Consider the following 114,396-nt stretch of genomic DNA (forward strand, 5'->3'; position numbering starts at 1 on the left):
CACCGCGGGGTCACCACGGGCTTCCACGTGGTCTCGGGCCACTGCGCCTCGGTCCCCGCCGCCGACGAGGTGTCAGACGTGCAGGTCCCTCGGGTGACCCACAGGTCTGACACGTCCGGGCCGCTCGACGAGGCCGCGCTCTCCTGCGTGCGGTTCGGCACGGCTACGCTTGTCGTGCTGATGGGGGTGCGGTCCCTCGGCGCGATCGTGGCGCAGTGCCTGGCCGCAGGCGCCGATCCCGGAACTCCCGTGGCGATGGTGGAGAACGGTTCCACGCCGCAGCAGCGTGTCACGCGGGCCCGTCTCGACCAGGCGGCGGACGTGGCGGCGGCTCGTGGTGTGCGGTCGCCCGCGGTCGTCGTCATCGGCCACGTGGCCGCGGCCGGGCTTCTGGAGGGTACGAGTGAGCGACGTCTGGCAGGTGCCGGTGTCTGACGTCGCAGCGCCCGCCCGCGCCCAGGCTGCCCACCCGACGCTGGGCCAGGTCATGGCCGGTGCGACCGTGCTCGTCACGGCGGAGCGCCGGGCCTCAGAGCTCGCCGCCGCCCTGGAGCGCCGCGGTGCCACGATCCGGCACGCGCCCGCGCTCAGCATGATCCCGCACGTCGACGACCAGACGCTGATCGCCGCGACCCGGGCCATCGTCGCCGCGCCGCCCGACGTGCTGGTGGTGACGACCGGGATCGGGTTCCGCGCCTGGATCGAGGCCGCCGACGCCCACGGGCTCGCCGAGCCGCTCCTCGGCATGCTCACCGGGACCCGGCTCGTCGCGCGCGGCCCCAAGGCCCGCGGCGCGATCCAGGCCGCCGGGCTGCAGGCCGACTGGGTGGCCGAGTCCGAGACGTCCGCCGAGGTGGCGGAGGTGCTGCTCAGCGAGGGCGTGCAGGGGCTGCGCATCGCGATCCAGCACCACGGCGCCGGTGCCGACGGGCTGGACGAGGTGTTCGAGAAGGCCGGTGCGCAGGTCGCGAGCCTCGTCGTCTACCGCTGGGGCCCCGCGCCGGACCCGACGGCGGTCCGCGACTCCGCGCACGCCGTGGCCGACGGCGAGGTCGACGCCGTGGTCTTCACGTCCGCGCCCGGCGCCGAGGCGTGGCTCCAGGCCGTCGAGGCCGAGGGGCTGGTCGACCGGGTCCGCGCGCGGTTCGCCGACGGCGGCACCGTCGCCGCCGCCGTCGGGCCCGTGACGGCCAAGCCGCTGGAGCACCGCGGGATCGTGCCGCTGCAGCCCGAGCGGGGGCGGCTCGGCGCGCTCGTGCGCGCGCTGGTGGGGCACTACGAGCACATCGAGTCCGTGGCGCTGAGCACGGTCGCCGGGTCGCTGGTGATCCGGGCGCGCGTCGCGGTGCTGGACGGCAGGGTGCTGCCGCTGTCCCCGACCGGTGTCGCGGTGCTGCGCCTGCTCGCGGCGGCAGAGGGCGACGTCGTGCCGCGCGAGGAGGTGCTCGCCGCGCTGCCGGGCGACTCGCAGGACACGCACGCCGCCGAGGTGGCGATCGCGCGGCTGCGCGAGGCGGCCGGCCGCCGGGACCTGATCCGCACCGTGGTCAAGCGGGGCTACCGCATCGAGCTGGCGTGACGGTCCCGAGGCGGCCCGGGCGCCGTCCCGCGGCGGGGGCCCCTGTACCGCGGACGCCCTCTCGTGGGTCCCACGCTGATCCCCTTTGAGGCCCGGCTTTCTTCGCTTTGCGCCGCCGCAAAGCGAAGAAAGCCGGGCCTCAAAGGGGAGGGGCGGCACGCCGGGATCAGTCGGCCAGAACGCGAGCTCCGTGTCCCACTGCGCCGTGTCGGCCCGCTCCGCGGGGTCGGTGAGGTAGAGCTCGGCTCCCCTCGCACCCCGCCCGAGGCGTCCGTGCTGCAGGTCGTCCGTGCTGCGGGTTCCGCAAACTGCCCGCGCGTCGCCATCATCGTTCTGGCGTCCCCGCCCGTCAGGGAGGATGAAAGCGAGAGGGGGCGTCACAGATGGCGCAGTGGGAGAGCGAGCTCGAGGAGCTCATGGCGCGGCGGGGCCGCGCGCTGGTCGGGTACGGGTACACGCTGTGCCGGGACCGGACGCAGGCCGAGGACCTGGTGCAGGACGCGCTGGTCAAGGTGTTCTCGCGCCTGCGCCGCCCACGCGGCACGGCGGAGGACGGCGGGCAGGTCGTGGACCTGGACCAGCCCCGGCTGACGAACGCGGAGGCGTATGTGCGCCGGGCGATGCTGACCATCTACCTGGACGGCTACCGGCGGCAGACGAGCTGGACGGGCATCAAGCACCTGCTGGCCGAGGAGGACCGCGCGCCCGCGGCGGAGCGCGTCGCGACGGCGCGGGTCGACGTCGGGGTGGCGCTGGCCCAGCTCTCGCCGCGGCAGCGCGAGTCGGTGGTGCTGCGGTTCTTCGAGGACATGACGGTGCCGCAGATCGCGCAGACCCTCGGCACGAGCCAGGGCACGATCAAGCGGCACCTCTCCAACGCGATGGAGGTGCTGCGCGGCTCGCTCGCGGAGATCACGGTGCCGGAGATGGACACGGCGCTGGACGAGCGGCTGGACGTGGTCTCGGGTCTGGTGCGCCGCCGTCGTGCGGTGAAGGTGGGCGCGCTGGGCGGTGCCACGCTCGTGGTCGCGGGCCTGCTGGCGATGGCGGCGCTGTGGGGGCCGGCGCGGCTCCTGTCCGAGCCGGTGGTCCCGGCCACGCAGAGCCCGGAGGTGTCGAACGCGGCCGTGGGCGGCTGGGCGCCGATGCAGTGGACCGACCAGGGCCCCCAGTACCGCTGCGGCATGGAGGTCACGGAGCTGACGTCGACCTCCGACACCGTGGAGCTGGAGCTGACCGGCGACCTGACGGTGGACGAGTACGGGCTCACCGCCCCGGTCCGCATCACCCGTGCGGACGCCGAGGGCCCGGCGCTGGACGGCGGCTACCCGATGCTGGTCTTCGCGCAGAACGGCCAGGTGGTCGACCTGGGGGCGGGCTGGCACGAGGCCGGTTACAAGCTGCCCGCCGCCGGAAAGTCCCAGGACGACGTCGCCGAGGCCGCCGCCGCCACGGCGTGCGGCGACTGGACGGTCGGCATGATCTCCGAGACCTTCCTGGAGCCGCGTCCGGCCGGCACCTACGACGTCTACGCGGTCATGCCGTGGAGCGACGGCAACGGGGGCGAGATGGCCGTCAGCGAGCCCGTCACGCTGGAGGTGCCCGAGGTCGACGTACCGGCCGAGGAGCCGCTGACCGTCGACATCCGCGACGGCTACCAGCCCGCGTGGCTGGAGGGCACGCGCCTGGCCTGCGGCGCCCACGCGTCGGACATCCCGCAGGGCACGCACGTGCCCGATGAGCGCGGGAACCTGAAGCTCTCGGCCGACACCAGCGATGCGTCCCTCACCCCCACCGAGGTGACGGCCACGTTCGAGGAGACCGCGGGCAAGGCCGTCGACACCACCCGGACGCCGGTCACCCTGGTCTGGCTCAGCGCGGGACGCGTGGTCGGGGTGGGCCGGGACGTCTGGTCGGAGCCGGCGGAGGACCTCCTGGTCGACGCCGGGGGCGACACCTCCGTCGTCGTCCCCGTGGAACCGGACCTCACCTGCCTCACCGATCCCGACGCCGGGCTGCCGGACGGCGGCTACACCCTCTACGCCTTCACCGAGATCGACCCGGGGTCGGACGGCGAACCGCAGTACCTGGCCACGGAGGCTTTCGCCGACTACTACATCGGCGAGTGACCAACGAAACCTCCCCGGTGCGCGTCATGGGGTGTGTGGAGACGATGACAGCACACACGCACCGGGGAGGTGGCCATGGCGGTATGGGAGAACGAGCTCGATGAGCTCATGAGGACGCGCGGCAGCGCGCTGGTCCGCTATGCCTACATGCTCTCCGGCGACCGCGCGCTCGCCGAGGACCTGGTCCAGGACGCACTGGTCAAGGTCTACTCGCGGCTCCGCCGCCCCGGCCGGGGCGGCGGGGTGGGCGTGGTGGCGGGCAGCTCGGCGCACGACCTCGACTCACCGTTCACCAACGTGGAGGGCTACGTGCGGCGGGCGGTCCTGACCATCTACCTGGACGGCTACCGCAAGCGGCAACGCTGGTCCGGGATCAAGCACCTGATGGCGGACGACCCCAGCACCCGCGGCGCCGACCAGGCGGCGTCGGCGCGGGTCGACGTCATGACGGCGCTCGCGAAGCTCGGCGCCCGGGAGCGCGCCTGCGTGGTGCTGCGCTACTTCGAGGACATGACGGTGCCGCAGATCGCGGACGCCCTGGGCACCGCTCAGGGCACGGTGAAGCGGTACTTGTCCGACGCGACCAAGAACCTGCAGGAGATCCTGCGCCCCGACGACTTCCGACCTGCCGAAGGGAGGGCCGCCCGATGAGCCTCGACGACCTGAACGACCGTTCCGACCGGAACGACTTCCTGAGCGGCGCACTCCATGGCGCCGCCGACGCGATGCCCGGAGGGGAGGCGAACGACTTGCACGTCTCGTTCTCGGTGGTGCGCGACCGCGTGCGGCGCCGTCGTGCCGCGAAGGTCGGCAGCCTCGCCGGCGCCAGCCTGGTGGTGGCGGGCGTGCTCGCCTTCGGCGTCACGCAGACGCCGCTGTGGGACAGCGCCGACCCGGTGCTGCCGGGGTCGCCCACCGAGATCGTGGCCCCGAACCGGTCGGCGGACCCGACCGGCGAGCCGTCCCCGTCGGGACCGCCCGCGACGAGCGTGATCCAGGACGGGTACGTGCCCTCGTGGCTGGACTGGAGCGACCTGGCCTGCGGCATGCCGGTGACGGACCTGGAGACAACGGCGGCGGGCTGGTCCGCCGAGGCGATCGGCGACATCTACTCCGTGACCTCGGACCTGGAGGGCGAGCCCTCGACCACCTGGGGCATGGCGGCCACCGTCGCAGGGGCCGACGGGTCGCTCGACGTCTTGCCGGTCCTGGTCTGGAGCCAGGACGGGGTCGTGGTGGACCTCGGGACGAACGTCTTCGGGGCGCCGGGTCTCCGCGAGCCCCTGGTGGGTTCCGCCGGGGACGCGACCGAGGCCCAGGGGGGTGCGTTCACCACCTGCGCGCCCGTCGGGACCGAGACCGCCGACACCTTCGACACGCCGCTGCCGGAGGGCGACTACGAGGTGCGGGTGGTCGCCTTCCCGCAGACCGCCTCGGGGGTGTTCGCGACGGCGGTGAGCGAGCCGGTCCCGGTGCGCCTCGACGCCGACGGCGCGCACAGCCCCACAGGTGAGCGTGGCGGCGATGCGACGATCGAGCCCCCGGAGCGCGTCGAGGGTGAGCTCAGCCGCATGGTCCTGGACCGCAGCACGGACTGGGTCTCCGCCCGGGAGACGCATTTCGGGTACAGCACGATCGGCACGCCTGTCGTCACCGCCGAGTGCGAGAGCGGCGACCCCGCGGACACGGTGTCGATCGAGGTGGTGCAGCCGTCCACCGACGAGTCGTTCGCGTCCTTCGACGTTCCCTGCGACGGCGAGCGGTTCGTGTCGCCCTCCGTGGTGGGCGGCGGCGGCGAGGTCGTCGACCTTCGGCTGGCGAGTGTGCCCGACGGCGTCGCGCGGTTCTGGGCGACCCTCGCCCCGAACGCCGGCGGCAGCGGCGGGAGCGACGGCGAGGCCGCCCGGGCCTGCTCGGCGGACGGCCTCGACCTGGCCTACGACCCGGCGAACTCGCCGAGCGAGGGGGCCGGTGCGAAGGCGGAGGCCATCGTGGACGCGGCGCTGGCCTGCGACTCCGACCAGCTCATGGGCCTGGCGAACCAGGACGGAACGGAACTCATGTTCACCGAGACGGCGGAGCAGACCTTCGCCCTGCCCGACACCGACAGCCGGCACTACGAGACCCTGGTCCGGCTGCTGACCAGCACCATGGGCGTGCCCTCCGGGCAGAGCGGTGGCGTCCCCACCGTCGTCTGGCCGCAGGTCGCCACCGAGGAGTTCCGCGACTCGGCCGAGGCTTGGCAGGAGGTGGTGGACGCGGGTCTGCTCACGCAGGAGCAGGCCGACGCCCAGCAGGCCGACGGGACCTATACCGGCATGGTGGTCGGCATCGGCGAGGACGGCACCTGGCGGTACTACTCCGCCTCCGACTGACCCCGCCGTCGTCGGGCCCGGACCGGGCCGACCCGATAATGGACCCGGCCGGAAAAGTTCGGCCCGCGTCCCAACGGTTCCTGCGCCTCGCTCGTATGTGGGTAAGAGCGGGGCGCAGGAACCGCAGGCGAGGGGACGAGAACGTGATGGGGCAGACGACGTGACCGGGTCAGGGCAGGCCCTGCCATGAGCGCACGCTGGGACGACGAGCTCACCGACCTGGTCACGAACAGAGGGCGCGCCCTGGTGGGTTACGGGTACGCGCTGACCGGCGACGTGCGTCGCGCGGAGGACCTGGTCCAGGACGCGCTGGTGCGCGTCTTCCGGCGGTTCCGCCGCCCGGAGGCCGCGGGTGCGGAGGGCTTCACGGAGTTCCCGCTGAACGAGGGCGGGCACCACGCGGGCATCGAGGCGTACGTACGCCGGACGATGCTCAACCTCTACCTCGACGAGGCCCGGCGGTTCACGCTGTGGCGCAAGGCACAGCCCAAGGTGGCCGTCGAGGACCGGGTGCGCGCCCCGGCGTCCGACATCACCGCCCGCGCCGACGTGACCGCCGCGCTGCGCGGCCTGAGCCCGCGCCAGCGCGCCTGCGTCGTGCTGCGCTTCTACGACGACCTCACCGTGCCCCAGATCGCCGCGACGCTCGGCATCGCCGAGGGCACCATCAAGAGACACCTGGCCGACGGGATCAGCGCGCTGCGCGGGATCCTGGTGCCGGAGGGAGAGCTTCGATGAGCGGGCACGACGACCACGGCGCCGACGACCTCGGCATCGGCCGCGACGTGCTGCGGCAGACCATCGACGCGCTCGTCTCGGGCGCCACACCCTCGGACGTGCCCAGCGCGCCGGAGGAGAACCTCGGGCTGCTGCGGCGCAGGGTGCGCACGTGGCGGATCGCCAAGGCCGGTGCGATGGGGCTGGGCACGGCCGCCGTCGTGGGCGCGCTCGCGTTCAGCGCGGCGCAGGCCTCGACCTTCACGCGGTCCGAGCCGCTGCCCGGACGTCCCACGATCGAGGCCACGGAGACGGGCCCGGCGCCGTCGGAGATCCCCACGACGCGCCGCTCGCCGAGCCCGACGGCGTCGGCGAGCCCGTCGCCGTCACCGTCGGGCAGCCCGGACCCGGTGCCCTCGGGCGCCGCGGCCGTCGAACCGAGCGCCGACCCGAGCGCGTCCTCGGTCGCGACGAACGAGACGGACCCGATCACCGCGACCTACGTCGACGGGTACGTGCCGCAGGGCTGGCGCGACAGCTTCCAGATCGAGGGGCTCGACGCCCACTGCGGCATGGCCGTCGAGGATCTGCTGGGTGCACCGGACGGGGGCTTCGACCTCGAGACGACGAGCGCCCTGGCCGCGCGGCAGGACGCGGACGGCTGGCGGGCGGGTACCCGGCTCACCGGTGACGCCGCCGCGCTCAGCGGCTACCTGGACCCGATGCTGGTCTGGGTGCAGGACGGTGTGGTGGTCGACCTCCCGGTCAACAACGCCTCCAACCTGAGCTACTACGCACCTGAGGAGGGCGCTCCGGAGGGCCCGTGGGACCTTGAGGCGCTGACGGAGCCCACCAACGCGTGCGCGGCCGAGATCGAGGGGTCGGAGGACGACTTCCCGGTGGTGTACACCCACCTGCGCGAAGGCGGCACGTATGACGTCTACGCCGTGATGCCGGTCTTCGGTGCGGACGACGTCGTCTGGCTCGCCGTCTCCGAGCCGGAGCGCGTCACGCTCGAGGACGGGTCGGGCCGCGACCGGTAGCTCGCGACGATCGCGGCGCTGCGCCGGCGGCCCCAGCGTTCCAGGCGCTCGGGGCCGCCGGGCAGCCGGCCGAGCACGCGGTACCGCCACGTGTTCAGCGGCAGCAGGTAGGCGTGCGCCCACGGCGGGCGCAGCGGCAGGCCGAGCTCCCGCATGCTGCGCACCCCGAGGAACGTCGTGAGCATCGACAGCAGGCGCTCCCGCTCGAACCACGCCCGGGCCGGCTGCCACCCTGCCGGCCCGCGGTAGGTCCGTTCGGCCTGCGCGGCGACGACGGCCCGGGCGAGCCGCGGCCCGGCGTCCGACACCCCGGCCTGGGCCAGCAGCACGTGGTGGTTGAGGCGGTGTCGCGCCCACTCGTCGTCGACCAGGAAGTCCGAGTGCACGCCCATCAGGTGCCCCACCCACTTCCACAGGTGCATCAGGGCCCGGCTGTCCGACGGCGGGACGGGCACCCCCAGCGCCCGGCAGCCCAGGATCAGCGTGCCGTCGAACAGCCCGAGCGTCGCCGCCTGGTCGGCCTGGTTGATCGGCAGGCCCCAGCGGGCGGTGTCCCAGCGGGGCGTGCCCGGATCCGCCGCCCTCGGATCCGCCGCCCTCGGGTCCGCCGCCCTCGGGTCCGCCGCCCTCGAACCCTTCGCGCCGGGCCGGTCCGCGAACGACGCGCCGACCAGGGCGTGCATGACCCGGACGTGCAGGGTCGCGCGCCAGGCGGGGGCGAACGGCCGCAGCGCGCCCGGCTCGGACAGCCCGACCGTCCACTCCTGCGTCTCGGCGAGCCGACCCAGCGTCCCGCCGGTCAGGGCGCCGGTCGCGACGAGCAGGTCGGTCGGCCCGCCGAACCGGTACCCGCCCACCAGCGAGAGCTGGAGCAGCACGTCGCCCGCGTTCTGCCCGAGCCGCCGCTGCACCGCGGCCCCCTGCTCGACGAGGTCCCAGTCGACCCACCCGGGCACGGCGGTGACGTCGGCGAGGAACCGCCGGAGCGCCCTGGGCCGCCCCTGATTGCCGGCCCCTTCCTGCCCCTCGGACACGAGATCGGTCGGTTGCGTCGAGACCGGTCGGTCGTCGGACCGATCTCGACGCAACCGACCGATCTCATCTGCGCCGTCGGGCAAGATGCCGAACTCGACGGCACCAGGTCGAGGCGCGGGCGCAGGTGCGGGCGCGGGCGCGGGTGCGGGCGCAGGAGTAGGCGCAGGCGCAGCGTCGGGCCCCGCGAGCGCCGCCCGCAGCTGCGCGTGCGTGACCCGTTCGGGGTCGCCGGCGGGGAGCCGCAGGGCGGCGGCGAGCGCAGCCCCGGCGTCGTCCTCCTCGGAGAACGCGCGGCCGATCCGGGCGAGCAGGGCCTCGTCGACGCCGCGCACCCGGCCGAGCACGCGCAGCGGGCGGCCGATCCGGGCCCCGCGCGCCTCGGCGGCGCGGAACCGGCGCGGGTACGCCGCCGAGCCTGGCTCGACGTCGTCCACAGGGTTGTCCACCGGTTCGCCCATGTCCTCATCCTGACCCGGACGGCCCCGGGGGGACCAGGCCCCGGTGGAACAGGCCCCAGCGGACCAGGACCCGACCGCAGAATGGGCCCGTACGCGCCACAACCTCCTGGCGACCTGGTTCGTCGACACGGTCAGGACGGCAGGAAGGAGCCGGTGATGGGCTGGCACGAAGACCTGGAGCACCTCGCCACGCACCGTGGCGGCGCGCTCGTGGGGTACGCCTACACGCTGTGCGGCGACGTGCGACAGGCGGAGGACCTGGTGCAGGAGGCACTGGTCCGGTACTGCTCACGACTGGTGGGGCGGGGTGGGCGGCGCGGCCGCGCGACGTCGGGCATGCGCGCGGTGCCCCTGGACGGGGACGGGGAGGACGGCGAGAGCCGGGGCCGGGGGGTGCAGCACCCCGAGGCGTACGTGCGCCGGATGGTGCTGAACCTGTACCTCGACGGCTGGCGGCGGACCAAGAGGTGGGCGGACATCGCGCCGCGCGTCGCCGTGGACGACGTCCCGTTCCCCGACTCCGGGATCACGGCGCGGGCGGACGTGGTGCACGCGCTGGCCCGGCTCACGCCCCGGCAGCGCGCGGCCGTGGTGCTGCGCTACTTCGAGGACATGACGATCGCGCAGGTCGCGGACTCGATGGGCACGGTGCCGGGGACGATCAAGCGCTACCTGCACGACGCCCTGCGCACCCTGCGCGACGTGCTCGAACCAGTGGACGCGACGACGGAAGGAAAGCAGCGATGAACCGGCACGACGACGCCAGGGACCTGGACCACGGTTGGCAGGATCCCGTGGGGGCGGGCCTGCTGGCGCAGACCCTGGGCGCGATGGCGGACGGCGTGGACCCGGCGTCGCCCACCGGGCCCGCGGCGGCGATCCCGGCCATGAGCAGGCGGGTGCGCCGGCGTCGGGGTGCGAAGCTGGGCGGGCTCGGCGGTGGTGCGCTCGCGGTGGCGGGCGCCCTGGTGCTCGGGGCCGTACAGCTCGCGCCCTCGGACCAGCCCGAGGTGCTGTTGCCGGGGGCGACCGCGCCCTCGCCCACACAGTCCTCCCTTTCGATGTCCGGGCCGGACCTCCAGATCCAGGACGGTTACCAGCCCTCCTGGCTCGAATGGAGCGACCTGAAGTGCGGGATGCCGGTTGCCGACCTGGAGTCCACAGCACAGGGCTGGTCGGTCGAGGCGGCCGGCGACGTCTACGAACGTCCGGCAGATCTCGGTGGTGGCGAGTCCGTGACGGTGCGGGGCATGGCGGCGACGGTCCAGCAGGGGGAGGGTGTGCTTCAGGGTGCCCCCGTGCTGGTGTGGAGCCAGGACGGCGTGGTGGTGGACCTGGGAGACGACGTCTTCGAGGGGTCGGACCTGCGCGCTCCGCTGGTCGGTTCCGGCGCGGATGCGATCGAGGCCAAAGGGAGTGCGTTCACGATATGCGCGCCCAGCGGATCCGGTGAGAGCACCGTCTTCGAGACGCCGCTGCCCGAGGGCGACTACGAGGTACGGGTGGTCGCCTTCCCACAGGATGCGTCGGGCCGGTGGACGACGGCGGTGAGCGAGCCGGTGCCGGTCCGGATCGACTCCGACGGTGCGCACAGCCCGACCGGGGAGCGTGGTGGCGAGTCGGCGATCGAGTTCCCGGGGCCGGTCGACGGCCAGGTCGCGCGGTTCGAGCTGGACCGCACCACCGACTGGGTCACCGCGCAGCTGACCCGGCCCAGCTACTCGTCCGATACACCGATGAGGGTCATGGGCCAGTGCGAGGGAGGGGACCCGGAGGCTCTGCTGCCGATCGAGGTCGTGCTGTGGCCCACGGGCGACGTGCTCGCGTCCACCCAGATCAGCTGCGACGGGGGCGAGGCCGGGAACGAGGTCGACGTCCAGGCAGGCGAAGGGGCGCTCATCGACATCCGGCTGCCGAGCATCCCGGACGGGGTCGGGCGGGCCTGGGTCTCGCTCGAACCGGCCACGCCCCAGAGCGGAGACACCGCGAGCGACTGACCCGCGCCCCATGTGTCAGACGCTCAGGTCCCCCGGGGGACCTGAGCGTCTGACACGGAGGTCGGGGGGCCGGCGGCGGCGGAGATAATGGCCGGATGACGGACCAGAACCTCACCACCGCCCAGTCCGGAGCAGCCCAGTCCGGACCAGTCGGGATCGCACCCGTCCAGCCCGCCGCCGTCCCGCAGGAGGCTCGCGCCCACGCCGAGGACCTGGGCGCGTTCGTCGCGGCGTCGCCGTCGTCGTACCACGCGGCAGCGGAGGTGGCCCGACGCGCGCAGGCGGCCGGCTTCACGCTCCTCGCCGAGGACGCCGCCTGGGGCGTGACCCGCGGCGGGCGCTACGTCGTCGTGCGCGACGGCTCGGTCATCGCCTTCACCGTGCCCGACGCCGCCGGCCCCACCACGCCGTTCACCATCGTGGGCGCCCACACCGACTCCACGGGCTTCAAGCTCAAGCCCAAGCCGACGACGCGCGGCGCGGGCGGCTGGTGGCAGGTCGGGGTCGAGGTGTACGGCGGTCCGCTGCTCAACTCCTGGCTCGACCGCGAGCTGGAGCTGGCGGGGCGGATCGTCACGCACGACGGCACCGAGCACCTGGTGCGCACCGGCCCGATGCTGCGCATCCCGCAGCTCGCGATCCACCTGGACCGGGGCGTCAACGACAACGGGCTCGCCCTCGACAAGCAGCGTCACACCCAACCCGTCTGGGGCCTCGGCGACGCGCAGGGCGCGGACGTCCTGGCGGCGCTCGCGGCGGACGCCGGCGTCGACCCGGCGGACATCGGTGGCTACGACGTCGTGCTGGCGGAGACGCAGCCGGCCCGGGCCTTCGGCGCGGGCCAGGTGCTGTTCGCGTCCCCGCGGCTCGACAACCTGCTCTCCACGCACGCGGGCCTGACGGCGCTGCTGGGCCGGGCCGCGGGCGCCGGCAGCGCGGGGGCCGCGAGCGTCGAGATGTTCGCCGCCTTCGACCACGAGGAGATCGGCAGCGCCTCCCGCTCCGGCGCGGCGGGCCCGTTCCTGGAGGAGGTGCTGGTCCGCGTCTCCTCGGCGCTGGGCGCCACGCCCGAGGAGCGCTCGCGCGCCTTCGCGGCGTCGCTGCACGTGTCGTCCGACGTCGGGCACGCGGTGCACCCGAACTACCCCGAGCGGCACGACCCGGCCAACCACCCCGTCGCCGGGGGCGGCCCGATCCTCAAGATCAACGCCAACCAGCGCTACGCCACGGACGCGCACGGCGCGGCCGCCTGGAACGCGGCGTGCCGGGACGCGGGGGTGCCCACCCAGGAGTTCGTCTCCAGCAACGTGGTGCCGTGCGGGTCCACGATCGGACCCATCTCGGCGACGCGGCTGGGCATTCGCACTGTGGACGTCGGAGTGCCAATTTTGTCGATGCACTCGGCCCGCGAGCTCACCGCGGTGGTCGATCCGTGGTACCTCTCGCGCGCGATGAGGGCCGTCTTCGGGGGGTGAAAAGCCGAATCGTCCCGCTACGAGGCGAGAAGGACGGTTGATCGGGGCGACCTGCGCTTTTGCATGTTTCCGTTGGTTCTGTCCGGGTATACATTTGATGCAATACGGACATGACTTGGACGTTTGTCCAAGAAAGAATCGGCCTGACCTGCGAAAACAGTCGATCCTGGTTGTCCGTGAGTCTGGAAGAAAATACCTAGTACCGTCCAGATGCATGGACCTCGTGGGGGTGATACCACTGTGGTCATCCAGAGCCGTGAACTCGGCAAAAGAGAAATGCCGGACCATCAGGAGCCCCCTGTGCCTCGTGCAACCGTACGCACCTGCGCCCGATGCGGCTGTGTCCTCAGCCGTTACAACTCCGAAGCCCGTTGTGCCGCGTGCCGGCGCACCGAGTCAGTCCCCGTGGTGTCGCTGCCCAGCGTCCCGTCCCGGGTCTGGCAGGACGAAGCAGTCCGCTCTGCGCTCGCCGACTGGGACTTCGGACAGGTCAGCCGCATGGTGCGGCAGCTCGTCCCGCTGCGGCAGGAGGACGTGGCAGCCCTCACGGGGCTGAGCCAGTCCTACCTGTCGATGCTGGAGTGCGGTGACCGCCGTCTGACCGACGTCTCGCGCGTCGTCCAGTTCCTCACGGGGCTGGGCACGCCGCCGGACCTGGTGCGTCTCCCGCTCCCGGGGATCAGCCCGCTGCCCGACGCCGCCGAGCCCGCACGGGCCGCGACGTCCGGCCAGGTCAGCAGCGCTCCGGTGGTCGTGACGCCGACGGCGCCGGACCCCACGCTGCCGTGGACGGCCGACCGCATGCTCACCGCGCTCCGCCTGGCGCACGTCGCCGACAGCACGGCGGACTGGCTGCCCTCGGACGCGAACGGCCCTGTGTCGGCCACCGCGATGAGCGACGCCGCCGGGACGGACACGCCGCGGCCGGCGTCGGGCATCGCGCTGAACTCGATGATCCAGCGCTGGGACGCCGAGCAGGCCGAGCCGCTGCGCCGGGCCACGGTCGGCACCCGGGTGTCGCTGGAGCTCTGCGGGCACCTCCAGGGCACGCTCGACGAGCTGCGGGTCATGGACAAGGGCTCGGGCAGCGGCGCCGTCGCCGACCTGGCCCGCGCCCACCTCGCCCTGGTGGTCCGGATCCTGGAGCGCAGCACGTACGACGAGGTCACGGGCCGGCTGCTCGCCGCCGTCGCCGCGGACACCGCCACGCAGGCGGGCTGGTTCGCGTTCGACGCGGGGCGCACCGACGCGGCCCGCGCCTACATGCTCGCCGGCCTGCGGGCCGCGCACGCGGCCGCCGACGACCGGCTCGGCGCGGGTGCGCTGTCCTACCTCGCGATCCACGGCTACTCCAGTGGCGACCCGCGGGACGCGGTGCGCGCGGCGGAGGCCGGCCGGCGTCGGATCGCCCGCCTGGACGCGCCGCACCTCTCCGCGACCCTCCTGACCCGGCAGGCCCGCGGCCACGCGGCCGCCGGCGAGGGCGAGGCCGCGCGCCGGGCCCTCGGCGAGGCCTCCGAGCTGTGCGCCCGCGGCCGCGGCGAGGACGACCCGCACTGGCTGTACTGGATGAACGAGGGCGAGATCCACGGTCAGTCCGGTTCGGCGCACCTGGCGCTCGGCAACACGGCGCGTGCCGTGGAGAGCTTCGGGCACGCCATCCGGGCCGAGCGCGCGGGCGAGCGCCGCACGCACGGCCTGTTCCTCAGCCGGGCGGCCCAGGCGCACGCCCGGGCCGGTGACCTCGACGCGGCCTGCGCCACGGGTGAGGAGGCCGTGAGCATCGCGGAGACCGTGCAGTCGGCGCGGCTGCGGGAGCACCTGCGGGACCTGTCCGCCGACCTGCGGCGGGGCGGTTCCACGAGGCGCTCCGGTGTGGGGGCGCGGGTGCTGACCGAGCGGATCGCGGCACTGGCGTCGTGACCGCCCCGCCCACCTCCGGCGGCGACGTCCGGACCGTCGATGCCAGGGCCCTGGTGCTCTGGGACATCGATCGGACCCTCGTGTACGTCGGGGAGGTGGACCGGACGGCATATCGGGAGGCGTTCGCCGAGGTCGTGGGACGACCCGCCGAACGCCTCCCGGCCAAGGGGACCGGCGTGACGATGCCGCTGGCCATCCGCGGCCTGCTGGCCGACAACGGGGTACCCGAGCACGAGGCCGAGCGCCTGCTCCCGCGCATGCTCGCGGCGGTCCCGGTGCGCTTCGCGGCCCATGCAGACGACGTGCGCCGCCTCGGGATCGTGCTCCCCGGGGCGATGGGCGCCCTCAAGGCGGTCGCCGCCGAGCCCGACCTGGTCACCACGGTCCTGACCGGCAACCTCGAGGAGAACGCCCGGATCAAGCTCCGCGTCTTCGGCATGGACCACTACCTCGACGCCGCGGTGGGCGGCTACTCGTCCGACGACGCGCACCGCCCCGCGCTGGTGGCGGTCGCCCAGCAGCGCGCCGGCGACAAGTACGCGAGCACGTTCCTCAAGGGCAACACCGTCATCGTCGGGGACTCGCTGGAGGACGTGCGCACCGGGCTCGAGGGCGGCGCGCGCGTCGTGGCCGTGGCCTCGGGGACCACGCCGGCGGACCGGCTCGCCGAGGCGGGGGCCGACGTGGTGCTGCCCGACCTGACCGACTCGGGCCGGCTGATCCAGGAGATCCGCGTGCTGACCGACACCGCGGGACCCGCGTAGGACCCGCCTGACCAGGGTGCGAAGCCCTTGATCTTCCGACATAGTGACTGTCGTCACATGTGGGTAGACTCTGGTCTCTTCCCGCCATCGACGTTGCTGGCGGGGCGCATCGGCCTTGCACGGGTCAAGCCTGTGCCGGGCACTTCATATCTGGGGGAACAGCCCCGGAGCTCGTCGAGGAGGACGGATGCTCGAAGACGGCATTGTTTTCGGCGCAGGGAGCTACACCACGGTGGCGGTGATCGCCGTCATCGCGGTCGCTGCCCTCGGGTGCGCCTTCGTGCTGCGCCGCCAGGTGCTCGCCGCGCCTGATGGAACCGCCAAGATGCAGGACATCGGCCAGGCCGTGCAGGAGGGCGCCTCCGCTTATCTCAAGCGGCAGTTCCGCACCCTCGTGCTGTTCGCCGCCGTGGTGTTCGCTCTGCTCTTCCTGTTGCCCGGCGACGGCGGCGTGCGGGTCGGACGCTCGATCGCCTTCCTGTTCGGCGCCGGGTTCTCCGCCGCGATCGGCTACCTGGGCATGTGGCTCGCGGTCCGGGCGAACGTGCGCGTCGCCTCGGCCGCGACCCGTCCGGGCGGCCGCGCCGAGGGCGCCCGGATCGCCTTCCGCACCGGCGGCGTGGTCGGGATGTCCGTGGTGGGCCTGGGCCTGCTCGGCGCCGCACTCGTCGTGCTCGTGTACGACGTCGACGCCCCCGCCGTGCTGGAGGGCTTCGGCTTCGGCGCCGCGCTGCTCGCCATGTTCATGCGCGTGGGCGGCGGCATCTTCACCAAGGCTGCCGACGTCGGCGCGGACCTGGTCGGCAAGGTCGAGCAGGGCATCCCCGAGGACGACCCCCGCAACGCGGCCACCATCGCCGACAACGTGGGCGACAACGTGGGCGACTGCGCAGGCATGGCGGCCGACCTCTTCGAGTCCTACGCCGTGACCCTCGTGGCCGCCCTGATCCTGGGCAAGGCCGCGATGGGCGAGCAGGGGCTCGTGTTCCCCCTCATCGTCACCGCGATCGGCGCGTTCGTCGCGCTGCTCGGCGTGTTCATCACGCGGGTCCGCGGCTCCGAGAGCGGGCTCACGGCGATCAACCGCGGGTTCTACATCTCCGCCGTCGTCGGCGCCGTGCTGGCCGGGATCGCGGCCTTCGTCTACCTGCCGTCGTCGTTCGACCAGGTGCCCGGCACCGCCGACCTCTCCGGCGTGACCGCCGACCCGCGCGTCGTGTCCGCACTCGCCGTGCTCATCGGCGTGGTCCTCGCGGGCGTCATCCTGTGGGTGACCGGCTACTTCACCGGCACCGACAAGAAGCCGACGCTGCACGTGGCCGAGACCTCCCGCACGGGCGCCGCCACCGTGGTGCTCTCGGGCATCGGCGTGGGCTTCGAGTCCGCCGTCTACACGGCCGGCATCATCGCCGCCGCGATCTGCGGCGTGTTCCTGCTGGCCGGCGGCTCCGTCCCGCTGGCCCTGTTCCTCGTCGCCCTCGCGGGCTGCGGCCTGCTCACCACGGTCGGCGTCATCGTCGCGATGGACACGTTCGGCCCGGTCAGCGACAACGCCCAGGGCATCGCCGAGATGTCCGGCGACGTCGACGAGGAGGGCGCGCAGATCCTCACCGACCTCGACGCCGTCGGCAACACCACCAAGGCCATCACCAAGGGCATCGCGATCGCCACGGCCGTGCTCGCCGCGACGGCGCTGTTCGGGTCGTACGCCGACGCCGTGTCGCACGCGCTCGCCCAGGTCGGGAGCGTCGGCACCGGCCTCGTGACCTCGATGCTCAGCTACGAGATCATCTCGCCGGTCACCCTGGTGGGCGTGATCCTCGGCGGGGCCACCGTGTTCCTGTTCTCCGGGCTCGCGATCGACGCCGTCACCCGCGCCGCGGGCGCCATCGTGTTCGAGGTGCGCCGCCAGTTCCGCGAGCACCCGGGCATCATGACGTTCGACGAGCGCCCCGAGTACGGCAAGGTCGTGGACATCTGCACCCGGGACTCGCTGCGCGAGCTCGTCACCCCGGGCCTGCTGGCCGCGTTCGCGCCCATCGCGGTGGGCTTCGGGCTCGGCGTCGGGCCGCTGGCCGGCTTCCTGGCCGGGGCCATCGGCACGGGCGTGCTCATGGCCATCTTCCTGGCCAACTCGGGCGGCGCCTGGGACAACGCCAAGAAGATCGTCGAGGACGGCAAGTACGGCGGCAAGGGGTCCGAGGCGCACGCGGCCACCGTCATCGGTGACACCGTGGGCGACCCGTTCAAGGACACCGCCGGCCCGGCGATCAACCCGCTGATCAAGGTGATGAACCTGGTCGCGCTGCTCATCGCGCCCGCCGTCGTCGCGATCAGCGTCCCGGCGGACGCCAACCACGCGCTCCGCATCGGCATCGCGCTGGTGGCGGCGGCCGTGGCGTTCGGTGCCGTGATCTGGTCCCGCGTGCGGGCGTCCCGCGTCGACGCGGCCCAGCAGGCGGAGCAGGACCGCACGGCCGCGGCGGTCTGACGCCGAGGGAGAGCCGCGGCGAGGTAGGACCCTGGTGCGACCACCAGGGTTCTACCTCGGCCTGCTACTGGCCCACGCGGCCGTCCACGCACTCGCGCAGCAGGTCGGCGTGGCCCACGTGCCGGGAGTACTCCTCGATCATGTGCACCAGGACGTCCCGGACCGGGATCTCCTCGTCGCCGCGCCTGACGGTCGCGCCCAGCCCGTCCTCGGGCAGGGCCTCCAGCCAGGCGTCGGCGTCCCGGACCTCGCGGCGCCAGTTCTCCCACGCGTCCTCGACGACGGCGGGGTCGGCCACGGCGCCGTCGAAGTCCGCGTCGGGGTTCTCCGGTGACTTGCCGAACAGCTTGGGCAGCTCCGGCTGCTCCTGCAGCACCCGCTGGAACCAGGTCTGCTCCACGTGCGCCAGGTGCCGCACCAGCCCCAGCAGCGACATGGTCGACGGCGGCACGGACCGGCGGGCGAGCTGCTCGGCGTCGAGCCCGTCGCACTTCATCTCCAGCGTGAGCCGGTAGTGCTTGAGGTAGTTCCAGAGGGTCTCCTTCTCGCCGACCGGGCTGGACAGCGCCTCGCGCGGGTCGTCGTCCGGGTCCGCCCACATGTCGGGGTAGACGGTCGCTGAGGTCCATCGCTCTGTCGTCATGGGACCAGTGCACCCCCGGTTCCCGGGGCGGTCAACGCGATACTCGGCCGGCGTCCGCTCCCACTTCCTCCGCGTCATGGTCCAGACTGGGCCGCGTTGTCGCTGGGAGGCACCGTTGCTCGTTCGTACTCGCCTGCTCGCCGCGCTGACCGGCGCGACGCTCGCCGTCGGCGCGTTCGGTGCGCCCGCCGTGGCGCGGACCGGACCGGCGGACGGCCCCACGGACCCGGGCGCGTTCGTCGCCTCGTACGTGCCGCCCGAGCCGGTGCCGCGCGGCGAGGCCGGGCTGCGCCTGCCGACGTCGTACCCGTACCAGCCCGACCTGCGTGTCTATCCGGCGAACGAGCGGGACGCCACGGAGCGCAACGGCACGGTCAGCCACGCGGAGCTCGCGCCGCGCCTGACGCGGCTGATGGACCGGAGCGACCGGGTCTCGACCCAGGTGGTGGGGCAGTCGACCGAGGGCCGTGACCTCTACCTGGTCACAGTGACGGCGCCGGAGCGCCGGTCGGAGACCGCGCGGCAGGCCGCGTGGCGCACCGAGATCCGGGAGCGCCCGGACCGCGCCGCGCGCGACGGCGCCCTGCGCGCGGGCTACAAGACCCCGGTCTGGATGAGCGCCAACATCCACGGCGACGAGTGGGAGGGCACGGACGCCGCGCTGCGCGTCATCGAGCGCCTGGCCACGGCGGACGACCGCGCGACCCGGGAGACCCTGGCGCACCACCGGCTCGTGTTCAGCCTGACGCTCAACCCGGACGGGCGTACCCACGCGACGCGGGAGACGTCCCTGGGCCTCGACGCGAACCGCGACCTGGTCACGCTCGCCACCCCGGAGGCGCGCTCGTACGTGCGCACCGTCCAGGCGGTGCAGCCGCTGTTCGCCGCGGACTTCCACGGGTACACCGACGTGCTCCAGGTCGAGCCGGCAGGCCCCCCGCACGGCGAGAGCTACGAGTACGACCTGCTCGTGCCGCACGCCTACGCGATCGCGCGCCAGGTGGAGGACGACGTCGCCGCGGCCGACATCGCCGGCAACACGTCCTACGACCCGGACACGGGCGACGCGGTCGAGGAGGACACGGGGTTCGTCAAGATCCCGTACCGGGACACGCCGTCGGGCTGGGACGACTACCCGCCGGTCTTCACCGCGCAGTACGCGTCGCTGCAGGGCGCGGTGACCAGCACGGTCGAGCTGCCGCTGGGCCGCACGGGCCCCACCACGACGCGGGCCGACTCGGCGGTCGACACCGAGGTGGCCGTCACGACGATGACGTCGATGATCGACTACGTCCACGCCCACTCGGACGCCATGCTCGCGAACCAGGTCGAGATGTTCCGCCGCGGAGTGGCGGGCGCGCCGAAGGTCGCGCTGACCACCCGGAACGTCGATGGTGTGCCCGGCCCCGACGAGTGGAAGCGGCACTGGGACCGGGCGGACGACCAGGAGCCGGTGCGGCTGCCGCGCGCGTACGTGATCCCGGCAGGCCCCGGCCAGCGGTCGGCGAGCGACGCCGAGGACCTCGTGGACGCGCTGCTGTTCCACGGCATCGAGGTGGGGCGCCTGGCGGCTCCCGCGCACCTCGCGGGCACGGGGACCACCTATCCCGCCGGCTCGTACGTGGTGGACCTGCACCAGCCCCTGCGCGGCCTGGCGAGCTCGCTGCTCGGCCCCGGCTCGGACATCTCCGCCAAGGTCCCTGCCATGTACGACATCTCGGCGTGGTCGCTGGCTGCCCTCTGGGGCGCGACGGTGGAGCGGGTGGGCGCCACCACGGACGGCCCGGTGGGCCGGACCGTCCCCGTCGGCGCGGGGCGCGAGCGCGGCGGCGTCCCGGACGGGCAGCCCTACGTCGGCTTCGACCTGGCCGGCGTCGCCGACCAGCGGGCCCTGAACGACCTGCTGGGCCAGGGTGTCGCGGTGCGGCTCACGGCGGACGGGGGCGCCGTCGTCGGGCCGCGCGGGCACGGGGCGGCCCACGACGTGGCCGAACGGTACGGCATCGACTTCACGGCGGCGTCGCGCGCCGCCTGGGCGGCGGGGGAGCCGGCCGAGGACCTGACGATCGCGTACGTGGGCGACCAGGACGACCGGCTCTCGCTCCTGGCGCTCGGGTTCGACGACCTGGTCGCGGTCTCGGCGCGGGGGATCGCCACGAGCGCGGCGGCGGGCCGGCCGACCGGGCTCGAGGGCGCCGACGTCCTGTGGGTGGGCTCGTCCCTGGACCTGCCCGCGGGGTCGGCCGGCCACGCGCACGTCCGGTCCTGGTTGCGCGACGGCGGCGCGATCGTCGGGCGCGGGGCGGGCGCGTTCGCGGCCGCGGAATCGTACGGGCTGGTCAGCGGCACCGCGGTGACGGGAGAGCCGGCCGGCAACGGCATCATCGAGACCGACACCCCGGGCGACGTGCTGGACGACCACCCGCAGGGGCAGGGGTTCGTCTACCCGGCCGTGTGGTTCACGGGCCTCGGCCCGGGCACCACGGCGGAGCTGACCTACGGCAGCTTCCTCGCCGGGCACTGGTCGGCCTCGGAGGACGGCGACGGGCCGGAGGCGGCCGACGGGCAGATTGCCGCCGTATCGGGCAAAATGGGGCAGGCGCGGGCGTTCGTGTTCGGCACCTCGGTCTTCTTCCGCACCCATCCCCGGGGCGGCCTGAGCCAGGCGGGGACGGCGATCCACTGGGCCGCGTCGTGACCACCGCCGACGGCTGACCCGCGCGGTCCGCGGCGCGTCCGGGATCACCAGGGGTATGTGGAAAACCGGGTGCTACCGCTATCGTCTGCGGTGTTGTGCTCCCGAACGCCCCGTGGTCCGCGGGCGTGGACGGGAGCCCCGACGCAGGGGGCCCCGACGTGGGACCCGGAGCAGGAGAAGGTCCCGTGAGTGCCGACATCGACCCGACCGAGGCCATCCCTCAGGTCACGGCCGAACTGATCGCGAAGGCGGCAGCCCGGCAGGCTCCGCCGCCCGAGCGCGAGGCGATCAGCGCCCCGGCGGCCCCGGCGCGCACCGCGCCGGAGCGGAGCGCACCCGAGCGGAGCGCGGCCATGAAGGCGCCCGACGCCGAGCGGCGCCGGCCGGTCGCCGAGCAGCCCGCCGCGCCGGACGCCGTGCTGTCCACGCGCCCGGGCTCGCCGTTCGTCCCGTCGGAGCCGTACGCCGAACGGCACACGTCAGCCGGCCACATCGCCGCCGGGCACCTGTCGTCGCTCGTGCAGATCCCCACCGTCTCGGTGTGGGACACGCAGTACCTGGACCACGAGGCGTTCGCGCGGCACCGGGCCGCGCTGGCCACGTTCTACCCCCGCGTGCACGCCCTGCAGAGCGAGCCGGCGGGCGACCACGGCCTGCTCTACCGCTGGCCCGGCAAGGGGCGGCAGGACGTGCTGCACCCCTACCCGGTGGTCCTCATGGCGCACCAGGACGTCGCGCCGGTGGGCGCCGACTGGCCCGGAAACCCGTTCTCGGGCGAGATCCGCGACGGGGTGGTGCACGGCCGCGGCACGCTCGACGACAAGGGCGGGCTGGTCGCGGTGCTCGACGCCGTCGAGACGCTGCTCACCGAGGGTTTCGTGCCCGAGCGCGACATCTGGCTGTTCTTCGGCGCGGACGAGGAGACGGCCGGCGAGTCCGCCCAGATCGCCGTCCGCCGCCTGTACGAGCTCGGCGTGCGGCCGTGGCTCGTGATCGACGAGGGCGGGTCCGTCGCGACCGACGTGCTGCCCGGCGTCGACCGGCAGACGGCCCTCGTGGGCGTCGCGGAGAAGGGCCTGGTCGGGATCAACCTGTACACCACCGACGTCGGGGGCCACGCGGCCACGCCCGGGCGCTGGTCCGCGACCACGCGGCTCGCCCGCGCGGTGACGCGCGTGGGCCGGCACCGGTTCGCGGCGCGGGTCGACGCGCCGACCGTGGAGCTGCTCGGCAGGGTCGCTCCCGGCGCGAAGGGGCTCCAGGGCGCCACGCTCCGGCTCGCGGCCAGGACCGCCGCCGGGCCGCTGCGCAAGCTGGCCGCCTGGACGCTGGCGGGCGGCGGACCCGAGGCCGTCGCGACCGTCCGCACCACCGTGGCGGTCACCGAGCTGGAGGGCAGCCCCGGCGCGAACATGGCCGCCACGACGGCCCGGGCCCGCCTCGACGTGCGGGTGGCGCTCGGCGACTCCGTGGACCGGACGATGGCGCGGCTGCGCCGCGTCATCCGGGACAAGCGGGTCGAGATCGAGGTGGTCGAGAGCAGCGAGCCGAGCGAGGTCTCGCCCACCGACAGCCAGCAGTTCGCGCTCCTGACCGAGTCGATCGGGGCCGCCTACCCGGACGCCGTCGTAGCGCCCTACGTGACGGTCGCCGCGACCGACGCGCGCCGGTTCACGCCGATCAGCGACCACGTCTACCGGTTCAGCCCGTTCGTCATGACACGCGAGCAGCGGCAGTCGGCGCACGGTGTCGCCGAGCACCTGAGCGTCGATTCCCTGAGCCGCGGAGTGCATTTCTATCGCGAGGTGCTGCGCAAGATCCCGGGCTGACCTGGGCATTCAACAAATCACCGAAATTGGACTAAGTTCTCCCTCTACACCGGCGAGGGAGACTTTCATGAGCAGCTCCGCAGCACCGTCCGGGACGCCGGGCGGATCGCGTTCGCCCGTGAACGTCAACGTCCACACGTACCCCGCGCAGCTCCAGTACCCGCCGCGGTCGTACCTGGTGTTCGGCATTCTGATGACCATCTGCTTCTGGCCCACGGGAATCGTGGCGCTCGTGAATGCGTCACGCGTGAACGCGCACTGGAAGACGGGTCAGCACGACAAGGCGCGCAAGGCGTCCCGCCGGGCCCGTAACTGGGGCCTGGTGTCGCTCGCCATCTGGGCGGTCGTGCTGGTGGTGGTCGTGTTCTGGTCGAGCATCGCCTACCTGAACGGGTAGCACTTCACCCACAGTTCGTCAGCTATCACACGATTGCCCCTCCTGTCCTCCCGGGTTCTGCGGGTAAAGTGCGCGGCTATGAGTGCGACACGGCGCAAGGGCTCCCGGGGCGGTCGTGCTGCTTCCCGCGCCGGTGGTCCCCCCGCGAGCAACGCCCTCACCTGGGCGGAGAGTCTCGCGGCGGGTGAGGCCGCGCCGGGCGCCAGCGCGCTCGAGTGGGCCGAGGGGCTCGCGCAGAACGACACCGCCACGCCGAGCCCGTGGGGCAGCGCGGGTGCGGGCGCCGACGACGCCGTCGCCCCCGCTCCGGCCGAGGAGGGCGGCACCGGCTCTCCGTGGGGCCCCGTGCCGGCGCCCGTCGTCGTCGACGGCGACGTCGCCGCCGCCGTCGTCGGCGAGCCGGAGGGCGACGCGAACCCGTGGGGCTCCGTGGCGGCCGCGGCGGAACCCGCCGCGGCCCGGGGCCGGAGCAAGAACGCCGGCGGCAAGGGCGCCGGTGGCAAGAGCGGCAAGGCCGGCAGGTCCCGCTCCAAGGGCAAGGGCACCACGTCCGGCGCCAAGGGAGCGCCGAAGGACGACACGGCCCCCACGCCCGCGGGCGGCTTCCCGCTGAACGTGGGCCCGGCGGCCGACGAGGCCCCTGACGAGCCGCGGCCGGAGGGCGACGCCTCGCTCGCGCCGGTCGCGGCCGCCGCAGGCACCCTCGCGCCGAGCGCCCCCGCGACCCGCGGGCCGGGGTCGAAGAAGGCCGGCAAGGGCCCTCGGGGCCGTCTCCCCACCCCCAGCACGGCCCAGCAGCGCAAGATCAAGCGGACCCTGCGCCGCGGCCTGCCCCCGTTCCTCGACCGGCCGCTGGTGCTGGTGCTGGCGGGCGTCACCGCCGCCGTGCTGGGGCTCGGCACGGGCTGGGGCATGGACAACCTCCCCTCGGGTGGCAGCCCGATGTCGTCGGCGGACGCCGCGTCGTGCGCGCAGACGCAGATGGCATGGACGCAGGCCGCCAACGCACAGTCGGCGATGGTCGAGGACCAGCCGGAGACCCTGCGCAAGGGCTTCATCAACGCCCGCAACGCGCTCGACGGCGTGACGCCGCCCGAGGCGATCTCCGCGGACTGGGCGGTGGCGTTCACCTACTACTCGACCGTGGCGAACAACATCGAGAAGGTGAAGGCCGACGACGGCGCCGCCGTGCTCTCGGCGGTCGGCGGCGCGCAGGAGGAGCTCGACACCGAGGCGATGATCGAGGCCACCAAGGCCATCGGGCTCTACGTCAACTCGAACTGCCAGCGGTAGCCCGTCAGGATGGGGCCGTGCAGCCTCCTGTGACCGACCCCGCCCTCGTCGCCTCCCTGCGCGACGACCTGCTCTCCTCCGCCTACGACGTCGACGGCGTGGAGGACGTCCTCGGGCCGCTCGCCGCGGCCGCGCTGCACCGGGAGCAGGCGCTGCCCGCCCGCCGGGCGGTGGCCGCGGCGACCGCCGGCAGGCCGCCGTCGGACCGCGACCCGCGCGCCACCCTCGCCGGCCTCTTCCTCCTGGGCGAGGCCGTGCCGCGCGCCGCGTTGGACCGCGCGCTGCCCGCGACCGGTGCGGCCGGCGCGGAGCGGCTGGGCCTGGTGGCCGCGCAGGGCCCGGGGGACGACGACGAGGTGCGCGCCGTCGTCGACCTGCACCCCTACTCCTCGGTCGACGCCGTCGGCGACGCGCGCTGGTGGCTGGCGTCCGACCTGGGCGAGCTCGCGACCGGCGGCCGCCTGGCGACCGACCACGTGCTCGGTGCGGGCGGCGCGTCCCTGACGCTCGCGCAGGTGACCGTGCGCAACCCGACCGGCCGGGTGCTCGACCTGGGCACCGGCTGCGGCATCCAGGCCCTGCACGCGGCGCGGCACGCCCGGCAGGTGGTGGCGACCGACATCTCGCGGCGCGCGCTGTCGTTCGCGCGCTTCAACGCCGCGCTGAACCAGCCGGACGGCGCCGAGCTGGAGCTGCGGCACGGGTCCCTGCTGGAGCCGGTCGCGGGCGAGCGGTTCGACCTCGTGGTCTCCAACCCGCCGTTCGTCATCACGCCGCACGCCGGGGCGGCGGGCCGCGCCGTGGCCGACGCGATCGGCGACTACGAGTACCGCGACGGCGGCCGGGCGGGCGACGACCTGGTGCGCGACCTCGTGCTCGGCGTCGGCGACGTGCTGGCCCCGGGCGGCACGGCCCAGCTCCTCGCCAACTGGGAGCACCGTCGCGGCGAGCCCTGGGCCGAGCGCGTGGGGCGCTGGCTCGACGTGGCGGGCCTGGACGGCTGGATCATCCAGCGCGAGGTGCTCGACCCCGCCGAGTACGCCGAGACCTGGATCCGCGACGGCGGGACCACGCCCGACCGTGAGCCGGACGCGTGGGCCGCCGCGTACGGCGCGTGGCTCGACGACTTCGCGTCCCGGGACGTCGAGGCCGTCGGCTTCGGGATCGTGACCCTGCGGCGCCCCGCCTCGGGCACCGTGACGCTGCGCCGCCTGGAGGAGCACACCGGGTCCGTGCGCCAGCCGCTCGGGGCGCACATCGCCCGCAGCCTCGCCGGGCACGACTGGCTCGCGGCCCGGGACGACGCCGCGCTCGCCGCGGCCCACCTCGTGACGGCCGCGGACGTCACGGAGGAGCGCTACCTGACGCCGGGCGCCGCCGACCCGAACGTCGTCGTGCTGCGGCAGGGCGACGGCCTCGGGCGGGGCGTGCACGCGTCGAGCCCGCTCGCGGCCCTCGTGGGCGCGTGCGACGGCGAGCTGTCCGTCGGGCAGATCGTGGGCGCCCTCGCGTCGCTGTTCGAGGTGCCCGCGGACGCGCTGGCGGCCGAGCTGCTCCCGGCCGTCCGGGGGCTGGTCAGGGACGGGTTCCTGGAGGGGTGAGGGCGGGCCCCCGGGCGGCGCGGCGGCGGCGCGCGCCGTTACCGGGACGTAACGGAATTGTCGAAGACCGATAAATCTTGTCGATGCCCGAGACATATCGGGCTATGACAGATATTTTCCACCGTGTGGAACTCGACATGCGGCACTTGAGGATGGTTGTCGCTGTTGCCGAGTCGGGCAGCGTCACGAAGGCGGCCGCTGCCCTCGGCATCGCGCAGCCGGCGTTGACCGCGCAGCTCAACCGCATCGACCGGTCCCTGGGCGGGAACGTCTTCGTCCGTGACCGGTTCGGTGCGCGACCGACGGAGCTCGGTGAGCTGGTGCTCAGGCACGCGCGCGTGCTTCTCCCCGCCATGGCGGCCCTCTCGGACGACGCCGAACGCCTCGTCAACGGCGACGTCGCCCACGGCGAGACCGTGCGGGTCGGCATCACCGGGACCGGGCTGGGCGGGCTGTTCGTCAACCAGCTGCACATCGGGATGCCCGGTGCGCAGGTCACGACGGCGATGCCCCCGCTGCCCGACGACGTCGCGTCCCGGCTCGCCCGCGGCACCATCGACGTCGGGCTGGTCGGGATGTGCTCGGACGTCTCGCCGCCCGCAGCCGTCGAGGTGTCGTGGACCCGGGTGTGCACGGACCCGATGTTCGTGCTGATCGACGAGCACCACCCGTACGCGGGCAAGCCCGAGGTGTCCCTTGCCGAGCTGGCCGAGGAGCAGTGGCTCTGCGTGCCGTCGCACGGCTGCCTCCAGGAGTGCTTCGTGTCGGCGTGCGTACGCGCGGGGTTCACGCCGCGCGGCATGGGCGAGGCGGAGTGGACCACCGCCGTCGACCAGGTGCGGGCGGGCCGCGCGGTCGCGCTCGTGGAGCCCGGGCAGCCGGACCCGCCGGGGGTGGTGACCGTCCCCCTGTCGGGGGCGCCCCTGCGCCGCACCCACTACCTGGGCTGGCGGCACGACGCCGACCTGCGCGTGGACCTGGAGGCCGTCGAGGGCGCCGCCCACCGGGCCCACCGCGACGCCGTCCGCCGCAGCCCGCAGTACGAGCAGTGGCTGGCGATGTACGGGATGCTCGGCTGAGCCGGAGGCGCAGCGCAGGGTGGGGGCCGAGGAACGAGGCACGCGCCCGGAGCGGAGCCGCAGGCTCAGCCGACAACAAGCAGAGCTGAGCCGTTGGTGTGCCCCCCGTAGCGTGGGTGGGCACTTACGTGGTTTGCCCTCCATAGGAAATATGTATGACCTGAGTGTGATCTGGGCGTGAAGTCCATCTCCTCCTACGGTGGCAGAGCGGGTGAAAAATCACCTGTGGGTGGAACTTCACCCTCTCCGATCCAAGGAGTCGCTGGAGATGAGTCGCACTTCCCTCCGGGGCGTCGCCGTGGCAACCGCCACCGTGGGCCTCTTTGCCGGCACCATCAGCGCCGTCGCAGCCGCACCGTCCGACGTCGAGGCCGCGACCGCCGGCTACACGCCGGGTCTCGTCTCCGCCATGGAGCGTGACCTGAACCTGACCACGGCGGACGCCGTGGCCCAGCTCCAGGCGCAGGAGCTCCTGGCCGACACGCAGCAGAGCCTGGAGAAGTCGCTCGGCGCCTCCTACGCCGGGGCCTGGGTCGAGGGGGCGGACGCCCTGCACGTCGCCGTGACCGACGCCGCCGAGGCGGCCGACGTCCGCGCGGCCGGGGCCACCCCCGTGACCGTGGACCACTCGCTCCAGGACCTCGACGCCTGGACTGCGGACCTGGACGGCGCGCTGTCCCCGGCCGACGTCACCTCGTACCACGTCGACGTGGAGACCAACGAGATCGTGGTCGACGTGGTCGACGGCGCGCAGGCCGACGTCCGGGCCGCCGTGGCCGAGGCGGGCGTGCCCGCCGGCGTCGTCTCGCTGACGCCGGCCGCGGAGCGTCCCCGCACGTTCGCCGACGTGATCGGCGGCGAGGCGTACTTCATCGACGACAGCGCGCGTTGCTCGGTCGGCTTCGCCGTGACCGGCGGCTTCGTCTCCGCCGGGCACTGCGGTTCGGTGGGCTCCTCGGCGAGCGAGCCGAGCGGCACCTTCGAGGTCTCGGAGTTCCCGGGCAGCGACTACAGCTACGTCTCGGTCGACTCGGACACCCCGGTCGGCGTGGTCGACGACTGGGCCGGCGGCACCGTGGCCGTCGAGGGCTCGACGCCGGCCGCCGTGGGCGCCAGCGTGTGCCGCTCGGGCTCCACGACCGGCTGGCACTGCGGCACCATCCAGGCGCTCAACGCCACGGTGAACTACGCCGAGGGCAGCGTCTCGGGTCTCATCCAGACCGACGTCTGCGCCGAGCCGGGCGACTCGGGCGGCTCGCTGCTCGCGGGCTCGCAGGCGCAGGGCATGACCTCGGGCGGCAGCGGCAACTGCTCCTCCGGCGGCCAGACCTTCTTCCAGCCGGTGGGCGAGGCGCTGAGCGCGGCAGGGGTGTCGCTCCTGACGAACTGACCCTCTGCCGAGCTGACGCCGGGGCGCCGTACGCCCCGGGCCGTCGGACCGCGGGGCGGGTAGGGGAAGTCCCTACCCGCTCTGCGGCATGTCCGCATATTGCTCCGATATGTCCTAACCGGTATCTGGGAGTTGCCTGAAAGCGACCTTACGCTGTGCCGCACTGGGTGAATCCATTGCCCCGACGACAAGGAGTCGCTGGACATGAGACGCACATCCTTCAAGGCGATCACCGTGGCCACCGCCGCGGCGACGCTTCTCGCCGGCAGCATCACCGCTGCTACCGCAAGCGCAGCTGCCGGAGCGGACAAGCCCGAGGTGACGAGCTACGCCCCGGGCATGGTCGCGGCCCTGGAGCGCGATCTCGGCCTGACCACCTCCCAGGCCGTGGACCGCCTCAAGACGGACGAGGCTCTGTCCGACAAGCAGCACTCCATCGTCAAGGCCCTCGACAAGGGCTACGCGGGCTCGTGGGTCGACGGCTCCGAGCTGTACGTGGCCGTCACCGACAAGGCCGGGGCGGCCGAGGTCCGCGCCGCCGGCGCCACGGCGGTCACCGTCGACAAGTCCCTGGCGCAGCTCGACCGGCTCGCCACGAAGGCGTACCGGGCGGCCCCGCGCGCCGACGTCGCCGGTGCCTACGTGGACGTCGAGTCCAACACCGTGGTCCTCGAGGTCGCGAAGGGGGCGAAGGCCGCCGTGGCCGCCGCCGTCGCGGACGCCGGGGTCGCGGCCGGCACGGTCTCCCTCGTCGAGGTGGCGGAGATGCCCCGCACCTTCATCAACGTGATCGGCGGCAACGCCTACTACATCGGCGGCTCGCGCTGCTCGGTCGGCTTCTCGGCCACCGGCGGCTTCGTCACCGCGGGGCACTGCGGCGACGTGGGCAACGCCACCACCAGCCCCAGCGGCACGTTCCGTACCTCCTCGTTCCCGGGCAACGACTACGCCTACGTGAACGTCGGCACGGACGACACGCCGATCGGCGCGGTGAACAACTACAGCGGCGGCACCGTGAACGTCGCTGGCTCGACGGCGGCCGCCGTCGGCGCCACCGTCTGCCGCTCGGGTTCCACCACCGGCTGGCACTGCGGCACCATCCAGGCCCTGAACGCCTCGGTCACCTACGCCGAGGGCACCGTCTCCGGCCTGATCCGGACCAACGTCTGCGCCGAGCCCGGCGACTCGGGCGGCTCGCTGCTGGCCGGCACCCAGGCCCAGGGCATGACCTCCGGTGGTTCCGGCAACTGCTCCTCGGGCGGTACCACCTACTTCCAGCCGGTGAACGAGGCGCTCAGCGCCGCGGGCGTCACGCTGATCACGGGTGGTGGCGGCACCACGCCGCCCACCGGGTGCGCCAGCCAGGAGACGGCGTTCAGCGGCTCGCTGAGCAGCGGTGCCTACACCTACAAGCCGAGCAGCAGCGGGTTCTCGGCGTCGTCCGGCACCATCACGGGCTGCCTCGACGGCCCCAGCGGCGCCGACTTCGACCTGTTCCTGCAGAAGGTGAGCGGCAGCAGCTGGGTCACCGTGGCCCAGGGCATCACGGCGTCGCCCGACGAGAGCGTGAGCTACTCGGGCACGGCCGGCACCTACCGCTGGATCGTGGAGTCGTACTCGGGCTCGGGCTCCTACACGGGCGGCTACTCCACCCCGTGATCCCCGTTCCCTGACGTGTCGGACGCTCAGGCCACCGGCGGGTGACCTGAGCGTCCGGCACGTCCCGGGTTCAGGGGCGGGCCGTGGACTGGCGGACCAGGAGGATCAGCGCGAACGAGCCGAGGGTCACGGCCACCACCCCGAGCGCCCCGCCCATGTAGGCCGTGAGGTCGCCGCCGATCGGCAGCGCCCAGCCGTAGCCCCGCACGCTGCCCAGCGCGCCGAGGCCGAGGGCGCCGCAGACGACGGCACCGAGCAGCAGCAGCCCGGCGGCGCCCGACGTCCCGGGCTCCGCCCCGGTACGCGGCTGGTCCAGGGACGACGACGAGCTCAGCGCGCACACGCCGGCGCTCCAGGCGAGCACGACGAGGATCGCGGCCACGACGTCGGACGGCCGGTGCCACTGCCCGATCAACGTGGACACGCCGGTCGCCGCCGTGTAGCCCGCACCGGCCAGCGCGACCAGCGGCCGCCAGCGCCGTGGCACCGCGATGAGCAGCCCGGCGGCGACGGACGCCGCCACGGTCGTGTGCCCGCTGGGGAGGGTGTTGATGTCGGCCCGCGCGATGTCGAGCAGCGCCGGCCGGTCGAGCACCACGTGCTTGAGCACCTGCGTGGTGAGGTTCGCGCCGGCCACCAGGATCACCACCTGCGCCGCGAGCCACCAGCGCCCGCGGGCCAGGGCGAGCACCACGGCGACCGCCAGACCCAGGCCGACGAACGAGTTGGACACCACGCCCAGCACCGGCTCGGCGAGCTCCCAGAGCACACCCTGCCCGCGGGCCGCACCCTCCAGCGCGAGCTGGTCGGCGTGCTGGCCGCGGCCCGACCGGACGAAGACGTCCCACGTGGCCCACACGCCCCACAGCGCGAGCGCCGCGACCACGGCGGCGACGACGCGCGGCCCCATCCGGGGCCGGAGGCCCGCCGTCCGGCCGGCCATCGGGCTGCCGACGCTGCTGGCGCCACCGATGTCGCCGGCGCCCCCGACGTGCGAGGATCGCGGCAGGTCGCGCGGCGGGAGGGTGCGGTCGGTCATGGGCCCCACCGTAGAGGAGCCTCCTGAAGAGACCGTGTCGCTGGTGTGAGGCTCCCCGTGTCGTTGACGCCACGAGTGAAAATCACCACGGTCATGTGAAACCACCGGGCGCCCCGCTGTGAGCCCGGATAGGGTGCGATCCGTCGTGCCTGGCGTACCGTGAACTCTCCAACGCCACCCGGCGCACGTCCCCAGACCCAGCAGGAAGCAGGCAGGACCGGATGTCCCAGGCACGCAAGCTCGTGATCGTCGAGTCGCCCACGAAGGCTCGCAAGATCCAGAGCTATCTCGGTGACGGCTACGAGGTCGAAGCCAGCGTGGGGCACATTCGCGACCTCCCGCAGCCCAAGGACCTGCCCGCGGAGATGAAGAAGGGCCCGTACGGCAAGTTCTCCGTCGACGTCGACAACGGGTTCGACCCGTACTACGTGGTCCACGCGGACAAGAAGAAGAAGGTCTCCGAGCTCAAGAAGGCCCTCAAGGACGCCGACGAGCTCTTCCTCGCGACCGATGAGGACCGCGAGGGCGAGGCCATCGCCTGGCACCTGATCCAGGAGCTCAAGCCCAAGGTCCCGGTCAAGCGCATGGTCTTCCACGAGATCACGCGGGACGCGATCCTCCGTGCCCTGGAGAACACGCGCGAGCTGGACCAGGACCTGGTGGACGCCCAGGAGACGCGGCGCATCCTCGACCGCCTGTACGGCTACGAGGTCTCGCCGGTCCTGTGGCGCAAGGTGCGCCAGGGTCTGTCGGCCGGCCGCGTGCAGTCGGTGGCGACGCGCCTGGTGGTCGAGCGTGAGCGCGAGCGCATGGCGTTCGTGTCCGCGGACTACTGGGACGTCGCGGGCACCTTCGCGGTCCCGGAGGGGTCGGACGGCGGCCAGCCCTCCTTCCGCGCCCGGCTCACGCAGCTCGCGGGCCAGAAGGTCGCCTCGGGCCGTGACTTCGACGACCGGGGCCGGCTGAAGGTCCGCACCGGTGTGGTGCAGCTCGACGAGGCGGCTGCCCGCGCCGTCGTCGCCGGGCTGGAGGCCGCCGACTTCGCCGTCCGCAGCCTGGAGACCAAGCCGTACACGCGCCGTCCGGCGGCGCCGTTCACCACCTCCACCATGCAGCAGGAGGCGGGCCGCAAGCTGCGGATGTCGTCGCGCCAGGCGATGCGCACCGCGCAGGGCCTGTACGAGAACGGCTACATCACCTACATGCGTACCGACAGCCCCTCGCTGTCGAAGGAGGCGACGGACGCCGCGCGGCGCCAGGCCGCCGAGCTGTACGGCGCCGAGTACGTGCCGGGCGCGCCCCGCCTCTACAACAGCAAGGCGAAGGGCGCCCAGGAGGCGCACGAGGCGATCCGCCCCGCGGGCGACTCGTTCCGCACCCCGGCGCAGGTCGCGGGCGAGCTGAGCGGCGACCAGTTCCGGCTGTACGAGCTGATCTGGAAGCGCACCGTGGCCTCGCAGATGGCCGACGCGAAGGGCTCGACGGCGTCCGTCCGGCTCGGCGCGACCATCTCCGGCGGCGCGCAGGACGGCAACGAGGCGGTGTTCTCGGCGTCGGGCACGGTGATCTCGTTCCGTGGCTTCCTGGCCGCGTACGAGGAGGGTGCGGACGCCGAGACCGACGCGCCGGAGGGCGCGGCGGCGGCGAAGGAGACGCGGCTGCCGACGATGGCCGAGGGCGACGCGCTGGTCGGCACCGACCTCGCAGCCGACGGCCACTCCACCACGCCGCCCGCCCGGTACACGGAGGCCTCGCTGGTCAAGGCGCTGGAGGAGCGCGGCATCGGCCGCCCGTCCACGTACGCCGCGACCATCTCGACCATCCAGGACCGCGGCTACGTCATCACGCGCGGCCAGGCCCTGGTGCCGACGTGGCTCGCGTTCGCGGTGATCCGCCTGCTGGAGGAGCACTTCGACCGGCTCGTCGACTACGACTTCACCGCCACGATGGAGGAGGACCTCGACCAGATCGCGGCCGGCTCCCGCGAGCGGGTGGCGTGGCTGCGGGAGTTCTACTTCGGCGAGGTGCCCGGCAACATCGGCACGTCCGACGAGCTCGGGGTGGACAGCGAGGGCGGCGGCCTGCGCGCGCTCGTGGCGAACCTCGGCGAGATCGACGCCGCGGCCATCAACTCCGTGGACATCGGCGAGGGCATCCGGGTGCGCGTGGGCCGGTACGGCCCGTACCTGGAGGACCTCGCGGCCGAGGTCGAGGAGGGCAAGACGCCGCCCCGCGCCTCGGTGCCGGACGACGTCGCGCCCGACGAGCTGACGGTCGCCAAGGCGCGCGAGCTGCTCGCGGCGGGCGCCGACGACGGCCGCGTGCTCGGCACGCACCCCGAGTCGGGCAACCCGATCGTGGCGAAGAACGGCCGCTACGGCCCGTACGTGACGGAGCAGCTCCCGGAGCCCGACCTCGACCCGGACCTGTCCGCCGCGGCGAAGAAGCGGGCGCTGGCCGCCCTGCCCAAGCCGCGCACGGCGTCCCTGCTGAAGACGCAGGCCCTCGACTCGGTGACGCTGGAGGACGCGCTGCAGCTCATGTCGCTGCCGCGCGTCGTCGGCATCGACCCGGAGTCGGGCGACGAGATCACCGCGCAGAACGGCCGCTACGGCCCGTACCTGAAGAAGGGCACGGACTCGCGCACCCTGCCGTCCGAGGAGGCCATGTTCACGGTCACCCTGGACGAGGCGCTGGAGATCTACAAGCAGCCCAAGCGGGGCCGCGGACGCACCGCGACGCCGCCGCTGCGCGAGCTCGGCGACGACCCGACCAGCGGCAAGCCGATCCAGGTCAAGGACGGCCGCTTCGGCCCGTACGTGACCGACGGCGAGACCAACCGCACCCTGCCGCGCGACGTCACGCCGGAGTCCATCACGGCCGAGCGCGCCATCGAGCTGCTCGCGGACAAGCGCGCCCAGGGCCCGGCCAAGAAGCGCACTCCGGCCAAGAAGGCGCCCGCGAAGAAGGCGCCGGCCAAGAAGGCGCCGGCGAAGAAGGCGCCGGCGAAGAGCACGTCCACCAAGGAGTAGCCGGGGCGCCTCAGCGGCGCAGCCGGCGGCCGGTCACCTGGGCGGGTGTGATGCGCACCCAGGTGTCCCGGGTGTCCTCCAGGTAGCTGATCAGGTTGGTCGACTCGGCCGCCGCGATGTCGGCGTCGGTCTCCAGGATCTCCGCGGTGCCCTTCACGACGACGCTGTAGGCGATCTCAGGACCCCACTGGTCCACCTCGAACGCGACCTTCTCGTTGATAGCCACCTCCGCGACCTTCGTCCCGGGGATGGTGTGGAAGTAGATGGTCCGGTCCGCGACGGCGAAGTTCAGGGGGAAGATCTCCGGCTCGCCGGCGACGGCGGTGCCGAGGCGCCCGATGGGCTGCATCGAGAGGAACTCCCAGCACTCGTCCACGGTCATCGGCGTGATGCTCTGCTCGTTGTCGTCCATGTCCCCATCGTGCGCCGACGGTGCGGGCGTCGCCCGGCGGGGCGTCGCCCGCCGGGCGGGGCGGACCGGGGGTCGATGTCAGCGAGCCCGGTTAGGGTGGCGGCGTGAACGCACCGGGCTACTTCATCTCCTTCGAGGGCGGCGAGGGCGTGGGCAAGTCGACCCAGTCACGCCTCCTCGGCGACTGGCTGGCGGACCTGACGGGCCGCGAGGTCCTGCTCACGTTCGAGCCGGGCGCCACCGCGCTCGGCAAGGAGCTGCGGGCCGCGGTCATGCACGGTCAGGACATGGGCCCGCGGGCCGAGGCGCTCATCTACGCGGCGGACCGCGCCCACCACGTCGAGACCGTGGTGCGGCCCGCGCTGGAGCGCGGCGCCGTGGTGGTCACCGACCGTTACGTCGACTCCTCGATCGCCTACCAGGCGGGCGGGCGCGACCTGCCCCCGGGCGAGGTGGAGCACCTGTCCCTCTGGGCCACCAAGGGCCTGCGGACGGACATCACGATCCTGCTCGACCTCGACCCCGAGGCGGCCGCGGCACGCCGCGCGGCGGCCGAGGGCAAGGGCGACCTCGACCGGCTGGAGCGGGCCGGGGTCGAGTTCCACACCCGGGTCCGGGACACGTTCCTCCAGCGCGCGGCGGCCGACCCGGAGCGCTGGGTGGTCATCGACGCCGCGGCTCCCGTCGACGACATCCAGGCGCAGATCCGGGTGGACGTCGCGGCCCGCCTGGGCCTGACGCCGGTGGTCACCGAGGCCGCGAGCGTCACCGGGTCCGACCCGGCCGCCGACGGCGAGGACCGCTCGTGACGGTGTGGGACGACGTCGTCGGGCAGGAGTCCGCCGTCGCCGCGCTGCAGGGCGCCGTGGCCGACCCGGCCGCCATGACCCACGCGTGGCTCGTCACCGGCCCGCCCGGCTCGGGCCGGTCCGTCGCCGCGCGTGCCTTCGCCGCGGCGCTCCAGTGCCCGCAGGGCGGCTGCGGCGTCTGCCGGTCGTGCACCACGACCATGGCGGGCACCCACCCGGACGTGACACTCCTGGCCACGGAGAAGGTGGTCATCACGATCGACGAGGTGCGCGACCTGATCATGACGGCGTCGCGCTCGCCCTCCGGCGGCCGGTGGCGCGTGATCGTCATCGAGGACGCCGACCGCATGGCGGAGCGCACCACCAACGTGCTGCTCAAGGCCATCGAGGAGCCGCCGCCGCACACGGTGTGGGTGCTGTGCGCGCCCTCCGTCCAGGACGTGCTCCCGACCATCCGGTCGCGCTGCCGGGCCGTGGTGCTCCGCGTGCCACCGCCGGAGGCGGTCGCCGACCTGCTGGTGCGGCGCGACGGCGCGGATCCCGCGGTCGCCCTGAGCGCCGCCCGTGCGGCACAGAGCCACGTCGGCCTGGCCAAGCGCCTGGCGCGGGACGCCGGCGCGCGCGAGCGGCGCACCGCGGTGCTGAGCATCGCGCGGCGCATCCGCGGGGTCGGCGACGCCGTGCTCGCCGCGGGCGAGCTCGTGGACGTCGCCAAGGCGGAGGCCGTGTCGGCCACCCAGGAGCGCGACGCCGCCGAGAAGGCCGAGCTGCTGCGCGCGCTCGGCGTGGCCGACGGCGAGACGCTGCCGCCGCGGCTCCGCTCGCAGCTCAAGCAGCTCGAGGACGACCAGAAGCGCCGCGCCACGCGGCACCAGCGCGACGTGCTCGACCGCGCGATGGTGGACCTGCTGTCGCTCTACCGCGACGTGCTCGTGGTGCAGCTCGGGGCGGAGGTCGACCTCGTCAACGCCGAGCTCGCCGACACCGTGCGCGCGCTGGCCGCCGACTCGACCCCGGAGCAGACGGTGCGGCGCATGGACTCGATCGGCGTGGCCCGCACCCGGCTGGACGGCAACGTGGCGCCGCTCCTCGCGTTGGAGGCGATGGCGATAGCCCTGCGCCCGCAGGGCTGAACACCCTTCCGCCGTGGTTCACGTGTGAAGATTTCGCACGGGTGAATGTGAACCACCGCGGCACATTGTCCCGAATGCCGTCCCTGGTTAGGCTGCGGGGCGCCCCCAGAGCTCTTCCGTGCGATTTAGGAGTCCACCGTCCGATGAGGATCCTCCTGCTGGTTTCTGCCTTCAACGGTCTTACCCAGCGGGTCTGGTGCTCCCTGCGGGAGCAGGGCCACGACGTCGGGGTCGAGCTCGCCCCGACCTTCGAGTCGGGTGCCGCCATGACCCGCGCCGTCGAGCGGGCGGACCCGGACCTGATCCTGTGCCCGTTCCTCAAGCACCGCGTGCCGGACACGATCTACGACCGCTGGCCGACCGTCATCGTGCACCCGGGCCCCGTGGGCGACCGCGGGCCCTCGTCGCTGGACCACGCGATCCGCGACGGCCGTGACCGGTGGGGTGTCACGGCCCTGTCCGCCGTCGAGGAGCTGGACGCCGGCCCGGTGTGGGCCACCGCCGTCTTCGACATGCCGGACCAGCCGATCTCCAAGAGCGCGCTGTACAACAGCCGGGTCGCGGACGCCGCGATGGCCTGCATCGGCGAGGTGGTCCGCAAGGTCGCCGACGGCGAGCGGCCCATCCCGGCCGAGGCCTGCCTGCGGATCGTGCCCGTCAGCGGCGAGCTGCCGCTGCTGCGCCGCGAGGACTTCCGGGTCGACTGGAGCCGCCCCGCCGCCGAGCTGGAGCGGCTCGTCGCCGCGGCCGACGGCGCCCCCGGCGCCCCGGCGGGCGTGAACGGCCGGTCGGTCTGCATCTTCGACGCCGTCGCCTCGCCGGAGCACACCGGCGCGCAGCCCGGCACCGTGGTGGGCCGCAACCTCGACGCGGTGGCGATCGCCTGCGGCGTCGGCACGCTCTGGGTCGGCTACGCCGCCGAGCTGAGCGGACGCCGCGGCACCAAGCTGCCCGCCGCCCAGGTCATCGACGCCAGCAACGCCCCGTTCCGCCGCATCCCGGACGCCCTGGCCGAGACCACCTACGTGCGCGACGGCGCCGTCGGCTACCTGACGTTCCGCTCGTACAGCGGCGCGATGTACACCGAGCAGTGCCGCCGCATGACCAGCGCCGTCGAGAAGGCCCTCACCGAGGACACCCGGGTGCTCGTCATCAAGGGCACCGAGCACGCGTTCTCCAACGGCATCCACCTGGGCACCGTCGATGCGTCGCCGGACCCGGCCGCCGAGGCGTGGGAGAACATCTGCGCCATCGACGAGCTGTGCCTCGCCATCGCCACCGCGGAGCAGCTCACGGTCGCCGCGTTCACGGCGAACGCCGGCGCCGGCGGCGTCATGGCCGGGCTGTGCGCCGACGTCACGCTCGCCCGCGAGGGCGTCGTCCTCAACCCGTACTACGACATGGGGATCTACGGCTCCGAGCTGCACTCGTGGAGCATGCCGGCGCGTGTCGGGGACCACCGCGCGTCGCTGCTGCTGTCGCGCAAGCTGCCGATCTCGGTGGCCGAGGCGGCCCGCATCGGGCTGATCAGCGCCGTCGGGCCGCGGGAGTGGGGAGAGTTCACCACCTGGCTGTCCTCGGCGGCGCAGGGATACGAGGAGCCCGCCACGCTCGGCTGGATGCTCGCCGCGCGCGCGGAGCGCCGCGCGACGGACCGTCCGCTGTCGTACTACCAGACCATCGAGCTGGCCGAGATGGCCCGCGACTTCTTCGACGACCGGAACGCCTTCTCGGTGCACCGCCGGGCGTTCCTGCGCAAGACGGCGGCGGACGCCACCCCCGAGAAGCTGCGGTTCTCCACCGCCCGCGTCTGACCTCCCGACACGGCTCGACGTGCCGATCACCTGACCTTTTGCCAATCTTGGCCGGAGTGTCGTGCAAGATGCACGCCGCTCGCCACATGACAGGGGTGGAGGCGTCGCAGTCCTGCGGCACACACCTGGTGGTGTCAGAGGCGAGTGGAAGGAACTGGGCATGAAGATCGAGCGGACGAACCGGTCGGGTACGGCAGCACGGACCCTGGCGCGCGCGGGCGCGTCGGCCCTGGGCATCGGGGTGGTCGCGGCCCTCGCGCTGACGGGGTGCGCGCAGTCCGACGTCGGCGGCTCCGAGGTGGCCGGGTCCACGAGCACCTCGTCCCCGTCCGCGGAGGAGAGCGACATGACCAGCCCCAGCCCCAGCGGGTCGGACGGCGCCGAGGACGGCAAGCTGCCGGACGCCGCCGAGATGGAGATCGTCGCCGGCGCGAAGGGCCGCGGCCTGCCGCCGGGCCTGGAGGGCAGCACCGAGTCGACGGCGGGCGTCGCCTGGGCGCCGGAGCCCGGCCTGCTCTACGTCGTGACCAACGGGTCCAGCTCGTGCCCCACCTTCGCCGAGCCCGAGGCGACCTTCGGGTCGGGCGGCAAGGAGGCCGGCGTCGCCGCGGAGGACGGCGTGCTCACGGTGACGTTCGTGCCCGCCGACAACGGCATCTGCACCATGGACTTCGTGCCCACGACCACGGTGGTCGAGGCTCCGGCGGAGTCGGACACGGGCCGTCCGGTGCCGGTCCAGCTCGGCGACAAGGGCAAGGTCGAGCTCGAGCCGCGCGACGCCGACGGCGAGCCCGGCCCGGTCGCCTGGCTCGACTCGTGAGGGTCGCGTGTCGGTTCGCCAGCGGGTAGGAAATCCACCGAGCACAACCGGTAGGTTGTCCGGGTGATTCGCCCCGCCCGCCGTCGTCAGCCTGCGGCCGTCGTCGCCACGCTGCTCACCTCAGTTCTGCTCCTCGCCGCCTGCGGAGCACCCCCCAAGGTGCAGACAGCGCTGGAGGACGTGGGCAAGTCGGACGGCTCGGCGACGGAGGGCGCGCCCGAGGGCTACGAGGACTACTACGGCCAGTCGCTGGAGTGGACCGAGTGCGGCGGGGAGTTCCAGTGCGCCACGGCGTCGGCCCCGCTCTCCTGGCACGACCCGGGGGAGGGGAGCATCGAGATCGCACTCAAGCGGCTCCCCGCCTCCGGGCAGAAGATCGGCTCCCTGCTGGTCAACCCGGGCGGGCCGGGCGGGTCGGGGGTGGAGTTCGTGAGCGACCCGGCACGGTTCGGGCAGTCGCTGCGCTCGTCGTTCGACATCGTCGGGTTCGACCCGCGCGGGGTGGGGCAGTCGACGCCGGTCAAGTGCCTCGACGACGCGGGCAAGGACGAGTTCCTCAGCAAGGACTACCCCTACACGCCCGAGGGTCTGGCCGACCGCCAGGACGCGGTGCGTGCCTGGGGCGAGGCCTGCGCCGAGAACACGGGGCCGCTCCTGGGCAACGTGGACACGCAGTCCGCCGCGCGGGACATGGACATGCTCCGCGGCGCCCTCGGCGACGACAAGCTCAACTACCTGGGCTACTCCTACGGCACCCAGCTCGGGGCCACCTACGCGGGCCTGTTCCCGGACCGCGCCGGCCGCCTGGTGCTCGACGGCGCGCTCGACACGACGCTCAGCTCGGACGAGGTGGCGCTGCAGCAGGCCGAGGGCTTCGAGAGCGCGCTGCGGGCCTACGTCACCGACTGCCAGGCGGGCAGCGACTGCCCGCTCGGCGACGACGTGACCACCGGACTGCAGCAGATCCAGGCCATGGTCGAGGATGCCGAGCCCAACCCCATCCCGACGTCGTCGGGCCGCGACGTGACCAAGAAGCTCGCGTTCTACGGCGTGGCCGTCACGATGTACGACGAGGCCTCCTGGTCCTTCCTCACGCAGGCGCTGCAGCAGGTGTTCTGGGAGGGCAAGGGCGACGACCTGCTCTACCTCGCGGACGTCTACAACGACCGGAACGACGACGGCACCTTCAAGTCCAACAGCGAGGAGGCGTTCCGCGCGATCAACTGCGCCGACGCCCGCGCCGAGGAGGACATGACGAAGATGCGCGACCTCGCCGAGGACATCCAGGAGGCCGCGCCGACGCTCGGCGAGTCGTTCGGCTACTCCGGCATCGAGTGCACGGACTGGCCGTACCCGGCGGCCGAGCAGGAGTTCGACCCCGCCGCGAAGGGCGCGCCGCCGATCCTCGTCGTCGGCACCACGAACGACCCGGCCACGCCGTACCGCTGGGCCGAGTCGCTCGCCGACACGCTCTCGTCGGGCGTGCTGGTCACGTACGAGGGCGAGGGCCACACGGCCTACGGCCGGTCCAACACCTGCGTCAGCAACGCCGTCGAGAGCTACCTCGTGGAGGGCAAGGTGCCCGAGGACGGCCTCACCTGCTGACCCAGTTCTGCGGATCGGGCACGTCACACGGTTTCGCTTTGGAACCTGGGACGTGCATTGGGTACAGTTGGGCCCGCTCACCCATCCGGTCCTGACCGGTGTGCGGTGCGTGCGCCGCCTTAGCTCAGTCGGCAGAGCGTCTCACTCGTAATGAGAAGGTCGTGGGTTCGATTCCCACAGGCGGCTCCACCAGGAAAACCCCGTTCGACCAGGCCATATGTGCCTCGGTTGGCCGGGGTTTCTTGCATCTCAGGCTCCGTTGCGGGCATCTCGCGCACCCCCCGCGCTCCCCGGGTCGTTGTTGAGCCTGTTCAGACCCGCCTTGTCGGCGTCCGTGCCGAGGAAGTGCAGGTACCGGTTCGTGGTCGCGATCGACTCGTGCCCGCACCACGCCTGGACCGTCCCCGGCTGCACCCCACGGGAGAGCCACAGGCACGCGGCGGTGTGCCGCAGGTCGTGCAGACGACGGCCCTGCCCCGTCTTCTCCCACGACAGAACGCGGACCGTCGCCGTGCGCCAGAGCTGCGAACCGCCGTCGGTCGTGAACAGCAGATCATGCGGAGCACGCCCGTCCGCCAGCCCCTGCACGATCGACAGCACACGATCAGCGAGCGGCACGCGGCGCATCGACCGGCCCTTGGTGGCCTTGACCGGCGACCCCTCCGGCTGGCTACGACGGACCATCAGACCCGGCGTCGGGACCTCGACGAAGTTCGCCACCTGCATGGCGCGCATCTCGCCCCAGCGCAGCCCGGTCCAGCCCATGACGAGCAGGATGTCTGCCAGGCGCTCGTCCTTCATCCGCCACGTCAGGTATGCCGCTTCCAGCCCGTCCTCGGTGAACGGGTCCATCTCGGCCACCTCGTCAGAGCCCTTGGGCACCTTGACGCCGGTCACCGGGTTCTTCCCGATCAGCCGCTCCCGCACGCACCAGGCGAAGAACACCGACAGGCTCGCCCGGTACCGGACCACGGACGAGTCAGCGAGCCCGCCCGCAAGCAGCACCTCGAACGACCGAGCAACCTCACGCTCAGTCACCGCCGACAGGTGCACGTTCTGCATGCTCGTCGGGATGAGCCGCCGCAGGTCCACGTCCGCCGTGTACGTCTTCTTGGCAACCGTGATCTTGCGGACCGCCAACCACCGGTCCAGCACCAGGCGCAGACGTTCCTTGCCCGCCCGGGGATCGATGCCGCCGTCGAGCGCAGCTCGTTCCCGGTTGAGCCAGTTCTTAGCCTCGGTCTTGGTGTCGAAGGTGCGCGACCCCACGAACTGACGGCCGTTCTTGAGCTGCGCGCGGAACCGGCCGGTGGCCGTCTTGGTGATGCTCACGCTGCCACCGCTTCCAGCCAGGTCGCCACGTGGTCACGCCGGTAGCGCGGCAGCGACGGGGACAGCCACGTCACGCGCGGGCCCTTCCCAGCCATGCGCCACCGGCACACCGTGGACGGCGCGACCTTCAACCAGGCCGCCACTTCCTCAGTCGTCATGTACTCGTCCATCGCTTCCCCTCACCGTCGTGTTTCACGTGGAGCCTTCTGTCCTGCCTTCCACTGCGCGTACTCGCGGGCACGAGCTGCAGCGGCCTCAGCGAGCTCCTTCTCGCCGTTGCTGGCCCACCCGGTCCCGGAGTAGGACCACGAGCCCTCAACGACGAGCGTGGTTTCCTCGTCGTCGGCCAGCAGGCGGCGTTCCAGGTCGGCCACATCCAGCGGCTCCCCGGCCCGCTCAGCCTCAGCAGCCAACCGCGCGAACCGGGCCCGAGCCGTCCGAAGCCGACCGAGGGTGACTGAGTAGCGGCGGGACTTGCTGGAGAAGTGGCCCCGGAAGCCGAGCATGTGCGCCCACTTCGCCAGCAGCCGGTACGGCGAGTTGATGCACTCCCCACACACGCACCCGTCCTCGTCCTCCTCCGGCTCGAACCCGTCCGGGCGGCATGCAGTGGCGGCGCGGTCGGCCAGGCGACGGCACTGCCGGGTCAGCCGGGACAGGTGCGGGCGGGGTGCGGCCGGGTCGACGTCGGTGGACTTGGTGGCGTACTTCGCCAGGTACCCCGCGACCTGCTCGGGCGTGAGGGTGTCGGCCGAGTGTGCTTCATCGGCGACGCTGCCCGGCAGGCCAGTGCTCACGGTCCGCGTATCAACCTGGACCCCGAAGGCCAGTTTGCGCGGCACGTCGGCACCATCGACCGGAACAGCGAGGTACTCCACACCCAGCGCGGCGGACTCGATCAGACCCTTCAGCGTGTCTCCGTCGACGGGGGCCATCGACCCCGGACCATCGGGACCGTCCAGGCGGATCAGGGCGTGGAAGTGAACCGACCCGCGCGCCTGGTACTCGGCCACCTTGGCGTACTGCACCGAGACCGCGTGCTTCAACTCGGTGTCCGTCAGACCGAGGTACGACGCCAGGGCACGACGGAGGGCGATGGTGAACCGCCGCCAGAGCTCCGGGGCGTGCCACTGCCACACGACGGCCGAGTCCCAGTCGTAGCAGTCCCAGCACAGCGGCGAACCCACAATCGGCTCGTTCTCGGTGTGGACCCGCATGCAGGACTTGGACCGGCCGTGCTTGCAGACCTTGGCGCGGTCGAAGGGGCGGCAGGTGCCTCCGGTCTTGTGTCCGTCCTTCTTGCGGATGCCGTGGACGTGTCCGAACGAGGGCGCGGTCAGGGTCGCGAACACGAGCGGTGCGTCGGCCACGGTCTCGGGCACGGTCTTGCCGCCGAGGAGGCCGGATCGGATCATCGCGAACGTGTCGCGGGCGTAGACGCGGGAGCAAGCCGGGCAGATGTCGGCACGACGGTTACCGCACGGGCGGTAGAGCTGCCCCATCGGAGCATCGGCCGAGTGGTACTCGCTGACGACCTCACCGGTCGTGGTGTCCACGGTCATGGAGGACCCGTTGAGCTTGATGGGGTGCGAGCAGTACCCCACGGCGGCGGCAGTGTCCGCGAAGGCGTCCAGACGGGCGCGGAAGGACGGGCCCCGGGCAGCCTGGGTAGCGAATCCCAGGGTGCCCGGAGCGACGTCGAGTGGTGCGTGCTCCCCGAAACCGGGGAACGTCGGTGCGGTGTTCATGCGGCGCTCCGGACCTTGGCCAGGAGCCCACCCACGCGCGTCGATCCGTTCGGCTCGGGGTACTCCCGAGGGTCGACCAGCACCCACCCGTCACCGAGATCCGCGACCTCAGCAGCAGGCACCTCGCGGCGTCCCTTCGGCCCCAGGTCGAGGTCGAGAACGCCCTGGACGGGGTAGTCGCGGGTGGTGTGGTCCTGCCCGGCCCAGAATCCGGCCGTGGTGGGCGTGGTGGCGACCTCAGCGGCGCAGGCGGTCAGGACGGGGCAGGCGGCGCAGACACGGGCCATGGCGGCACGCTGGCCGGGCGTGGTGGTCTCACTGATCCACGGCAGCCCGCGGTGCTCCTCACGGGCGCACAGGGCGTCGCGCATCTGCTCAGCGGAGGCGATCATGCTTCGGCCCTCGCCATGTTCAGGCCGGGCAGGTCCAGGGCGTCCTGAGTGATCGGACGGACCCGGCCCAGGCGTGGACGCCGAGCAGCCAGAGCAGGACGAACCGGGGTAACGGCCGGGGTAGGCGATTCGGCCGGCGCAGGCTCGGGGACCGCCACGGGCTCCGGGTCGACGGCGGGAGCAGGTGCGACGCGCGCGGGTTCGATGACCGCGACCGGCTCCGGTTCGGCCACCGAGGCGTCGGTGACGTTCTCGGGCTCGGTGGTGCGGCGGACGGCGACCACGAGGGACCCCAGGGCGTGGCTGGAGGTCAGCACGGACAGGGGTGCGAGGGCGACCAGGACGACGCCGACGATGGTTCGCAGCTCGGGGCCAACGTCGTACGCGTGCGCAGCGTTGGCGCCGATGGACACGATGGTGAAGCCGAACATGAGGGTCCAGGCCCAGGCCGCGGAGCGCCCGCGGTCGCGCAGCACGAGGGCCACGAGGCCGTAGACGAGCACCGAGGCGTCGATGACGACGGGCACGAGGAACGCGATCGGCTCGGTCACTCGTCCCCACAGGGCAGCGTCCCGCAGGGACGCGAACGAGAGGGCGAAGGAGGCGAGGGCGACGGCGATGGTCAGGATGACGGTGAAGACGAGCACGGGCCGGGAGTCGGCCGCGATCCGGGCCACAGGCCCAGCGGTGCGGTTCATGATCAGACCTCCTCAGGGTCGATGGCCGCAGCAGCGGCGGGACGGGGCGCACGAGGTGCGCGGGGCTTGCGCGGGGCGCGCGGCTTGCGGGTGCGAGGCGCGGGGGCGTCCTCGTTGGTGGGCTTGCCCGCGTTGTCGTTCGGTGTGGTGCGGCGGGCGGCAGCGGCCCACGCGTTGGCGGCGTCGGCACCGTCGCGGGGTTCCGGGGCGGAGTGTGAGGCCGGTGCGGCGTACCGGACGGCGACCTCACGGATGAGTTCGTCGGGCCAGTACGCGAACCGGACCATGACCGGTGCGCCGTCCTCCCGGACCAGGTACCCGGTTCCGGGGTCGCTGCGGGAGATCTCGTGTGCCGGGGCCTGGAGCGCTGCCGGGCCCAGCACCATGTCCGACTCGATGTCGCTGTCGAGGCGTAGGGCGATCTTCTGGGGGTAGAGGTTGCGCTGTCCCACGGCCTCCTGACGCGGGTTCTGCACGCAGGCCACGACCACGACACCGAGCGCCCGGCCCTGGGTCAGGATCTTGGACATGAGCCGGTCGGCCTCACGCCGGGTCTCGAACTCGGAGTACGCCATCAGGTCCGCGAGCTCATCGACCATCAGGACATGCAGCGGCTCCGCCGACGTCGGGACATGCAGGCGGGAGACGCCCCGCATGGACTCCTTGCGGCGGTCGATCACCCGCATCAGGGCCCGAAGGACCTCGATGGAGTCCTCGGAGGTGTAGGCGACGCGGCCGAACAGGGCACGGCCCATCTCCAGCTCGACCCCGCCCTTGAGGTCCAGGCCCCAGGCGCACACGGTGCCGTCGTGGATGGCGGGGGCGAGACCGCCGATGACCGACCACAGCACCGAGCCCTTACCGGCGCCGGTCGCCCCGACGACGAGGGTGTGACGGCCCCGCACGACCATCTCCGCAACATGACCGGTCCGGGCCAGACCGACAGGCAGGGCGTCCGGGTTAGCGCCCTCCGGTACCGGCATCCGGGCGGCCACTGGAGGAATGCGGTAGGTAGTGAACAGGGCCAGGTCCAGGACGCCGGGCTTGACCGGGATGACCTCGAACCCGTGCGCCCGGTACGCCGAAGCGATCGCGGGGGCGGCGCGGTGCAGGGTGTCCGGGGTCTGGCCGGGGAACGTCTCGACCCGCAGCACGACCGCGCCAGGCTGGTGGGCGACATGCCGCAGCGTCGAGACCGTGACGGTGCCGTCCGGCTCCGTGCGGTACAGGGCGCAGGAGCGGGCGACCTCAGGCCAGTACGCGGCGATCTTGTGCGCGTGGACCCGACGCCGGTACCGAGCCGGGGCGATCATCGCGAACAGCCCCAGCACGATCCCCGGGGACCAGAACACCAGCAGCGCCACCAGGGGCCAGGTGATCCGGTCCCCGGGGACGTCCGCGAGGGTGAGAACGCCCCACCAGCTCACGGAGACGACGACGCCGAGCACGGTCGGCATCCAGTGCTTTGCCGCCCAGACGGTCAGAGCGCGGGTGAACATCCAGTCGCGGTAAGCGATCCAGGCCGCGACCCGCCACGTCTTGCCCATCCAGTCGTTGCGCCCCACGGTGGAGGCGCGGACACCGGCACGAGCCGAAGCGACTCGGGCATCCAGGCGAGCACGTAGGGCCGTTTTCGGCATCGTCGTGGTGCTCATCGGTCCCCTCCTTCCTTCTTGTCGGTGGCGGCGCGGTAGGCGTCCTGAACCGCGCCGGTCGCCTCGTCGATGGCCCGTGCAGCGGTGCGCAGCGCCTCGGTCAGATCGGTCAAGCCGGTCTGCCCGGCCCAGGCCTGCATGCGGCGCACCATGACGTGGGTCTCTTCGAGGTCCTGACCCATCTGTGAGACCAGGCCCGGGGTGTCCTTCTCGGTGATTCGGCGCGTGAACATCACTGGCCCTCGCTCTCAGCCGTCAGGCGACGTGATACGTCCTCGCGTGCCGCACCGATCCGGGCGGACACGGCCCGCAGCTCTTCGAGGGCCGGGTCGTGGGCATTGGTGTACCGGCCCAGGTCCTCCAGGGGCTGCACCGCGCGCAGGACGTTGAAGTTCGCCTCCTGCAGCCGGTACTCGGCCTCGTCCAGCGCATCGACGGCGCGCTTGTTGACCTGCCGGGTGGTCTCGTCCAGTGGCATCAGTTCTTTCCCTTCCCGTAGGGCCCGACGAAGCGGCCGGACTCGTCGTAGAACTCGGGGCGCTCGGCCCGGTGTGCGGCCCAGGCCGCGGAACTGATTTCCTGGGACAGGGCCTCGACCGGTCGTTGCACGGACCGGACCACGTCGACCGCGTCGTCCAGGTCGAGGCGGACCAGCGTCACCACGGCACCCGCCAGGGCAGCCGCGGCCTCTGAGAGGTAGACCGCCGCAGCGGCCATCGACTCCGCGCGGGTCATCAGGCAGCCCTTCGCGTCGCGGACGGAGCCTCGACCTCGTCGTACGTTCGGCGGTGCGGCAGACCGCCCAGCGCCAGCGGTGCGGACAGGAAGACCGGCACGTTGCCGGACGTGCCCGACCACGACGAGAAGCCCTCCCGGGACGAGCGACTGCCACCGGGGCTCGGCTCCAGGTCGGTGCGCTGTCCGAGGCCCAGCAGGTGCGCAACCGTTTCACCGTGCGTGGTGTCGGTGACCGTCACGTACAGCTCCTTGCGTGACGGCCGCACGGGGTCAGGGATCCAGGTGACCGACACGATCCGGTCATCCCCGACCAGCTCCGCGACGTACGCCGCGAACCGCAGAGCCTCCCCCGTCGAGGGGGCGGGAACCGAAGCCCCCGCCACCCCCGACGACGCGGTGTAGATGCTCATGTCAGGCGGCCTTGCTGGCGTCGGGGCGGGCCGAGGTCGCCACGTCGGCCTTGCCCGGCTCGCACAGATCCTCGGCCTTGTACGACCAGGCCAGACGCGGCCGGGTCCCGTTGTCGTCCACGTACGGCAGGGCCGTCAGGCCCACGAACTCGATCGGCGTCCACGGGAACGGCGTGTTGTTGGTCGGCGGAACCGGCTGGACCGGGGCCGCGATCTTGACCGTCACGGCGGTGTCCTTCTTGCCCGCCTCCTCGTCAGCGTCCAGGACCACCACCTGCCACAGGGGAAGGCCCGTGTCCTTGTCCCGCTGCTGAGGCCGCGACCCGTCGGGGCGCTTGTCGGCCTGGAAGTCCTGCACGGGCTCGACCTCGCCCTTCAGGAACGCGCCCTTGGGGAACACGTCCTCGTGGTTGACCGCGAACCGTCGCTGCATCGCCATGGTTGTCTCCTGGTGTTGAGGGGCCTAAACATCGACCCGTCGTGTGAACCCGTCGAAGTTGAGGGGTCTAAACATGAAGATAGGCCTCGCGGACCCTCCCGTCAAGGGGTCTAAACTCGGGAACCATGAACATCGACGAGTTCGAGCAGACCAGGGCGGAGAAAGACCCTCTCCGTCAGGCGCAGCGCGCCACCGAACTCATCGACGTCTACAAGAACCGGAGCGCCGAGCTCGCTCGCCTCCGCAAGGCCGCCATCGACCGCGCGTACGCCGAGGGTCGCTCATATACAGATATCGCGAAGGCGAGCGGGATCACCAAGGGCCGGATCACACAGATCCGAAAGAGCGCCCCTCCGGTAGCCCGAGCGTTCTTCGGCGTCGGCCCGGTCACGGTGGCAATTCCTCGGCGTGCACTCGATGAACGGCCGCTCGGCGTCATCGCCGCCGAAGACCAGGCAGCAGCGGATGCAATGGCAGAACTGCTTGTGCTCCTCGGACACCAGCCGCGCTCCTTTGAGATCCCGCCCAGCGGCGAATGGGAGCCGCCCGCCGATGCGGTGGCGATCTGCGGCCCGAAGTCTTCTCACGTCACGGCCGAGGCGATCCAGTCCGATCCTTATCTGTCGTTCGAGCCGGACAGCGAGGGCCGATGGGTCATCACCGATCGGCAGACCGGTGAAGTGTTCGTCTCGCCGTGGGATGCCGTCGGTGACAAGACGAGGGACATCGCCTACGTGGCGCGCCTTACCCGCAACGACCGTCAGGTGATCGTCGTCGCAGGTGTACACGCGCTCGGGTCGATCGGGGCAGTGGAGTACCTCCGGAGCAACCTCGATGACCTGTTCGGCATCGTGAATGAACAGCCGTTCTCGCTCGTCGTCGCGAGCACCTTCGACGACCTGACCGTGACCGAAACTGAAGCGCTATGGGGGCCGAAGGTTCACTCGTGAAGACACTCGCCGCAACACTTGCCGGTACATCCCGCAACCAGGACCGCTACGTCATTGGAGAGGGGTTCGCCGCAGTGCTCGACGGGGCGACCTCCGTAGCCGGAGACCGGTCCCACGACCCAGGTTGGTACGCGAAAGAGCTCGCGGACGCCATCGAGAAGACGGTGCCGCAAGGCGGTTCCCTCGCGGGTGCCGTGGAGGAGGCGATACGCGCAGTCCGCGACGCCCACGGGCTAACCGCCGAGACCACACCCACCAGCACCGTCGCTCTGGCCCGCTGGTCGAACGACACGGTCGAGACTTACATGCTGGGCGACAGCTACGGCGTCATCCTCTACGTGGACGGCACCGAGGCCGTTCACACCGATGACCGGTTGGACACCGTCGCCGTCAACGAACGGGCCGCCTACCGAAAGCGACTGGCCGAGGGCCACGGGTACGACGACGGCCACCGTGCGCTATTGCTCGACCTGCAAGCCGAGCAGGCCCGACGCTGCAACCGGCCCGGAGGCTACTGGATAGCCGGAGCCCAGCCCGAAGCCGCACGCCACGGGATCACGACAGCCGAAGGCCGAGCGGGAGTCTCAGCACTCGTGCTCGCAAGCGATGGCGTCGACCCGGCACGCCACCCCCACGCCACGACATGGCGTGACCTCTACGACGAGGCAGCCGAGTACGGCCCGGAACGCGTGCTGCAGCAGATCCAGGACGCAGAGGGCAAGGACGCGGACGGCCGACGCTGGCCGCGCTCGAAGCGCCACGACGACAAGACCATCGTGATCGCGATCCCGTAGGCCTGTTTCTCCGGCGGCGCGGCGGAAGTTGGGGTCTAGATCACTACCCAGGCCATAGCGACCAGGCCGATCACGGCGGTGTACCAGGCAAGGGTGTAGAGGTACACCACTCGCTCGGTAAGGTCTGGCCTCCTCTTGGCCATCCAGACGCAGACCGGGTTCTGGAAGACCAGCTCGCGAAAGCGCCTCCGGTTGCTGAACGGTGCCACGAGGAACAGCGCACCGACGACGCTCAGCGCCACCTTCAGCAGCAGGCCGGACCCCATCGCACCATCACGCTCCCACATTTTCGATGCCCAAGCGGCTCACAGTATGCCGACGAACCAAGCGGGTGTCAGCAGCCGTGAGGACTTTCTTTACTGGCTCAAGGCGCGGCTCCGCCGCGCTGGGCCGTCCGGCCGGCGGGGGCCCGCGATGGGGCCCCGCGCTCCGGGCGCTTCGCGCCCTGCGCGCACCCCACCGCACCCCGACGGCCTACCGGCCCGGAACATGACGAAGACGGTCCCGACTCCAGTAGTCGAGACCGTCTATCGGCCACGGATGTGGGACCGTGTGCCAATGGACGCGCGCTTCCCGCAACGCGAGGACGGACAGGTGGACATCGATCTCGGCCCGGAGTGGACGCTTTTCACCGAGGCCCTGAACGACTGCGTCTCGTCCCGGCCACCCCGGGGCGCCGTGGGAAACGGTCCGTCGACCTACTGGGTCGACGTCGCGCTGGGAACGCTGGACTCCGCCCTCGCGTCGGGCAGCGATCGCCCTTTCACCTGGGGCAATGCCACCCTGATGCGTCTGAAGGCTGGTCGAGTCGAGGCGCGCAACGAGTATGACGGCGATGACATCGAAGGGCAGTTCCTCGAAGTTGAGACACTCCGAGACCTCCTTGCTCGGTGGCGTCGCGAGATCGTCCGGTCTGCCGCCGGGGCGACCTCCGCTCTTTCTGAGACCTATCGACGCAACCCAATGCCTGACTACAAGGTGTGACGCCACCGCCGCCGCGCACGCTTTGCAGCTCTTCCGAAGTGCCTCCGGCGGGCACCCGGGAATCAAGAGGAGCAGGGGAGCCGCGGTGCCCCTGTCCCTCCGTCATCCATTGGCTTGACCGGGACCCTGACACCGAACCCGCCGCCAGCGCAACAGGTCCCGCCGACCCCCAGCACCACCGCACCAGACCATGACGGGCGGGACCTGTTGCACTACCGGCAGAACCGACGTCCGAGACGTGCCCCGCGCCAACGGATGACGGAGGAACAGGGACCCCGAAGCAGGAGCATGTTGGGTCACAGACCCGCGATGACAGCTCCGATTCCGCGCACCCCCCGCGCACCCCCACCGAGCGAACGCCTGGTTCGAGCGCACCGCATGCACGCGGAACGAGGCGGAGGATCCGGCCCGCAGGGCTCAGGGACGTTCTCGTAATGAGAAGGTCGTGGGTTCGATTCCCACAGGCGGCTCAGACAGGCCAGGTCAGAAGCTAGTTTCTGACCTGGCCTTCCTGCGTTGCAGAGGCCGCATCCAGCGGAACCCCGCGCCTACGACCCGAGCCGGCCCCCGAGCCAGGACTCGATGTCGTCGAGCGCCGCCCGCCCCATGGGTGTCGGGTGGCCCGTGAACGCGTGCGGGGCACCGGGATACAGGCGGAGGTCGATGTCCACGCCGGCCGCGGACAGGCGTGCGGCCATCGCGAGGTTGTCCTCCAGCAGGATGTCCGCCTCACCCACGACCATGAGGACGGGCGGCAGGCCGGTCAGGTCGGCGTACACGGGGGAGACGTCCGGCACCGTCCGGTCCGGGACGGACCCCGCATAGGCCTCGATGAAGTACTCGTCGGCGATGAGGCGGCCCGCCGGCGTCCGCGCGCTGAGGTCGTAGGTGCCGAACTGGAGCACCGCCGCGTCGACGGCGTCGACTCCCCGGTCACGCAGGCGCACGAGCGTGGTCACCGCGAGCGTGGCGCCGGCCGAGAAGCCGCCGACCGCGAACCTGCTGGTGCCGAAGCGTTCGGACAGGTGTTCGGCGATCCAGAGCGCGGCGGTCTCGCAGTCGTCGGGGGCCGCGGGCCACGGGTCCTCGGGCGCGAGGCGGTAGTCGACGCCGACCACGGTGATGCCGAGCGCGTCGGCGAGCGCCCGGTCGCGGACGTCGCTGCCGGCCGCCGTGCCCAGGTAGAAGCCGCCGCCGTGGAGCTCGAGGAGCACACCGGAGTTCGGCGCGCCCACCGGTTCGTGGATCCGCACGCGGACGTCGCGCCCGCCGGCGCTGACGACCTCCTCGACGGGCGGCGGGTCCGCGGCGGCGGGGTTGGCGACCCGCGCGCGCACGGCCAACAGCTCCTCCCGGCCGCGGGGGCCCTGCCCGGCCGGGCGGTGGGCGTAGAACTCGCTGGTCTCCTCGACGAGGGACCGGAGCCGGGGATCGATCAGGTGGGAGCGTCCGAGGTTCATCGCCGCCCAACCTACGACCCTGCCGACGTCTCCCACCAGGAGAATTGAGCGGCCGAGGCACGTCGAGAACGGTCACGGCGTACACCGGCACGCCTGCCGCACTCACCCAGTTCGGGTGACGACGAGGCGCCCGCCGGCCCCTACCCTCACGCGCATGAGGGGCCTCGGATGAGCGCGACGGACACGTCGGTCGGCGCCGGTGGGGTGCTCGCGGCGACCTGCATCTCCACCCTGGTCGTCAACGCCAACACCTCCGCCGTCAGCATCCTGCTGCCGGCGATCAGCGAGGACACCGGGACCTCGGTCGACACCCTCCAGTGGGCCGTCACCGGCTACTCGCTCGTCGGGGCCGCCGTCATCATCACGTCGGGCTCCCTGGGCGACGTCTTCGGCCGCAAGCGGGTCTTCCAGCTCGGCCTGGCGCTGTTCGTCGTCTCCTGCGTGCTGATCGCGCTGGCGCAGTCGGGCGGCATGGTGATCGCGGGCCGGGTCGTCCAGGGTGCGGCCGGCGCGACCATCCTGGCCTGCGGGCTGAGCCTCCTGTCGGTGGCCACCAAGGGGGACGAGAACCTCCGTGCCGTCTCGCTGTGGGGCGCGGCGGCGGCGGTCGGCGCGGCCGCAGGGCCGCTGGTCGGGGGCGTGCTCGTCGACGTGACGGGCTGGCAGGGGCTGTTCTGGATCGACGCCGGCGTCGCGGTGCTGTGCATGGTGCTCACGTTCTTCACGGTCGCGGAGTCGAGCGACCCCGAGGCGCCCCGCTCGGTCGACTACCTCGGCACCGTCCTGATCGCGGTCACCCTGATGCCGCTGATCCTCGGGGTGAGCAAGAGCGGCGAGTGGGGCTGGTTGTCGGTGCCCACGCTCACCTGCTTCGCGATCACCCTGGTCGCCGGCTGGGCGTTCGTACGGACCGAGCGGCGGGTCCGGGCGCCGCTCCTGGACCTGGCCCTGCTGCGCAACCGCACCCTGGTCGGCACGACCATCGCCATCCTGATCGGCGCCGGCACGATCAACGGCCTGATGTACCTGCTCAGCCTCTACTTCCAGGACCCGTCCACCCTCGACCTCTCGCCCCTGCAGGCGGGCCTCGCCACGCTGCCCGCTACGGTGGGCCTCGTGGTCATCGCCCCGCTGGTGCCCCGGCTCGCCGCCCGGTTCGGCCCTCGCCAGGCCATCGGCGCCGGGTTCGCGATCACGACGGCCGGTTTCGTGCTGATCGGGTTCACCGACGCGTCGTGGCAGTACGCGACGTTCCTGCTGCCGCTGATCGCGATCGCCGTGGGCATGGGGCTGTCGAACGGGCCGTCGTCGTCGGCGGCGACGGCGGCCGTGTCGCCCGAGCAGGTGGGGGAGGCCTCGGGCTTCTCCAACATGGCAAGGTACGTCGGGGCCGCCGTCGCGACCGCCCTGGCGGCGACCATCTACGCCACCGTCACCGCCCACCAGGTGGCGGACGGCGCCGGGGACGCCGACGCCCTCGCGTCGGGCCTCGCCGCGGCGTCCTGGGTGATGGCGGTGTTCAGCGCGCTGGGCCTGCTGCTCGCCGTGGTCGTCATCGTGCGGCACCCGGCCGGCCGCGGCACGATGTCCGACTCGGCCGCGGCCGCCGCCGCGCACCTGCACACGCTGCCCACGACCGCGGCCGCGCGCGATGTCGCGACCGACACCGCGTCGGTCGACCACCCCTCGGGAGAGACGCCATGAGCACCGAACCGCTGACCGCCGTCCCGTTCACCACCCGGGACTACGCCGCCCGGATGGCGCGGGTGGTCGACGACGCCCGGGCCGCCGGCCTCGACGGCGTGCTGGTCGCCCCCGGCCCCGACCTGGTCTGGCTCACCGGGTACCAGCCCACGGCGATCACCGAGCGGCTCACGATGCTGCTCCTCACCCCGGACCGGGAACCCACGCTGCTGGTCCCGACCCTGGAGCGGCCGGACGCCGAGCGGGCCGAGGGCGCCCCGGCGACCACGCTCGTGGGCTGGCTGGACGGCGCAGACCCCTACGACGTCGTCCGCGACCTGCTGCGCCCGGACGGGACGTTCGGCGTGTCCGACAACACCTGGGCCCTGCACCTGCTGGGGCTGCAGACGGCGCTGCCCGCGTCACGCTACCGGTCGCTGACCCACCAGCTCCCGATGCTGCGCGCCGTCAAGGACGAGAACGAGCTGGCGCGCCTGGCCGCCGCGGGCGCGGCCGCCGACGCGACCTACGAGGAGATCCTGCGCGTGCGCTTCGCGGGCCGCCAGGAGACCGAGGTCGCCGCAGACCTCGCCGACCTGCTGCGCGCCCACGGCCACGAGCAGGTCGACTTCACCGTGGTGGGGTCCGGGCCCAACGGGGCCAACCCCCACCACGAAGCAGGAGTGCGCAAGATCCAGGACGGCGACTGCGTCGTGCTCGACTTCGGCGGCCTGATGTTCGGCTACGGCTCCGACACCAGCCGCACGGTGTGCGTCGGCGAACCCACCGCGCAGATCCGCGAGGTGCACGAGATCGTGCGGCAGGCCCAGCAGGCCGGCGTCGACGCGGTCCGGCCGGGGGCGGCCTGCCAGGAGGTCGACCGGGCGGCGCGGCGGCTGATCACCGAGGCCGGGTACGGCGAGCAGTTCATCCACCGCACCGGCCACGGCATCGGCGTCACCACCCACGAGCCGCCGTACATGATCGAGGGCGAGGAGCTGCCGATGGTGCCCGGCATGTGCTTCTCGGTCGAGCCCGGCATCTACCTGCCCGGCCGCTTCGGCGTGCGGATCGAGGACATCGTCACGGTCACCGCGGACGGCGCGCGCCGGCTGAACACCAGCGACCACGCGCTGCGCAGCGTCGAGTGACCGGCCGGCGCCGGGCCCGTCGGCGACCGACCCGACGGCGGCTCGGTGGCGTACCTGCGGCGGTCCCTCAGGCGGCCAGCGGAACGGGTCCGAGCCGGCCCCACAGCACGAACGTGATCGCCGCGAGGTAGGCCAGGTCCGCCACCAGGAGCCGGTACTCCCGGCGGGAGGCCCGCGTGACCGCCGCGCCCACCATGATCATCGCCAGGCCGAGCGCCGCGAGCGGCACCAGCTCCGGCGCGATGCCCGTCAGGGCCGGCAGTACGAGGCCGAGCCCGCCCAGGATCTCCAGCACGCCGATCGTCTTGATCCTCGCCGGGCCGACGTCGTCGGTCCAGGCCGCGGAGTCACCGCCCGTCGCGCGGATCCGTTGCTTGCTCAGGAGCACCTTGAGCGCGCCGCCGGCCACATAGGCGAGCGCGAGCAGTCCGGTCACTGTCCACAGGGCGATGTTCATCGGGGTCCTCGTGTGCCGTCGATGGTTGATGCCCCCACCGACGAGACGGGCGCCGGGACCGTGACGGTGCCCAGGGGGCGCATCGTCAGCGCCCTGCGGTACCCCGACGAGCGACGAGCCGGTGCACCGCCCACCCCGCGGCGGCCCCCACGGCGTACCAGGGCAGGTCCGGGGCGTTGAAGGTGGTGCCGAGCACCAGGCGGGCGAGCGTGCTGTGGGCGCCCAGCTCGGCGGGGATCCCGGTGAGCTGGAAGAGCTCGACCGTGACGCTCACCCCGCACGCCACCACCGCGGCCACCCACCCGCGGGTGCGCGGCGCGACCACCAGCACGAGCCAGAAGATCAGCAGCGCGTAGAGCGCGTCGCCCGCGTACTTGGTGACGTCGCCCGTGAGCACCGACCGCACGGACAACCCCGCGACCACGGTCAGCACGGCCGCGACGGCGGGGACGACCCGACGGCGGAGCCCGGCCGCGGCGCCGTCGTCCCGCGGACGCGCCGTCGCCTGGCGCATGCCGCTCATCCCAGCCCCTCCGGGACCAGGCGCTCGGCCTGCCCGAGCTGCCGCAGCCGGCTCGTCGCGCGGGCCAGGTCCGGGGGTGCCGGGCGCCCGGCGGGCACCACGAGCACCTCGTCCAGCGGGCCCGGGGCGGTCAGCACCAGCGGCAGGTCCCGGTCGTAGAGCACGTCCACGAGGTTCACGAACCGCTGCTGCGTGCTGATCCGGCAGTCGGCGAACGGCACGACGTCGGACACCACCCACCGGTCGAACCGCTCCGCCAGCGACAGCAGGTCCAGCGCGGAGACGGGCGCCGCGCAGAGACCGGCGAAGTCGAACCACACCAGCCCGTCCGCCGCCCGTAGGGCGCGCACGCTCCGCCCGCCGCCCAGGGGCACGTCCGCCGCCTCGTCCGCCGTCGGCCACGTGAGCCCGGCGCCGGCGAGGTAGGCCGGTCCCGACGGCAGCGCGGAGCCGGACCGCCAGCCGCGCGCGCCCGGCCCGTCCGCACCCGCCGCGCCGTCCGCACCCGCCGCGCCGCCCGGCCGGACAGCCGGCGCGCGGAGCTCGCGGTAGTCCACCGGACCGTCCACCCGCAGCACGTCGAGCGATGACTCGAGCAGTGCGATGAGGGGCTCCGCGAGCTCGTGGAACAGCGGGTCCGGCAGCAGGCCCTGCGGCGGGTAGTTCGACGTCGCGACGAGCGTGACCCCGCGGCCGAGCAGGGTGCGCAGGGCACGGGAGAGCAGCATGGTGTCCCCGGCGTCGTGCAGGTGGAGCTCGTCGAAGCAGAGCACGCGGGAGCCGCCGAGCAGGGCGTCCAGGGCACGGTCCATCGCGTCGGGCGTGCCCGTACGGGCCCACACCTCGGCGTGCAGCGCCCGGTAGAACTCGTGGAAGTGGAACCGTGGGCCGCCCGCGCGCGCGTGGAACCGGTCCAGGAGCCAGGTCTTGCCGCGGCCCACCGGCCCCCAGAGATAGGCGCCGCGCACCGCGTCGCGGCGGGCGTGCCCCGGCCCGGCGTCCAGGGTGTGCAGCAGGTCCTCGAGGTGCTCCGCGGCGGCGAGCTGCGCCGCGTCGAGCACGTGGCCCGCGGCGCCTGCGGCGTCGCGGATCGGCGTGGACGGCATGCGTCGAAGGTACCCTCTCTGCCATGGCATGGACCCGCCCCCGACGACGTAAGCCCGTCACGTACCTGCTCGGCGAGCCGGTCGAGGAGTACCCCGCGACCGCCCCCGAGGTGGACCGCGGCCGGGTGCTGCGCATCACCGAGATCGGCGAGCCGGTGCTGCACACCCCCGCGCGGACCGTCGAGGAGTTCTCCACCCCGGAGCTCGCCCGGCTGGTCGACGACCTCTTCGCCACCATGGAGTCGGCGCAGGGCGTGGGCCTCGCGGCGCCCCAGGTGGGCGTGGACCTGCGGGTCTTCGTGTACGACCTCACGGACGCGTCCGGGGACCGGCACGTGGGCCACGTCGTGAACCCGGTGCTGGAGATGGACCTGGAGGCCGAGCCCGAGACCGAGGAGGAGGGCTGCCTCTCGATACCCGGTGCGTACGAGCCGCTGGAGCGTCCCGGCGCGGCCACGGTGCGGGGCGTGGACCAGCACGGCGGCCCGGTGCAGCTCTCGGGCACGGGCTACCTGGCGCGCTGCTTCATCCACGAGTCCCAGCACCTCGACGGCACCCTGTACTGGGACCACCTCAGCGCCGAGCTCCAGGCGGACGCGCTGGAGCAGCGGGACGAGGAGCGGCCGCACATCGTGGCCGAGCGCCGCGAGATCGCGATCGAGCTGGAGAAGACGCCGCCGGAGTACCCGGAGAAGCCGGCCGGCGGCCGCTGACCCGCTCCTGACCCGCTCGAACGTGTCAGACCCTCAGGTCCCCCGGGTGACCTGAGGGTCTGACAGGTTCCGCACCCAGGTCGCCACGGCGTCCGCCACGGCCTGCTCGCGCGCGACGCCACGCATGTCGTGCGCGCCCGACAGCGTCACGGTGGTGACCGGCCCGGGGATTGCGCCGACGTGCTCCGCGAGCTCCTCGGGCGTGCCGAACTGGTCCTTGTCGCCGGACACGAAGAGGGTGGGCACCTCGATCCGCCCGAAGTGCTCGACGCGGAGCTTCTCCGGGCGGCCGGGCGGGTGCAGCGGGTAGCTGAGCAGCACCAGGCCGGCGGCGGGCAGCCCCTCGGCGACCACCATGGAGCACATCCGCCCGCCGTACGACCGCCCGCCCAGGAGCAGCCGGTCCGTGCCCACGCCCAGCTCGTTCGCCCAGGCGGCGGCCACGGTCCGCAGGTGCTCGACGGCGACCGGCGCCCGGTCCGGCATCCGGCGTCCCTCCAGGCGGTACGGGAAGTCGGCCCGGCGCACGGGCAGGGGCGGCTCGGCGTCGGCCAGGGTGCGCTCGACGGTGACGAGCGCCGGGCTGTCGCGGTTCGCGCCCGCGCCGGGGGTCAGCAGGAGGCCTGCGGGAGTGGTCACCGCCTCAGTCTGCCCCGGGCGGGGCGGTCCGGCCGGGGCGGACGGCGGGAGCCGGTTGGAGCGGTGCCCGGGGGCCGCCGGCCCGGGCCGGCGCCGCGTCAGGTGAGCCGGCGCCAGAGCATCAGCAGGCCGCCGAGGGCCAGCAGCGTGCCGCCGCCGAGCACCGCGACCCAGCCGAGCGGCGTGATCACCTCGTCATCGTCCGCGACGGGAGTCTGCACGGTGGCCGCGGCGGGCTCGCCGAGGTCGTGCAGCAGCGCCGGGGTCGACGTCGGGGACGGCGAGGGGCTGGGTGTCGCCGAGACGGTCGGCGACGGCGTCGGGCCGGCCGTGGCCGAGGCGGTGGGGCTGGGCGTCGGCGTGGGCGTCGGGGTCGACGTCGGCGCCGCGGGCTCGGCCGCGGCGGGTGGGGCCGTGGCGGTCGGCGTGGGCGTGGCCCCGCTCGTCTCCTCGGCCGTGGGCGTGGCCGTCGGCGTCGGCGTGGAGGTGGGGGCCGGGGCCTGCTCGACGGCGGTGCACACGCTGTTGTCGCCCGACTCGTGCCAGCTGCTCGCGTCCTCCACCTCGACCCAGACCACGCAGTAGCCGTCCGGGTAGGCCTGCCGGGCCTCCCGGAACGATGTCCAGCCCTGGTTCTGCTCGGACCGGGTCAGGTCGCGCGAGTACGACCGGGCGCTCTTCGACGTCGGCGACCGGACCACGTACGTGACCTCGTCGCTCTCGCGCCCGCGCTCGAAGGCGACGCCGTCGGCGCTCACCCAGATGTCGTCGCCGCTGCGCTCGGTGGCCGCGGCCCGCTGCCCGACGACGGCGGTGCCCGCCAGGGCGAGCACGCACACGAGGAGCAGGGTCAGGGAGAGCCGGCGACGTGCGGGGACGTGAGGTGCCGTGACACGAGGTGCCGTGACGTGACGTGCCGTCGGCCGCAGCGCTGCGGCGGAGGCGGTGGTGCGGATCACGGCGGCGATCCTACCGCCGCGGCCGCGGAGCCGTTCAGAACCGTGGCCCCTCCTCGCCGTGGAGCAGGTTGCGGATCGGCCGCGTGACGACGTCGATCCGGTCCACCAGGTCGGCGGGCCCCGTGACCACCACCGCGCGGTCGGCGGCGGGGGAGTAGACCGCGGTCACGTCGCGCACGGTGACCCGCATGCAGCGCTTGGCCGTGCCGTCGACGTGGAACTGGCGGGTCTCGCACGGGACGTCGTCCACCTCGGCGACGATGGCCCGCATCGCGCTGCGGTAGTCCTGGTACGACTCGGCGAGGTCGGCCACGTCGGCCACCTCGGGCGAGGCGCCCGGGTCGACGTCGGCATGCAGGGGGGCGACGAGCGCGCCGCTGCAGGCGGCCCGGACGATGTCCTCGACCTGCGCCGGGGTGGCCGGGACCCGGAGGGTCTCGACCTCCACCGTCTCGCCGGCGAACGTGCGGTAGGAGCGCAGGAAGCGTTCCTCGGTGGGGTCCGTGCTGTCGGACACCCCGGTGACTTCCTCCTCGACGAGGTCGAGGCCCCAGGTCAGCGGGTCGTCGACCTCGCCGACGACGCCGGAGAAGCGCGCGAAGCGCGCGACGATCTGTTCCCAGGACTCGGGGGTCGGGCTCGGTTCGTCCGCCATGTGGCCTCCCGGCGCGGGTGCGGGTCTGACAACGAGACTGCCGGGTGCGCGGGGAGGCGTCAACGACCTTCGCCGGAATCAGCCGGGAATCAGCCCGGACTCGCCGTCGAATCCGCTTGTCCGGGCGTGTCGCCGCGCGCCGGCCCGGACTTTGCCGTCCGCGGGTGGTACATCGTCACGCCCCTGGCGAACATGGGCATCAACCGGTACATGGGCGCGTTGGGAGCGCATAGAGTCATTGCGGTCAGGCCTGGTACCGCCGGTGCAGGTGTACGCCGCTCGTGAGGGAGCAGCACATGTTCGAGAGATTTACGGATCGCGCCCGTCGGGTCGTCGTCCTCGCCCAGGAAGAGGCGCGGATGCTGAACCACAACTACATCGGCACGGAGCACATCCTGCTCGGCCTCATCCACGAGGGTGAGGGCGTCGCCGCCAAGGCGCTGGAGTCGCTCGGGATCTCGCTCGACGGCGTCCGCACCCAGGTCACCGAGATCATCGGTGAGGGGCAGCAGGCGCCGAGCGGGCACATCCCGTTCACGCCGCGTGCCAAGAAGGTCCTTGAGCTGTCTCTGCGCGAGGCGCTGCAGCTCGGTCACAACTACATCGGCACGGAGCACATCCTGCTCGGCCTCATCCGCGAGGGTGAGGGCGTGGCAGCACAGGTGCTCACCAAGATGGGTGCCGACCTGAACAAGGTGCGCCAGCAGGTCATCCAGCTGCTGAGCGGCTACCAGGGCAAGGAGCCTGTCTCCGCCGGTGGTCCTCAGGAGGGTCAGCCCGCGGGCTCGGCCGTGCTCGACCAGTTCGGCCGCAACCTCACCCAGGCCGCGCGCGAGGGCAAGCTCGACCCGGTCATCGGGCGCACGCAGGAGATCGAGCGGGTCATGCAGGTGCTGTCCCGCCGCACCAAGAACAACCCGGTGCTGATCGGCGAGCCCGGCGTCGGCAAGACGGCCGTCGTCGAGGGCCTCGCCCAGGACATCGTCAAGGGCGACGTCCCCGAGACGCTCAAGGACAAGCAGCTCTACACGCTGGACCTGGGCGCCCTCGTGGCCGGCTCGCGCTACCGCGGTGACTTCGAGGAGCGCCTCAAGAAGGTGCTCAAGGAGATCCGCACCCGCGGCGACATCATCCTGTTCATCGACGAGATCCACACCCTGGTGGGTGCGGGTGCCGCCGAGGGCGCGATCGACGCCGCCTCCATCCTGAAGCCCATGCTGGCTCGCGGTGAGCTGCAGACGATCGGTGCCACCACCCTCGACGAGTACCGCAAGTACGTCGAGAAGGACCCGGCCCTGGAGCGTCGCTTCCAGCCGATCCAGGTGGCCGAGCCGTCGCTCGAGCACGCCATCGAGATCCTCAAGGGTCTGCGCGACCGCTACGAGGCGCACCACCGCGTGTCCATCACGGACTCCGCGCTGGTCTCCGCCGCCACGCTCGCGGACCGGTACATCAACGACCGGTTCCTCCCGGACAAGGCGATCGACCTGATCGACGAGGCCGGGGCGCGGCTCCGCATCCGTCGGATGACGGCGCCGCCGGAGCTCAAGGAGCTCGACGAGTCCATCGCCGAGGCGCGCCGCGAGAAGGAGTCGGCGATCGACGAGCAGGACTTCGAGAAGGCCGCCGGGCTGCGTGACAAGGAGAAGCAGCTCACGCAGGTCCGCGCGGACAAGGAGAAGGCCTGGAAGTCGGGCGACCTGGACACGGTCGCGGAGGTCGACGACGAGCTGATCGCCGAGGTCCTCGCGATGTCCACGGGCATCCCGGTCGTCAAGCTCACCGAGGAGGAGTCCAGCCGGCTGCTCCACATGGAGGATGAGCTGCACAAGCGGGTCGTCGGCCAGGAGGCCGCGATCAAGGCCCTGTCGCAGGCGATCCGCCGTACGCGGGCCGGCCTCAAGGACCCGAAGCGTCCCGGTGGTTCGTTCATCTTCGCCGGCCCCACGGGTGTCGGTAAGACCGAGCTCGCCAAGGCGCTCGCCGAGTTCCTGTTCGGTGACGAGGACGCCCTCATCCAGCTCGACATGTCCGAGTTCTCGGAGAAGCACACGGTCTCGCGACTGTTCGGCTCCCCGCCCGGATACGTCGGCTACGACGAGGGTGGCCAGCTCACCGAGAAGGTGCGGCGCAAGCCGTTCTCCGTGGTCCTGTTCGACGAGGTGGAGAAGGCGCACGCCGACATCTTCAACTCGCTGCTGCAGGTGCTCGAGGACGGTCGCCTCACGGACTCGCAGGGTCGCGTGGTCGACTTCAAGAACACCGTGATCATCATGACCACCAACCTGGGCACGCGGGACATCGCCAAGGGCGTCCAGACCGGCTTCAACGCCGGCGGCGACCTGGTGACCTCCTACGAGCGCATGAAGGCCAAGGTCAACGAGGAGCTCAAGCAGCACTTCCGGCCGGAGTTCCTCAACCGCGTCGACGACGTGGTCGTGTTCCCGCAGCTCTCGCAGGACGAGATCATCGAGATCGTCGACCTGGAGATCGCGAAGCTCGACCGTCGCCTGCGCGACCGGGACATGGGCATCGAGCTCACCCCCGCCGCGAAGCACCTGCTGGCGGAGAAGGGCTACGACCCGGTGCTCGGCGCCCGTCCGCTCAAGAGGGCGATCCAGCGGGAGATCGAGGACACGCTGTCCGAGAAGATCCTGTTCGGCGAGCTCACGGCGGGTCAGCTCGTGATCGTCGACGGCGAGGGCGAGGGCATCCTCGGCGAGTTCAGCTTCCAGGGTGTGGAGCGGGACGAGCGTCGTCGGCCGACCCCGGCCGAGCCCCAGTCGGTGCCCGCGGGCGCCGGTCTGGTGCCGCGGGACCTGCCGCCGTCGGGCCAGATGGCGGCCGGCGGGGCGTGACCGCCCGGTAGGACCCGGTCCTGACACAAGGCCCGGCCACCCCGAGAGGGATGGCCGGGCCTTCGTCATGCCCGGCCTGCGATGCCGAGTCAGTCGGTTGGTCGAGTCAGTCAGGTGGTCGACGATGCCGAGTCAGTCAGGTGGTCGGACCAACCGACTGACTCGGCGTATCGGGCTGGCCGAGTCAGGCGGTTGGTCGGACCACCTGGCTGACTCGGCGGAGTCGGGAGGGCGAGTCAGGTGGGTGGTACGGCGTCAGGTCGCCGGCGGGAGTGACAGGCCCGCCGGGAGGAGCGGCGGCAGCGACGTCCGCAGCGCGCCGACCCGCTCCGCCCGGGCAGCGCCGCGCAGTCGCTCGACCGGCGCCGTGATGCTGACCGCCGCGACGGCCCGCCCCGCGCGCAGCAGCGGCACGGCGATGCACGCGATGCCGCGCTCGTTCTCCTCGGTCTCGCCGGCGATCCCGCTCCGCCGCGCGTCGCGCAGCACGTCGCGCAGGTGCCCCACCCCGGTGTCGGAACCGGCGAACCGGTCGAGCGCGGCGTCGTCGAGGTCCTGGACCGACAGCAGGGCGCGGCCCAGCGCGGTGGTCGCGGCGGCGCGACGGCGTCCGACGGCGGACCAGACGCGGACCGCGCGCTGCGGCTCGACCTTGTCGAGGTAGACCACCTCGCGCCCGGCGAGCACGCCCAGGTGCACCAGCTCGTCGACCTCCGCGCTGAGCGCGGTCAGGGCCGGGTGCAGCAGCGCGGGCAGGTTCTCCTCGGCCAGGTACGAGCTGCCGAGCGCCAGCGCCGAGGGGCCGAGGCGGTAGGCGCCGTCCGCCGTCTGCTCCGCGTACCCGCGGTGCCGCAGCGCGGCGAGCGTGCGGTGCAGGGTCGGCTTGCTGACGCCGACCGCCTGGGCCAGCGTGCCCAGGGGCGCGCCCGCGGCGCCGAAGCCCGCGAGGGTGTCGAGGGCCAGCAGCGCCTTGTCCACGCCGCCGAGCGGGCTGGCTTCCATGGGACTCCCTCACGTAGCATGCGTTTCGCAGTGAACAACAAGCGTTCACCATAGCGAAACGGAGCACGCATGTCATCCCCCGACAACCCGGTCCTCGAGGCGCTCGCCGCGCACCGGCTCGTGCCGGTCGTCGTGGTCGACGGCGCCGACGAGGGCGCACGGCTCGCGGACGCGCTCGTGGCCGGCGGGCTGCCCGTCGCCGAGATCACGCTGCGGCTCGCGGGCGGCCTCGACGCCATCCGCGCGGTCGCGAAGAACCAGCCCGACGTCGTGGTCGGCGCGGGCACCGTCACCACGGTGGCCCAGGTCGACGACGTCGTCGACGCGGGCGCCCGCTACATCGTGTCCCCGGGGCTGTCGGCCGCCGTGGTGCGCCGCGCGCAGGAGCACGGCATCCCGGTGCTGCCGGGCGTCGCCACGCCGTCGGAGATCATGGCGGCGCTCGACCTCGGCGTCGACGTCGTCAAGCTGTTCCCCGCCTCCGTGGTGGGCGGACCCGCCGCCATCAAGGCGTTCTCCGCCCCGTTCCCCGGCCTGCGGTTCGTGCCGACCGGCGGCGTCAGCGCCGCCAACCTCGGCGACTACCTGGGCCTGAAGCCGGTCCTGGCCGTCGGCGGCTCCTGGATGGTCGACCGCTCGCTCGTCACCGCCGGGGACTGGGCCGAGATCACCCGCCGCACCCGCGACGCCGTGGACCTCGCGGCCGCGGTCTCGACAGGCTCGACCACCGAGGAGAACCGATGACCTCCCTGAACGTCCGCCCCGCCGACGAGAGCGCCTACGACGTCGTCGCCCTCGGCGAGGTCATGCTCCGCCTCGACCCGGGCGACCGCCGGGTGCGCACCGCCCGCAGCTTCGACGTCTGGGAGGGCGGCGGCGAGTACAACGTGGCCCGCGGCCTGCGGCGCTGCTTCGGCCTGCGCGGCGCGATCGTGACGGCGCTGGCCGACAACGAGATCGGTCGGCTCGTCGAGGACTTCATGCTCACGGGCGGCCTCGACACGCAGTATGTGCGGTGGGTGCCGTACGACGGCATCGGCCGCGAGGTGCGCAACGGCCTGAACTTCACCGAGCGCGGCTTCGGCGCGCGCGGCGCCGTGGGCGTCAGCGACCGCGGCCACACCGCCATCGCGCAGATGCAGCCCGACGACGTGGACTGGGACGCGCTGTTCTCCCGCGGCGTGCGCTGGCTGCACACCGGCGGTATCTTCGCCGCGCTCTCGGAGTCGTCGGCCGACGTCGCCGAGGCCGCCATGTCCGCGGCCCGCCGGCACGGCACGATCGTCTCGTACGACCTGAACTACCGGCCCTCGCTGTGGAAGGGCATCGGCGGCGAGGAGCGGGCGCGCGAGGTCAACCGCCGTCTGGCGCAGCACGTGGACGTGATGATCGGCAACGAGGAGGACTTCACGGCCTCGCTCGGCTTCGAGGTCGAGGGCGTCGACGAGAACCTGACCGACCTGGACACGGGCGCGTTCCGGGCCATGATCGAGACGGCGTCGGAGGCGTACCCGAACTTCCAGGTGATCGCGACGACGCTGCGCGGGGTGCGGTCGGCGTCGCGCAACGACTGGGGCGCCATCGCCTGGTCCCGCAAGGAGGGCTTCGCCGAGGCGACCCACCGGGCGGACCTGGAGATCTTCGACCGCGTGGGCGGCGGCGACTCGTTCGCCTCCGGGCTGGCCTACGGGTTGATGGAGCTCGGCTCGCTCCAGGAGGCCGTCGAGTACGGCGCGGCGCACGGCGCACTGGCCATGACCACCCCCGGCGACACCACCATGGCGACGCTCGCCGAGGTGGCCAAGCTGGCCGGCGGGGGCAGCGCGCGCGTGCAGCGCTGACGAGGTCGCGGGGCGAGGTCGGGGCATGGCCGGGACACCGTCGGCGGGTGTCCGCGCACCGGACCGATCTCGCCCCCGACCAGCGAAGACAGGGTGCACGGTGCAAGGATTGGTGCCATGTCCAAGAGCATCCTGTTCATCGGTGGAAGCGGAATCATCAGTCATGCCTCGGTGGCCAGAGCCGCTCGGCTCGGGCACCGGGTGACGGTGCTCAACCGGGGCAGATCCTCGACCCGGACGGTGCCGTCCGAGGTGGAGACGCTCGTCGCCGACGCGAACGACGCCGAGGCGGTGGCGACCGCCCTGCGCGGCCGGGAGTTCGACGTCGTCGCCCAGTTCCGGGCGTTCGGGCCGGAGCACGTGGCGCGCGACGTCGCGCAGTTCGCGGGCCGCACCGGCCAGTACGTGTTCATCTCCTCGGCGTCCGCCTACCAGACGCCGCCGTCGCGGCTGCCCGTGCGGGAGTCGACGCCGCTGCGCAACCCGTTCTGGCAGTACTCCCGCGACAAGATCGCGTGCGAGGACCTGCTGGTGCACGAGTACCGGGAGAACGGGTTCCCCGCCACGATCGTGCGGCCGTCGCACACCTACGACCGCACGGTGCTGCCGACGTCGGGCGGCTGGACGGACGTCGCGCGCATGCGCGCGGGCAAGCCGGTGATCGTGCACGGTGACGGCACCTCGCTGTGGACCATCACGCACACCGAGGACTTCGCGGTCGGGTTCGTGGGCCTGCTCGGCCACCCGCTCGCCGTGGGGGACACCTTCCACATCACCGGCACGCACGCGCCCACCTGGGACCAGATCTACACGTGGCTGGCCCAGGCCGCGGGCGTGCCCAGCCCCGACCTGGTGCACGTCTCGTCCGAGACGATCGCCCGGGCGCTGCCCGACCTGGGCCCCGGCCTGGTGGGCGACAAGGCCCATTCGATGGTCTTCGACATCTCGAAGGTGCGCACGCTCGTCCCCGAGTTCGGCACCACCATCACCTACGACATCGGCGCCGAGGAGCAGATCTCCTGGTTCGACGACCACCCCGAGGCGCAGGTGGTCGACGCCGGGCTGGACGCGGCCTTCGACCGTCTCGCTGAGCACGCCCGGTCGGTCTGAGGGCGCGCGGCGGCGTGGCGCCGCTCTGAGGGCCCGCGTGGGCGTGGCGCCGCGCCGACGGCGTCTCAGACGAACCGGTCGGGACGGCAGCCCGCGAGCTCGGGCGCCACGGCCCCCGTGGTGATCTCCTCGGCGGCGAGCCGGCCGGCCGCGGCGGCCAGCGTGATGCCCGCGTGCATCACGGCGAGGTACAGCCCGGCCGTGCCCGGCGCGGCGCCGACGACCGGTTCGCCGTCCGCCGGCATCGGCCGCCAGCCGATCTCGGCGGACACGATCTCGACGTCCGACGCCCCGGGGAAGTGTCGGAGCAGGGTTTGCCGGGCGGCCTCGGCGGTGTCCCGGAGGGCGGCCCGGTTCGTCTGCCCCGCGTAGGCCAGCGGAAGCAGCAGGGTCCCGTCCGGGCGCTGCCGTACCTCCAGCTCCGGACGGGCGACGATCGTCCGCACCAGCCCCGGCGCGGCGCGCAGGCGCACCAGGACGGCGGGCGACGACTCCACGGGCACCTCGACACCGACGCCGGCTGCCAGGGCGGTGGTCCCGGTCCCGGCGGCCAGGGCCACGGTCGAGGCCGGGAGCACACCGCCGGCGGTCCGGACGCCGGTCACCGCCGAGCCGTCCCGCACGAGCCCGGTCACCGCGGTGCCGACGCGGAGCTCGGCGCCCCGCTCGACCGCCGCGGCGACGAGCAGCTCCGTGACCTCGACGGGATCGAGGGCGCCGTCGTCCGGGGCGTGGTGCGGGGTGTCGGAATCGCCGTCCCAGGTGAGGGACCCCGACCACGTGATCCCGAGTCCGGGCAGCTCACGCTCCAGCCGCCGGTACTCGTCCAGGGCGAGAAACCGGAGCGGTGCCGACGGGAGGTCGCAGGTCTCCGGCCGTCCGATCCACGCGAACGAGGAACCGGTGGCGCCGGAGGCGGGCAGGCCCGCGTCCAGCAGGGTCACCGCCTGCCCGCGCGCGGCGAGGTGGTAGGCGAGCGAGGCGCCGACGATGCCGGCACCCACGACGACGACTCGGTTCGACATGAACCCACCTTCTCAGGCCAGGGGCGCCGTCGACTCCCGGACCACCAGCTCCGTCGAGAGGTTGAGCCGGCGGACCTTGGGTGACCTGCCCCGGGCGATGTCGAGCAGGATCTCCGTGGCGGCCGCCCCCATCTCGCGGAGCGGCTGCCGCACCGTGGTGAGCGGCGGTCCCACCCAGGAGGCCAGCGGCAGGTCGTCGTAACCCACAACGGACAGGTCCTCCGGGACCCGCAGGCCGAGCTGGTGCGCGGCCCGCAGCACGCCGAGGGCCTGCATGTCGGACCCCGCGAACACCGCCGTGGGCCGGTCGGGCCGCGACAGGAGCTCCAGCCCGTGCTCGAACCCCGCCTCGACGTAGAAGTTGCCCGCGCGCACGAGCCCGGGGTCGACGACGGCGCCCGCCTCCTCGTGTGCCGACCGGAACCCGTCGACGCGGGCCCGGCTGCACAGCATGTTCCACGGCCCGGTGATCATGGCGATCCGGCGGTGGCCCAGCGCGAGCAGGTGCCGCGTGGCCTGGAGCCCGCCGTTCCAGTTGTCGGAGCCCACGGAGGCGACGTCGGCCGGCGGCTCGCCGTCGGTGTCGATCACCACGTACGGGATGCCGCGCCGGTCGAGCTGCTGGTGCTGCGCCTCCGAGAGGTTCGCGGCGACGAGCAGCACGCCGAGGGGCGGCCGGGCGATGGTGGTGTCGAGCCACCGGGCCGGCGGCCGGTGCTCGCCGCCCAGCTCGGACAGGATCACGCTGGTCCGCAGCTCGGCGGCGGCGTCCTCCACGCCCCGGATGATCTCCATGGACCAGGCCGAGCCCAGGCGGTGGAAGACCAGGTCGATCAGCCCGCTGCCTGCGGGTGCCGTCGCCGCGCGACGCCGCCGGTACTGATGCTTCTCCAGCGCTGCCTCGACGCGGTCGCGCGTCGCGGGGGCGACGTCCGCCCGGCCGTTGAGCACCTTGGACACGGTGGGCACCGAGAGTCCGAGCTCGCGCGCGATCGACGCGATGGTCGGCCCGGGGTTCACGCCGGTCATCGCACCCACCTTTCGGTCATGTCAGCGGAAGTTTCGACCCGAACGTACACCGTCCCGCGCCAGTATCAGGTCTCGTTCACGGCATGGAATGCCGTGTCTGGATCGTAATCGCCACGTTCTGGGCATGTCTTGACGTGTCGGCGGATCTCACCCTACTGTCCCTCACGACAAGCACTATCGGCATCGACGTCGATAGTTTCGAAAACGTTCCACAAAGAGGTGGGGATGGCTACCGAGCTACGCGGCGCAACAGAGCTACGCGGCAAGGAAACGTGGGGCCTGGCTCTCCGCAAGCACTGGCGCCTCTACAGCCTCGCGCTCCTGCCGATCATCTGGTTCCTGGTCTTCCGCTACCTGCCCATGGCCGGCAACGTCATCGCCTTCCGCCGGTTCCGGCCGGGCGGGTCGATCTTCGGCGAGGAATGGGTCGGCTTCTACTACATCGAGCGGTTCATCCAGGACCAGGCGTTCTGGCAGGCGTTCCAGAACACGGTGATCATCGGCGCGCTGACGCTGGTGATCGTGTTCCCGCTGCCGATCATCCTGGCGCTCCTGCTCAACGAGCTCCGCTCGCGGGTGTTCAAGCGGTTCGTGCAGACGGTCAGCTACCTGCCGCACTTCATGTCCGTCGTGATCGTGGCGGGCTTCGTGTTCGAGCTGACGTCGCTGGACGGCACGGTCAACCGCCTGGTCAAGCTGTTCGGCGGGGACCCGATCTCGTTCATGCAGCAGGCCGACTGGTTCCGCACCATCTACGTGTCGTCCGAGGTCTGGCAGACCGTGGGCTGGGGCACGATCCTCTACCTGGCCACGCTGACCACGATCGACGCGCAGCTCTACGAGGCGGCCCGGATCGACGGCGCCAACCGCTGGCAGCAGACGTGGCACGTCACGCTGCCCGGCATCCGGCCCACGATGATGGTGCTGCTCATCCTGAACATCGGCCAGTTCATGCAGGTGGGCTTCGAGAAGATCTTCCTGCTCTACAACACGCTGACCCAGCCGACGGCGGACGTGATCTCCACGTACATCTACCGCGTCGGCCTCACCTCCGGGCAACTGAGCTACGCCACGGCGATCGGCCTGTTCGAGGCCGTGATCGGACTGGTCCTCGTCTTCTCCGCCAACGCCATCTCGCGCCGAGTCACCGGGAGCTCCCTGTGGTGAACACCGCCCCCGCCCCGACCACGGACCCGGTGGGTGCCGGCGTCCCCGACCTGTCCCGGCCCCGGCCGGAGACGACCACCGTCAAGGACACGCCCGGCTACACGGTGTTCCGCTGGGTCAACACGACGATCCTGGTCCTGGTCGCCGCCGTCACGCTCTACCCGTTCCTCAACCTCGCGGCGCGGGCGTTCAGCTCCGAGGCCGCGATCCGCAGCGGCGACGTCACCGTGTGGCCCATCGGCTTCAACACGACGACGCTCATGTCCGTGCTGGAGCAGGACCTGTTCTGGCGCAACTACTTGAACACGGTGGTCTACACGGTGGTGGGCACCGCGATCGCCATGGCGCTGACCACGACGTTCGCCTACGTGCTGTCGAAGAAGTACCTCAAGGGCCGGATGATCCTCATCGGGTTCGCGGTCTTCACGATGTTCTTCACCGGCGGCCTCATCCCGAACTACATCCTGGTCAGCGAGCTCGGGTTCAAGAACACCATCTGGGCCGTCGTCGTGCCGCAGGCGATCAACGTCTTCAACCTGCTGGTCATGAAGTCGTTCTTCGAGAACTTCCCTGTGGAGCTCGAGGAGGCGGCCGCGATCGACGGGCTGACCACCTACGGGATCTTCTTCCGGGTGGTGCTGCCGCTGAGCAAGGCGGTGCTCGCGACGATGGTCCTCTTCTACGCGGTCTGGTTCTGGAACTCCTGGTTCCCCGCGTTCCTCTACATGGACGACCCGGAGATGTACCCGGTCACGGTGTTCCTGCGGAACATCATCGCCGGCGCCACCGGCACCGGTGAGGGGCTGAGCGACGTCGCCGTCCAGATCGGGGCCAACGTCAAGGCAGTGACGATGCTGCTCACGGCGCTGCCCATCGTCTGCCTCTACCCGTTCGTCCAGAAGTACTTCGTGTCCGGCGTGATGCTCGGCTCCGTCAAGGGCTGAGCACGCCGGACCACCGCACCGATCCGCCGTCGGACGACGACGTTCACACCCCGGAGGAAGTCAATGATGATCACCCCTAGAAAGGCTGCCGCGGCGACCGCCGCGGTCGCGCTCGGACTCACGCTCACGGCGTGCTCGTCCGGCGACGACGACGGCGCCGCCGTCGACATGGCCGACAAGATGGTCGGCGCCATGGAGGACTACGGCGTCGGCACCACCTTCAAGGCGACCGAGCCGCTGGAGTTCGGGCTCATGTACCGCGACCACCCGAACTACCCGCTCAAGAAGGACTGGTCGATCCTCAAGGCGTTCGAGGAGGAGCACAACGTCACCTTCGACATCCAGTCGGTGCCCCTGGCCGACTGGCAGCAGAAGCGGGCACTCCTGATCAGCTCCGGCGACGCCGCCGACCTGATCCCGTCCACCTACGCGGCCGACGTCGAGACGCTCACCTCGGGCGGCGCCGTCCTGCCGATCTCGGACTACCTCGACTACCTGCCCAACTTCCAGGACAAGGTCGAGAAGTGGGGCCTGCAGGAGGACCTGGACCGGCTGCGCCAGGCCGACGGCAAGTTCTACGTGCTGCCCGGCCTGCACGAGAACCCCAAGCCGTCCTACTCGATCGCGATCCGCGAGGACTGGTGGGAGGACGCCGGCCTGGAGGACCCGAAGACCTGGGACGAGTTCGCCGACCAGCTCGAGGTGATCAAGGAGGAGCACCCCGAGCTGGACTACCCGTACACCGAGCGCTGGTCCATCAACGGTCCGCTGGAGGCCACGATGCAGGCCGCCGCCGGCAACTTCGGCACCGAGGCGGGCTGGGGCTACGGCGACGGCGTGACCTGGACCGGCTCCGAGTACGAGTACACGGGCGCCTCCGAGGGGTACAAGGAGCTGGTGTCCTACTTCGCCGACCTGGTGGACCGCGGCCTGCTCGACCCCGAGGGGCTCACGCAGGAGGACGACCCGGCGATCGCCAAGCTGACCACCGGCAAGGTGGCCGCCCTCGGCGTCAACGACCAGGAGATGACCCGGTACCGCACCGGCTTCGAGGAGGCCGGGAACAAGGACGCGAAGCTCAAGGAGATCGTGGTCCCGGCCGGTCCTGCCGGCAACATCATGGACGCCACCACCGGCGGCCGGTTCGAGTCCGGCATCGCGCTCTCGTCGAAGGCCGCCGAGCGGGACGACTTCGTGGCCATGCTGCAGTTCGTCGACTGGCTCTACTACTCCGACGAGGGCCTCGAGTTCGCCAAGTGGGGCATCGAGGGCGAGACCTACACCAAGGACGCCGACGGCACCCGCACCCTGGCCGACGACGTCGACTGGAGCGGCCTCAACCCGGGCGCCCCGAAGCAGCTGAACACCGACTTCGGGTTCTACAACGGCGTCTGGTCGCTGGCCCACGGGTCCACCACGGACCTGGTCAAGTCGACGCTCACGCCCGAGGTGCAGGACTTCCTCGACCAGATGAACCAGAAGGACGTCGCGGAGCGGGGCCCTGGCATCGCGATGGACGAGATGCAGCGCGAGGAGTCCTCCCTGCTGCAGACCAACCTGCAGGACCTGGTCATGACGGCGACGTCCCAGTTCATCCTGGGCGACCGGTCGCTCGACGAGTGGGACGCGTACGTCGGCGAGCTGGAGAACGCCGGCATGCAGACGTACGTCGACACGGTCAACCAGGCGGCAGGCGTCACCGAATGACCACCCGTTGAGTGCTGGGTATTTGTCGGGCCGGCGCCGCCGGCCCAACAAATACCCAGCACTCAACGTGTACGGAGGGGAGTGTTGTGGAGCGGGTTGTTGTTGGGGGCTCGGGGGTCGGGCCGCTCGGGGACGCCTGGCGTACCTGCGTGGGCACGGGGCGGTTCAACCTGGCGCTGCGCCAGGACTACCAGGAGTCGCTGACGCTGGTGCAGCGGGAGATCGGCTTCCGGTACATCCGGGGTCACGGCATCCTGCACGACGACGTCGCGGTGCACCGCACGTACGACGCCGCCGGCCACCGCGGCACCACCTACGTGTTCACCTACGTGGACCAGGTGGTCGACGCCTACCTCAGGCTCGGGATCAAGCCGTTCCTGGAGCTCGGGTTCATGCCCAGGGCCCTCGCCTCCGGCGGCCAGACGGTGTTCTGGTGGCTGGGCAACGTGACCCCGCCCCGCGACCACGCCGAGTGGGCGAGCCTCGTGCGCGCCCTGCTGCGGCACCTCGTGGACCGGTACGGCCTCGACGAGGTGCGGACCTGGCCCGTCGAGGTGTGGAACGAACCCAACCTCACGCACTTCTGGCAGGACGCGGACCAGGAGGCGTACTTCCGCCTCTACGAGACCTCCGTGCACGCCGTGAAGGACGTCGACGCCTCGCTCCAGGTGGGTGGCCCCGCCCTCTCCCCGGGGGCGGACGACTGGTGGGAGCCCTTCGCCGAGTTCGTCACCCGGCGGGACCTGCCCGCCGACTTCCTCTCCGTGCACGCCTACAGCTCCGGCCCGGCGCAGCACGTGCCGTTCGGCGTCTACCAGACGTTGCGCGGACCCCAGCACCTGCTCGACCAGTTCGCCCGGCCCGGCAAGATCCTGGCCGGGACGGCGCTCGCGGGCCGCCCGCTGCACGTCACCGAGTTCAACACGAGCTACCGGCCGGACAACCCCGTGCACGACACGGCCTGGAACGCCGCCTCCCTCGCGCCCGTGCTCGCGGGCGGCGGCGAGCACGCCGACTCCTTCTCCTACTGGACGTTCTGCGACGTCTTCGAGGAGGAGGGGGTGCCGGCGTCGTTCTTCCACGGCGGGTTCGGCATGCTGGGGCACCGGCAGGTGCGCAAGCCGACCTACCACCTGTACGCGTTCATGGCGCGGATGGGTCAGGAGGTGCTGGCGCGCGGCGCCGACCACCTGGTCACGCGCCACGCCGGCACGGGCCGGGTGACGGTGCTCGCCTGGCAGCCCGTGGGCGGCACCGACGACCCGGCCGAGCCAGACCGCCACGAGATCCGCCTGAGCCTCCCCACCAGCGGCAGCGGTCGGGTGTTCGTGATGCGGTACGACGTCGACGAGACCGCCGGCAACGCATGGGCGGCCTGGCGCGAGATGGGCCGGCCCGCGTCGCCGTCGGGCCGGCAGCTCGACGCGCTGCACGAGGCGAGCGAACCCGCCCGGCGCGCGTACTCCCTCCCTGTCGTCCCGGCGGCGGACGGCGGCCGGGTCGACCTCGACCTCACCCTCGGCCGGCACGGCATCACCCTGGTGACCCTGGACCCGGTCCGCGACGAGACCCCGCCCTGGCTGGACGACGCGCGGATCCTGGGCCGGACCGCGACAGACACCCCGAACGACAAGGACGACGCGTGACCGACTCGAAGATCCTGTACGGCGGCGACTACAACCCGGAGCAGTGGCCCCGCGCCGTCTGGGAGGACGACTACGCGGCGTTCGACAAGGCGTCGATCGACACGGTCACGCTCAACGTCTTCTCCTGGGCCACGCTGCAGCCGGACGAGGACACCTACGACTTCGCGGTGCTCGATCAGATCGTGGCCCGCGCGGTCGAGGGCGGGCGCGGCATCGTCCTGGCCACCTCGACCGGCGCGCTGCCGCCGTGGCTGGCGCACCGGCACCCCGAGGTGGAGCGCACCGACTTCCAGGGCCGGCGGCACGTCTACGGGCAGCGGCACAACGCCTGCCCGAGCTCGCCGGTCTACCGGCGGCTGTCGGCGGAGCTGGCCGGCCGCATCGCCGAGCGGTACGCAGGGACGCCCGGCCTGGTCGCGTGGCACGTCGGGAACGAGTACGGCGGGTTCGACGGCGGCTGCTGGTGCGACCTGTGCGCCGCCGGGTTCCGCGACTGGTTGCGCGCGCGGTACGGCACGCTGGAGCGGCTGAACGAGGCGTGGAACGCGATGTTCTGGTCGCACACGTTCTCCGACTGGGCGCAGATCGTGCCGCCGAACATGCTCAGCGAGCACTGGCGCGGGCCCGACCACACCGCGTTCCAGGGCATCACGCTCGACTACCGCCGGTTCATGTCGGACGCGATGCTCGCCAACTACCGCGACGAGAAGGCGCGCATCCGCGAGCACGACGCGACCACGCCCGTGACGACCAACTTCATGGGCATGTTCCGGCCGATCGACTACCACCGGTGGGCCGACGACCTCGACCTCGCCTCCTGGGACAACTACCCGCCGGGCCCGCGCGAGCACGCCCGCATGGCCCTGGCCCACGACGTCATGCGGGGGCTCAAGGACGGCGCGCCGTTCTGGGTCATGGAGCAGACGCCGACCATCACGGCCTCGCGCGACGTGAACCCGGTGAAGCGGCCGGGCGTGCTGCGGCTGTGGTCGTGGCAGGCCGTGGCGCACGGCGCCGACGCGGTCCTCTACTTCCAGATGCGGCAGGCGAAGGGGGCGAGCGAGAAGTACCACGGCGCCGTCCTGGACCACGCCGGGCGCACGGACACGCGGGCGTTCCGCGAGGTCGCGGCCCTGGGCGGCGAGCTGGCCGGGCTCGGGGGCGCCGTCGTCGGCGCGCGGACGCCCGCCCGCGTCGCGCTGCTCTTCGACTGGGACTCCTGGTGGGCCGCCGAGATGACGGACGGCCTCAACCGCCACGCCAGGTACGTCGACACCGTGCTGGCGTACTACCGCGCGCTGTGGCAGGCGGGCGCCCAGGTCGACGTGCTGCCCACGACGGCGGACCTGTCCCGGTACGACGTGGTGCTCGCCCCGATGCTGCACGTGCTGAAGGGCGACGTCGCCGACCGGCTGGCGGCCGTCACGGGGCGCGGGGGCTCGGTGCTCGCGTCGTTCTGGTCGGGCCGCGCGGACGAGGACGCCAACGCCTACCTCATGGACGCGCCCGGGCCGCTGGCCCCGCTGTTCGGCGTCCGGGTCGAGGAGACCGACTCGGCGGAGCCGGGCGTCACCAACCCCGTGACGCTGACCGACGGGGCCGACGAGGTGGTGTCCGCGGCGCAGCTCGTGTTCGAGGTGCTCGTCCCGGAGGGCGCCGACGTGGTCGGCACCTACGGCACCGAGTTCTACGCGGGCACGCCCGCGGTGACACGGCACCGTCCCGGCGGGGCCGACGGCGGCGAGGCCTGGTACGTCGCCACCGGCCTGGACGACGCCGGGGTCGGGTGGGTGGTGCGCCGGGTGCTCGACCGGCACGGGCTCGTGGGCCCGTACGCCGACGTGCCCGACGTCGAGCTCGCCGTGCGGGCCAAGGACGGCGTGCGGTTCGCCTTCGTGCTGTCGCACGCGACCGGGCCCGTCGAGGTCGCGGCGCACGCGTCCGGCGTCGACCTGCTGACCGGCCGGGCCGTGCGACGGGGCGAGACGCTCCGGCTCGACCCGACCGACGTCGTGCTCCTGCGCGAGGACCCGCCCGGGGAGCCGGCGTGAGCGCCGGAGGGGCCGGCGGCCCGGGCGGCCCGGGCGGCCCGGGCCCCGGACGCCGGGGTGACGGCGAGCGGCGCGAGTTCGGCGAGGGCGTGCTCGGCCGCGCCACCGCGCTCGTGTACTGGCACCTGATCGTCGAGCTGCTGCTCGTCGTCGCCGTCCTGCCGGGCGCGCTGGCGTCCCTGTTCCTGGAGCGGACGCCGGGCAACGCGCTCCTGTTCGCGCTGTGCCTGCTGCCGGTGGGGCCGGCCGTGGCGGCAGGGCTGTTCGCCCTCCGCGACCGCACGCGGGCCGAAGGGCTCACCCCGGCGGCGTCGTTCTGGCGCGGGTACCGGCTGAACTGGGCGGACGCACTGCGGGTGTGGGTGCCGGCGCTCGCCGCGGGCGTGGTGGTCGTGCTGGGCCTGGTGAACGTGGGCGCGGGCGGCGTGCCCGGCTGGTACGCGGGGGTGCTCGTCGTGGTGGGCGCGGGTCTGGCCCTGTGGGCCGTGAACGCGCTGGTGATCGTGTCGTTCTTCGGCTTCCGCACGCGCGACTCGGTGCGGCTCGCGGCGCACTACCTGGGTGCCCGGCCGCTCGTGACGCTGGGCACGCTCTCGCTGCTGGTGCTCGCCGCCGGGATCGTGGTGCTGACCACGGAGGCCGTGCTCGGCCTGCTCGCCGTGGTCTGGCTCGCCCTCGTGCTGCGCAACGCGGCGCCCGTCCTGGCCGACGTCGAGCGGCGGTTCACGCCCGCGGGCTGAGTGCGGGTCAGGACGGCATTGTCCGATCTGCCGCCGTGCGCCAGGGTGTGCCCATGGCTATCAAGCAGGGGGACCCAGGACGGCTGACGTACCGCTATCTACGGGTGGCGATCGTGGCCGTGGTGCTGGTGCTGTTCGTGTCGCTGACCATGCAGATCGTCGCCGACCACGGGCGGCTGGACTCCGGCGAGGAGTGGTGGCACGCGTCGATCAGCGCCTACTTCTACTCGCCGGTGCAGAGCATCTTCGTGGGCACGCTGGTGGCCATCGGCACGTGCCTCATCGCGATCAAGGGGCGGCACGGCGCCGAGGAGGTGCTGCTCAACTTCGCGGGCATGTTCGCCGTCGTCGTCGCGCTGGTGCCCACGCCGCTCGACGCCGCGATGTGCACCGGCGAGCCGTACTGCGTGGACATGCCCGAGCGGGTCGGCAACAACATCGGCACACTGCTGCTGGTCGGCGGCCCGGTGCTGATGCTCGCCACCTGGCCGCGGCGGCGCGACCTGGGCGGCTACCACGGCTGGGACCTGTGGCTCACGTGGCTCACGTGGGCCGCGACCGGCGTCTGGCTGCTGGTGTGGCCCGACACCTTCCTCGCGACGGCGCACTACGCCGCGGCCGTGCTGCTGTTCGCCTGCCTCGTCGCCGTCGCGTGGATCAACGGCTCGGACGACGCCGTCACAGCTCAGGCGCTCGAGCGGCTGCGCGGCCTGTCGCCGGCGGCCTACCGGGTCTGGTACCGGTGGATCGCCGTGGTGATGGCCGTGGTGCTCGTGGTGGGGCTGGCGACCATGGTCGTGCTCGACCGGTTCCTCCCCGACCTGTTCCCGCAGACGCTGTTCGTGGTCGAGACCGTGCTGATGCTGGTCTTCGCACTGTTCTGGACGCTGCAGACCATCCAGTTCTGGGACATCGGCCTGCCGGCACGGGCACGGGTCGAGACCAGCAAGGCCCCGGGCGACACGCCCTAGGACTCGCCTGCCAGCGCGTACCGTCATCCCGGTGACCGTGATTCGTTCAGTCGTCCTGTTCCTCGCCGCGGCCGTGTTCGAGATCGGCGGCGCCTGGCTCGTCTGGCAGGGCGTGCGCGAGCACAAGGGCTGGCTCTGGATCGGCGCGGGCGTGATCGCGCTGGGCCTCTACGGGTTCTTCGCCACCCTGCAGCCGGACGCCGGCTTCGGCCGGATCCTCGCGGCCTACGGCGGCGTCTTCGTCGCGGGCTCCCTGGTCTGGGCGATGGCCGTCGACGGCTTCCGGCCCGACCGTTGGGACGTGATCGGCGCGCTCGTCTGCCTGGTGGGCGTCGCCGTCATCATGTACGCCCCGCGGCCGGACGCGGGCTAGGCCCCCGCGCCCGGCCCCACCGCGCCCTACAGGGGGCGGCTGAACATCTTGCGGTTCGCGAAGTTGCGGTAGCCGGCGCGCTCGAACGCCTTGAACATCGCGACGTTGCCGGCGTCGCAGTCGCCGCGGATCTCCGTCGCGCCGGCCGTGACCAGGACCTGCGTGCCGCGGGCGACGGCGGCGGTGGCGTAGCCGTGCCCGCGTCCGGCCGGGGCCACGGCGATCAGGCCGATCACGGCGGAGCTCGCGGTACGGGCGGGCAGGCTGACCGCCACGGGCCGGTACTGCTCGTCGTAGCCGATCTCGAACCAGTCCGGCTCGTGCTCCAGCTCGCGCATCTCGGCGAGGTTGCGCTCGGCGGCGCCCCGCAGGCCGTGCTCGGCGATCTCGGCGAGGAAGATCGAGTCCTTCGTGTCGGTGAAGGTCTCGGCGAGCAGGTCGACGAACGGCTCCTCGCCCAGCTCCGCGAGCGACCGCCAGCGCAGCCGGTCGTCCTGCGCGGGGAGCGGGTCGCCGTCCGACCGGAGGAACCGGTGCCCGTCGCGGGAGACGGAGAAACCCTGGGCGGTGAGCAGCCGCTCGCGCCCCTCCGGGTCGCGCTGGAACTGCGGGGCCTGGCTCGGCGCGTCCAGCACGTGCCCCTGCGTCTCCGCGCCGAGCGAGCGGGCCAGCTCGGCCGCGTGCGTCAGCAGGGCGGCGGCGGTCTCGTCGTCGCCCGGCTCGAAGAGCACCAGGTCCATCGGCACCGAGCGGCCCGGGATGGTCCAGAGCACGACGTTGCCGACGAGCTCGCCGTCCCGCTCGGCCACGAGGCACCAGTCCGGACGGGTGCAGCCGTTCTCGAGCAGCCCCGTGAGGTAGTCCGCGGTCGCGCCGTTCCGTTCGTCGTCGTCCGGGTCGGTGGTCAGGGCGGGCAGCTCTTCGGGCCGGGCAGGCCGGGTCGTCAGCACAGTCACGTTCCTTCGTCGGAGATCGTCAGCAGCGCATGCTAGCGGGGGGCGCCGAACATCGACCCCAGCTCGCCCGCGATCCAGTCCAGCTCGGGGTGGTCGGACGCGACCTTCATCACGAGCGCCTCGTGCTCGTCGACCGTCCCCGCAAGGTCGGGGTGCCCGTTGACGCGATAGGTCACCGCCACGACGATCCACGCGAGCCGCTTGTTGCCGTCGACCAGCGGGTGGTTGCGGTTCACCGAGTCGAGCGTGGCCGCCATCTTGAGATGGATGCCCGGGTAGAGCTCCTGGCCGTAGGAGGTCATGCTCGCGCGGGCCAGGGACGACTCCAGCAGCCCGAGGTCCCGGACCACCGGTTTGATCTGCTCCGCGGCCTCGAACATCCGCAGCGCGATGTGCGCCGGGACGAGATGCGTCACCGGGCGAGCCGGTTGAGGAGCTCCCGGTCACGGGTGCCGACGTAGTCGGCCGCGGCGAGCCAGTCCTCGGCCGTGGGCCTGTCGTCGTGCGCCTGCCGGCCGAGCTCGACCTTCGAGATGACCACCGCGCCGTCCACGACGCTGAAGTCCAGGGCGTCGCCGACGTGCAGGCCTGCGGCCTCGGCGATGTCCTTGGGCACGGTCACCTGGTTCTTGGGGCGCAGCGTCAGGATGGTCATTCGAGCCTCCGGTAAGAGTTTCCGACCATCCTACAGTCGGACGGCGCTCCTGCTCCCGATCTTTCGAACCGTCGCACGGGACCCGCGCCGATGAGTTTCCCCGGTTCGCCTCGTCCGACCTGGCATGGGCGACGACGCTGCGGCTGACGCACAGGCACGTGTCCAGGACGCGGTCGACCGGCTCGTGGCCGACGGCGGCGAGGTCGGTCTCCAGGTGGCGGTCGTCCACCGTGGCGAGCTGGTGGTCGACGCCGTGGGCGGCCTCGCCGACGCCGACCGTGGAGCGGCCGTCACCCCCGACACCCTGTTCTTCGCCGCGTCGACGGCCAAGGGGATCGCCTCCGCCGTCGTGCACGTGCTGGTGGAGCGCGGCGAGCTGGACTACGACCTGCGGATCGCCGACGTCTGGCCCGAGTTCGCCGCGCACGGCAAGGGTGGAGCGACGCTGCGGCACGTGCTCATGCACTCGGTCGGCGTGCCCGCCCCGCCGTACACGACGACCGTCGGCGACCTGTGCGACTGGGACCGGATGTGCCGGCTGCTCGCCGACGAGGAACCATGGTGGGAGCCGGGCACCGGCTTCGGGTACCACGCCCAGACCTTCGGCTTCCTGCTCGGCGAGACGGTGCGCCGCGCCACCGGGCGCACGTTGTCGCGGTGGCTCCACGAGGCCGTCACGCGGCCGCTCGGCGTCGAGGACGACGTGCACTTCGGCGTGCCCCCGGCGCTGCTGGGGCGGGTCGCGCGGCAGGAGCCGGACACCGGGCCGCCGTCCTGGCCCGAGACCGGCTCGCCCGCCGACCGGGCGCTCCCGCCCGGGATACGGCCCGACGCCGCGTTCGCCAACCGGCGCGACGTGCTCACGAGCGACATCCCCTCCGGGGGCACCATGTCGGCGCGCGGTGCGGCCCGCGTGTTCGCGGGCCTGCTCGGCCACGGCGACGCCGCCCTCGTGTCGCCGGCCCGGCTGTCCGAGCTCGCACGGCCGGTGTTCGAGGGGCGGGACGCCGTGCTGGACGTGCCCTCGACGTGGGCGTTCGGGTTCGCGCCCTCGCGCCCGGGCGCCGGCCTCTCCCGCCCGGGGTCGGCCTTCGGTATGTTCGGCGCGAACGGCTCCGGGGCCTGGGCCGACATCGACTCCGGCGTCGCCGTCGCGGTGCTGCGGAACCGGTTCAGCCCGGGCTGGAGCACCGCCGGCGAGATCGACCGGCTCGTCGCAGAGCACTTTCCGACGTCGTCAGAAGGAGAAGCCTCATGGACAACCCAGTGACCGAGCTCGACGCACGATTCAGCGACCCCGGCGTGCAGCCGACCGCGTGGGAGGAGACGCAGGGGGTGCTCGAGAACGCCCAGCTCACCTGGCTCACGACCGTGCGCGCCGACGGCCGCCCGCACGTCACGCCGCTCGTCGCCGTCTGGCTGGAGGGGCGCTGCACTTCTGCACCGGCCCCGAGGAGCAGAAGGCCGTCAACCTGGAGGCCAACCCGAACGTGGTGCTGACCACCGGCGACAGCACCTGGGACAAGGGGCTGGACGTCATGGTCGAGGGCCCGGCCCGGCGCGTCACCGACCGGCGGACGCTGGAGCGGCTCGCCGAGGCGTGGCGCACCAAGTGGACCGGGCAGTGGCAGTACGACGTCGGCGACGAGGCCTTCACCAACGACATCGGCGGGACCGCGCTCGTGTTCGCCGTCCAGCCCACCAAGGTGCTGGCCTTCGGCAAGGGCACGTACAGCCAGACGCACTACACGCCGCGCTGACCGCGCCCACCCCGTCCGCTCAGTACAACCACGGCGCCTCCCGCCGCACCGCGTCGCCGAGCGCCGACGTGAGCGTGCCCACGTACGTGGCCGACAGGTGCGAGCCGTCCCGGTAGACCAGCACGTTCCCGACCACGGGCGGGCACGACTCGGGCTCGCAGATCAGGTCCGACAGGTCGACGTGCCCGGCGCTCGCGGGCATGCCGGGGTAGCCGGGCACCGGGTTGCGCTCCGCGAACACCTCGGACCGGTCCAGCGCGCACCGCGCGGCGTCGCGGCCGTGCGACGACACGCAGTTCGGCGGGCTCCACTCGAACCGCGGGTTGTCGCGGATCGTGACCACGGGGATGCCCGCGGCGTCGAGCTGCTGCCAGGCCGCCACCTCGGCGGGGAGCACCACCTCGGGCGCGTCCTCGTACGTGTGCGTGCCGGTGACGAACACCGCGTCCGGGTCCAGCTCGGCGGCCTCGGCGAGCAGGTTCGCGCTCCAGCGTGCGCAGTCGTCGGTGGGTACCGCCTCCAGCCGCACGCGGCACTGCCCCTTGCCGGCCAGCAGCACGCGCCACCCGTTGCGTTCGCCCAGCTCGGTGATCGCCGGCGCCCACTGGTACGTGTGCGAGCCACCCGCCACGAGCACCGTCCGCGCGGGGTGGTCCGGGTCGTGGAGGGTGCAGACCCGCACCTCGTCGAACCCGGGTCCGTCGCCGTGCTCCTGGATGCAGCGCGGGTCGTGGTCGGTCGGAGGCAGGTCGTGCTTCGCGACCTCGGGGTCGGGCTGCACCGGCGCCCGGTCGGGCGCCGCACCGGCCGCGTCGCCGGACGCCGCCGTGCCGTCCGCCGGCGCCGCGAGCCGGCCCGCCGGCCCCTGCGGGCGCAGCGCCCCGGCCCCCGCGTACTCCGCACCGAGGTGGTCGAGCTGCTCCAGCTTGGCCGCCTCCCGCGTCTCGACGCCGATGCTCGCGGCCGCCGTCGGCACGACGACGAGCGCGGTGGCGGCGCCGGCGGCCACCAGGGCGACGGCCGACCGGCGCAGCGTCAGGGCGCGCGGCACGGCGAGGCCGACGGGCCGCGCGACCACCTGCCGCGTGGCCCAGGCCAGCACCACCGACACGGCCAGCACCAGCGTGGCGCCGCGCCAGCCGACGGCCGGGAAGCCCCGCACGGCCAGGTAGAAGACGAGCACCGGCCAGTGCCACAGATACAGCTCGTACGAGATGCCCGCCAGGAACCGGAGCGGCGCCAGGTCGAGCACCCGCCGCGGGCCCCACGACGCCGGTGTGCCGGCGCCCGCGAGGACCAGCAGCGCCCCGGTCACCGGCCAGAGCGTCCAGACGCCGGGGAACAGCGCGCCGCCGTCGAGCAGGAAGCCGGACGAGACGACGAGGCCCAGGCCGACCCACGCGCCCGCGGTGCGCAGCCGCACGGCGCCGTGCAGCGGCACGAGCGCGAGCAGCGCGCCCAGGCCGAGCTCCCAGAACCGGGTGGCGGTGTGGAAGTAGGCCACCGGCTGCAGCACCCCGGTGAGGTAGAGGGCGCCCGCGAACGAGGCGGCGGACCCGACGGCGACGGTCAGGGCGAGCCGCCGTCGGACCAGGACGCCCGCGTGCCGGCACAGCCAGGCCGTCGCGAGCACGACGAGCGGCCAGACCAGCAGGAACTGTCCCTGCACCGAGAGCGACCAGAAGTGCTGGAGCGGGCTGGCCGCCGGACCCGCGGCGCCGTAGGCCAGCTCGTTCGAGATCAGGTCCCAGTTCTCCGCGTACAGGGCCGACGCGACGACCTGGCGCCACACGTCGAGCCACCGCGCGGCGGGCAGCAGCGCCCACGCGGCGAGCGCGACGGCCCCCAGCACCACGAGGGCCGACGGCGCCAGACGCGCCGCGTTCCGCGCGTACACCGCCCCGAGCCGCAGGGTGCGCGACTCGGCACGGCGCACGAGCGACCCCGTCACCAGGAACCCGGAGATGACCAGGAAGACGTCCACGCCCCCGGACACCCGGCCGGCGCCGAAGAGGTGGAACAGCACCACGAGCAGCAGCGCGAGCCCACGCAGGCCGTGGACCTCGGCGAGGTGCTGTCGAGCCGTCGGGGCGACGGGCGGGGCGGACGGGGCGGACGGGGCCGGCGGGGCGGCGTCGGACATGGGGGACCACCAGGTGTGAAGGGGTGCGATCTACACACCTGGGGACGAGGTCCCCCGTCGTATCGTTGTGGTCGTTACCGAAGCGCGACCGGAGATCACCCGCTCGGCAGCCTGAGCGTTGCCTTTCGTCCGAGATGTAGGGACTCACGGACGGCCGGTGCGCCATCAGATGATCTCGAGGTTGGCCATCATCCCCATGTCCTCGTGCTCGGCGTTGTGACAGTGGAAGAGGTACCGGCCGCGGTAGCCCTCGAACCGGGTGATGATCTCCGCGGACTCGCCGGGCCGCAGCGAGACGGTGTCCTTGAGGCCCGCGTCGTGCGCGAGCGGTGCTCCGCCACCGCGGGTGAGGACGCGAAAGCCGGCCAGGTGCAGGTGGACGGGGTGGTGGACGTCGGCGATCAGCCGCCACACCTCGACGTCACCGAGGCGGACGGCGACGTCGGAGCGTGCCGGGTCGAACGGCAGGCCGCCGATCAGCCAGCCCGGCCGGTCGTCGTGCACCCGTCCGGCGCGGAACGACAGGTCGCGGGTGCGGACGGCGTCCGACCGGTCCCACCGCGGCAGGTCGTCGCACAGGACGGGCGGCAGGCGACTGTCGTCGACGGCGGTCCGGACCACGTGGAAGGCCATCACCTCACGGGTCCGCCCCGTGCCCAGGCGGTTGGTGAGCGTGACCCGGCTGCCCACGGGCACCCGCGAGAAGTCGACGACCACGTCGTAGCGTTCGGCCGGGGCCAGCGGGAGCCGGCGGTGGGTGACCGGCTCCGCCAGCAGCCCCAGGTCCGAACCGATCTGGACCAGGTCCAACGGACGCCCGTCCTCGCCCGTCGCCGTCAGCTCGTAGTGCCGGGCGTTGGAGGCGTTCAGGATGCGCAACCGGTACCTGGCGGCGTCGACCTCGTGCACCGGCCACGGCGCGCCGTTCACCAGGATCACGTCGCCGAGCACGCCGCCGAGATAGCGGTCCCGCACTCCCGGCCGGGTCTCGAGGGTGGGGTCGACGGCGGGGTAGGCCAGGCTGCCGTCGGCGGCGAACGCCCGGTCGGTGATCATGAGGGGGAGCTCGCGCGACCCGGCCGGGAGGCTGAGCGCGTCCTCGACGTCGTCCCGAACCACCTGCAGCCCGGCCAGCCCGCGCCAGATCGCGGGGCCGGTGAAGTCCATCCGGTGGTCGTGGTACCAGAGCAGGGCCGCCCGCTGGTCGAGCGGGAACGTGTAGTCCCTGGTCACAGTCGTGACGGCGGCCCGCGGGTCGGCCATGCCGTGCACCGTTCCGTGTCCCGGCCCGTGGGTGGTCCCGCCGTGCCCGGTACCGGGTGACGATCCGCCGCGGGGCAGCACGAGATCCGTCGGGTACCCGTCGGACTCCGCGGGGGTGCGGCCGCCGTGCAGGTGCACGACGGTGGGCACGGGCAGGTGGTTGTGATGGGTCACCGTGATCGGCCGGCCGCGTCGGGCCTCGATCGTCGGTCCGGGAAAGGTGCCGTCGTACGTCCACAGGGGCGTGGGCACACCGGGCAGGATCTCGGCCGTCACCTCCCGCTGGGTGATCTCGTAGCTGTCGGTGCCGTCGGCGCTGCTGACCGGCGTCAGCACCGCGGGCACGGGCAGCGGGACCCGGAACGGGGGCGGCAACGGCACGGCGCTGCGCAGCTCGGCGCCGGTGAGGGGCGGGCGGGGTGCCAGCGCGGCCGAGGTCGACAGGCCGGCCGCGACGACCAGGCCGAGCGCCCCGCCGACCCCGAGCAGCCGACGCCTGGTCAGTCCCGGCGGTGAAGCCGGGTTCCGGGACGGCTCACGCACGGGCTACCCCCGGCGGTGTGGACAACGGGGCACGCCACACCGCGATGAACAGCACGACCAGCGCGGCGATCGTCATGACCCCGAGCGGGAGGTGCAGCCACAGCTCACCGTGCCTCCCGGCGTAGTACTGCACGCTCTCGGCGACGAGCAGCGCGAGCGAGGCGAGGGCAGGCCAGGTGAGTCGCAGCCGCACCCGGACCACGACCGCCACGATCAGCTGCAGCAGGGCGAAGGAGGTCACGACGTCCGCCCCCGTCGCGTGCCAGCGGAGTCCGTCGTAGGCGCCGCTCAGGTAGACGCCCGCGAACACGGGCTGGCCGACGATCAGCACCAGGTGCCCGCTGACGATCGCGCGCAGGACCCAGCCGGGGGCCGCCGTCCGGTGGAGGGGGACGGTGTGGAGGGAGGCGCTCACGAGGCGGCGACCTTCGGTGCGCCCGCCAGGGAACGCCGGCCGCCGCGGAGCCAGGTCAGCGAGCCGGGCCGGCGTGCCTCGCGGCCGAGCTTGGCGATGCCCCAGCGGCAGGTCAGCTCCTTGTACGCCGCGCCCGCGCGTCCGCCGAACCAGAGGTCCAGCGGGGTGTCGTCCTTGCGGCCGAACTGGCGGATCCCGGACTTCCGGCCGAGACTCACGCAGGACCCCACGAACGCCAGGTCGAGCGTCGGCGGGGCGGTGCCCGCGAGGCGGCTCAGCACGGTGTCGGCGGCAAGCGCTCCGAGTGGTCCGGCGGCCTGGCAGCTCATCCGCAGCGGATGGCCGGACGGCGCCGCGGCGTCGCCTGCCGCCACGACGCGTGCGTCGTCGACCGAGGTGAGCGTCTCGTCGGTGAGCAGCCGGCCGAGCTCGTCGGTCCGCAGCCCGCTCGCCGTCGCCAGCCCGGGTACACCGAAACCCGCGGTCCAGACGGTCAGCGCGCTGGGTAGCGTGCTGCCGTCTGCGAGCACCACGGCATCCGGGTGGACCTCGGCGACCCTGCCGGTCACCACGCGTGCGCCGTTGTGCCGCAGCCAGCGGTCGATGTAGCGCCGCCCTGCGGCGCTGAGGGAGGGCGCCAGGGGGCTGCCGCTCACCAGCGTGACCCGACGCCCTCGCTCGACCAGCTCGGCGGCCGTCTCGATGCCGGTCAGCCCGCCACCGACCACCACGACGGGTGCCGCAGGATCCAGGGCGGCGAGCCGGTCGCGGAGGCGTAGTGCGGGCTCCAGCTCGGCCACGGAAGCAGCATGCTCCACGGCGCCGGGGACCGTGGACGGAACCGCCCCGGTGCTCCCCACCGCGTAGACCACGTAGTCGTAGTCGAGCGTGCGGCCAGAGGCGAGGTGGACGGTCCGATCGACGGTGTCGATGCGCCGGGCGCCGTCGACGACCAGGTCGACCTCGGGGGCGAGCAGGCCCGCCAGGTCCGTCGTGGCCGCACCCGTACGCGCCACGAGCTGGTGCAGCCGGATCCGGTCGACGAACGTCGCACGGGGGTTGACCAGCGTGACGGCGACGTCGTCGCGGCCCAGCAGGCGGTTCGCTGCGAGGGTGCCGGCGTACCCGCCGCCGATGACGACGACCCTGTGGTGGGTTCCGGTCTCTGGTTCGGACATGATGGGCTCCTTCTGGTCGGTGTCTCACTCGTCCGACAGGCCAGCGCCCTGGAGTGTCAGGTGCACGCACGGACCTCACACTTCGCCGTCCTCCCTTGTCGGACCGAGAGGAAGAGCAACCGCCGAGGAAGGACCGCGACACCATGACCGACCAGCCCGTTGGTGACGGACAGCCCGCCCAGGAGGAGGTGCTCCTGGGTGAACGGCGTCAGCTCCTCAACCTGGCCTACCGGCTCCTCGGCTCCCTGTCGGACGCCGAGGACGTGGTCCAGGAGGCGTACGCCCGCTGGTACGCCATGTCTCGGCCGGACCGGGAGGCCGTGGTGTCGCCCGGGGCCTGGCTGACCACGGTCGCCGGCCGGATCTGCCTCAACGTCCTCTCGTCGGCGCGGGTGCGCCGCGAGACCTATGTGGGCGAGTGGGTTCCCGAGCCCGTGCCCGAGCCGACGGAGTGGCTCGGCGGGCGGGCGAACGGCGCACCCGGGGACCCCGCCGACCGGATCACGCTCGACGAGTCGGTCAGCATGGCGTTCCTTGTCGTGCTCGACGCGATGACACCGGCGGAGCGGGTCGCTTTCGTGCTGCACGACGTCTTCCGGTACTCCTTCCCTGAGGTGGCCGAGATCGTCGGCCGCACGCCGGGAGCGTGCCGGCAGCTCGCCTCGTCGGCGCGGCGCCGGATCCGGGCAGCCCGGGCGCCGGTGACGCCCACGACCGACCAGGCTCGGATCGTCCGCGCGTTCCGGCTCGCCTGGGAGGCCCAGGACATCGAGGCGGTCGTAGGGCTGCTGGCCCCGGACGTCCGGGCGACGAGCGACGGCGGCGGCCGGGTCCGCACCGTGCTCCGCCCCGTCGTAGGCGTCGGACGCATCCTGCGGTCGTTCGCCGCTCTCGCGGACAGGTTCCGCGGCCAGACGCTCCTCGAGCGCACCGTCAACGGCCAGCCCGGACTGGTCGCCCAGCGGGACGGCGTCACGGTCTCGGTCTACGCGTTCGAGGTGGTGGACGACCGGATCACGCACATCTGGGCGATCCGCAACCCCGACAAGCTCCGGTCGTGGACCGCCGGCGGGGCCGTCGCCGGGCCCGGATGAGCCCCGGACCCGGTCACCCGTTCAGTAGATCGTCCGGCCCTTTTCGTCTGGAATGCCAGACTTCCGGAGGAAGTAGGTGTTCACCTGGTCCCGCCACTCGATGGCGCTGCGGTGCTGCTCGGCGAGCCGCTCGGAGACCCGCTCCGCGACGCGCGGCTCCACGTGCCCCGACACCTCTGACCACGCCTCGATCATCGCCTCCACCCGGGCCACGCCCTCGAAGTGGGTGTCGTAGATGTGCTGCACCACGGTCTTGCCGCTGTGCAGCACGTGCGTGTACGGCACGTGGTGGAAGAACAGCAGCAGCTCGTCGGGGCAGGTCGACGGCGACTCGAAGGCCGTCGACCACGGCCCCGGGTACTGGCCCGCGTAGCCCGTGCCGGTCCGGACCGTGCGGTCCACCCCGATGCCGTCGCGGTCCGCGAAGTGGTAGGTGCCCCACGGGGTGTACTCGTAGCCGTCGACGTCGGGCCCGTAGTGGTGGCCGGGGCGCACCATGAAGCCCACCCCGAGCGGCGCCGTGTACAGCTCGTACGTCTCCCACGACCGGTCGAGCACGGCGTGCACGGCCTGCCGGACGGCGTCCGGCGCGCCCGGGAACGTCAGGCCCGCCCACTCGTCGAGCACGGCGGCCGGGTCGAGCGTGGGGTCCCAGCACAGCCGCCCGTACGCGTAGAGGTTGGCCTGGGCGAACGGGTGGCCCGTCCAGAACTCGTCGTCACCCACGTTGGAGACGGCGGCGAACCCGCCCGCGGGCTTGCGCCACGTGCCGGTGCCCGGGTCCTCGACGGCCTTGCCCCGGCCCGTGGCGAGGTCCGCGACGGTGGGTGAGCCGCCCTCGCGGCCGGCCGGGTCCCAGAACCGGAACCCGAGGATCTGGCTCCACTGCGGGCCGAGGTACACGGCGTGCTGCTGCTGGCCGGTGTACTCCTGGGTGATCTGCAGCTCCAGCGCGACCCGCGTGTGCGGCATCGCGGCCAGCACGGGGGAGAGGGGCTCGCGCACCTGGAAGTCCAGCGGCCCGTACTTGACCTGCAGCACCACGTTGTCCGAGAACGCCCCGTCGAGCGGGTGGAAGTGGTCGTACGCGGCGCGGGCACGGTCGGTCGACCGGTCGCGCCAGTCCTGCTTGTGGTCGTAGACGAACGCCCGCCAGTGGATCAGGCCGTCGTACGGCTCGACCGCCGCGGCGAGCATGTTCGCCCCGTCGGCGTGCGTGCGGCCGTAGGCGAACGGCCCGGGCTGACCCTCGGAGTCCGCCTTGACCACGAAGCCGCCGAAGTCCGGGATCGCGTCCCAGACCCGTGCCGCGGCGCGCACCCACCAGTGGGCGACGCCCTGGTCGAGCGGGTCCGAGGTGGGCAGGCCCCCGAGCGTGATGGGCGACGCGAACGACACCGACAGGTGCACCCGGATGCCCCAGCGCCGGAACACGGCGGCCACCCGGACGACGTCGCCCAGGTCCTCCGTGAGCAGGCGCGCCTCGCGCGCGTGCACGTTGACGTTGTTGATCGCCACACGGTTGATCCCGACGGCGGCCAGCAGCCGCGCGTACCGCTCGACCCGGGACAGGTCGGCGTGCACGAAACCGTTGTCGTAGAAGATCGAGCCGCCCGAGTAGCCCCGTTCCACCTGGCCCATCACGGGGTGCACGTCCACGTTGTCCCAGTGGTCGAGCATCCGCAGGTCGGTGGCGGGGGCATGGGTCTCGTCGACGTCCGGCCCGTCGAACGCCGCCTCGCCCAGGCGCACCACGTGGAACAGCCCGTGCAGCAGCCCGGCGTCGCAGGCGGCCTGCACGACGACGGCGCCCGCCTCCCGCGTGAGCCGGAAGCTCTCGTCCGGGCCCGGGGCGTCCGCGGCGGCGGCAGTGCTGGCGCCGCTGCCGGTTCCTCCGCCCGCGTCCGGGGGCGTCAGCGTGAGCACCAGCTCGGCGTCGGCCACGCCGTCCCCCACCTCGAGCCGGGAGAACGCGCCGCCGAACCGGGAGGTCGCCGCGGCGACCTCCTCGGCGACGGTGCCGGCGAGCGCGCCGTCGCCGGCCACCACCACCCGGCGGCTGCCGATCGCGGCGAACGCGTCGTCCGGCAGCCAGGCCGGGTGGGAGGTGTGGTCGGTGATCGGGCGCGGGGAGTCAGCGGTCACGGGGTGTCCCATCCGTCTTAGTGGTCGATGTGCGGATATATGGGGGTGTACTGGAACTGTGCCTCAGCGACGGCGCCCGGGTCCACCCGGGGCGGCCGTTCTGTCCGGTCCGTGAAAACGCCGCGACCGGACCTCCTCTTCGAAGCCTAGGTTTCTCCGCTTTGCGGCGCCTCAAAGCGAAGAAACCCGGGCCTCGAAGGGGATTTGCGTCGCGCGCCCGTCTCCGCGCCCGTCTCGGTGGCGCGTCCGGCCCGGCTGCGCGCGGGTCAGCGGGCCGCGTAGGCCGCCTTCGGCAGGTGGTAGGCCAGGTCCGCGGCGGTGTCCACGGCCTCGTCCAGGTCGAGCCGGTGCTCCGCGACCAGCCGGGCGAGGTAGCCGGCGTCGACCCGGCGGGCCAGGTCGTGCCGGGCGGGGATCGAGCAGAACGCCCGGGTGTCGTCCACGAAGCCCGACATGTTCGAGAACCCGGCCGTCTCCGTCGCGGCCTCGCGGAACCGGCGCATCGCGTCGGGCGCGTCGAGGAACCACCAGGGCGCACCGAGCCGCAGGGCCGGGTACACGCCGGCCAGCGGCGCGAGCTCGCGCGAGTACACGTCCTCGTCGATGGTGAACGCGATCATCCGGAAGCTCTGCGAGTTGCCGAACGCCTCCAGCACCGGCCGCAGGCCGTGCGCGAACTCGGTGGCGACGGGGATGTCGTACCCCTTGTCGGGCCCGAACGCCGCGGCGACGGCGGGGTCGTGGTCGCGCAGCACGCCCGGGTGGAACTGCATGACCAGGCCGTCCTCGGCCGACATCGCGGCCATCTGGAACAGCATGTGCGCGGAGAATGCCGCCTCCTCAGCGGCGGACAGCACCGCGCCCTCGGCGGCCGGCTCGGCCGCGAGGGCCTTCTCGAACAGGGCACGCGCCACGTCGTCGGGCAGCGGGGTCGTGTCCGCGCTGAAGTGGCCGTGGTCCGTGGCCAGGCCGCCCGCCGCGACGAACGCGGCGCGGCGCTCGCGGAGCGCCGCCAGGTACCCGGCGTACGTGTCGGTGGCGATGCCGGACGCCGTCGCCAGCCGCTCCAGGTCGCCCCGCCAGGTCGTGCGGGCGGGGTGCAGCAGCGGGTCGGGCCGGAAGGTCGGCAGCACGCGGCCGGGCAGCTCGGCGGCGAGGCGGGCGTGCTCGTCGAGCGTGCTCCAGGCCGGGTCCGTGGTGGCGATGACCTCGATGCCGAACCGGTCCAGGAGCGCGCGCGGGCGGAAGTCGGGCTCGGCGAGCCGCTCGGCGATCTGGTCGTAGACCTGGTCCGCCGTCTCCGCCGAGGGCCGCACGGTCACGCCGAAGATCTCGACGAGCTCGTGCTCCGTCCAGTACCGGGTGGGCGTGCCGCGGAAGTGCTTCCAGGCCGCACAGAACCGGCGGAAGATCTCGCGCGGGTCGGCCTCGAACCCGGGCGCCCCGGCCGGGCCGACGCCCAGCTCGGGGAGCGTGGCGCCCTGCGACACGAGCATGCGCGTCAGGTAGTGGTCGGGCACCACGAGGAGCTGGGCGGGGTCGGGGAACGGTTCGTCGTCCGCGAAGGCGGTGACGTCGACGTGGCCGTGCATCGACACGATCGGGAGGTCCCGGACCGCCGCGTAGATCTCGCGGGCGATCGGCCGCGTCACGGGGTCGGCGGGCAGGGCCCGATCGGGGTGCAGCGTCCAGGTGTCGGTCACAGTGTCCTCCTGCGGGCATCGTTGCCGGTTTCGGGTAAGCGCTTCCACATCGTAGGCACTGCCCCGCCTGGAGACGAACGTGTGGAACGAACGTAAGAAACGGGGCGTTGCGAACGTTTGCATTCAAACCCTACGATAGGTGCAAACGTTCGCAGTGTCGCGAATCACCCAGGAGGTGGCATGGTCACGGTGCACGACGTCGCGCGCGCCGCCGGGGTCTCGATCTCCACCGTGTCGCGCGCGCTGACCGCCCCCGAGCGGGTGGCCGCCGCGACCCGTGACCGCGTCACGCGGGCCGCCGCCGAGCTCGGCTACCGGCCCAACGTCGCGGCGAGCGGCCTGCGGATGGGCCGTACCCACGCCGTCGGCCTGCTGGTCCCCGACCTGGAGAACCCGTACTTCGCGTCCGTGACCAAGAGCGTCCAGGCCCGCGCCCGCGCCGAGGGCTACGAGGTGTTCGTCGCCGACTCGGACGAGGACCCCGACGTCGAGCCCGAGCTCATCGGGGCGCTCGCCGCCCGGACCGACGGCCTGATCGTGGCGTCGCCACGGTCGGGCGAGGCGGAGCTGCGGGCGGCCCTCGTGGGCGTGACGGCGGTCCTGGCCAGCCGGGAGCTGCCCGCGGCCGCAGGCCACGACGCCGCAGGCCACGACGGCGCGGCTCCGGCCGGCGCGAGCGAGGCCGAGACACCGGCCATCCCGTTCGTGGCGGTGGACGACGCCGACGGCGTCGCCCAGGTCCTCGGGCACCTGCACGCGCTCGGGCACCGGTCCGTGGGCGTGGCCGCGGGCCCGCCGTCGTCCTGGTCCGGCAGGCGCCGGCTCGCCGGGCTGGTCGACGCCGCCGCCCGCTGGGACCTCGACCTCGTGCGGCTGGGCACCTTCCAGCCGTACTTCGGGGGCGGCACCCGGGCGGCCGACCACGCGGTGGCGAGCGGCGTCACCGCCGTCGTCGCGTTCAACGACCTCATGGCGCTCGGCATCCTGAGCCGGCTGCGCGAGCGCGGCATCGACGTGCCGGGCCGCATGTCCGTGGTGGGGTTCGACGACGTCCAGCTCGCCACGCTGGTCTCGCCCGCGCTGACCACCGTGCACGCGCCGCTGGCCCGCCTGGGCCGGCGCGCCGTCGACCTGCTGCTCGCGCGTCTGCGCGGCGGCGACACACCGGTGAGCGTCCAGCTCCCCGTGGAGCTCACGATCCGCGGGTCCTCCGGACCCGCTCCCGCCGGGACGGTCAGCTGACGCCCGTCCCGGCAGACGAACCCTGGGCGAAGGAGCCCGAGAGAGAGGAAGCACCATGCGCACCTCGAAGAAGGCGGCGGCGCTCGTCGGTGTCGCCGCACTGACCCTGCTCACCGCCTGTGCCCCGCCCGCCCCACCCGGGGGCGAGGGCGGCGGCGCGGTCACCGACGCGGCCGACGTCCCCGAGACGCCGTCGGAGCCGGTCACCCTGAACATCCTCGACGTCGCGGGCAACCAGCGGCTCACCGAGGGCATGGTCGACGAGTTCGTCGAGAACAACCCGGACGTCATCGAGTCGGTGACCTGGGAGACGGGCGGCGCGCCCGACGTCACGGGCATCGTCAAGCCGCAGGTGGACAGCGGCAACCTGTCGATCGACGTCGTGTTCACGGGGAACGACGGGCTCGCGGCCGGCATCAGCCAGGACCTGTGGATCCCGGTGGTGGACGACTACGGCGACCGGCTGACCAACCAGGAGAGCTACCTGGAGCCCGCCGCGAACATGCAGGAGCTCGCCGAGGGCTACGGCGTGGTGACGACGTACTACCCGTCCGGTCCGCTGCTCCAGTACGACCCCGAGGTGGTCGGCACCCCGCCCGCCACGCCCGAGGAGCTGCTGGAGTGGGCCAAGGCCAACCCCGGCAAGTTCGGGTACGCGCGCCCGGCGAACTCCGGCCCGGGCCGCACGTTCCTCATGGGGCTGCCGTACATCCTGGGCGACAAGGACCCGAAGGACCCCGAGAACGGCTGGGACAAGACCTGGGCGTACCTCGAGGAGCTCGGCCAGTACGTCGACACCTACCCCACGGGCACCGGCCAGGTCGTGACCAACATGGCCGACGGCACCTGGTCGATGATCCCGACCACCACCGGCTGGGACATCGCCCCGCGCGCCGAGGGGCAGCTCCCGAACACGCTGGAGGCCGCCGCGTTCGACGACTTCACGTGGGTCACCGACGCGCACTACGCCGCGATCCCGAAGGGGCAGAGCGCCGACAAGATCAGCGCGATCCTGCTCCTGCTGCAGGACATGCTCACCCCCGAGCAGAACGCCAAGGCGTACGACGCCGGCTACTTCTACCCGGGCCCGGCCGTCGAGGGCGCGACGCTCGACCTCGCGCCGCAGGAGTCGCAGGACGTGATCGAGGAGTTCGGCCGCCCCCTGTTCGACGAGCTCATCGAGTCGCAGGACGCGGTGACGCCGCTCGACGCCGACTCCATGGTGACCGCGTTCGACATCTGGGACCGCGAGGTCGGCGGCGGCAAGGTGGAGGACGAGGAAGGGTGAGCGACTTCGAGTCCCTGGAGCTGCGGGGCGTCGGCCGCCGCTTCGGCGGGGTGGACGCGCTGTCCGGGCTGGACCTGACGATCAAGGCGGGCGAGTTCGTCGCCCTCCTGGGGCCGTCCGGCTGCGGCAAGTCGACGGCGCTCAACTGCCTGGCCGGCCTGCTGCCGCTCACGCACGGCGAGATCCGGCTGGACGGCCGGCGCATCGACACCCTTCCGCCGGAGCGGCGCGGGTTCGGCATGGTCTTCCAGTCGTACGCGCTGTTCCCGCACCTCAGCGTGGAGAAGAACGTCGCGTTCGGGCTGCAGATGCAGGGTGTGCCGCGGGCCGAGATCGGCTCGCGGGTCCGGGCGGCGATCGACCTGGTCAAGCTCGGGGAGCACGCCCGCAAGCTGCCCGGCCAGCTCTCGGGCGGGCAGCAGCAGCGGGTCGCCATCGCGCGCGCCGTGGTGCTCGAACCGTCGCTCGTGCTCATGGACGAGCCGCTGTCGAACCTCGACGCCAAGCTGCGGCTCGACATGCGCACCGAGATCCGGCGTCTGCACCAGTCCCTCGGGCTCACCACGATCTACGTGACGCACGACCAGGAGGAGGCGCTGTCGCTGGCCGACCGCCTGGTCGTCATGCGCGAGGGCCGCGTGCAGCAGGTCGGCACGCCCGACGAGCTCTACGAGAGCCCGACGAGCTGGTACGTCGCCGACTTCATGGGGTACCGCAATATCCTGCCCGCGACCGTCGTCTCGGCGTCCGTGGGCGAGGTGGTGGTGGAGCTGCCGGGGACGGGCGGCTCGACCGGCGGCGGCGTCCGGCTCACCGGGCGTGCCGTCGGCGCCCTCGGCGCGGGGGACCGCGTGCGGGTGGCGGTGCGCCCGGAGGACTTCTCCGTGGCGGGCTCGGGCACGGCGGGTACCGCCGGGTCGATCCCCGGCACCGTCTCCGTGGTCGAGTACCACGGGCGCGAGTTCGCCGTCGGGGTGCAGGCCGGCGAGACGATGCTGCACGCCCGCGCGACGACGGCGCCCGACGTCGGCAGGGCCGTCACGCTGACCGCCCCCGTCGAGCGGGTGCTGGTGTTCCCGGAGGCCCTGGACGCCGCCGTCGTGCCGCAGGAGGTGGCGGCGTGACCAGCGCGACGAATGCGGAGTGCAGTGGAGGCTGCGGGCCGAGCTTGCGAGGCACTCGGCCGGAACGGAACGTAGCGGAGGCGCGCCATGAGTAGTCCCACCCGTGCGACCGCGAGCCTGCGGCACCGGCTGGCCGAGCGGGGCGTGGACCCGGCGCTGCTCCTGCTCCTGCCGGGGCTCGTGGTCGCCGTCGCGCTGTTCGTGTACCCGTTCTCGTACGGGATCGGGCTCACGATCCAGCCGACGGCGGCGATGCAGGAGCAGTGGGGCGGCGGCATCCTCGCCAACTACATCGCGTTCTTCCGCGACCCGTTCGTGTTCGACTCGGTGTGGCTCACGATGCGCCTCGCCCTGCCCGCCGCCCTGTTCAACGTGCTGGCGTCGGTCCCGGTGGCGATGGTGCTGCGGCACCGGTTCCGCGGCAAGCGGCTGCTGACGTCGCTGCTGGTGCTGCCGATCACCCTGGGCACCGTGCTCACCGCGCAGGGGCTGCTGATCTTCGCGGGGCGGCAGGGCTGGATCAACCGGGCGCTGCTGGAGATCGGCCTGATCGACGAGCCGCTCAAGCTGGTGAACAACTACCTGGGCGTCATGTTCTCCCTGGTCATCACCGGCTTCCCGTTCGCCTTCCTGCTCATCTCGTCGTACCTGTCGGGCATCGACCCGTCACTCGAGCAGGCCGCGAAGACCCTTGGCGCCGGCTGGTGGCAGCGGTTCCGGCGGATCGTCCTCCCGCTGCTCGCGCCGGGGCTGGCCACGACGTTCGTCCTGACGTTCGTGCTCGCGTTCTCGGTGTTCCCCTCCGCGAGGCTGGTCGGTGACGCGATGGGCGAGACCCGGGTCATGTCCCTCATGGCGTTCCGGGCGTTCGGTGAGCAGAACGACTACGCGATGGCGTCCACCATCGCGCTGATGATGGGCGCGGTCGAGCTGCTCGTCGTCGTCGCCGTGCTGGGCCTGCGCTCGCTGCTGTATCGCGGGACCACGGGAGGGAAGGGCTGATGGCCACGTCCACGCTGGAGCGGCCGCTCGCCGCGCGACCGTCCACCTGGTTCGTCTGGGCGGGCATGACGGCGTTCGGGGTGTTCCTGCTCGGGATCCTCGTCGCCGTCGTGGTCGACTCGTTCGGCAAGCAGTGGTTCGACACCTGGCTGCCCGACGGCCTGACCACCGAGCGCTACGTCGAGGCCTGGGACCGGTTCGCGCTGGGCGAGGTGGTCGGCGTCACCGTCGGCGTCGCCGTGCTCGTCGTCGTCATCTCGGTGCTGGTGGGCGTGCCCGCCGCCTACGTGCTGGCGCGCCGCGACTTCCCGGGCAAGCGCGCCGTCATGCTGCTGTTCCTGCTGCCGGTGCTCATGCCGCCCATCACCTACGGCATCCCGCTCGCCACCGTCATGTACTCGTTCGGGCTGGGCCGCACGCTGACCGCCGTCGTGCTGGTCAACCTCGTGCCGTCCGTGCCGTTCGTGATCCTGACGATGACGCCGTTCATCGAGCAGATCAACCCCGCCATCGAGTCGGCCGCCCGGATGTGCGGGGCCCGGACCCGGCAGGTGTTCACGCGGATCCTGGCCCCGCTGCTGGTGCCGGGTATCCTCGCGGCGGCCATCCTGGTGCTCGTGCGGACCGTCGGCCTCTTCGAGCTGACCTTCCTCGTCTCGGGCCCTGGTTCGGACACACTCGTCGTCGCCATCTACCGTGGCATGACGGCTGCCGGCGGTGGCGAGGCGAGACAGCTCATCTCGGCCCTGTCGGTGATCTACACCGCGACGATGCTCGTCATGCTCGTGGTGGCGCTGCGATTCGTGAACCCGACGCAGCTCGTGGCACAAGTCAAGGAGACACGCGATGACTGAGGACCGCCTGCACCGGGACCACCTCCCGGGTGGCATCGACGCACCCGTGATGCCGACGGCGGTGGGGATGGTCCACCTCGGCATCGGGGCGTTCCACCGGGCGCACCAGGCCGTCTACACGGAACGCGCCGCGATCGCGACCGGCGACACCACCTGGGGCATCCTGGGCGTCACCCAGCGGTCGGCGACCGTGCGCGACCAGCTCCGCCCGCAGGGCGGCGTGTACTCGGTGCTCACCGCGGGGGAGCAGGAGTCCTCGGTCGAGCTGATCGGGTCCGTGGTCGACGTCGCCTACCCCGCCGAGGAGACCGGGCGCGTGCTGGCGGCGCTCGCGGCGCCGTCGACCCACGTGGTCACGCTGACGATCACCGAGAAGGGCTACGCCCGGCGGCCCGACGGGTCGCTGGACACCGAGGCGGTGGCTGGGGACCTCGCGGCGCTGGCCGCGGTGGTCGCCGCCGGGGGCGGTGCGGCCGGTGGTGCGCCCGGAGGTGCGCCCGGAGGTGCGCCCGGAGGTGCGCCCGGAGGTGCCGAGGACGCGGTGCGGCCGGCGGCGTCGGCCATCGGTCTGCTGGTGCGCGGGCTCGCGGCGCGGGCCGCATCTGGGGCGCCCATCACGGTGCTGACCTGCGACAACATGGTCGACAACGGCCGGGTGCTCGAACGCCTGGTGCGGGAGGCCGCGGACGCGGCCCTGCCCGGGCCCGAGGGCGACACCCTGCGCGCGTTCCTCGACGCGAGCGTCACGTTCCCGTGCTCCATGGTCGACCGGATCGTGCCGGCGACCACCCCGGAGCAGCGCGACCAGGTGGAGCGGACGCTCGGCGTGCGGGACGAGGGCCTCGTGGTGGGCGAGCCGTTCGCGCAGTGGGTGATCGAGGACCGGTTCGCCGGGCCGCGCCCCGCGTGGGAGGCGGCGGGCGCCACGCTGACCAAGGATGTCGCGCCGTTCGAGCAGGCCAAGCTGCGCCTGCTCAACGGGACGCACTCGCTGGTCGCGTACTCGGGCTGGCTCGCCGGGCACACGACGATCGCAGGCGCCGTCACCGACCCGGTGATCGCCGAGCGGGCGCGGCAGTACCTCTTCGAGGACGCGCTGCCGACGCTCACCGCGCCCGAGGGCCTGGACCTGCGGCAGTACGGCGAGCAGATCCTGTCCCGCTTCGCCAACCCGCACACCGGGCACACCACGGCGCAGGTGGCGATGGACGGCACCCAGAAGATCCCGTTCCGCTGGGGCGGCGTGCTCGCGGACTCGCTCGCCGCGGGCCGGGAGCCGCACGGGGTGGCGTTCGGCCTGGCCGCGTGGGCCGAGTTCGTCCGACGCCGGACGCACTCCGGCGAGGGCATCGACGACCCGCGGGCCGCGGAGCTGGAGGCGCTGATCGGCGCCGCCGAGGTGCCGGGCGGCTCGGACGGGCTGGGCGACGTCGCGGGGCTGGCCGGCGCCGAGGAGGACCTGCGGGTGCTGCTCACGCTGCCGGGGCTGCTGCCCGCGGGGACGCCGGAGAGCTACGTCGACACGGTGGCGGCGGAGCTGGAGGCCGTGCTCGGCTGACTTGGTTGGCTGGGCTGCGGCGTCGTGCGGCGGCGGCGTGCGCTGGCGTGGTGGGCTGGCGTCGCGCCCGGCGTCGTGCGCTGGCGTCGCGGGCTGGCGTCGTGCGCCGGCGTCGACCGAGGGTGCGCTTCTACCCTGCGATTTGGCCCGGAAGCAGGCTGTTTCCGGGCCAAATCGCAGGGTAGAAGCGCACTTCGCCGGGTCGACCCGGGGGTGGTCCTCTTGTCGGCGCTGTCCGGCGCTGTCCAGGGCTGGTCTGGCCTGATCGGATGATCCGGTCGGCCGGTCGGGCCGCCGTGCTTCATCCCCTTTGAGGCCCGGGTTTCTTCGCTTTCTAGCTGTCGAAAGCGAAGAAACCCGGGCCTCAAAGGGGATCGGGGTGGGTCCCTAAGCGCCCCGCTCCCGGCCGGAGCAATGGGAAAGCCCTTTCCATAGGTCCGCCCCGGGGGTAGTGTTCCTGCGGATCGACGCGGCGGGGTCGTGTCGACTCGATAGAGTGATCGATCACACGCGTCGACGAGGACGGAGCACGATGAGAGTCACGATCCTGGGCACAGGTGCCATCGCCGGAGCCCACGCGCGAGCGATCGCGGACCTGCCGGCGCACGGCGTGGACGCGACCCTGGTGCACGCCGTCGACATCGACGTGGCGCGGGCCGAGGAGTTCGCCCGCGAGCACGGCGTCCCCGGGCACGGGACCTCCCTGGAGGACGTGCTCGCCGAGACGGACGTGCTGCACATCTGCACGCCGCCGGGCGTGCACGCCGACGTCGCCGTGGCCGCGCTCGAGGCGGGTGTGCACGTGGTGGTCGAGAAGCCCGCCACGCTGTCCCTCGCGGAGATCGACCGCATCGCGGCGGCCGAGGCCGCCTCCGCGGCGTCGTTCACGCAGGTGGTGCAGCACCGGTTTGGGCACGGGGCGCGGCAGCTCCGCCGTCTGCTCGACGACGGCGCCCTCGGCCGACCGCTGGTCGCCACGTGCGACACCCTGTGGTTCCGCGGGCCGGCGTACTTCGAGGTGCCGTGGCGCGGCCGGTGGGACACCGAGGGCGGCGGGCCGACGATGGGCCACGGCATCCACCAGTTCGACCTGCTGCTGGCGACGCTCGGGCCGTGGTCCGAGGTGACGGCCATGGCCGGGCGCCTGGCGCGGCACGTCGACACCGAGGACGTCTCGATGGCGATCGTGCGGTTCGCCAACGGCGCGATGGCGACGATCGCCAACTCGCTGCTGTCGCCGCGGGAGACCTCCGACCTGCGGTTCGACACAGAGGCGGCGACGATCGAGCTGTCGCACCTGTACGGGTACACCGACGCCGACTGGACGATCACGCCCGCCGCGGGCCGCGACGACGTCGCCGAGCTGTGGCAGCCGGACGCCGAGGCGCTGCCGTCGGGGCACCTCGCCCAGTTCGTGCCGACGTACCGCGCGTTCGTCGCGGGCGAGGCGCCGCCGGTCACCGCGGCCGACGTGCGCGGCACGCTGGAGCTGGTCGCCGCGATCTACCGGTCGGCGTTCACGGGCTCGATCGTGCACGCGGGCGAGATCGGAACGGGTGATCCGTTCTACGAGTCCATGCGTGGCACGGGCCCGAGCTGGCCCCCGCTCAAGGCCACGCCGACCCCGGCCCCGGCTCCCGCCGCGAGCTGACGCCGCGAGCTGACGCCGCGGGCTGACGCCGCGGGTTGACGCCGCGGGTTGACGCCGCGGGTTGACGCCGCGGGTTGACGCCGCCCGGCGCGGCCGGTGCGTGCTGTCCGCCCCGCGGCTGTCGAACGTAGGACTGGTCGCCTCATGAGCCCTCATGTACCGACGACTCCTACGTTGGGCGGCGCGGGCTGAGCGGCGTGGCCCGCGGTGCCGGGCGCCCGGGCGTTGGCCGGCGCCGTCGGCTGACGACCGGGGGCTTGGTTGCGGTACCCGCGCTGAGAAAGCCACCAACTCTGCGTTCGGTGCAGGGCGGCGGTTGGTGCTGAGTGCCGCACGCGCTTGGCGCTGCGCGCCGCACGCGGCCGCCGCCGCGCTGCCCGACATCGGCCGTGTGCGCGGCGTTGAACGTAGGCCCGGTCGGCTCATGGGCGCTCATGCGCCAACGGCACCTACGTTCGGTGGCGTGCCTGGACTTGGTGGCGGCGTCGTCTGGCGAGCGGTGCCGGGTGCCGGACGTCGCCCGGTGAACGCGGGCTTGGTTGCGGTACCCGTGCTGAGAACGCCACCAACGCTGCGTTCGGCGCGGTTGGGCGCTCGGCGCTCGGCGCTGCACGCCGCACGCGGCCGACGCCGTGCTGCCCGACGTCGTCCGGGGGGCGTTGAACGTAGGCCTAGTCGCACTCTGGGCCCTCATGCGCCGACGAGTCCTACGTTCGGCTGCCCGGCTGCCCGTCTGCCCCCCCGGCGCCCGGCGTGAACGCCCGCGCCCGGCGACCCGCGCCCCAGCGCGCCCGGCGTAAGAGCCGCGCCCCGGCGACCCGCCCACCCCCGGCGACCTGCCCGCCCCCGGCGACCTGCCCGCCCCCGGCGACGCGCCCCCCGTCCGAGACCGGCCTCCAACGATGCAGTTTGTTACGAATTCCTGACCCGAGGCTCTGGACAACGCTTCCCGTAGCGGTATTGTATCGATTCAGTCGGCCGTCGAGGATGCAGCCGGCCACCAGCAGCACACAGAGCAAGGAGGCTCACGTGGTCCGCACACGCACCACCACAAGGACGGCGGCCGTCCAGGTCACGGCCCTCGCAGCGGCTTCGGCCCTGGCCCTCTCGGCCTGCGCCGGCGGTACGACCGCCTCGGCCGAGGCAGCACCGGTAGCCACCGACCGGGACATCGAGCTCTCCCTCGTCTGGTGGGGGGACGACGACCGCGCGGCCCGGTACGAGGAGGCGGTGGCGCTCTTCGAGGAGCAGCACCCGAACATCGACGTCCAGACGCAGTTCCAGGCCTGGGACGACTACTGGACCGCGCGCAGCACCGAGGCGGCCGGTCAGACCCTGCCCGACGTCTTCCAGATGGACCTCGCCTACATCCACCAGTACGCGTCGAACAACCAGCTCCTGGACCTGTCGAACCAGCTCGGCGTGAACCTGAACACCGACGACTTCGACGAGACGGTGCTCGCCTCCGGGTCGGTCAACGACGGCCAGTACGGCATCCCGACCAGCACCAACACCCTCGGCATGATCCACCACGACGACCTCCTGGACGAGCTCGGCATCGAGCCGCCGAAGGAGGGCCTGACCTGGGACGAGTACGACGCGTGGATCCGCGAGGTCAGCGCCGCGGGCGCCGACCACGACCCGCAGATCTACGGCGGTACCGACTACACCGGCACGCTGTGGCTGTTCATCCAGTGGCTGGTCCAGCAGGGCAAGACGGCGTTCGCCGACGACGGTTCGCCGGCCTTCGAGAAGGCCGACCTCGTCGCGTGGGCCGAGCGCACCCAGCCGCTGCGTGACGACGGCGTCTTCTTCCCCGTCGAGCGGGCCAAGCAGGTCGAGCCGCTCACCGGCATGCAGGTGGGCCAGGCCGCTACCGAGATGACCTGGGACAACATGATGGCCGGCTACTCTGCCGGCGCGGGCAGCGAGAACCTCGACCTGCTCCCGGTCCCGACGGGCGCCGACGGCTCGGCGCAGTTCTGGAAGCCGTCGATGCTGCTCTCGTCGTCGTCGACGACGCAGGAGCCGGACGCCGCGGCGGCGCTCATCGACTTCCTCGTGAACGACCCCGAGGTGGGCAAGATCTTCGGCACCTCCAAGGGCGTGCCCGCCGTGGCCGCCCAGCGGGACGCCATGGAGGTCGAGGAGGGCTCGATCGACAGCAAGATCGTCGGCTACGAGGAGCACGTGGCCGAGCGCGTCACGGAGGACACCCCGCTGCCCGTCGAGGGCTATGGCGTGGTCGAGGCCGAGTTCAAGCGGCTGGGTGAGGAGCTGTCCTACGGCAACATCACGCCGGAGGAGTTCGCCGACCAGTGGTTCCAGAGCGCCGAATCGAACCTCGGCGGGTCCTGACCATGTCCGCGACCACCACCGAGCGCGGCCGGGCGGCCGGGCGCGGGAACGTGCGGGGGACGGCGACGTCGTCGTCCCCCGCACGGGGCGGCGGCAAGCCGCAGCGCGACCGGTCCGACGTGAAGGCCGGTTACGCGTTCCTGTCCCCGTGGCTCCTCGGCTTCGTGCTGCTGACGGCCGGCCCCATGCTGATGTCGCTGTACCTCGCGTTCACCGACTACAACCTCTTCCGGGCCCCGACGTTCGTCGGCGTCGACAACTTCACCGCCCTGTTCGCCGACCCGCGGTTCCTCAAGTCCGCCCAGGTGACGGCGGTCTACGTGCTCGTCGGCGTGCCGGTCAAGCTCGCGGCGGCCCTCGCCGTCGCCCTGCTGCTCAACGCGAAGCACCGCGGCCAGGGCGCCTACCGCTCGATGTTCTACGCGCCGTCGCTCATCGGGGCCAGCGTCTCCGTGGCGATCGTCTGGCGCGCCATGTTCATCGACGACGGCATCGCCGACCAGGTCCAGCAGTTCTTCGGCCTGCCGGCCGGCGGCTGGGTGGGCGACCCGAGCATGACCATGCCGATGATGATCCTGCTGGCCGTGTGGCAGTTCGGCGCCCCCATGGTGATCTTCCTGGCCGGGCTCAAGCAGATCCCGGCCGAGCTGCACGAGGCGGCCGCCGTCGACGGCGCCGGGCCGGTCCGCCGGTTCGTCTCCGTGACGCTGCCGATGCTCTCGCCCGTGCTGTTCTTCAACCTGCTGCTCGAGACGATCGGCGCGTTCCAGGTGTTCAGCTCCGCCTTCATCATCTCGGGCGGCACCGGCGGACCCGCGGACTCGACGCTCTTCTACACGTTCTACCTCTACCTCAAGGGCTTCACGGAGTTCCGGATGGGGTACGCCTCGGCCATGGCCTGGGTGCTCGTGCTCGTGGTCGGCATCATCACCGCCGTCCTGTTCCGCACCTCGCGTGCCTGGGTCCACTACACGGGAGACGTGCGATGACGACAGCGACCACGACCGCCCCGAGCGCCGTCCCGACGCGCACGCCGAGCACGACGGCGACCCGGCGCAAGCGCCTGCGGTCCGCCGTGTTCCACGTGCTCGTGATCGCCGTCGCCGTGGTGATCCTGTACCCCGGCGTGTGGATGGTGATGAGCTCGTTCAAGCCGAGCGGCGACATCGTCGGCAACGTGAACCTGTGGCCCGAGACGTGGACGGTGGAGAACTACACGTCGGCGCTGAGCGGCATCGGCGGCGTCTCGTTCTGGACGTTCGTGCTCAACTCGCTGATCCTCGCGGTCGGGTCGGTCGTGGGTATCGTCCTGTCGGCCACCGTGTCGGCCTACGCGTTCGCGCGGATCAGCTTTCCCGGGCGCGGGGTGTACTTCGCGGTGATGATCGGCACGATGCTCCTGCCGTTCCACGTGGTGATCATCCCGCAGTACATCCTGTTCAACTCCATGGGCCTGGTGAACACGTTCGTGCCGCTGCTGGCGCCCAAGTTCCTGGCCACGGAGGCGTTCTTCGTCTTTCTCATGGTGCAGTTCCTGCGGGGGCTGCCGCGGGAGCTCGACGAGGCGGCGCGGATCGACGGCTGCGGGCACTGGGGGATCTTCCGGCTCGTGCTGCTCCCGCTCATGCGGCCGGCGGTGATCACCAGCTCGATCTTCGCCTTCATCTGGTCGTGGAACGACTTCCTGGGCCCGCTGCTGTACCTCAAGCGGCCCGACACCTACCCGCTGCCCATCGCGCTGCGGCTCTACGTGGACCAGACGTCGGTCTCCGACTACGGCGCGCAGATGGCCATGGCCGTGCTCGCGCTCGTGCCGGTGCTGCTGTTCTTCGTGGTCTTCCAGCGGTACCTGGTGGACGGCGTCGCGACGCAGGGCCTCAAGGGCTGACCGCCGTGAGCGCACAGGAGCAGGCCGACGGGTCCGCCTCGCCGCCGGCCCGCGGACGCCGCCTCGCCGGTGAGGGGTGGTTCCCCCTGCTGGGGGAGACGCTGCTGACGGGGCTCCTCGTGCTCGTCGGCAGCCTGGCTGTGGTGACCGCCCCGGCGGCGCTCGCCGCCGGAGCCGCCCACCTGCGGCGGCACCTCGGCGGGTACGACACCTCGGTCCGCTCGTTCTGGCGAGGCTGGGTCGCGGCCGTGCGAGGGCTGTGGGTGCTGGGCGTGCTGGTGCTGGCGGTTGCGGTCGTGGTGGTCGTCAACTCCGGGCTGACGGCGTCCGGCGCGCTGCCGGGCGCGTCCGTCGTGCGCTGGGTGACGTGGGCGGCCGCAGCCTGCGCCGCGGTGGTCCTGGTCCGCACGACGGCGGCGTGGTCGGACGGCGGTGCGGGGTCGGACGCCGGTGTCAGATCGGGCGGCGGTGTCGGATCGGGCGTCGACGGGCGGTCGGACGGCGCCGCGGCGTCCGACGGCGGTATGAGGTCCGAGGGCGATGTCAGACCGGACGGCGATGCGCGGTCGGACGCCGGCGTCGTGCTGGGTGCCGGAGCCGGGAACGGTTCCGGGGCGGGCAGCGGCGTCTGGCGGCTGCTCGCCCGCGGGGCGGCCCGCTCCCGTGACGACCTGGTGGGTTCGGCACTGCTGCTTGCGGCGCTGGTGATGTGCGCGGTGCTCGTGTGGATGTTGACGCCGCTCGTCGTGGTGACGGGTGGCCTGCTCAGCCTGGCGGCGGTCGCCGTCGAGGCTCGGCGCGCGCTGCCGCGCCCGGTCGACTGAAAGTGCGCTTCTACCCCGCCATTCGGCCCGAAACCGAGCCGTTTTCGGGCGCAATGACGGGGTAGAAGCGCACATCTTCGTGAGATCGAGAATTCAGAGAGGAATTCGACCATGATCCCGAGAACCATCCGGACCGGAGCCGTGCTGGCCACGGCCCTCAGTCTCGGACTGAGCGGGGTGGGGGCCGTGGCGTTCGCGGCCACCGCCTCGACCGCCGTCCCCGCCTCGACCCTGACCCCGGCCCCGGCCCCGGCCGTACTACCGACCGCCACCGACGTGACCCGCACCGACGCGACCACCGCCCAGGGCGACCTGACCGCCCAGGCCGGGCGGCCGCCGTCGGGCACCGGAAAGCCGGGCATCAAGGTCACCGAGAAGCTGGGCCGCGGGCTCGTGGCCGCCGCGACCAGCGAGGGTGTGTTCCTGAGCTGGCGCCTGCTCGCGCCCGAGGTCACGGGCCACACCGACGCCGGCCTGAAGGGGCCGGGCTTCGCGGTGTACCGCGACGGGCGGCGGATCGCGACGGTGACGGGCGCGACCAACTATCTCGACGCCGCGGGCACGGCGGACGCCCGGTACCGCGTGGTGCCGCTGAGCGGCCCGAACAAGGGACGCGCGGCGTCGGCCGACGTGTGGGGCGACGGCCACCTGGACATCCCCCTGGACAAGCCGGCCGACGGCGTCACGCCCGCCGGCGAGGCCTACACGTACCGCGCGAACGACGCCTCCGTGGCGGACCTCGACGGCGACGGCGACTACGAGGTCGTCGTGAAGTGGGACCCGTCCAACTCCAAGGACGTGTCCCAGGTGGGCTACACGGGCAACGTCTACCTCGACGCCTACGAGCTGGACGGCACCCAGCTCTGGCGTATCGACCTGGGCGTGAACATCCGTGCGGGCGCGCACTACACGGAGTTCCCGGTCTACGACTACGACGGCGACGGCCGCGCCGAGCTCATGGTCAAGACCGCCCCCGGCACCCGGGTCACCACGTACCGCGACGGGCGGCCCGCCGGGCAGCGCTACGTGCCCATCGCCCAGGACGACCGCGCGGCCGGGGTGCGGGACACCGACGACTACCGGATGTCCGCCGGGGACTACTACGAGCACCTCGTGGACACGTTCCGCGGCTGGTCCGCGCGCCCGGAGGTCGTCTCCGGTCAGTGGCCGGCCACGCTGGAGGAGGCGTGGGGCATCGAGTCCCGCTGGACCTACCCGTTGTCCGACGCCGACGCCCGGGCCGCCGTCGACCACTTCATCGACGTCTACGCGCCGTCCCGCTCGACGCGCAACCAACTCCGGCTCTTCGAGGGCTTCGTGATCAGCGGCCCCGAGTACCTCACCGTGTTCGACGGACTGAGCGGGCGGCCCCTGGAGACCGTCGACTACGAGCCGGGGCGCACCGACGACGGGCTGCGCTGGGGCGACTACGCCATGGCGCGCATCGAGCCCGGCAACCGGGTGGACCGCTTCCTGTCGGGGGTCGCGTACCTGTCCGGGGGCAAGGCCAGCGCGATCTTCGCGCGCGGCTACTACACGCGCTCGACCGTCGCCGCCTACGACTGGAACGGCAGGCACCTGACCCGGCGCTGGCTCGCGGACTCGGGCTGGACGCCCATGTCCAACCCCTTCAACGACAGCCCGCACGGCGTGCCCGGCACCTCGCCCGAGTGGGGGAGCATGACCACCCAGGGTTTCCACTCGCTGTCGGCGGCGGACGTCGACGGCGACGGCCGGCAGGAGATCGTCTACGGCTCCGCGACGCTCGACGACGACGGCTCGCTCCTGTACTCGTCGTCCGACACCCTGCCGGACGGCTCCGCGAACCCCGGGGCCACCGCGGGCCTGGGCCACGGCGACGCCATGCACGTGACCGACATCGACCCGGAGCGTCCGGGGCTGGAGATCTGGACCGCGCACGAGGGTGCGACATGGGCGCCCTACGGCTCCGCGATGCGCTCGGCCGAGGACGGCGAGGTGCTGTTCGGGCAGTACTCCGGGCGGGACACCGGCCGCTCGATGATCGGCGACGTGCTGCCCGACGTGCCGGGCATCGAGGTGTGGGCGTCCATGCCGGACGGCACCCTCGGGTCGGGGACGCTGAGCGCCACGGGTGAGCAGGTGTCGACGTCGACCATGGGGACCAACCAGTCCGTGCGGTGGGCCGGCGACGGCACCACGCAGATCGTGGACGGCGCGGACCCCGCGGTGCCGACGATCAAGGACTGGTCGCGCGGCGTCGTCGCCACGCTGGACGGGACGCTGACCAACAACGGCACCAAGGGCAACCCGTCGCTCGTGGCCGACGTGCTCGGCGACTGGCGCGAGGAGGTGCTGGTGCGCACCACGGACTCGACCGCGCTGCGGCTGTTCACGACGACCGAGCCGAGCGACATCGCGCTCTACACGCTCATGCAGGACCCGCAGTACCGCGTCGAGGTGGCGCGGCAGCAGACGACGTACAACCAGCCGTCGTACCCGAGCTTCTACCTGGCCTCGGACACGGACTGGTCGACGGTCCCCATCCCGGGCAGGGACTGAGGGCAGGCGCATCTGACTTCGGTCGGTTGCGTTGAGATCGGTCCGTCGATGGACCGATCTCGACGCAACCGACCGATCTCGCATCCCTGCCGGTCCCACCCCAGGAGGGTCCCTCCCGGGGTGGAGGGGGTGTCCAGGATGTCCTTCCTGCGGGGGATCCGTCTTTCGCCCGCTCCCCAGCAGACTGACGGGGTGCCGAGACGAAGGAGCATCCCCATGAATGCACACCGCCGAGTCAGAGCAGCCCTGGGCGTGGTGGTCGCCGGAGCGCTGCCGCTCACCGGCGCGGGTCTGGCGACGACGGCGTCCGCGACCGCGGTGCCCGCGACGCTCGCGGTGACCGCAGAACCCGCCGCACCCGCGGTAGACGCCGCGGCCGCGGTCGACGACCCCCTGGCGCTGTCCCGCCAGGTCCGGGACGCGGCCGAGCTGGCCGCCTCCGCGCCGACCGCCCGTGCGCTGACCTCCGAGGCGGGCATCCGCCGCGAGCTCGACCAGGCCGTCGCCGGCCTGGTGGACGACGGCGCCGTCGCCGTCACCGCGCGGGTCGAGACGCCGGACCTGACCTGGGCGGGCGCGGACGGCGTCCGCGAGCTCGGGGGCCACGCGCGCGCCCGGGCCGACGACCCGTTCCGCGTGGCGAGCAACACCAAGCCCATGATCGCGACCCTGGTGATGCAGGAGATCGAGAAGGGCACCTGGACGCTGGACACGAGCGTCGAGGACGTGCTGCCCGGCGCACTGCCGCGGGACGTGACGATCGAGCAGCTGCTCAGCCACACCTCCGGCGCCCCGACGGCGTCGGAGTACCTGATCCTGGACAAGATGCAGGACCCGACGGACATCGACGAGTACTTCCAGGTGCTGGGCGAGCACTACTCGGACGGTGACCACGTCCGGGCCGCGCACACCGCGCCCTGGATGCTGGAGCCGGGCGCCGGCTTCTCCTACTCCAACGCCGGGTTCGTGACGCTCGGCATGATGCTGGAGAAGGTGAACCGGACCGGCCTCGACGAGCTCCTGGAGGAGCGTGTGTTCGAGCCCGCCGGGATGCGCCGCAGCGACTACCCCGAGGGACCGCAGAAGCGCGGGCCGCTCCTGCACGACGCCGCCTACACGGGCGCCGACGGCGCAGGCTGGTACTCGATCGACCACTTCGACCCGACGCTGTTCCGCGCCGCGGGCGCCGTGACCAGCACGACGAAGGACCTCGCGGCGTTCAACGAGGCCCTGGTCACCGGCGAGCTGGTCGCGCCGGAGACCGTGACCGACATGCTGACCCCGCGCAGCGCCGAGCTGATCGAGTACGGTCTGGGCACCTACCGCCTGCCCGACCCGTGCGTGCCCGGCGAGTACCTGTACGGGCACGACGGCGCGAGCTTCGGCACGCTGAGCGTCAACCTGACCTCGCTCGACGGCGAACGGCAGGTGTCCCTGGGCGTGACCGGCCGCAACGTCACGCTGGACCCGGAGGCGCTGTACGACCTCAACGAGCTGCTGGTCCCGATGTTCGAGGCGACCTGCTGAGCCCCACCCCGCCGAAGTAGAACCGCAGCGAGACAGAACCGCAGCACGCGCTGCGGTTCTGTCTCGCTGCGGTTCTACTTCGGCGGGGTGCGGGTGCTGGACGCCCGGACCACCAGCGTGGGCTGGAACATCACGTGCTCGACCGCGGCGTCGGGCCCGTCGAGCAGCAGGTCGGCGGCGCGGACCCCGATCTCGTGGGTCGGCTGCCGCACCGACGTCAGGGGCGTGGACAGCTCCGCGGCGAAGGCGACGTCGTCGTACCCCACCACCGCGACGTCGGCGGGGACGGCGATGTTCTCCGTCCGCAGCGTGCGCAGCACACCCAGCGCGACCAGGTCGTTGACGCAGAAGACGGCGGTCGGCCGGTCGCCCGACGCCAGCAGTCCGCGGATCGCGGCCTCCCCGCCCTCGGCGTTGAGGCTGGACACCGTGATCTCCACGAGCGCGGTCGCGGGGTCGAGCCCCGCCGCGACCAGCTCCTTGACCACGCCCTCGTGCCGGTCGGCGCACTGCCGGATCGTGTGCGGGCCGTTGAGGAACGCGATGCGGGTGTGCCCCTCGTCGAGCAGGTGCCGCGCGGCGAGCTCGCCGCCGCGCACGTCGTCGACGGCCACGGACGAGATGCTCGGGTCGGACGACGGGCGGTCCAGCAGCACCACGCCGGTACCGCGCCGACGCACCGCCAGGAGGTGCTCGATGTCGTCCGTGGCCGGCACCACCATGACGCCCTGCACGCCGTGCTCCTCGAACAGGCGCAGGTAGCGCTGCTCGCGGTCGGGCTTGTCGTCCGACGACGCGACCATGAGCGTGAAGTCGTCCTGGTCCAGGCGCTGCTCGATACCCCGCGCGACGTCGGTGAAGAACGGGTTGGCGATGTCCAGCACGATGGCGCCGACCGTGGTGATGGTGCCGGCGCGGAGCTGCCGGGCCGAGCCGTTGCGCACGAAGCTCAGCTCCTCGATCGCGGCCTCGACCCGCTCGCGCGTGCCCGGCAGCACTCGCTCGGGGCGGTTGAGCACGTTGGACACCGTGCCGACGGAGACGCCGGCGGCACGGGCGACGTCGGCGATGGATGCTCGGCGGTGAGCGGCCGGCTGGGTCATGAGCGCCTCCTTGCTTCGGGCTACATTATGAACCGATTCATGGCGGAGCGGGTCGCCCGGCGACGGGCTCAGGAACCGGAGGACCGGACATGTCGAGCAAGACGGCGGGCGCACGCGTCTGCTTCACGTCTCGGGTGCGGGCGGACCGCCTGGACGAGTACCGGGCCGCCCACGCCGCCGTCTGGCCGGAGATGCTCCGGGCCCTGCGCGACACGGGCTGGCGGGACTACCACCTGTTCCTGCGCGACGACGGCCTGCTGGTCGGCATCCTGGTGACCGACGACTACGCGGCGGCGCAGCGGGGGATGGCCGCGACCGAGGTCAACGCGCGCTGGCAGGCGGCGATGTCGGGCTTCTTCGTCGACGAGGGCAACCCGGACGACGGCTTCGTGCTGCTGGACGAGGTCTTCCACCTGGAGTCCCAGCTCGCGGCCCTCCCGGACGACGCCGCGTCCGGCGGCCTCTGACCCGTCGGACGGCCCTGCCGTCCTCCCCTTTGAGGCCCGGGTTTCTTCGCTTTGGACTGTTCCAAAGCGAAGAAACCCGGGCCTCAAAGGTGAGGAGTTGGGTGACGCCGAGCGAGACCCAGCTCACTAGTTGACGCCGCCCTCCGGCTCGTTGAGGGCCTCGATGTCGGTGATCGCGCTGCGCTGACCCACCAGCCGGTTGGTGATCCAGGTCAGGAGCCACAGCACCAGGCCGATCCCGAGGAGCCAGCCGGCGATCGTGTAGGTGAGCGGGTCGCGCCCGGTCCACGGGCCGACGAAGAACGCGCAGGCGAGCGCGCCGATGACCGGCAGCACCGTCGGCGCCACGAAGTGCCTGCGGTCGATCGGGTCGCGCCGCAGCACCAGCACGCAGACGTTGACGATGGCGAACACACCCAGGAGCAGCAGGGCCGTGGTGTCGCCGAGCGCGGCGACGACGTCGTTGTCCGGGTCCCGGCTGACGAAGTAGATCAGGCCGAGGGAGATCGCCGTGGTGACGAGGATGGCCACCCACGGCGTCTGCCGCCGCGCCCCCACGCGCCCCAGCACGCCGGGCAGCACGTTCTGCTTGGCCATGCCGTACAGCAGGCGGCTGGCCATGAGCATGTTGATGAGCGCCGAGTTGGCCACGGCGAACATCGAGATGAACGGCAGGATGTCGCCCGCCGGGATGCCCGGCGCGGCGGTCTCGACGACGGTCACGAGCGGTGTCTCGCTGTCCGCCAGCACGCCGACCGGGACGATCGCGACGGCGAACAGGGAGACGAGCACGTAGATGACGCCGGTGATGCCGATGCCGGTGATCATCATCTTGGGGAAGTTCCGGACCGGGTCGTGCGTCTCCTCGGCCATGTTCACGGAGTCCTCGAAGCCGACCATCGCGAAGAAGGCGAGGGCGGTCGCGGCCGTCACGGCGAAGAACGCGCCCTTGTCGTTCGGGTCCTCGAACACGATGGTCCGGGAGAAGTCGACCTCGCCGGCGAACGCGGCGTAGAAGCCGATGAGGATCACGAGCAGCAGGCCGGACAGCTCGACGAGCGTCAGGAAGATGTTCGCCTTGACGCTCTCGCCCACACCCCGCAGGTTCACGGCCGCGACCACACCCATGAAGACCAGCGCGACGGTGATGACGAGCGTCGAGTTCTCGGCGTCCAGCCCGAAGCCCACCGCGAGGTTCGAGGCGAACGCCCGGGACGCCGTGGACGCCGACGTGATGCCGGAGCACATGACGGTGTAGCAGACCATGAAGGTGAGCAGGTGCACCCCGAACGCCTTGTGCGTGTAGAGCGCCGCGCCGGCCGCCCGGGGGTACTTGGTCACCAGCTCCAGGTACGAGAAGGCGGTGATCAGCGCGATGGCGAAGGCGACGATGAAGGGCGCCCACGCCGCGCCACCCACCTGCGCGGCCACCTTGCCGGTGAGCGCGTAGATACCGGTGCCGAGGATGTCGCCCACGATGAAGAGCAGGAGGAGCTTGGGCCCCATGACCCGCTTGAGCTCGGTCGGTTCCTCGCCGAGGGCTGCGTGCTCCTCGGCCGTTGGCTGGCTCATTTTCCGTCGCCTCCGTTCTGCGGCGGCACGTCGTCGGGCCACCTCCGTACGCTGCGGGCAGTGTGCACCCCTGATCGGCCAAGGGTTCCGTAACGGGCACGACTCGGCAACGGACGCGCCGCAAGTTCTTGACGCTCTGACCTGGCAGGTCTATCTTCCGAAGTATCTGTTTGAACGATTCAAACGCCAGATAGCGGTCAAGGCAGACCGCCCGCACATCTCGACGGAGAGACATGCAGAACGCCGCACCGACGCTGCGCCTGGAGGGGGTCGCCAAGTCCTTCGGGCCCGTGGCAGCGCTCCGCTCGGGCACCCTGGTCGTGCAGCCCGGCAGCATCCACGCCCTGGTCGGC

At 72.6% G+C, this 114,396-nt stretch carries 101 protein-coding genes and 1 tRNA gene (2 of these 102 cut by a window edge); 65 read left to right on the forward strand and 37 right to left on the reverse strand.

Annotated elements, in window-relative coordinates:
- From cobA to ACH45N_RS03065, 7 genes are all read left to right on the forward strand, one after another.
- Nucleotides 1-435, forward strand: partial view of a uroporphyrinogen-III C-methyltransferase gene (cobA, locus tag ACH45N_RS03035; protein WP_397391019.1) — the 3' portion only. It extends 399 nt beyond the left edge of the window; 435 of the gene's 834 nt are visible here — the last part of the coding sequence; the start codon falls outside the window, past its left edge; the stop codon is at nt 433-435.
- Between the two features lie 52 nt (nt 436-487).
- Nucleotides 488-1,579 carry a uroporphyrinogen-III synthase gene (locus ACH45N_RS03040; RefSeq protein WP_397393783.1) on the forward strand — a complete coding sequence of 364 codons (1,092 nt, stop codon included), beginning with the start codon at nt 488-490 and terminating at the stop codon, nt 1,577-1,579.
- Nucleotides 1,580-1,962: 383 nt separating this feature from the next.
- Complete coding sequence (locus ACH45N_RS03045; protein ID WP_397391021.1) at nt 1,963-3,708, forward strand: RNA polymerase sigma factor; 1,746 nt, start codon at nt 1,963-1,965, stop codon at nt 3,706-3,708.
- 75 nt (nt 3,709-3,783) lie between these two features.
- Nucleotides 3,784-4,359, forward strand: coding sequence for a sigma-70 family RNA polymerase sigma factor (locus ACH45N_RS03050; protein ID WP_397391023.1), 576 nt, complete (start codon nt 3,784-3,786; stop codon nt 4,357-4,359).
- Nucleotides 4,356-6,083 carry a hypothetical protein gene (locus ACH45N_RS03055; RefSeq protein WP_397391025.1) on the forward strand — a complete coding sequence of 576 codons (1,728 nt, stop codon included), beginning with the start codon at nt 4,356-4,358 and terminating at the stop codon, nt 6,081-6,083. Before ACH45N_RS03050 ends, ACH45N_RS03055 begins: the two co-directional genes overlap by 4 nt.
- A 186-nt stretch (nt 6,084-6,269) precedes the next feature.
- Entirely contained in the window at nt 6,270-6,821 is a 552-nt protein-coding gene (locus ACH45N_RS03060; RefSeq protein ID WP_397391027.1) for a sigma-70 family RNA polymerase sigma factor, read from the forward strand.
- Nucleotides 6,818-7,843 carry a hypothetical protein gene (locus tag ACH45N_RS03065; protein WP_397391029.1) on the forward strand — a complete coding sequence of 342 codons (1,026 nt, stop codon included), beginning with the start codon at nt 6,818-6,820 and terminating at the stop codon, nt 7,841-7,843. Before ACH45N_RS03060 ends, ACH45N_RS03065 begins: the two co-directional genes overlap by 4 nt.
- Here ACH45N_RS03065 and ACH45N_RS03070 read toward each other — a convergent pair.
- The gene (locus ACH45N_RS03070; RefSeq protein ID WP_397391031.1) at nt 7,741-9,336 is read right to left on the reverse strand and encodes an oxygenase MpaB family protein; all 1,596 of its coding nucleotides are present in this window, start codon (nt 9,334-9,336) and stop codon (nt 7,741-7,743) included. The two genes, ACH45N_RS03065 and ACH45N_RS03070, sit on opposite strands and share 103 nt — an antisense overlap.
- Nucleotides 9,337-9,492: 156 nt before the next feature.
- On the opposite strand from ACH45N_RS03070, the gene ACH45N_RS03075 reads away from it, so the two are divergent.
- From ACH45N_RS03075 to ACH45N_RS03100, 6 genes are all read left to right on the forward strand, one after another.
- A complete protein-coding gene (locus tag ACH45N_RS03075; RefSeq protein WP_397391033.1) occupies nt 9,493-10,083 on the forward strand; it encodes a sigma-70 family RNA polymerase sigma factor in 591 nt (196 codons plus the stop codon).
- A complete protein-coding gene (locus ACH45N_RS03080; RefSeq protein ID WP_397391035.1) occupies nt 10,080-11,333 on the forward strand; it encodes a hypothetical protein in 1,254 nt (417 codons plus the stop codon). Before ACH45N_RS03075 ends, ACH45N_RS03080 begins: the two co-directional genes overlap by 4 nt.
- A gap of 95 nt (nt 11,334-11,428) precedes the next feature.
- Nucleotides 11,429-12,808, forward strand: a complete 1,380-nt coding sequence (locus tag ACH45N_RS03085; protein ID WP_397391037.1) for a M18 family aminopeptidase — start codon at nt 11,429-11,431, stop codon at nt 12,806-12,808.
- 408 nt (nt 12,809-13,216) lie between these two features.
- Nucleotides 13,217-14,731 carry a helix-turn-helix domain-containing protein gene (locus tag ACH45N_RS03090; protein WP_397391039.1) on the forward strand — a complete coding sequence of 505 codons (1,515 nt, stop codon included), beginning with the start codon at nt 13,217-13,219 and terminating at the stop codon, nt 14,729-14,731.
- Nucleotides 14,728-15,495 (forward strand): HAD family hydrolase, encoded by a 768-nt coding sequence (locus ACH45N_RS03095; protein ID WP_397391041.1) that lies wholly within the window; start codon nt 14,728-14,730, stop codon nt 15,493-15,495. The genes ACH45N_RS03090 and ACH45N_RS03095 overlap by 4 nt, the downstream gene beginning before the upstream one ends.
- A gap of 187 nt (nt 15,496-15,682) precedes the next feature.
- A complete protein-coding gene (locus ACH45N_RS03100) occupies nt 15,683-17,986 on the forward strand; it encodes a sodium-translocating pyrophosphatase (protein ID WP_397391043.1) in 2,304 nt (767 codons plus the stop codon).
- 64 nt (nt 17,987-18,050) lie between these two features.
- Here ACH45N_RS03100 and ACH45N_RS03105 read toward each other — a convergent pair whose 3' ends face one another.
- Nucleotides 18,051-18,629 (reverse strand): DinB family protein, encoded by a 579-nt coding sequence (locus ACH45N_RS03105; RefSeq protein ID WP_397391045.1) that lies wholly within the window; start codon nt 18,627-18,629, stop codon nt 18,051-18,053.
- Between the two features lie 115 nt (nt 18,630-18,744).
- On the opposite strand from ACH45N_RS03105, the gene ACH45N_RS03110 reads away from it, so the two are divergent.
- From ACH45N_RS03110 to ACH45N_RS03145, 8 genes are all read left to right on the forward strand, one after another.
- Entirely contained in the window at nt 18,745-21,327 is a 2,583-nt protein-coding gene (locus tag ACH45N_RS03110; protein ID WP_397391047.1) for a M14 family zinc carboxypeptidase, read from the forward strand.
- A 185-nt stretch (nt 21,328-21,512) separates the two neighbouring features.
- Complete coding sequence (locus ACH45N_RS03115; RefSeq protein ID WP_397391049.1) at nt 21,513-23,156, forward strand: M20/M25/M40 family metallo-hydrolase; 1,644 nt, start codon at nt 21,513-21,515, stop codon at nt 23,154-23,156.
- A 67-nt stretch (nt 23,157-23,223) separates the two neighbouring features.
- Nucleotides 23,224-23,553, forward strand: coding sequence for a CD225/dispanin family protein (locus tag ACH45N_RS03120; RefSeq protein WP_397391051.1), 330 nt, complete (start codon nt 23,224-23,226; stop codon nt 23,551-23,553).
- 78 nt (nt 23,554-23,631) lie between these two features.
- A complete protein-coding gene (locus tag ACH45N_RS03125) occupies nt 23,632-24,846 on the forward strand; it encodes a hypothetical protein (protein ID WP_397391053.1) in 1,215 nt (404 codons plus the stop codon).
- A gap of 17 nt (nt 24,847-24,863) precedes the next feature.
- Nucleotides 24,864-26,447: a methyltransferase gene (locus tag ACH45N_RS03130; protein WP_397391055.1), complete on the forward strand. Its 1,584-nt coding sequence runs from the start codon at nt 24,864-24,866 to the stop codon at nt 26,445-26,447.
- A 137-nt stretch (nt 26,448-26,584) separates the two neighbouring features.
- On the forward strand, nt 26,585-27,526 hold the full coding sequence (locus tag ACH45N_RS03135; protein WP_397391057.1) for a LysR family transcriptional regulator: 942 nt from the start codon (nt 26,585-26,587) through the stop codon (nt 27,524-27,526).
- Between the two features lie 268 nt (nt 27,527-27,794).
- The gene (locus ACH45N_RS03140) at nt 27,795-28,916 is read left to right on the forward strand and encodes an alpha-lytic protease prodomain-containing protein (RefSeq protein ID WP_397391059.1); all 1,122 of its coding nucleotides are present in this window, start codon (nt 27,795-27,797) and stop codon (nt 28,914-28,916) included.
- A 204-nt stretch (nt 28,917-29,120) separates the two neighbouring features.
- Nucleotides 29,121-30,575, forward strand: coding sequence for a S1 family peptidase (locus ACH45N_RS03145; protein WP_397391061.1), 1,455 nt, complete (start codon nt 29,121-29,123; stop codon nt 30,573-30,575).
- A gap of 70 nt (nt 30,576-30,645) precedes the next feature.
- On the opposite strand, the gene ACH45N_RS03150 is transcribed toward ACH45N_RS03145, so the two are convergent.
- Nucleotides 30,646-31,614 (reverse strand): phosphatase PAP2 family protein, encoded by a 969-nt coding sequence (locus ACH45N_RS03150; RefSeq protein WP_397391063.1) that lies wholly within the window; start codon nt 31,612-31,614, stop codon nt 30,646-30,648.
- Between the two features lie 221 nt (nt 31,615-31,835).
- On the opposite strand from ACH45N_RS03150, the gene topA reads away from it, so the two are divergent.
- Nucleotides 31,836-34,646, forward strand: coding sequence for a type I DNA topoisomerase (gene topA, locus ACH45N_RS03155; RefSeq protein ID WP_397391065.1), 2,811 nt, complete (start codon nt 31,836-31,838; stop codon nt 34,644-34,646).
- Nucleotides 34,647-34,656: 10 nt separating this feature from the next.
- Here the strand turns inward: topA and ACH45N_RS03160 are convergent, their stop codons facing one another.
- Nucleotides 34,657-35,058 carry a pyridoxamine 5'-phosphate oxidase family protein gene (locus tag ACH45N_RS03160; RefSeq protein ID WP_377230125.1) on the reverse strand — a complete coding sequence of 134 codons (402 nt, stop codon included), beginning with the start codon at nt 35,056-35,058 and terminating at the stop codon, nt 34,657-34,659.
- Between the two features lie 104 nt (nt 35,059-35,162).
- Between ACH45N_RS03160 and tmk the strand changes: the two genes are divergently transcribed.
- From tmk to ACH45N_RS03190, 6 genes are all read left to right on the forward strand, one after another.
- Entirely contained in the window at nt 35,163-35,867 is a 705-nt protein-coding gene (tmk, locus tag ACH45N_RS03165; protein ID WP_397391067.1) for a dTMP kinase, read from the forward strand.
- Nucleotides 35,864-37,000, forward strand: a complete 1,137-nt coding sequence (locus ACH45N_RS03170) for a DNA polymerase III subunit delta' (protein WP_397391069.1) — start codon at nt 35,864-35,866, stop codon at nt 36,998-37,000. The genes tmk and ACH45N_RS03170 overlap by 4 nt, the downstream gene beginning before the upstream one ends.
- Before the next feature lie 143 nt (nt 37,001-37,143).
- Nucleotides 37,144-38,814: an enoyl-CoA hydratase-related protein gene (locus ACH45N_RS03175; protein WP_377230122.1), complete on the forward strand. Its 1,671-nt coding sequence runs from the start codon at nt 37,144-37,146 to the stop codon at nt 38,812-38,814.
- Nucleotides 38,815-38,974: 160 nt separating this feature from the next.
- Nucleotides 38,975-39,634 (forward strand): hypothetical protein, encoded by a 660-nt coding sequence (locus tag ACH45N_RS03180; RefSeq protein ID WP_397391072.1) that lies wholly within the window; start codon nt 38,975-38,977, stop codon nt 39,632-39,634.
- A 63-nt stretch (nt 39,635-39,697) separates the two neighbouring features.
- On the forward strand, nt 39,698-41,239 hold the full coding sequence (locus ACH45N_RS03185) for an alpha/beta hydrolase (RefSeq protein ID WP_397391074.1): 1,542 nt from the start codon (nt 39,698-39,700) through the stop codon (nt 41,237-41,239).
- A gap of 113 nt (nt 41,240-41,352) precedes the next feature.
- A tRNA-Thr gene (locus ACH45N_RS03190) sits at nt 41,353-41,428 on the forward strand.
- 60 nt (nt 41,429-41,488) lie between these two features.
- On the opposite strand, the gene ACH45N_RS03195 is transcribed toward ACH45N_RS03190, so the two are convergent.
- Genes ACH45N_RS03195 through ACH45N_RS03245 form a run of 11 tightly spaced genes read right to left on the reverse strand, consistent with a single transcriptional unit; the run spans nt 41,489 to nt 48,651 of the window.
- Nucleotides 41,489-42,571: a tyrosine-type recombinase/integrase gene (locus ACH45N_RS03195; protein WP_397391076.1), complete on the reverse strand. Its 1,083-nt coding sequence runs from the start codon at nt 42,569-42,571 to the stop codon at nt 41,489-41,491.
- Nucleotides 42,568-42,729, reverse strand: a complete 162-nt coding sequence (locus tag ACH45N_RS03200; protein ID WP_397391078.1) for a helix-turn-helix transcriptional regulator — start codon at nt 42,727-42,729, stop codon at nt 42,568-42,570. The genes ACH45N_RS03195 and ACH45N_RS03200 overlap by 4 nt, the downstream gene beginning before the upstream one ends.
- A 21-nt stretch (nt 42,730-42,750) precedes the next feature.
- Nucleotides 42,751-44,319: a replication initiator gene (locus ACH45N_RS03205; RefSeq protein WP_397391080.1), complete on the reverse strand. Its 1,569-nt coding sequence runs from the start codon at nt 44,317-44,319 to the stop codon at nt 42,751-42,753.
- Nucleotides 44,316-44,711 carry a WhiB family transcriptional regulator gene (locus tag ACH45N_RS03210; protein ID WP_397391082.1) on the reverse strand — a complete coding sequence of 132 codons (396 nt, stop codon included), beginning with the start codon at nt 44,709-44,711 and terminating at the stop codon, nt 44,316-44,318. The genes ACH45N_RS03205 and ACH45N_RS03210 overlap by 4 nt, the downstream gene beginning before the upstream one ends.
- On the reverse strand, nt 44,708-45,409 hold the full coding sequence (locus ACH45N_RS03215; protein ID WP_397391084.1) for a DUF2637 domain-containing protein: 702 nt from the start codon (nt 45,407-45,409) through the stop codon (nt 44,708-44,710). Before ACH45N_RS03215 ends, ACH45N_RS03210 begins: the two co-directional genes overlap by 4 nt.
- A 2-nt stretch (nt 45,410-45,411) precedes the next feature.
- Nucleotides 45,412-47,064 carry an FtsK/SpoIIIE domain-containing protein gene (locus ACH45N_RS03220; RefSeq protein ID WP_397391086.1) on the reverse strand — a complete coding sequence of 551 codons (1,653 nt, stop codon included), beginning with the start codon at nt 47,062-47,064 and terminating at the stop codon, nt 45,412-45,414.
- A complete protein-coding gene (locus ACH45N_RS03225; protein WP_397391088.1) occupies nt 47,061-47,300 on the reverse strand; it encodes a hypothetical protein in 240 nt (79 codons plus the stop codon). Before ACH45N_RS03225 ends, ACH45N_RS03220 begins: the two co-directional genes overlap by 4 nt.
- Nucleotides 47,297-47,542 (reverse strand): hypothetical protein, encoded by a 246-nt coding sequence (locus ACH45N_RS03230; protein WP_397391090.1) that lies wholly within the window; start codon nt 47,540-47,542, stop codon nt 47,297-47,299. Before ACH45N_RS03230 ends, ACH45N_RS03225 begins: the two co-directional genes overlap by 4 nt.
- The gene (locus ACH45N_RS03235; protein ID WP_397391092.1) at nt 47,542-47,799 is read right to left on the reverse strand and encodes a hypothetical protein; all 258 of its coding nucleotides are present in this window, start codon (nt 47,797-47,799) and stop codon (nt 47,542-47,544) included. The genes ACH45N_RS03230 and ACH45N_RS03235 overlap by 1 nt, the downstream gene beginning before the upstream one ends.
- A complete protein-coding gene (locus tag ACH45N_RS03240) occupies nt 47,799-48,212 on the reverse strand; it encodes a hypothetical protein (RefSeq protein ID WP_397391094.1) in 414 nt (137 codons plus the stop codon). Before ACH45N_RS03240 ends, ACH45N_RS03235 begins: the two co-directional genes overlap by 1 nt.
- Before the next feature lies 1 nt (nt 48,213).
- Nucleotides 48,214-48,651, reverse strand: coding sequence for a plasmid replication, integration and excision activator (locus ACH45N_RS03245; protein WP_397391096.1), 438 nt, complete (start codon nt 48,649-48,651; stop codon nt 48,214-48,216).
- 125 nt (nt 48,652-48,776) lie between these two features.
- Between ACH45N_RS03245 and ACH45N_RS03250 the strand changes: the two genes are divergently transcribed.
- Complete coding sequence (locus tag ACH45N_RS03250; RefSeq protein WP_397391098.1) at nt 48,777-49,601, forward strand: hypothetical protein; 825 nt, start codon at nt 48,777-48,779, stop codon at nt 49,599-49,601.
- The gene (locus tag ACH45N_RS03255) at nt 49,598-50,395 is read left to right on the forward strand and encodes a PP2C family serine/threonine-protein phosphatase (protein ID WP_397391100.1); all 798 of its coding nucleotides are present in this window, start codon (nt 49,598-49,600) and stop codon (nt 50,393-50,395) included. The genes ACH45N_RS03250 and ACH45N_RS03255 overlap by 4 nt, the downstream gene beginning before the upstream one ends.
- Before the next feature lie 35 nt (nt 50,396-50,430).
- On the opposite strand, the gene ACH45N_RS03260 is transcribed toward ACH45N_RS03255, so the two are convergent.
- Entirely contained in the window at nt 50,431-50,682 is a 252-nt protein-coding gene (locus ACH45N_RS03260; protein WP_397391102.1) for a hypothetical protein, read from the reverse strand.
- 271 nt (nt 50,683-50,953) lie between these two features.
- Between ACH45N_RS03260 and ACH45N_RS03265 the strand changes: the two genes are divergently transcribed.
- Nucleotides 50,954-51,379 carry a hypothetical protein gene (locus tag ACH45N_RS03265; protein WP_253835933.1) on the forward strand — a complete coding sequence of 142 codons (426 nt, stop codon included), beginning with the start codon at nt 50,954-50,956 and terminating at the stop codon, nt 51,377-51,379.
- A gap of 548 nt (nt 51,380-51,927) precedes the next feature.
- Here ACH45N_RS03265 and ACH45N_RS03270 read toward each other — a convergent pair.
- Nucleotides 51,928-52,839, reverse strand: coding sequence for an alpha/beta hydrolase (locus ACH45N_RS03270; protein WP_397391105.1), 912 nt, complete (start codon nt 52,837-52,839; stop codon nt 51,928-51,930).
- Nucleotides 52,840-53,007: 168 nt separating this feature from the next.
- Between ACH45N_RS03270 and ACH45N_RS03275 the strand changes: the two genes are divergently transcribed.
- Both ACH45N_RS03275 and ACH45N_RS03280 read left to right on the forward strand, forming a co-directional pair.
- Nucleotides 53,008-54,543 (forward strand): MFS transporter, encoded by a 1,536-nt coding sequence (locus ACH45N_RS03275; protein WP_397391107.1) that lies wholly within the window; start codon nt 53,008-53,010, stop codon nt 54,541-54,543.
- Nucleotides 54,540-55,673: an aminopeptidase P family protein gene (locus ACH45N_RS03280; RefSeq protein ID WP_397391109.1), complete on the forward strand. Its 1,134-nt coding sequence runs from the start codon at nt 54,540-54,542 to the stop codon at nt 55,671-55,673. Before ACH45N_RS03275 ends, ACH45N_RS03280 begins: the two co-directional genes overlap by 4 nt.
- A 67-nt stretch (nt 55,674-55,740) precedes the next feature.
- On the opposite strand, the gene ACH45N_RS03285 is transcribed toward ACH45N_RS03280, so the two are convergent.
- The 3 genes from ACH45N_RS03285 to zapE all read right to left on the reverse strand — a co-directional run bounded on the left by ACH45N_RS03285 (nt 55,741) and on the right by zapE (nt 57,759).
- Nucleotides 55,741-56,130, reverse strand: a complete 390-nt coding sequence (locus ACH45N_RS03285; protein WP_397391111.1) for a DoxX family protein — start codon at nt 56,128-56,130, stop codon at nt 55,741-55,743.
- Nucleotides 56,131-56,215: 85 nt separating this feature from the next.
- Nucleotides 56,216-56,653 (reverse strand): DUF2809 domain-containing protein, encoded by a 438-nt coding sequence (locus ACH45N_RS03290; protein ID WP_397391113.1) that lies wholly within the window; start codon nt 56,651-56,653, stop codon nt 56,216-56,218.
- Nucleotides 56,650-57,759, reverse strand: a complete 1,110-nt coding sequence (gene zapE / locus ACH45N_RS03295) for a cell division protein ZapE (RefSeq protein ID WP_397391115.1) — start codon at nt 57,757-57,759, stop codon at nt 56,650-56,652. Before zapE ends, ACH45N_RS03290 begins: the two co-directional genes overlap by 4 nt.
- A gap of 23 nt (nt 57,760-57,782) precedes the next feature.
- On the opposite strand from zapE, the gene def reads away from it, so the two are divergent.
- Nucleotides 57,783-58,472, forward strand: coding sequence for a peptide deformylase (gene def, locus ACH45N_RS03300; protein ID WP_397391117.1), 690 nt, complete (start codon nt 57,783-57,785; stop codon nt 58,470-58,472).
- 33 nt (nt 58,473-58,505) lie between these two features.
- Here the strand turns inward: def and ACH45N_RS03305 are convergent, their stop codons facing one another.
- The 3 genes from ACH45N_RS03305 to ACH45N_RS03315 form a co-directional block, all read right to left on the reverse strand.
- Nucleotides 58,506-59,111 carry an alpha/beta family hydrolase gene (locus tag ACH45N_RS03305; protein WP_397391119.1) on the reverse strand — a complete coding sequence of 202 codons (606 nt, stop codon included), beginning with the start codon at nt 59,109-59,111 and terminating at the stop codon, nt 58,506-58,508.
- Nucleotides 59,112-59,209: 98 nt separating this feature from the next.
- Complete coding sequence (locus ACH45N_RS03310) at nt 59,210-60,070, reverse strand: hypothetical protein (protein WP_397391121.1); 861 nt, start codon at nt 60,068-60,070, stop codon at nt 59,210-59,212.
- A gap of 34 nt (nt 60,071-60,104) precedes the next feature.
- The gene (locus ACH45N_RS03315; protein ID WP_397391123.1) at nt 60,105-60,725 is read right to left on the reverse strand and encodes a hypothetical protein; all 621 of its coding nucleotides are present in this window, start codon (nt 60,723-60,725) and stop codon (nt 60,105-60,107) included.
- A gap of 296 nt (nt 60,726-61,021) precedes the next feature.
- Between ACH45N_RS03315 and ACH45N_RS03320 the strand changes: the two genes are divergently transcribed.
- Nucleotides 61,022-63,583, forward strand: coding sequence for an ATP-dependent Clp protease ATP-binding subunit (locus ACH45N_RS03320; RefSeq protein WP_397391125.1), 2,562 nt, complete (start codon nt 61,022-61,024; stop codon nt 63,581-63,583).
- A 255-nt stretch (nt 63,584-63,838) separates the two neighbouring features.
- Here ACH45N_RS03320 and ACH45N_RS03325 read toward each other — a convergent pair whose 3' ends face one another.
- Complete coding sequence (locus ACH45N_RS03325) at nt 63,839-64,585, reverse strand: IclR family transcriptional regulator (RefSeq protein WP_397391127.1); 747 nt, start codon at nt 64,583-64,585, stop codon at nt 63,839-63,841.
- Between the two features lie 69 nt (nt 64,586-64,654).
- Between ACH45N_RS03325 and eda the strand changes: the two genes are divergently transcribed.
- The 3 genes from eda (at nt 64,655) to ACH45N_RS03340 (ending at nt 67,536) form a co-directional block, all read left to right on the forward strand.
- Nucleotides 64,655-65,329 carry a bifunctional 4-hydroxy-2-oxoglutarate aldolase/2-dehydro-3-deoxy-phosphogluconate aldolase gene (gene eda, locus ACH45N_RS03330; RefSeq protein WP_397391129.1) on the forward strand — a complete coding sequence of 225 codons (675 nt, stop codon included), beginning with the start codon at nt 64,655-64,657 and terminating at the stop codon, nt 65,327-65,329.
- Nucleotides 65,326-66,426 (forward strand): sugar kinase, encoded by a 1,101-nt coding sequence (locus ACH45N_RS03335; RefSeq protein WP_397391131.1) that lies wholly within the window; start codon nt 65,326-65,328, stop codon nt 66,424-66,426. Before eda ends, ACH45N_RS03335 begins: the two co-directional genes overlap by 4 nt.
- A gap of 117 nt (nt 66,427-66,543) precedes the next feature.
- Nucleotides 66,544-67,536, forward strand: coding sequence for an NAD-dependent epimerase/dehydratase family protein (locus tag ACH45N_RS03340; RefSeq protein ID WP_397391133.1), 993 nt, complete (start codon nt 66,544-66,546; stop codon nt 67,534-67,536).
- A 65-nt stretch (nt 67,537-67,601) separates the two neighbouring features.
- Here ACH45N_RS03340 and ACH45N_RS03345 read toward each other — a convergent pair whose 3' ends face one another.
- Entirely contained in the window at nt 67,602-68,561 is a 960-nt protein-coding gene (locus ACH45N_RS03345; RefSeq protein ID WP_397391135.1) for an NAD(P)/FAD-dependent oxidoreductase, read from the reverse strand.
- Between the two features lie 12 nt (nt 68,562-68,573).
- The gene (locus ACH45N_RS03350) at nt 68,574-69,590 is read right to left on the reverse strand and encodes a LacI family DNA-binding transcriptional regulator (RefSeq protein ID WP_397391137.1); all 1,017 of its coding nucleotides are present in this window, start codon (nt 69,588-69,590) and stop codon (nt 68,574-68,576) included.
- Nucleotides 69,591-69,815: 225 nt separating this feature from the next.
- Between ACH45N_RS03350 and ACH45N_RS03355 the strand changes: the two genes are divergently transcribed.
- The 8 genes from ACH45N_RS03355 to ACH45N_RS03390 all read left to right on the forward strand — a co-directional run bounded on the left by ACH45N_RS03355 (nt 69,816) and on the right by ACH45N_RS03390 (nt 79,189).
- Nucleotides 69,816-70,757, forward strand: coding sequence for an ABC transporter permease (locus ACH45N_RS03355; protein WP_397391139.1), 942 nt, complete (start codon nt 69,816-69,818; stop codon nt 70,755-70,757).
- On the forward strand, nt 70,751-71,701 hold the full coding sequence (locus ACH45N_RS03360) for a carbohydrate ABC transporter permease (RefSeq protein ID WP_397391141.1): 951 nt from the start codon (nt 70,751-70,753) through the stop codon (nt 71,699-71,701). The genes ACH45N_RS03355 and ACH45N_RS03360 overlap by 7 nt, the downstream gene beginning before the upstream one ends.
- 66 nt (nt 71,702-71,767) lie before the next feature.
- The gene (locus tag ACH45N_RS03365; RefSeq protein ID WP_397391143.1) at nt 71,768-73,408 is read left to right on the forward strand and encodes an extracellular solute-binding protein; all 1,641 of its coding nucleotides are present in this window, start codon (nt 71,768-71,770) and stop codon (nt 73,406-73,408) included.
- An 86-nt stretch (nt 73,409-73,494) separates the two neighbouring features.
- Nucleotides 73,495-75,054, forward strand: coding sequence for a xylan 1,4-beta-xylosidase (locus ACH45N_RS03370; RefSeq protein WP_397391145.1), 1,560 nt, complete (start codon nt 73,495-73,497; stop codon nt 75,052-75,054).
- Entirely contained in the window at nt 75,051-77,105 is a 2,055-nt protein-coding gene (locus ACH45N_RS03375) for a beta-galactosidase (RefSeq protein ID WP_397391147.1), read from the forward strand. Before ACH45N_RS03370 ends, ACH45N_RS03375 begins: the two co-directional genes overlap by 4 nt.
- On the forward strand, nt 77,102-77,845 hold the full coding sequence (locus tag ACH45N_RS03380; RefSeq protein ID WP_397391149.1) for a DUF624 domain-containing protein: 744 nt from the start codon (nt 77,102-77,104) through the stop codon (nt 77,843-77,845). The genes ACH45N_RS03375 and ACH45N_RS03380 overlap by 4 nt, the downstream gene beginning before the upstream one ends.
- Before the next feature lie 53 nt (nt 77,846-77,898).
- Complete coding sequence (locus ACH45N_RS03385) at nt 77,899-78,816, forward strand: hypothetical protein (RefSeq protein ID WP_397391151.1); 918 nt, start codon at nt 77,899-77,901, stop codon at nt 78,814-78,816.
- Between the two features lie 31 nt (nt 78,817-78,847).
- Nucleotides 78,848-79,189, forward strand: a complete 342-nt coding sequence (locus ACH45N_RS03390; protein ID WP_397391153.1) for a YnfA family protein — start codon at nt 78,848-78,850, stop codon at nt 79,187-79,189.
- A gap of 26 nt (nt 79,190-79,215) precedes the next feature.
- Here the strand turns inward: ACH45N_RS03390 and ACH45N_RS03395 are convergent, their stop codons facing one another.
- Genes ACH45N_RS03395 through ACH45N_RS03405 form a run of 3 tightly spaced genes read right to left on the reverse strand, consistent with a single transcriptional unit; the run spans nt 79,216 to nt 80,800 of the window.
- Nucleotides 79,216-80,139: a GNAT family N-acetyltransferase gene (locus ACH45N_RS03395; RefSeq protein WP_397391155.1), complete on the reverse strand. Its 924-nt coding sequence runs from the start codon at nt 80,137-80,139 to the stop codon at nt 79,216-79,218.
- Between the two features lie 38 nt (nt 80,140-80,177).
- Nucleotides 80,178-80,561 (reverse strand): type II toxin-antitoxin system death-on-curing family toxin, encoded by a 384-nt coding sequence (locus ACH45N_RS03400; protein WP_397391157.1) that lies wholly within the window; start codon nt 80,559-80,561, stop codon nt 80,178-80,180.
- A complete protein-coding gene (locus ACH45N_RS03405) occupies nt 80,558-80,800 on the reverse strand; it encodes an AbrB/MazE/SpoVT family DNA-binding domain-containing protein (RefSeq protein WP_397391159.1) in 243 nt (80 codons plus the stop codon). The genes ACH45N_RS03400 and ACH45N_RS03405 overlap by 4 nt, the downstream gene beginning before the upstream one ends.
- A gap of 124 nt (nt 80,801-80,924) precedes the next feature.
- Here ACH45N_RS03405 and ACH45N_RS03410 point away from each other — a divergent pair, with 124 nt between their 5' ends.
- From ACH45N_RS03410 to ACH45N_RS03420, 3 genes are read left to right on the forward strand one after another with little or no spacing between them, the layout of a single operon-like run.
- Nucleotides 80,925-82,070, forward strand: a complete 1,146-nt coding sequence (locus tag ACH45N_RS03410) for a serine hydrolase domain-containing protein (RefSeq protein WP_397391161.1) — start codon at nt 80,925-80,927, stop codon at nt 82,068-82,070.
- Nucleotides 82,055-82,300, forward strand: coding sequence for a pyridoxamine 5'-phosphate oxidase family protein (locus ACH45N_RS03415; RefSeq protein ID WP_397391163.1), 246 nt, complete (start codon nt 82,055-82,057; stop codon nt 82,298-82,300). Before ACH45N_RS03410 ends, ACH45N_RS03415 begins: the two co-directional genes overlap by 16 nt.
- Entirely contained in the window at nt 82,291-82,560 is a 270-nt protein-coding gene (locus ACH45N_RS03420; protein WP_397391165.1) for a hypothetical protein, read from the forward strand. The genes ACH45N_RS03415 and ACH45N_RS03420 overlap by 10 nt, the downstream gene beginning before the upstream one ends.
- Before the next feature lie 19 nt (nt 82,561-82,579).
- Here ACH45N_RS03420 and ACH45N_RS03425 read toward each other — a convergent pair whose 3' ends face one another.
- The 4 genes from ACH45N_RS03425 to ACH45N_RS03440 form a co-directional block, all read right to left on the reverse strand.
- Complete coding sequence (locus tag ACH45N_RS03425; RefSeq protein WP_397391167.1) at nt 82,580-84,703, reverse strand: acyltransferase family protein; 2,124 nt, start codon at nt 84,701-84,703, stop codon at nt 82,580-82,582.
- Nucleotides 84,704-84,868: 165 nt separating this feature from the next.
- Nucleotides 84,869-86,509 carry a multicopper oxidase family protein gene (locus tag ACH45N_RS03430; protein ID WP_397391169.1) on the reverse strand — a complete coding sequence of 547 codons (1,641 nt, stop codon included), beginning with the start codon at nt 86,507-86,509 and terminating at the stop codon, nt 84,869-84,871.
- Nucleotides 86,502-86,924 carry a hypothetical protein gene (locus tag ACH45N_RS03435; RefSeq protein ID WP_397391171.1) on the reverse strand — a complete coding sequence of 141 codons (423 nt, stop codon included), beginning with the start codon at nt 86,922-86,924 and terminating at the stop codon, nt 86,502-86,504. Before ACH45N_RS03435 ends, ACH45N_RS03430 begins: the two co-directional genes overlap by 8 nt.
- Nucleotides 86,921-88,102: an NAD(P)/FAD-dependent oxidoreductase gene (locus ACH45N_RS03440; RefSeq protein ID WP_397391173.1), complete on the reverse strand. Its 1,182-nt coding sequence runs from the start codon at nt 88,100-88,102 to the stop codon at nt 86,921-86,923. The genes ACH45N_RS03435 and ACH45N_RS03440 overlap by 4 nt, the downstream gene beginning before the upstream one ends.
- A gap of 143 nt (nt 88,103-88,245) precedes the next feature.
- On the opposite strand from ACH45N_RS03440, the gene sigJ reads away from it, so the two are divergent.
- The gene (gene sigJ / locus ACH45N_RS03445) at nt 88,246-89,196 is read left to right on the forward strand and encodes an RNA polymerase sigma factor SigJ (protein WP_397391175.1); all 951 of its coding nucleotides are present in this window, start codon (nt 88,246-88,248) and stop codon (nt 89,194-89,196) included.
- A gap of 21 nt (nt 89,197-89,217) precedes the next feature.
- On the opposite strand, the gene ACH45N_RS03450 is transcribed toward sigJ, so the two are convergent.
- Both ACH45N_RS03450 and uxaC read right to left on the reverse strand, forming a co-directional pair.
- Complete coding sequence (locus ACH45N_RS03450; protein WP_397391177.1) at nt 89,218-91,341, reverse strand: alpha-glucuronidase; 2,124 nt, start codon at nt 91,339-91,341, stop codon at nt 89,218-89,220.
- Nucleotides 91,342-91,607: 266 nt separating this feature from the next.
- Nucleotides 91,608-93,044, reverse strand: a complete 1,437-nt coding sequence (gene uxaC / locus ACH45N_RS03455) for a glucuronate isomerase (RefSeq protein WP_397391179.1) — start codon at nt 93,042-93,044, stop codon at nt 91,608-91,610.
- Between the two features lie 180 nt (nt 93,045-93,224).
- Here uxaC and ACH45N_RS03460 point away from each other — a divergent pair, with 180 nt between their 5' ends.
- The 13 genes from ACH45N_RS03460 to ACH45N_RS03520 all read left to right on the forward strand — a co-directional run bounded on the left by ACH45N_RS03460 (nt 93,225) and on the right by ACH45N_RS03520 (nt 110,901).
- Complete coding sequence (locus tag ACH45N_RS03460) at nt 93,225-94,286, forward strand: LacI family DNA-binding transcriptional regulator (protein ID WP_397391181.1); 1,062 nt, start codon at nt 93,225-93,227, stop codon at nt 94,284-94,286.
- Nucleotides 94,287-94,341: 55 nt separating this feature from the next.
- Entirely contained in the window at nt 94,342-95,574 is a 1,233-nt protein-coding gene (locus ACH45N_RS03465) for an extracellular solute-binding protein (protein WP_397391183.1), read from the forward strand.
- Nucleotides 95,571-96,698 carry an ABC transporter ATP-binding protein gene (locus ACH45N_RS03470; protein ID WP_397391185.1) on the forward strand — a complete coding sequence of 376 codons (1,128 nt, stop codon included), beginning with the start codon at nt 95,571-95,573 and terminating at the stop codon, nt 96,696-96,698. Before ACH45N_RS03465 ends, ACH45N_RS03470 begins: the two co-directional genes overlap by 4 nt.
- An 87-nt stretch (nt 96,699-96,785) precedes the next feature.
- Nucleotides 96,786-97,700, forward strand: coding sequence for an ABC transporter permease (locus ACH45N_RS03475; protein ID WP_397391187.1), 915 nt, complete (start codon nt 96,786-96,788; stop codon nt 97,698-97,700).
- Nucleotides 97,700-98,554: an ABC transporter permease gene (locus ACH45N_RS03480; RefSeq protein WP_397391189.1), complete on the forward strand. Its 855-nt coding sequence runs from the start codon at nt 97,700-97,702 to the stop codon at nt 98,552-98,554. Before ACH45N_RS03475 ends, ACH45N_RS03480 begins: the two co-directional genes overlap by 1 nt.
- Nucleotides 98,547-100,112, forward strand: coding sequence for a mannitol dehydrogenase family protein (locus ACH45N_RS03485; protein WP_397391191.1), 1,566 nt, complete (start codon nt 98,547-98,549; stop codon nt 100,110-100,112). Before ACH45N_RS03480 ends, ACH45N_RS03485 begins: the two co-directional genes overlap by 8 nt.
- 532 nt (nt 100,113-100,644) lie before the next feature.
- On the forward strand, nt 100,645-101,763 hold the full coding sequence (locus tag ACH45N_RS03490; RefSeq protein ID WP_397391193.1) for a Gfo/Idh/MocA family protein: 1,119 nt from the start codon (nt 100,645-100,647) through the stop codon (nt 101,761-101,763).
- Nucleotides 101,764-102,792: 1,029 nt separating this feature from the next.
- On the forward strand, nt 102,793-104,121 hold the full coding sequence (locus ACH45N_RS03495) for an ABC transporter substrate-binding protein (RefSeq protein WP_397391195.1): 1,329 nt from the start codon (nt 102,793-102,795) through the stop codon (nt 104,119-104,121).
- 2 nt (nt 104,122-104,123) lie between these two features.
- Nucleotides 104,124-105,110, forward strand: a complete 987-nt coding sequence (locus ACH45N_RS03500) for a carbohydrate ABC transporter permease (RefSeq protein ID WP_397391197.1) — start codon at nt 104,124-104,126, stop codon at nt 105,108-105,110.
- Nucleotides 105,107-106,009, forward strand: coding sequence for a carbohydrate ABC transporter permease (locus ACH45N_RS03505; protein ID WP_397391199.1), 903 nt, complete (start codon nt 105,107-105,109; stop codon nt 106,007-106,009). The genes ACH45N_RS03500 and ACH45N_RS03505 overlap by 4 nt, the downstream gene beginning before the upstream one ends.
- A 5-nt stretch (nt 106,010-106,014) precedes the next feature.
- Nucleotides 106,015-106,833, forward strand: coding sequence for a hypothetical protein (locus tag ACH45N_RS03510; protein ID WP_397391201.1), 819 nt, complete (start codon nt 106,015-106,017; stop codon nt 106,831-106,833).
- Between the two features lie 111 nt (nt 106,834-106,944).
- The gene (locus ACH45N_RS03515) at nt 106,945-109,374 is read left to right on the forward strand and encodes a rhamnogalacturonan lyase (RefSeq protein ID WP_397391203.1); all 2,430 of its coding nucleotides are present in this window, start codon (nt 106,945-106,947) and stop codon (nt 109,372-109,374) included.
- A 216-nt stretch (nt 109,375-109,590) separates the two neighbouring features.
- Entirely contained in the window at nt 109,591-110,901 is a 1,311-nt protein-coding gene (locus ACH45N_RS03520) for a serine hydrolase domain-containing protein (RefSeq protein ID WP_397391205.1), read from the forward strand.
- 74 nt (nt 110,902-110,975) lie between these two features.
- Here ACH45N_RS03520 and ACH45N_RS03525 read toward each other — a convergent pair whose 3' ends face one another.
- Nucleotides 110,976-112,004 (reverse strand): LacI family DNA-binding transcriptional regulator, encoded by a 1,029-nt coding sequence (locus tag ACH45N_RS03525; RefSeq protein ID WP_397391207.1) that lies wholly within the window; start codon nt 112,002-112,004, stop codon nt 110,976-110,978.
- Nucleotides 112,005-112,093: 89 nt separating this feature from the next.
- Here ACH45N_RS03525 and ACH45N_RS03530 point away from each other — a divergent pair, with 89 nt between their 5' ends.
- Nucleotides 112,094-112,471 carry an L-rhamnose mutarotase gene (locus ACH45N_RS03530; RefSeq protein WP_397391209.1) on the forward strand — a complete coding sequence of 126 codons (378 nt, stop codon included), beginning with the start codon at nt 112,094-112,096 and terminating at the stop codon, nt 112,469-112,471.
- Between the two features lie 126 nt (nt 112,472-112,597).
- Here ACH45N_RS03530 and ACH45N_RS03535 read toward each other — a convergent pair whose 3' ends face one another.
- Entirely contained in the window at nt 112,598-114,043 is a 1,446-nt protein-coding gene (locus ACH45N_RS03535; protein WP_397391211.1) for an APC family permease, read from the reverse strand.
- A 233-nt stretch (nt 114,044-114,276) separates the two neighbouring features.
- Here ACH45N_RS03535 and ACH45N_RS03540 point away from each other — a divergent pair, with 233 nt between their 5' ends.
- A protein-coding gene (locus tag ACH45N_RS03540; RefSeq protein ID WP_397391213.1) for a sugar ABC transporter ATP-binding protein crosses the window boundary here: on the forward strand, nt 114,277-114,396 show its start. 1,401 nt of this gene lie beyond the right edge of the window; only the first 120 of its 1,521 coding nucleotides appear in the window; it begins with the start codon at nt 114,277-114,279; the stop codon falls past the right edge of the window.

It is taken from the genome of Promicromonospora sp. NPDC019610 (genome assembly GCF_044389365.1).
Classification (GTDB): Bacteria; Actinomycetota; Actinomycetes; order Actinomycetales; family Cellulomonadaceae; genus Promicromonospora.

Excerpts from the sequence above, each read along its gene's own strand:
- ACH45N_RS03385 (WP_397391151.1), top strand. The coding sequence starts at position 77,899 with ATGGCTATCAAGCAGGGGGACCCAGGACGGCTGACGTACCGCTATCTA.
- ACH45N_RS03205 (WP_397391080.1), bottom strand. The coding sequence starts at position 44,319 with ATGAACACCGCACCGACGTTCCCCGGTTTCGGGGAGCACGCACCACTC.
- topA (WP_397391065.1), top strand. The coding sequence starts at position 31,836 with ATGTCCCAGGCACGCAAGCTCGTGATCGTCGAGTCGCCCACGAAGGCT.
- ACH45N_RS03345 (WP_397391135.1), bottom strand. The coding sequence starts at position 68,561 with ATGTCGAACCGAGTCGTCGTCGTGGGTGCCGGCATCGTCGGCGCCTCG.
- ACH45N_RS03460 (WP_397391181.1), top strand. The coding sequence starts at position 93,225 with ATGGTCACGGTGCACGACGTCGCGCGCGCCGCCGGGGTCTCGATCTCC.
- ACH45N_RS03215 (WP_397391084.1), bottom strand. The coding sequence starts at position 45,409 with ATGAACCGCACCGCTGGGCCTGTGGCCCGGATCGCGGCCGACTCCCGG.
- ACH45N_RS03355 (WP_397391139.1), top strand. The coding sequence starts at position 69,816 with ATGGCTACCGAGCTACGCGGCGCAACAGAGCTACGCGGCAAGGAAACG.
- ACH45N_RS03160 (WP_377230125.1), bottom strand. The coding sequence starts at position 35,058 with ATGGACGACAACGAGCAGAGCATCACGCCGATGACCGTGGACGAGTGC.
- ACH45N_RS03050 (WP_397391023.1), top strand. The coding sequence starts at position 3,784 with ATGGCGGTATGGGAGAACGAGCTCGATGAGCTCATGAGGACGCGCGGC.
- ACH45N_RS03135 (WP_397391057.1), top strand. The coding sequence starts at position 26,585 with ATGCGGCACTTGAGGATGGTTGTCGCTGTTGCCGAGTCGGGCAGCGTC.
- ACH45N_RS03285 (WP_397391111.1), bottom strand. The coding sequence starts at position 56,130 with ATGAACATCGCCCTGTGGACAGTGACCGGACTGCTCGCGCTCGCCTAT.
- ACH45N_RS03340 (WP_397391133.1), top strand. The coding sequence starts at position 66,544 with ATGTCCAAGAGCATCCTGTTCATCGGTGGAAGCGGAATCATCAGTCAT.
- zapE (WP_397391115.1), bottom strand. The coding sequence starts at position 57,759 with ATGCCGTCCACGCCGATCCGCGACGCCGCAGGCGCCGCGGGCCACGTG.
- ACH45N_RS03060 (WP_397391027.1), top strand. The coding sequence starts at position 6,270 with ATGAGCGCACGCTGGGACGACGAGCTCACCGACCTGGTCACGAACAGA.
- ACH45N_RS03080 (WP_397391035.1), top strand. The coding sequence starts at position 10,080 with ATGAACCGGCACGACGACGCCAGGGACCTGGACCACGGTTGGCAGGAT.
- ACH45N_RS03200 (WP_397391078.1), bottom strand. The coding sequence starts at position 42,729 with ATGACGACTGAGGAAGTGGCGGCCTGGTTGAAGGTCGCGCCGTCCACG.
- ACH45N_RS03475 (WP_397391187.1), top strand. The coding sequence starts at position 96,786 with ATGAGTAGTCCCACCCGTGCGACCGCGAGCCTGCGGCACCGGCTGGCC.
- ACH45N_RS03335 (WP_397391131.1), top strand. The coding sequence starts at position 65,326 with ATGACCTCCCTGAACGTCCGCCCCGCCGACGAGAGCGCCTACGACGTC.
- ACH45N_RS03150 (WP_397391063.1), bottom strand. The coding sequence starts at position 31,614 with ATGACCGACCGCACCCTCCCGCCGCGCGACCTGCCGCGATCCTCGCAC.
- ACH45N_RS03210 (WP_397391082.1), bottom strand. The coding sequence starts at position 44,711 with ATGATCGCCTCCGCTGAGCAGATGCGCGACGCCCTGTGCGCCCGTGAG.
- ACH45N_RS03465 (WP_397391183.1), top strand. The coding sequence starts at position 94,342 with ATGCGCACCTCGAAGAAGGCGGCGGCGCTCGTCGGTGTCGCCGCACTG.
- ACH45N_RS03490 (WP_397391193.1), top strand. The coding sequence starts at position 100,645 with ATGAGAGTCACGATCCTGGGCACAGGTGCCATCGCCGGAGCCCACGCG.
- ACH45N_RS03140 (WP_397391059.1), top strand. The coding sequence starts at position 27,795 with ATGAGTCGCACTTCCCTCCGGGGCGTCGCCGTGGCAACCGCCACCGTG.
- ACH45N_RS03410 (WP_397391161.1), top strand. The coding sequence starts at position 80,925 with ATGGGCGACGACGCTGCGGCTGACGCACAGGCACGTGTCCAGGACGCG.
- ACH45N_RS03235 (WP_397391092.1), bottom strand. The coding sequence starts at position 47,799 with ATGACCCGCGCGGAGTCGATGGCCGCTGCGGCGGTCTACCTCTCAGAG.
- ACH45N_RS03530 (WP_397391209.1), top strand. The coding sequence starts at position 112,094 with ATGTCGAGCAAGACGGCGGGCGCACGCGTCTGCTTCACGTCTCGGGTG.
- ACH45N_RS03045 (WP_397391021.1), top strand. The coding sequence starts at position 1,963 with ATGGCGCAGTGGGAGAGCGAGCTCGAGGAGCTCATGGCGCGGCGGGGC.
- ACH45N_RS03250 (WP_397391098.1), top strand. The coding sequence starts at position 48,777 with ATGAACATCGACGAGTTCGAGCAGACCAGGGCGGAGAAAGACCCTCTC.
- ACH45N_RS03145 (WP_397391061.1), top strand. The coding sequence starts at position 29,121 with ATGAGACGCACATCCTTCAAGGCGATCACCGTGGCCACCGCCGCGGCG.
- ACH45N_RS03270 (WP_397391105.1), bottom strand. The coding sequence starts at position 52,839 with ATGAACCTCGGACGCTCCCACCTGATCGATCCCCGGCTCCGGTCCCTC.
- ACH45N_RS03415 (WP_397391163.1), top strand. The coding sequence starts at position 82,055 with ATGGACAACCCAGTGACCGAGCTCGACGCACGATTCAGCGACCCCGGC.
- ACH45N_RS03230 (WP_397391090.1), bottom strand. The coding sequence starts at position 47,542 with ATGCCACTGGACGAGACCACCCGGCAGGTCAACAAGCGCGCCGTCGAT.
- ACH45N_RS03280 (WP_397391109.1), top strand. The coding sequence starts at position 54,540 with ATGAGCACCGAACCGCTGACCGCCGTCCCGTTCACCACCCGGGACTAC.
- ACH45N_RS03220 (WP_397391086.1), bottom strand. The coding sequence starts at position 47,064 with ATGAGCACCACGACGATGCCGAAAACGGCCCTACGTGCTCGCCTGGAT.
- ACH45N_RS03505 (WP_397391199.1), top strand. The coding sequence starts at position 105,107 with ATGACGACAGCGACCACGACCGCCCCGAGCGCCGTCCCGACGCGCACG.
- ACH45N_RS03245 (WP_397391096.1), bottom strand. The coding sequence starts at position 48,651 with ATGGCGATGCAGCGACGGTTCGCGGTCAACCACGAGGACGTGTTCCCC.
- ACH45N_RS03105 (WP_397391045.1), bottom strand. The coding sequence starts at position 18,629 with ATGACGACAGAGCGATGGACCTCAGCGACCGTCTACCCCGACATGTGG.
- ACH45N_RS03070 (WP_397391031.1), bottom strand. The coding sequence starts at position 9,336 with ATGGGCGAACCGGTGGACAACCCTGTGGACGACGTCGAGCCAGGCTCG.
- ACH45N_RS03325 (WP_397391127.1), bottom strand. The coding sequence starts at position 64,585 with ATGGAAGCCAGCCCGCTCGGCGGCGTGGACAAGGCGCTGCTGGCCCTC.
- ACH45N_RS03515 (WP_397391203.1), top strand. The coding sequence starts at position 106,945 with ATGATCCCGAGAACCATCCGGACCGGAGCCGTGCTGGCCACGGCCCTC.
- ACH45N_RS03440 (WP_397391173.1), bottom strand. The coding sequence starts at position 88,102 with ATGTCCGAACCAGAGACCGGAACCCACCACAGGGTCGTCGTCATCGGC.
- ACH45N_RS03075 (WP_397391033.1), top strand. The coding sequence starts at position 9,493 with ATGGGCTGGCACGAAGACCTGGAGCACCTCGCCACGCACCGTGGCGGC.
- eda (WP_397391129.1), top strand. The coding sequence starts at position 64,655 with ATGTCATCCCCCGACAACCCGGTCCTCGAGGCGCTCGCCGCGCACCGG.
- ACH45N_RS03425 (WP_397391167.1), bottom strand. The coding sequence starts at position 84,703 with ATGTCCGACGCCGCCCCGCCGGCCCCGTCCGCCCCGTCCGCCCCGCCC.
- def (WP_397391117.1), top strand. The coding sequence starts at position 57,783 with ATGGCATGGACCCGCCCCCGACGACGTAAGCCCGTCACGTACCTGCTC.
- sigJ (WP_397391175.1), top strand. The coding sequence starts at position 88,246 with ATGACCGACCAGCCCGTTGGTGACGGACAGCCCGCCCAGGAGGAGGTG.
- ACH45N_RS03405 (WP_397391159.1), bottom strand. The coding sequence starts at position 80,800 with ATGACCATCCTGACGCTGCGCCCCAAGAACCAGGTGACCGTGCCCAAG.
- ACH45N_RS03040 (WP_397393783.1), top strand. The coding sequence starts at position 488 with ATGGCCGGTGCGACCGTGCTCGTCACGGCGGAGCGCCGGGCCTCAGAG.
- ACH45N_RS03120 (WP_397391051.1), top strand. The coding sequence starts at position 23,224 with ATGAGCAGCTCCGCAGCACCGTCCGGGACGCCGGGCGGATCGCGTTCG.
- ACH45N_RS03180 (WP_397391072.1), top strand. The coding sequence starts at position 38,975 with ATGAAGATCGAGCGGACGAACCGGTCGGGTACGGCAGCACGGACCCTG.
- ACH45N_RS03525 (WP_397391207.1), bottom strand. The coding sequence starts at position 112,004 with ATGACCCAGCCGGCCGCTCACCGCCGAGCATCCATCGCCGACGTCGCC.
- ACH45N_RS03320 (WP_397391125.1), top strand. The coding sequence starts at position 61,022 with ATGTTCGAGAGATTTACGGATCGCGCCCGTCGGGTCGTCGTCCTCGCC.
- ACH45N_RS03065 (WP_397391029.1), top strand. The coding sequence starts at position 6,818 with ATGAGCGGGCACGACGACCACGGCGCCGACGACCTCGGCATCGGCCGC.
- ACH45N_RS03480 (WP_397391189.1), top strand. The coding sequence starts at position 97,700 with ATGGCCACGTCCACGCTGGAGCGGCCGCTCGCCGCGCGACCGTCCACC.
- ACH45N_RS03520 (WP_397391205.1), top strand. The coding sequence starts at position 109,591 with ATGAATGCACACCGCCGAGTCAGAGCAGCCCTGGGCGTGGTGGTCGCC.
- ACH45N_RS03125 (WP_397391053.1), top strand. The coding sequence starts at position 23,632 with ATGAGTGCGACACGGCGCAAGGGCTCCCGGGGCGGTCGTGCTGCTTCC.
- ACH45N_RS03315 (WP_397391123.1), bottom strand. The coding sequence starts at position 60,725 with ATGGCGGACGAACCGAGCCCGACCCCCGAGTCCTGGGAACAGATCGTC.
- ACH45N_RS03485 (WP_397391191.1), top strand. The coding sequence starts at position 98,547 with ATGACTGAGGACCGCCTGCACCGGGACCACCTCCCGGGTGGCATCGAC.
- ACH45N_RS03275 (WP_397391107.1), top strand. The coding sequence starts at position 53,008 with ATGAGCGCGACGGACACGTCGGTCGGCGCCGGTGGGGTGCTCGCGGCG.
- ACH45N_RS03535 (WP_397391211.1), bottom strand. The coding sequence starts at position 114,043 with ATGAGCCAGCCAACGGCCGAGGAGCACGCAGCCCTCGGCGAGGAACCG.
- ACH45N_RS03265 (WP_253835933.1), top strand. The coding sequence starts at position 50,954 with ATGGACGCGCGCTTCCCGCAACGCGAGGACGGACAGGTGGACATCGAT.
- ACH45N_RS03055 (WP_397391025.1), top strand. The coding sequence starts at position 4,356 with ATGAGCCTCGACGACCTGAACGACCGTTCCGACCGGAACGACTTCCTG.
- ACH45N_RS03100 (WP_397391043.1), top strand. The coding sequence starts at position 15,683 with ATGCTCGAAGACGGCATTGTTTTCGGCGCAGGGAGCTACACCACGGTG.
- ACH45N_RS03085 (WP_397391037.1), top strand. The coding sequence starts at position 11,429 with ATGACGGACCAGAACCTCACCACCGCCCAGTCCGGAGCAGCCCAGTCC.
- ACH45N_RS03240 (WP_397391094.1), bottom strand. The coding sequence starts at position 48,212 with ATGAGCATCTACACCGCGTCGTCGGGGGTGGCGGGGGCTTCGGTTCCC.
- ACH45N_RS03175 (WP_377230122.1), top strand. The coding sequence starts at position 37,144 with ATGAGGATCCTCCTGCTGGTTTCTGCCTTCAACGGTCTTACCCAGCGG.
- ACH45N_RS03290 (WP_397391113.1), bottom strand. The coding sequence starts at position 56,653 with ATGAGCGGCATGCGCCAGGCGACGGCGCGTCCGCGGGACGACGGCGCC.
- ACH45N_RS03365 (WP_397391143.1), top strand. The coding sequence starts at position 71,768 with ATGATCACCCCTAGAAAGGCTGCCGCGGCGACCGCCGCGGTCGCGCTC.
- ACH45N_RS03350 (WP_397391137.1), bottom strand. The coding sequence starts at position 69,590 with ATGACCGGCGTGAACCCCGGGCCGACCATCGCGTCGATCGCGCGCGAG.
- ACH45N_RS03500 (WP_397391197.1), top strand. The coding sequence starts at position 104,124 with ATGTCCGCGACCACCACCGAGCGCGGCCGGGCGGCCGGGCGCGGGAAC.
- ACH45N_RS03260 (WP_397391102.1), bottom strand. The coding sequence starts at position 50,682 with ATGTGGGAGCGTGATGGTGCGATGGGGTCCGGCCTGCTGCTGAAGGTG.